General features: G+C 59.0%; 76 protein-coding genes and 2 pseudogenes. 41 read left to right on the top strand and 37 right to left on the bottom strand.

Annotation, left to right across the window (positions count from 1 at the left end; genetic code table 11):
• From PH552_RS31420 to PH552_RS31385, 8 genes are all read right to left on the bottom strand, one after another.
• Window positions 1-703: tetrahydrofolate dehydrogenase/cyclohydrolase catalytic domain-containing protein (locus PH552_RS31420; protein ID WP_285166568.1), on the bottom strand; the 703-nt coding region annotated here is incomplete at its 3' end.
• 3 nt (window positions 704-706) lie between these two features.
• On the bottom strand, window positions 707-1591 hold the full coding sequence (purU, locus tag PH552_RS31415; protein ID WP_169644061.1) for a formyltetrahydrofolate deformylase: 885 nt from the start codon (window positions 1589-1591) through the stop codon (window positions 707-709).
• Between the two features lie 99 nt (window positions 1592-1690).
• Complete coding sequence (gene glnT / locus PH552_RS31410) at window positions 1691-2998, bottom strand: type III glutamate--ammonia ligase (protein WP_112340195.1); 1308 nt, start codon at window positions 2996-2998, stop codon at window positions 1691-1693.
• Window positions 2999-3076: 78 nt separating this feature from the next.
• Window positions 3077-4405 (bottom strand): FMN-binding glutamate synthase family protein, encoded by a 1329-nt coding sequence (locus tag PH552_RS31405; RefSeq protein WP_095438571.1) that lies wholly within the window; start codon window positions 4403-4405, stop codon window positions 3077-3079.
• A 15-nt stretch (window positions 4406-4420) separates the two neighbouring features.
• Window positions 4421-5107 carry a GltB/FmdC/FwdC-like GXGXG domain-containing protein gene (locus PH552_RS31400; RefSeq protein ID WP_112340196.1) on the bottom strand — a complete coding sequence of 229 codons (687 nt, stop codon included), beginning with the start codon at window positions 5105-5107 and terminating at the stop codon, window positions 4421-4423.
• A 31-nt stretch (window positions 5108-5138) separates the two neighbouring features.
• Entirely contained in the window at window positions 5139-6047 is a 909-nt protein-coding gene (locus PH552_RS31395; RefSeq protein WP_112340246.1) for a class II glutamine amidotransferase, read from the bottom strand.
• A 93-nt stretch (window positions 6048-6140) separates the two neighbouring features.
• On the bottom strand, window positions 6141-6824 hold the full coding sequence (locus tag PH552_RS31390) for a helix-turn-helix domain-containing protein (protein ID WP_112340197.1): 684 nt from the start codon (window positions 6822-6824) through the stop codon (window positions 6141-6143).
• 78 nt (window positions 6825-6902) lie between these two features.
• On the bottom strand, window positions 6903-7862 hold the full coding sequence (locus PH552_RS31385) for a GlxA family transcriptional regulator (RefSeq protein ID WP_285166567.1): 960 nt from the start codon (window positions 7860-7862) through the stop codon (window positions 6903-6905).
• 88 nt (window positions 7863-7950) lie between these two features.
• Between PH552_RS31385 and PH552_RS31380 the strand changes: the two genes are divergently transcribed.
• From PH552_RS31380 to PH552_RS31345, 8 genes are all read left to right on the top strand, one after another.
• Complete coding sequence (locus PH552_RS31380) at window positions 7951-9201, top strand: sarcosine oxidase subunit beta family protein (RefSeq protein ID WP_112340199.1); 1251 nt, start codon at window positions 7951-7953, stop codon at window positions 9199-9201.
• Window positions 9202-9213: 12 nt separating this feature from the next.
• Window positions 9214-9492: a sarcosine oxidase subunit delta gene (locus PH552_RS31375; RefSeq protein ID WP_112340200.1), complete on the top strand. Its 279-nt coding sequence runs from the start codon at window positions 9214-9216 to the stop codon at window positions 9490-9492.
• On the top strand, window positions 9489-12419 hold the full coding sequence (locus PH552_RS31370) for a sarcosine oxidase subunit alpha family protein (protein ID WP_112340201.1): 2931 nt from the start codon (window positions 9489-9491) through the stop codon (window positions 12417-12419). Before PH552_RS31375 ends, PH552_RS31370 begins: the two co-directional genes overlap by 4 nt.
• Window positions 12412-12957, top strand: coding sequence for a sarcosine oxidase subunit gamma family protein (locus PH552_RS31365; RefSeq protein ID WP_112340202.1), 546 nt, complete (start codon window positions 12412-12414; stop codon window positions 12955-12957). The genes PH552_RS31370 and PH552_RS31365 overlap by 8 nt, the downstream gene beginning before the upstream one ends.
• Before the next feature lie 309 nt (window positions 12958-13266).
• On the top strand, window positions 13267-14490 hold the full coding sequence (gene repA, locus PH552_RS31360) for a plasmid partitioning protein RepA (protein WP_112340203.1): 1224 nt from the start codon (window positions 13267-13269) through the stop codon (window positions 14488-14490).
• Complete coding sequence (gene repB, locus PH552_RS31355) at window positions 14487-15515, top strand: plasmid partitioning protein RepB (protein ID WP_112340204.1); 1029 nt, start codon at window positions 14487-14489, stop codon at window positions 15513-15515. Before repA ends, repB begins: the two co-directional genes overlap by 4 nt.
• Before the next feature lie 198 nt (window positions 15516-15713).
• Window positions 15714-16937: a plasmid replication protein RepC gene (repC, locus tag PH552_RS31350; RefSeq protein ID WP_112340205.1), complete on the top strand. Its 1224-nt coding sequence runs from the start codon at window positions 15714-15716 to the stop codon at window positions 16935-16937.
• A gap of 194 nt (window positions 16938-17131) precedes the next feature.
• Window positions 17132-17320, top strand: a complete 189-nt coding sequence (locus tag PH552_RS31345) for a hypothetical protein (RefSeq protein ID WP_169646212.1) — start codon at window positions 17132-17134, stop codon at window positions 17318-17320.
• Between the two features lie 283 nt (window positions 17321-17603).
• Here the strand turns inward: PH552_RS31345 and PH552_RS31340 are convergent, their stop codons facing one another.
• Window positions 17604-18827, bottom strand: a complete 1224-nt coding sequence (locus PH552_RS31340; RefSeq protein ID WP_181592274.1) for an MFS transporter — start codon at window positions 18825-18827, stop codon at window positions 17604-17606.
• A 99-nt stretch (window positions 18828-18926) separates the two neighbouring features.
• On the opposite strand from PH552_RS31340, the gene PH552_RS31335 reads away from it, so the two are divergent.
• Window positions 18927-19907: an AraC family transcriptional regulator gene (locus PH552_RS31335; protein WP_285166565.1), complete on the top strand. Its 981-nt coding sequence runs from the start codon at window positions 18927-18929 to the stop codon at window positions 19905-19907.
• Window positions 19908-19949: 42 nt separating this feature from the next.
• On the opposite strand, the gene PH552_RS31330 is transcribed toward PH552_RS31335, so the two are convergent.
• The gene (locus PH552_RS31330) at window positions 19950-20564 is read right to left on the bottom strand and encodes a TetR/AcrR family transcriptional regulator (RefSeq protein ID WP_112340208.1); all 615 of its coding nucleotides are present in this window, start codon (window positions 20562-20564) and stop codon (window positions 19950-19952) included.
• 101 nt (window positions 20565-20665) lie between these two features.
• Between PH552_RS31330 and PH552_RS31325 the strand changes: the two genes are divergently transcribed.
• Complete coding sequence (locus tag PH552_RS31325) at window positions 20666-22099, top strand: MFS transporter (protein WP_112340209.1); 1434 nt, start codon at window positions 20666-20668, stop codon at window positions 22097-22099.
• Window positions 22100-22835: 736 nt separating this feature from the next.
• Here PH552_RS31325 and PH552_RS31320 read toward each other — a convergent pair.
• The 3 genes from PH552_RS31320 to PH552_RS31310 all read right to left on the bottom strand — a co-directional run bounded on the left by PH552_RS31320 (window position 22836) and on the right by PH552_RS31310 (window position 24906).
• The gene (locus PH552_RS31320) at window positions 22836-23327 is read right to left on the bottom strand and encodes an HIT family protein (RefSeq protein ID WP_112340210.1); all 492 of its coding nucleotides are present in this window, start codon (window positions 23325-23327) and stop codon (window positions 22836-22838) included.
• Window positions 23328-23893: 566 nt separating this feature from the next.
• Window positions 23894-24016: a hypothetical protein gene (locus PH552_RS31315; RefSeq protein ID WP_281023928.1), complete on the bottom strand. Its 123-nt coding sequence runs from the start codon at window positions 24014-24016 to the stop codon at window positions 23894-23896.
• A 416-nt stretch (window positions 24017-24432) separates the two neighbouring features.
• Window positions 24433-24906: a VOC family protein gene (locus tag PH552_RS31310; protein ID WP_112340212.1), complete on the bottom strand. Its 474-nt coding sequence runs from the start codon at window positions 24904-24906 to the stop codon at window positions 24433-24435.
• A gap of 823 nt (window positions 24907-25729) precedes the next feature.
• On the opposite strand from PH552_RS31310, the gene PH552_RS31305 reads away from it, so the two are divergent.
• On the top strand, window positions 25730-26032 hold the full coding sequence (locus PH552_RS31305; RefSeq protein ID WP_112340213.1) for a DUF982 domain-containing protein: 303 nt from the start codon (window positions 25730-25732) through the stop codon (window positions 26030-26032).
• 229 nt (window positions 26033-26261) lie between these two features.
• Complete coding sequence (locus PH552_RS31300; RefSeq protein WP_112340214.1) at window positions 26262-26702, top strand: DUF4168 domain-containing protein; 441 nt, start codon at window positions 26262-26264, stop codon at window positions 26700-26702.
• A gap of 221 nt (window positions 26703-26923) precedes the next feature.
• On the opposite strand, the gene PH552_RS31295 is transcribed toward PH552_RS31300, so the two are convergent.
• The 4 genes from PH552_RS31295 to PH552_RS31280 all read right to left on the bottom strand — a co-directional run bounded on the left by PH552_RS31295 (window position 26924) and on the right by PH552_RS31280 (window position 31074).
• Window positions 26924-27280, bottom strand: coding sequence for an avidin/streptavidin family protein (locus PH552_RS31295; RefSeq protein ID WP_112340215.1), 357 nt, complete (start codon window positions 27278-27280; stop codon window positions 26924-26926).
• A 751-nt stretch (window positions 27281-28031) separates the two neighbouring features.
• The gene (locus tag PH552_RS31290) at window positions 28032-28334 is read right to left on the bottom strand and encodes an alkylphosphonate utilization protein (protein WP_112340217.1); all 303 of its coding nucleotides are present in this window, start codon (window positions 28332-28334) and stop codon (window positions 28032-28034) included.
• Window positions 28335-28524: 190 nt separating this feature from the next.
• A complete protein-coding gene (locus tag PH552_RS31285; RefSeq protein ID WP_112340218.1) occupies window positions 28525-29535 on the bottom strand; it encodes a polysaccharide pyruvyl transferase family protein in 1011 nt (336 codons plus the stop codon).
• A gap of 54 nt (window positions 29536-29589) precedes the next feature.
• Entirely contained in the window at window positions 29590-31074 is a 1485-nt protein-coding gene (locus PH552_RS31280) for a lipopolysaccharide biosynthesis protein (protein ID WP_113251024.1), read from the bottom strand.
• A 647-nt stretch (window positions 31075-31721) separates the two neighbouring features.
• Between PH552_RS31280 and PH552_RS31275 the strand changes: the two genes are divergently transcribed.
• The gene (locus PH552_RS31275) at window positions 31722-32120 is read left to right on the top strand and encodes a DUF1236 domain-containing protein (RefSeq protein ID WP_113251023.1); all 399 of its coding nucleotides are present in this window, start codon (window positions 31722-31724) and stop codon (window positions 32118-32120) included.
• A 74-nt stretch (window positions 32121-32194) separates the two neighbouring features.
• On the opposite strand, the gene PH552_RS31270 is transcribed toward PH552_RS31275, so the two are convergent.
• The gene (locus PH552_RS31270; RefSeq protein WP_113251022.1) at window positions 32195-33052 is read right to left on the bottom strand and encodes a LysR family transcriptional regulator; all 858 of its coding nucleotides are present in this window, start codon (window positions 33050-33052) and stop codon (window positions 32195-32197) included.
• 106 nt (window positions 33053-33158) lie between these two features.
• On the opposite strand from PH552_RS31270, the gene PH552_RS31265 reads away from it, so the two are divergent.
• A complete protein-coding gene (locus PH552_RS31265; protein WP_113251021.1) occupies window positions 33159-33617 on the top strand; it encodes a DUF3237 domain-containing protein in 459 nt (152 codons plus the stop codon).
• Window positions 33618-33721: 104 nt separating this feature from the next.
• Here PH552_RS31265 and PH552_RS31260 read toward each other — a convergent pair whose 3' ends face one another.
• The 4 genes from PH552_RS31260 to PH552_RS31245 form a co-directional block, all read right to left on the bottom strand.
• Window positions 33722-34603 (bottom strand): carbohydrate ABC transporter permease, encoded by an 882-nt coding sequence (locus tag PH552_RS31260; RefSeq protein WP_285166564.1) that lies wholly within the window; start codon window positions 34601-34603, stop codon window positions 33722-33724.
• A complete protein-coding gene (locus tag PH552_RS31255) occupies window positions 34600-35493 on the bottom strand; it encodes a carbohydrate ABC transporter permease (protein ID WP_112340223.1) in 894 nt (297 codons plus the stop codon). Before PH552_RS31255 ends, PH552_RS31260 begins: the two co-directional genes overlap by 4 nt.
• Window positions 35494-35561: 68 nt before the next feature.
• Window positions 35562-36821 (bottom strand): type 2 periplasmic-binding domain-containing protein, encoded by a 1260-nt coding sequence (locus PH552_RS31250; RefSeq protein WP_113251018.1) that lies wholly within the window; start codon window positions 36819-36821, stop codon window positions 35562-35564.
• Window positions 36822-37046: 225 nt separating this feature from the next.
• Entirely contained in the window at window positions 37047-39791 is a 2745-nt protein-coding gene (locus PH552_RS31245) for a glycoside hydrolase family 2 protein (protein ID WP_285166562.1), read from the bottom strand.
• Window positions 39792-39945: 154 nt separating this feature from the next.
• Here PH552_RS31245 and PH552_RS31240 point away from each other — a divergent pair, with 154 nt between their 5' ends.
• The gene (locus PH552_RS31240) at window positions 39946-40971 is read left to right on the top strand and encodes a LacI family DNA-binding transcriptional regulator (RefSeq protein ID WP_285166560.1); all 1026 of its coding nucleotides are present in this window, start codon (window positions 39946-39948) and stop codon (window positions 40969-40971) included.
• 30 nt (window positions 40972-41001) lie between these two features.
• Here the strand turns inward: PH552_RS31240 and PH552_RS31235 are convergent, their stop codons facing one another.
• Entirely contained in the window at window positions 41002-41643 is a 642-nt protein-coding gene (locus PH552_RS31235; RefSeq protein WP_112340227.1) for a GntR family transcriptional regulator, read from the bottom strand.
• Between the two features lie 178 nt (window positions 41644-41821).
• On the opposite strand from PH552_RS31235, the gene PH552_RS31230 reads away from it, so the two are divergent.
• From PH552_RS31230 to PH552_RS31175, 12 genes are all read left to right on the top strand, one after another.
• Entirely contained in the window at window positions 41822-43246 is a 1425-nt protein-coding gene (locus PH552_RS31230) for a M20 family metallopeptidase (RefSeq protein WP_113251014.1), read from the top strand.
• Window positions 43239-44915, top strand: a complete 1677-nt coding sequence (locus tag PH552_RS31225) for a M28 family peptidase (RefSeq protein WP_285166558.1) — start codon at window positions 43239-43241, stop codon at window positions 44913-44915. The genes PH552_RS31230 and PH552_RS31225 overlap by 8 nt, the downstream gene beginning before the upstream one ends.
• A 59-nt stretch (window positions 44916-44974) precedes the next feature.
• Window positions 44975-45829 (top strand): transporter substrate-binding domain-containing protein, encoded by an 855-nt coding sequence (locus PH552_RS31220; protein ID WP_113251012.1) that lies wholly within the window; start codon window positions 44975-44977, stop codon window positions 45827-45829.
• Window positions 45830-45909: 80 nt separating this feature from the next.
• On the top strand, window positions 45910-46629 hold the full coding sequence (locus PH552_RS31215) for an ABC transporter permease (protein WP_285166556.1): 720 nt from the start codon (window positions 45910-45912) through the stop codon (window positions 46627-46629).
• Entirely contained in the window at window positions 46629-47369 is a 741-nt protein-coding gene (locus PH552_RS31210; RefSeq protein WP_285166555.1) for an ABC transporter permease, read from the top strand. The genes PH552_RS31215 and PH552_RS31210 overlap by 1 nt, the downstream gene beginning before the upstream one ends.
• On the top strand, window positions 47366-48133 hold the full coding sequence (locus PH552_RS31205) for an ABC transporter ATP-binding protein (protein WP_285166553.1): 768 nt from the start codon (window positions 47366-47368) through the stop codon (window positions 48131-48133). The genes PH552_RS31210 and PH552_RS31205 overlap by 4 nt, the downstream gene beginning before the upstream one ends.
• 67 nt (window positions 48134-48200) lie before the next feature.
• Entirely contained in the window at window positions 48201-49025 is an 825-nt protein-coding gene (locus tag PH552_RS31200; RefSeq protein WP_483315518.1) for a transporter substrate-binding domain-containing protein, read from the top strand.
• Between the two features lie 335 nt (window positions 49026-49360).
• The gene (locus PH552_RS31195; protein WP_285166549.1) at window positions 49361-50104 is read left to right on the top strand and encodes a FadR/GntR family transcriptional regulator; all 744 of its coding nucleotides are present in this window, start codon (window positions 49361-49363) and stop codon (window positions 50102-50104) included.
• A 169-nt stretch (window positions 50105-50273) separates the two neighbouring features.
• Window positions 50274-51341, top strand: coding sequence for an ABC transporter ATP-binding protein (locus tag PH552_RS31190; RefSeq protein WP_285166547.1), 1068 nt, complete (start codon window positions 50274-50276; stop codon window positions 51339-51341).
• Window positions 51342-51495: 154 nt separating this feature from the next.
• On the top strand, window positions 51496-52809 hold the full coding sequence (locus PH552_RS31185; RefSeq protein WP_285166545.1) for an ABC transporter substrate-binding protein: 1314 nt from the start codon (window positions 51496-51498) through the stop codon (window positions 52807-52809).
• Window positions 52810-52874: 65 nt separating this feature from the next.
• A complete protein-coding gene (locus tag PH552_RS31180) occupies window positions 52875-53810 on the top strand; it encodes a carbohydrate ABC transporter permease (RefSeq protein ID WP_285166543.1) in 936 nt (311 codons plus the stop codon).
• Window positions 53811-53825: 15 nt separating this feature from the next.
• Complete coding sequence (locus PH552_RS31175; protein ID WP_285166542.1) at window positions 53826-54725, top strand: carbohydrate ABC transporter permease; 900 nt, start codon at window positions 53826-53828, stop codon at window positions 54723-54725.
• 105 nt (window positions 54726-54830) lie between these two features.
• Here the strand turns inward: PH552_RS31175 and PH552_RS31170 are convergent, their stop codons facing one another.
• The 9 genes from PH552_RS31170 to groES all read right to left on the bottom strand — a co-directional run bounded on the left by PH552_RS31170 (window position 54831) and on the right by groES (window position 62778).
• On the bottom strand, window positions 54831-55340 hold the full coding sequence (locus tag PH552_RS31170; protein WP_285166541.1) for an Hsp20/alpha crystallin family protein: 510 nt from the start codon (window positions 55338-55340) through the stop codon (window positions 54831-54833).
• Window positions 55341-55434: 94 nt separating this feature from the next.
• A complete protein-coding gene (locus tag PH552_RS31165; protein WP_285166540.1) occupies window positions 55435-55911 on the bottom strand; it encodes an Hsp20 family protein in 477 nt (158 codons plus the stop codon).
• A 150-nt stretch (window positions 55912-56061) separates the two neighbouring features.
• On the bottom strand, window positions 56062-56367 hold the full coding sequence (locus PH552_RS31160; RefSeq protein WP_285166538.1) for a hypothetical protein: 306 nt from the start codon (window positions 56365-56367) through the stop codon (window positions 56062-56064).
• 3 nt (window positions 56368-56370) lie between these two features.
• Window positions 56371-58581, bottom strand: a complete 2211-nt coding sequence (locus PH552_RS31155) for an amylo-alpha-1,6-glucosidase (protein ID WP_285166537.1) — start codon at window positions 58579-58581, stop codon at window positions 56371-56373.
• A gap of 13 nt (window positions 58582-58594) precedes the next feature.
• Window positions 58595-59689 (bottom strand): glycosyltransferase family 4 protein, encoded by a 1095-nt coding sequence (locus PH552_RS31150; protein WP_285166536.1) that lies wholly within the window; start codon window positions 59687-59689, stop codon window positions 58595-58597.
• 86 nt (window positions 59690-59775) lie between these two features.
• The gene (locus tag PH552_RS31145) at window positions 59776-60189 is read right to left on the bottom strand and encodes a hypothetical protein (RefSeq protein ID WP_285166534.1); all 414 of its coding nucleotides are present in this window, start codon (window positions 60187-60189) and stop codon (window positions 59776-59778) included.
• Window positions 60190-60481: 292 nt separating this feature from the next.
• The gene (locus PH552_RS31140) at window positions 60482-60721 is read right to left on the bottom strand and encodes a hypothetical protein (RefSeq protein WP_112340245.1); all 240 of its coding nucleotides are present in this window, start codon (window positions 60719-60721) and stop codon (window positions 60482-60484) included.
• A gap of 57 nt (window positions 60722-60778) precedes the next feature.
• The gene (groL, locus tag PH552_RS31135; protein ID WP_285166533.1) at window positions 60779-62407 is read right to left on the bottom strand and encodes a chaperonin GroEL; all 1629 of its coding nucleotides are present in this window, start codon (window positions 62405-62407) and stop codon (window positions 60779-60781) included.
• A 56-nt stretch (window positions 62408-62463) separates the two neighbouring features.
• Entirely contained in the window at window positions 62464-62778 is a 315-nt protein-coding gene (groES, locus tag PH552_RS31130; RefSeq protein WP_112345505.1) for a co-chaperone GroES, read from the bottom strand.
• Window positions 62779-63057: 279 nt separating this feature from the next.
• On the opposite strand from groES, the gene PH552_RS31125 reads away from it, so the two are divergent.
• The 3 genes from PH552_RS31125 to PH552_RS31115 all read left to right on the top strand — a co-directional run bounded on the left by PH552_RS31125 (window position 63058) and on the right by PH552_RS31115 (window position 66204).
• Window positions 63058-63330: an usg protein gene (locus tag PH552_RS31125; RefSeq protein WP_112345504.1), complete on the top strand. Its 273-nt coding sequence runs from the start codon at window positions 63058-63060 to the stop codon at window positions 63328-63330.
• Between the two features lie 505 nt (window positions 63331-63835).
• Window positions 63836-65767 (top strand): methyl-accepting chemotaxis protein, encoded by a 1932-nt coding sequence (locus tag PH552_RS31120; RefSeq protein WP_113251799.1) that lies wholly within the window; start codon window positions 63836-63838, stop codon window positions 65765-65767.
• A 227-nt stretch (window positions 65768-65994) separates the two neighbouring features.
• A complete protein-coding gene (locus PH552_RS31115) occupies window positions 65995-66204 on the top strand; it encodes a hypothetical protein (RefSeq protein ID WP_181592455.1) in 210 nt (69 codons plus the stop codon).
• 218 nt (window positions 66205-66422) lie between these two features.
• Here PH552_RS31115 and PH552_RS31110 read toward each other — a convergent pair whose 3' ends face one another.
• The 4 genes from PH552_RS31110 to PH552_RS31095 form a co-directional block, all read right to left on the bottom strand.
• A complete protein-coding gene (locus PH552_RS31110; RefSeq protein ID WP_245430522.1) occupies window positions 66423-66827 on the bottom strand; it encodes a GFA family protein in 405 nt (134 codons plus the stop codon).
• On the bottom strand, window positions 66824-67198 hold the full coding sequence (locus PH552_RS31105) for a GFA family protein (protein WP_112345501.1): 375 nt from the start codon (window positions 67196-67198) through the stop codon (window positions 66824-66826). Before PH552_RS31105 ends, PH552_RS31110 begins: the two co-directional genes overlap by 4 nt.
• Entirely contained in the window at window positions 67195-67446 is a 252-nt protein-coding gene (locus PH552_RS31100) for a hypothetical protein (RefSeq protein ID WP_112345500.1), read from the bottom strand. Before PH552_RS31100 ends, PH552_RS31105 begins: the two co-directional genes overlap by 4 nt.
• Before the next feature lie 349 nt (window positions 67447-67795).
• Window positions 67796-69730 (bottom strand): methyl-accepting chemotaxis protein, encoded by a 1935-nt coding sequence (locus PH552_RS31095; RefSeq protein ID WP_112345499.1) that lies wholly within the window; start codon window positions 69728-69730, stop codon window positions 67796-67798.
• A 541-nt stretch (window positions 69731-70271) separates the two neighbouring features.
• Here PH552_RS31095 and PH552_RS31090 point away from each other — a divergent pair.
• From PH552_RS31090 to PH552_RS31060, 7 genes and pseudogenes are all read left to right on the top strand, one after another.
• Window positions 70272-71726 (top strand): NCS1 family nucleobase:cation symporter-1, encoded by a 1455-nt coding sequence (locus PH552_RS31090; RefSeq protein ID WP_112345498.1) that lies wholly within the window; start codon window positions 70272-70274, stop codon window positions 71724-71726.
• Between the two features lie 760 nt (window positions 71727-72486).
• Complete coding sequence (locus PH552_RS31085) at window positions 72487-73671, top strand: 2-isopropylmalate synthase (RefSeq protein WP_113251800.1); 1185 nt, start codon at window positions 72487-72489, stop codon at window positions 73669-73671.
• A 133-nt stretch (window positions 73672-73804) separates the two neighbouring features.
• Entirely contained in the window at window positions 73805-75580 is a 1776-nt protein-coding gene (locus tag PH552_RS31080) for a thiamine pyrophosphate-dependent enzyme (protein WP_113251801.1), read from the top strand.
• A 235-nt stretch (window positions 75581-75815) separates the two neighbouring features.
• Window positions 75816-76185, top strand: a pseudogene (locus PH552_RS31075) (IS6 family transposase); the annotation flags it as partial.
• Window positions 76186-76605: 420 nt separating this feature from the next.
• Window positions 76606-77442, top strand: coding sequence for an alpha/beta fold hydrolase (locus tag PH552_RS31070; RefSeq protein WP_350223721.1), 837 nt, complete (start codon window positions 76606-76608; stop codon window positions 77440-77442).
• A 94-nt stretch (window positions 77443-77536) separates the two neighbouring features.
• Window positions 77537-77994, top strand: a pseudogene (locus tag PH552_RS31065) (RidA family protein).
• A 117-nt stretch (window positions 77995-78111) separates the two neighbouring features.
• Window positions 78112-78798 carry a gamma-glutamylcyclotransferase gene (locus PH552_RS31060; protein WP_483315517.1) on the top strand — a complete coding sequence of 229 codons (687 nt, stop codon included), beginning with the start codon at window positions 78112-78114 and terminating at the stop codon, window positions 78796-78798.
• Window positions 78799-78837: 39 nt separating this feature from the next.
• On the opposite strand, the gene PH552_RS31055 is transcribed toward PH552_RS31060, so the two are convergent.
• A complete protein-coding gene (locus PH552_RS31055) occupies window positions 78838-79737 on the bottom strand; it encodes a LysR family transcriptional regulator (protein ID WP_112345493.1) in 900 nt (299 codons plus the stop codon).
• Window positions 79738-79848: 111 nt separating this feature from the next.
• Between PH552_RS31055 and PH552_RS31050 the strand changes: the two genes are divergently transcribed.
• From PH552_RS31050 to PH552_RS31035, 4 genes are all read left to right on the top strand, one after another.
• Entirely contained in the window at window positions 79849-80781 is a 933-nt protein-coding gene (locus tag PH552_RS31050; RefSeq protein WP_113251329.1) for a VOC family protein, read from the top strand.
• 315 nt (window positions 80782-81096) lie between these two features.
• Entirely contained in the window at window positions 81097-81786 is a 690-nt protein-coding gene (locus tag PH552_RS31045) for a hydrolase (RefSeq protein WP_112345491.1), read from the top strand.
• 64 nt (window positions 81787-81850) lie between these two features.
• Window positions 81851-82138: a XapX domain-containing protein gene (locus PH552_RS31040; RefSeq protein ID WP_112345490.1), complete on the top strand. Its 288-nt coding sequence runs from the start codon at window positions 81851-81853 to the stop codon at window positions 82136-82138.
• The coding region (locus PH552_RS31035) for an amidohydrolase (protein ID WP_285166530.1) at window positions 82138-83534 on the top strand (1397 nt) is incomplete at its 3' end. The genes PH552_RS31040 and PH552_RS31035, both read left to right, overlap by 1 nt.

Genomic DNA, 83534 nt, shown 5'->3' with positions numbered 1-83534 from the left:
CGACATCGATGACGGTGGCGCCGGGCTTGATCCAGTCGGCCTTGACCATCTCCGGACGGCCGACGGCCGCCACCAGAATATCGGCACCCCTCGCGACCGAAGCCAGATCCTTCGTGCGCGAATGCGCCGTCGTGACCGTCGCATTGGCAGAAAGCAGCAATTGCGCCATCGGCTTGCCGAACAGGTTGGAGCGGCCGATGACGACGGCATTGAGACCCGACAGGTCCTCGCCGTGGATCGAACGCACCAGCAGCATGGCGCCGGCCGGCGTGCACGAGATCAGCCCGGTTTCGAGATCGCCGGTCGCAAGCTTGCCGGCATTGACCACATGCAGGCCATCGACATCCTTTTCCGGCTTGATCGACTGGATGATCGCATCGGAGTTCAGATGCTTCGGCAGCGGCAGCTGCACGAGAATGCCGTGGATGGACGGATCGTCGTTCAGCGAGGCCACGAGCCTTGCCAGTTCTTCCTGCGTCGTCTCCGCCGGCAGCGTGTGCTGGACCGACTTGAAGCCGCATTCCCTCGCCATCTTGCTCTTGGAGTTCACATAGGCGTGGCTGGCCGGATCGTCGCCGACGATGACGACGGCAAGCCCGGTCTTCACACCGGCCTCACTCTCAAGCCCAGCCGCCGCAGCCTTCACGGCCTCGATCACCGAAGCGGCCGCTTGTTTCCCGTCGATCACCGTTGCGAGCGCCATCACTCACCCCATGCGTTCGGAGGCATAGGAGCCCGGGCTTGCCGGGAAGACGACGGTGCGGTTGCCGTTGAGGAAGGTGCGATAGTGGATATGGGCATGGATGGCACGGGCGAGAACCTGGCTTTCGACATCGCGGCCGATCGAGACATAATCCTCGGCCGACTGCGCATGCGTGATGCGCGCCGTGTCCTGCTCGATGATCGGACCCTCGTCGAGATCGGCCGTCACATAATGCGCCGTCGCCCCGATCAGCTTCACGCCGCGCTCATAGGCCTGCTTGTAGGGGTTCGCCCCCTTGAAGGACGGCAGGAAGGAATGGTGGATGTTGATGATGCGGCCCGACATCTTCCGGCACAGCGCATCCGACAGAACCTGCATGTAGCGGGCCAGCACCACGAGTTCGGTGCCGGTCTGCTCGACCAGTTCCAAAAGCTGGGCTTCGGCCTGCGGCTTGTTGTCCTTCGTCACCTTGATGTGGTGGAAGGGGATGTCGTGATTGACGACCACTTTCTGGTAGTCGAAATGGTTGGAGACGACGCCGACGATGTCGATCGGCAGCGCGCCGATCTTCCAGCGGTAGAGCAGGTCGTTCAAGCAATGGCCGAAGCGCGAGACCATGAGCAGCACCTTCATGCGCTTCTTGGCATCGTGGATCTCCGCATCCATGGCGAACTTCTCGGCGATCGGCTTGAAGCCTTCGGCAAGCGCCGGCCCGCCGACACCTTCCTCCGAGATGAAGGAGACGCGCATGAAGAACTTGCCGGTATCGAGATCGTCGAACTGGCTGGAATCGACGATGTTGCAGCCCTGCTCGGCCAGATAGTTCGAGATCGCCGCAACGATCCCACGCGTCGATTGGCACGTCACTGTCAATACATAGCTCGTCATGCTGATCTTCCTCCGCCGTCTGCGGCCAAAATTCCGCCGTCGTGCCGGGGGATCGTACCCCGGCACCTGATCCCTTAAGGGCATCTTTTCACTCTGCACTCAGATATCGAGCGTGCTGTCGCGTTCCCACTGCGTGAAATGCGAGCAGTAGGCGTTCCATTCCTGATGCTTGAGTTTCAGATAGGCGTCGGAGAATTCCGAACCGATCGCCTGCTTCAGCCCCTCATCCTCGTCATAGGCACGCAGCGCATCGAGCAGATTGAGCGGCAGGCGCGGCGCATCCTTCACGAGATGACCCTCCGCATACATGTCGATATCGTGATGCGGCCCGGGATCGGCCTTGCTGCGCAGGCCGTCGAGGCCGGCGGCGATGATGACCGCCTGCAGCAGGTAGGGATTGACGGCACCATCGGGCAGGCGCAACTCGAAGCGGCCGGGACCGGGCACGCGCACCATATGGGTGCGGTTGTTGCCGGTCCATGTCACGGTATTGGGAGACCAGGTGGCACCCGATGTCGTGCGCGGCGCATTGATGCGCTTGTAGGAATTGACCGTCGGATTGGTGATCGCCGCCAGCGACGAGGCATGTTTCATGATGCCGCCAAGGAAATGCTTGCCCTCGGCCGACAGGCCAAATTCGGCTTCCCTGTCGGCAAAGACATTGGTCCTGCCATCATTGCTCCATACGGAAATATGGCAATGGCAACCGTTGCCCGTGAGCCCCTTGAAAGGCTTCGGCATGAATGTCGCCCTGAGGCCATGCTTTTCGGCAATCGACTTGACCATGAACTTGAAGAAGGAGTGCTTGTCCGCCGTCTTCAGGGCATCGTCGAATTCCCAGTTCATCTCGAACTGGCCGTTGGCATCCTCGTGGTCGTTCTGATAGGCGCCCCAGCCGAGCTCCAGCATATAGTCGCAGATCTCGGAGATGACGTCATAGCGGCGCATGACGGCCTGCTGGTCATAGCAGGGCTTTTCCGCCGTGTCGTATTCGTCGGAAATCTTGGAGCCATCGGCCGTGATCAGGAAGAATTCGGCCTCGACGCCGGTCTTGACGCGCTTGCCCGCGGCTTCCGCTTCTTTCACGAGCTTCTTCAAGACGTTGCGTGGCGCCTGGGCGACCAGTTCGCCCTCCATCATGCAATCGGCCGCGACCCAGGCAACATCCTTCTTCCATGGGAGTTGGATGACGGAGGAGGCATCGGGTACGGCAAAAAGATCAGGATGGGCGGGCGTCATGTCGAGCCAGGTGGCAAAACCGGCAAAGCCGGCGCCCTCCTCCTGCATACCGGCGATCGCCTGCGCCGGCACCAGCTTGGCGCGCTGGCCGGAAAAAAGATCCGTATAACTGATCATGAAATATTTGATGCCTTTGTCCTTTGCAAAGGCAGCAAGATCCAGTGTCATTCTCGTTCCCCTTTGGATTTCTTCGAGACACTTCGATGATGCATGCGGCGGCCGGACCTCTCAGGCCCGGCCGGTATCTTAAAAGCCTCCCTTGCCCGGGTACCAGTTGGTGCCGGCGAGCGGAATCTGCGCCATGGCGGCGGCTTCCATCGTCAGCGCACAGAGATCCTCCGGCTCCAGATTGTGCAGGTGATTTTTGCCGCAGGCGCGCGCGATCGTCTGCGCTTCCAGCGTCATCACCTTGAGATAGTTGGCAAGGCGCCGGCCCGCAGCAATCGGATCGAGCCGGCTTGCGAGCTCCGGGTCCTGCGTCGTGATACCAGCCGGGTCCTTGCCCTCGTGCCAGTCGTCATAGGCGCCGGCCGTCGTACCGAGCTTCTGATATTCTTCTTCCCATTTGGGATCGTTGTCGCCGATCGCGACCAACGCCGCCGTACCGATGGCAACTGCATCCGCACCCAGCGCCAAGGCCTTGGCCACATCGGCTCCGGAGCGAATGCCGCCGGAGATGATCAGCTGCACCTTGCGATGCATGCCGAGATCCTGCAACGCCTGCACGGCGGGGCGAATACAGGCGAGCGTCGGCATGCCGACATTCTCGATGAAGACGTCCTGGGTCGCGGCCGTGCCGCCCTGCATGCCGTCAAGCACCACGACATCGGCACCGGCCTTCACGGCAAGAGCGGTATCGTAATAAGGGCGTGCGCCGCCGACCTTCACATAGATCGGCTTTTCCCAATCGGTAATCTCGCGCAATTCCATGATCTTGATTTCGAGATCGTCCGGACCGGTCCAATCCGGATGGCGGCAGGCCGAACGCTGATCGATGCCCTTCGGCAGATTGCGCATGTTGGCGACACGATCGGAGATCTTCTGGCCGAGCAGCATGCCGCCGCCGCCGGGCTTGGCGCCTTGGCCCACAACGACTTCGATTGCGTCGGCGCGGCGAAGATCCCTAGGGTTCATGCCGTAGCGCGAGGGGAGATACTGATAGACCAGCGTCTGCGAATGGCCGCGCTCCTCGTCCGTCATGCCGCCGTCGCCGGTCGTCGTCGACGTACCGGCAAGTGTGGCACCGCGGCCAAGGGCTTCCTTGGCGTTGCCGGAAAGCGCGCCGAAGCTCATGCCGGCAATGGTAATGGGGGTCTTCAGCGTGATCGGCTTTTTGGCGAAACGACTGCCGAGGACGACGGTCGTATCGCACTTCTCGCGATAACCTTCGAGCGGATAGCGCGATATCGACGCGCCGAGAAACAATAGGTCGTCGAAATGCGGCACCTTGCGCTTCGTGCCGGCGCCGCGAATGTCGTAAATGCCCGTCGCCGCCGCACGGCGGATTTCCGCCAGCGTATGATCGTCGAAAGTCGCGGACTTGCGCGGCGGCGTGTGCGGATTGTGGTAGCTCATGAGGTCCCCTTCGCCTTAGTACGCGTCGGCATTGTCGATATTGAAATTATAGAGCTTGCGCGCCGATCCATAGCGCTTGAATTCCTCCGGCCTGACGCCGCGCACGCCGGCCTTTTCCAGAAGCTCGGAGAGCTTTTGCAGGTGTTCCGGGCGCATCTCCTTTTCGATGCAATCGGAGCCGAGGCTTTTCACCGAACCACGGACGAAGAGCTTGGCCTCATAGAGGCTGTCGCCCAGCGCATCGCCGGCGTCACCGAGCACGACGAGATGGCCGGACTGCCCCATGAAGGCGGACATATGGCCGATATTGCCGTAGACGACGATGTCGATGCCCTTCATCGATATGCCGCAACGCGAGGCGGCATTGCCCTTGATGACAAGCAGGCCACCCTGCCCGGTCGCCCCGGCATACTGGCTGGCATCGCCTTCGATGACAACGGTGCCGGACATCATGTTTTCCGCAACGCCCGGACCAGCCGAACCGTGGATGGTGACATTGCCGCCATCGTTCATGCCGGCGCAGTAATAGCCGACGGAGCCCTTGATATCGACGGTGACGGGCGCGTCTATGCCGGCGGCCACTGCATGATGGCCGCGCGGGTTGACGACTTCAAAGGCTAGATCGTTGGCGCCCGGGGCAAGGCCATGAAGGGCACTGTTGAGTTCGCGCAGCGGCGTGACGGACAGGTCGAAAACTGGCATGTAAGATCTCTCTCGATTGCGGCGCTTCTGATCAGGCAGCCTTTTCGTGATCCCAGAAATAAACGGTCGCCGGCTCCGGCTCCCAGATCCGGGCATCCTCGATGCCCGGGAGATTGACGAGCGCGCGATATTCTGAGCCGAAGGCGACATACTGGTCAGTCTCGGCCATGACGGCCGGCTTACAGGCGATGGGATCGCGAACGACGCCGAAACCCGACTTGGTGCCGACGACGAAGGTGAAGAAGCCGTCAAGATCGTCGACAGCGCTTTCGAGCGCCGCCCCGAGATCCTTGCCTTTCGCCATCTCGGCCGTCAGATAGGCAGCGGCCACCTCTGTATCGTTTTCCGTTTCGAAGACCATGCCCTCGCGCTTCAGCTCGCGGCGCAGGTTGTTGTGGTTCGAGAGCGAACCGTTGTGAACCAGGCATTGGTCCGAGCCGGTGGAGAAGGGATGGGCGCCGAGCGTGGTCACGGCCGATTCCGTCGCCATGCGCGTATGGCCGATGCCGTGCGTGCCGGACATGGCGGTGACGCCAAAGCGGGAGACCACGTCCTTCGGCAGGCCGACCTCCTTATAGATCTCGACGGTATCGCCGCTGCTCATGACGCGGATATTCGGACGTGATGCCGCTAGGGCCGCCCTACCCTCGTCAAGCTTGTCCTTGGCAAGGGTGATGACCGCATGCGTGCTCTTGACCACGACGGATACCGGGACGTCGAGCGCGCGCCGGAGTTCATATTCCAGCCCGTCGAAATCCTTTTCCGGATCGGCCGACTGAACGGTTATCTTCGCAGTGTTGCCATTATCGTTGCCGTAGATCGCGATGCCCGCGCTATCGGGTCCGCGATCGGTCATCGTGATCAGCATGGAAGACAAAAGCGCGCCGAGTTTCGGCTCCAGCGCCTTATCCTTCAAGAAAAGACCGACAATTCCGCACATGCCCAAACCCTCCGTTTTCGCATCTGCAAAAATGGCTATCAGGTCCAATGCGGTTTTTCAACTCAAAAGAATAAATTTTTCTTTTAAGGCAAGTCAGTCGGTCTTGCCTCTTTGTGGATAGCTGATGATCGACAGGTATTTGGCCGGCAGTTTCACCAGCACCTCCGGGCCATGCGGCGCATCCGCATCGAAGAAGAGGCTGTCGCCCGGCTGCATGGGGTAGAGCTGATCGCCGTGGCGGTACATGACCTCACCCTCGAGCATATAAAGGAACTCCATGCCCTCGTGCTGGAACGTCGGGAAGACGTCCGAATCCGCCGTCAGGGTGATGAGATAAGGCTCGACGATAACGCCGCTCGAATTGTTGTCGATATGGCCGAGGAGATTATACTGATGGCCTGCGCGCGTGCCACGGCGCTCCAGCTCGACGCCCTGGCCGGCCTTGACGAAAACGGCATTGCGCGGCTCTTCATAGCGACGGAAGAATGCGGTCAAGGGTACGCCGAGCGCGCGCGACAGCGATTGCAGCGTCGTCAGCGACGGCGAGATATTGCCGTTCTCGATCTTCGACAGCATGCCGAGCGAGATCCCCGTCGCGGCGGCGAGATCCGTCACCGTGATGCCGAGCTTCTTGCGATAGGCGCGAACCTCGTGGCCGATCGCCATTTCGAGATTGTTTTCCTTCGGCTCGCGCACCGCATGCGGATTTTGGGAGAAGGCCGACCGTCCAGCATGGGATTGGTCGTCGGCCGATACACTGTCTGCCTTGGTTTTCATTCCGTATCCTTTTTGCCGGCAGGGCTTGCTGGGAAGAACTCTATCCTCCCAGTGAAATTTTCTCAACTACGACGAAAATCAGCCGTGGCGGGTTTCGCCGGGAGCCATGCCATAAAGCGAGCGATAGGCTCTGGAGAAATGTGCGCCGCTGGAAAAGCCGGTGGCGATGGCGATTTCGGAAATCGAAAGCGGACTTTGCTCCAGAAGCCGCCGGGCATGCTGCAGGCGTATCCGCCGATATTGATCGAGGAATGTCGAGCCGAGATGAGCGGCAAACAGCCGGTCGAGATGACGCGGCGTGACACCGGCAATCCGCGCCATGGCCTTGCGGTCGAGCGGCATCTCGATCGTCTCTTCCATTTTTTCGAGCACGCTCAGCAAACCTGGATGGTGAACGCCATAGCGTTCGGCGAGCGACCCGCGCTGCGGCGCCGCAGGCTCGCCGACTTCGGTGTGCAGATACCAGTCGCTGACACGCCGGGCGAAATCGGCCCCCATGCGCTCTGATATCAAAACATGCATCATGTCGAGCGGCGCGATGCCGCCGCCGCAGGTGATGCGATTGCCGTCGATCACGAAGCGCGCCTGGCGCGGCGACAGTGTTGGAAAGGCTTCGAGCAAGGCGGGTGCATGTTCCCAATGAATGGTGAAATCGCGCTCGGCCAGAAGCCCGGCGGCGGCAAGCAGATAGGGACCGCCGGAGATGCCACCGATGCGCACTCCTTCTCGTGCGAGCTGGCGAAGGCAGGCGAAAACCGTGGGATAATGCCAATCGCGCGGCGATCCGCCGGCGCAGACGAAGACCGTGCCGAGGCCGGATCCGCGACCCGGGAGAGGGTCGGCCGGCACCGGTACACCGCCAGAGGATACCGCCGGGGTGCCGTCCGGCGAAAAGATCGACAATCGATAGATTTCGCGCCCGGCCAGAAGATTGGCCGCCCGCAGCGGCTCGCTAGCCGAAGCATAGGACATCAGTGCGAATCCCGGAATCAGGATGAAGCCGATGGATTGGCTATTTCGTGCATCGATTGGAGCCATGTCCCTTTTCTACTGAAAAAGGTCCCAATCAGGCAAGTCTGCATTTTTCACTCTGTCATCATGGATGCAATTTAAAGCGGATCGAACTATGCGCTATTCGGCTTTCTCTGTTTTCCTCAACGGTCTTCGCGGCAACACAGGCTGGGCGCCCGCCTGGCGCGAGCCGCAACCGAAACCGCATTATGACGTCATCATCGTCGGTGGCGGCGGTCATGGGCTAGCAACCGCCTATTATCTCGCCAAGACCTTCGGCATCACCAACGTCGCGGTGCTGGAAAAGGGCTATCTCGGCTCGGGCAATATCGGCCGCAACACCACGATCATCCGCTCGAACTACCTGTTGCCCGGCAACAATCCCTTTTACGAGCTCTCGATGAAGCTCTGGGAGGGGCTTGAGCAGGATTTCAATTTCAACGCCATGGTCTCGCAGCGTGGCGTGCTCAATCTCTTTCATTCGGATGCGCAGCGCGACGCCTATACCCGGCGCGGCAATGCCATGCGCCTGCACGGCGTCGATGCCGAGCTGCTCGATCGCGAAGCCGTTCGCAAAAAGCTGCCCTTCCTGGATTTCGAAAACGCGCGCTTCCCGATCATGGGCGGCCTATTGCAGCAGCGCGGCGGCACCGTGCGCCATGACGCAGTCGCCTGGGGCTATGCCCGCGGCGCCGACAGCCGTGGCGTCGACATCATCACCGGCTGCGAAGTGACCGGTATTCGTTCCGACAGTGGCCGGGTCCTTGGCGTCGAGACCACGAAGGGCTTCATCGGCTGCGGCAAGCTGGCGCTGGCGGCCGCCGGCAATTCTACCGTCGTCGCCGACATGGCGGGGCTGCGCCTGCCGATCGAAAGCCATGTGCTGCAGGCTTTCGTCTCCGAAGGCCTGAAGCCGTTCATCGATTGCGTCGTCACCTTCGGCGCCGGACATTTCTATGTCTCGCAATCCGACAAAGGCGGTCTCGTCTTCGGCGGCGATATCGACGGCTACAATTCCTACGCCCAGCGTGGCAACCTCGCGACTGTCGAACATGTCGCTGAAGCCGGCGTTGCGATGATCCCGGCACTGACGCGCGTGCGCTATCTGCGCACATGGGGTGGCGTCATGGACATGAGCATGGACGGCTCCCCGATCATCGACCGGACCCATATCGACAATCTCTATCTGAACGCCGGCTGGTGTTACGGCGGCTTCAAGGCCACGCCGGCGTCGGGCTACTGCTACGCCCATCTGATCGCCCGCAACGAGCCGCATGAGACGGCGACGCAGCTGCGCCTCGATCGCTTTCGGCGCGGCTATCAGATCGATGAGAAGGGCGTCGGCGCCCAACCGAACCTGCATTGAGGACATGACACGATGGCAAGCCTGATTTCCTGCCCTCACTGCGGCACACGTCCCAAGGAAGAATTCACCATCAAGGGCGATGCAAGCCTCCGCCGCCCTGCTCCAGATGCCGGTGCGGAAGACTGGTACGACTACGTCTATCTGCGCGACAACCCCAAGGGGCGGCACAATGAATATTGGCACCATTCCTCCGGCTGCCGCCGCTGGCTGATCGTCGAACGTGACACAGTTACCCACAAGGTTCATGGCGTCAGCGACGCGGCGCTTGCCAAGCTTGGAGGCGGCGCATGAGCAGCTATCGCCTCTCCTCCGGCGGCTTGATAGACCGCTCCAAAACCGTTGCCTTCCGTTTCGACGGCCGGAATTTGACGGGTCATCCCGGCGACACGCTCGCCTCCGCCCTGCTCGCCAACGGCATCCAGCTCGTTGGCCGCAGCTTCAAATATCACCGACCGCGTGGCATTCTGACGGCGGGTACCGCCGAACCCAATGCACTTGTCACGACCGGTATCGGCGGTCGCACGGAAGCCAACACCCGTGCCACGATGATCGAGCTTCATGACGGGCTGATCGCGCGCAGCCAGAACCGCTGGCCCTCGCTCGCCTTCGATGTCGGCGCTGTCAACCGCCTGCTGTCACCTTTCCTCAGCGCCGGCTTCTACTACAAGACCTTCATGTGGCCGGCCGCCTTCTGGGAGAAGGTCTATGAACCGCTGATCCGCAAGGCCGCCGGTCTCGGCAAGGCCTCTTATGAGGTCGATCCCGATTCCTATGAGAAAAGCTGGGCACATTGCGATCTGCTCGTGATCGGCGCCGGGCCTGCGGGCCTTGCTGCGGCGCTGACGGCGGGGCGCGCCGGCGCGCGCGTCATTCTCGCTGACGAAGGCTTTGCTCTCGGCGGCAGTTTGCTCTCAGAACGCAGCTCGTCCCTCAAGGATATGTTGGACGAACTCGACGGCCTGCCGAATGTGCAATGCCTGCCGCGCACGACGGTTATCGGCTGGTATGACGACAATGTCTTCGGCGCGGTCGAACGCGTGCAGAAGCATGTGGCGGCACCCGATCCACACCAGCCGGTCGAACGCCTTTGGCGTATCATCGCCAAGCAGGCGATCCTTGCGACCGGTGCCGAGGAGCGGCCGCTTGTCTTCGGCGGCAATGACATTCCAGGCGTGATGATATCAGGCGCCATGCGCAGCTATCTGAACCGGCAGGCCATCGCTCCCGGCAAAAGCACCGTGGTCTTCACGACAAACAGTTCCGGCTACCGCACCGCCGCCGACCTCGAGGCCGCAGGCGTCGGCGTGGCCGCCATCGTCGATACGCGCGCCGATGGCGAACATTGGAACGGCAGGGCGCGGGTGCTGACCGGCGCTTGCATCATCGATGCGGTGGGCACCAAGCGCGTCCGCCGGGTCAAGATTGCGAGCGGCTCGGGCATACAGGAGATCGATGCCGATGCCCTCGCCATGTCCGGCGGCTGGAGCCCGATCATCCATCTCGCCTGCCATCGCGGTGCCAAGCCGGTCTGGTCGGAAAAGCATGCGGCCTTCCTCGCGCCGGAAAGACAGGATGGCCTGCTGATTGCCGGCTCCGCGGCTGGCCTTGCCTCCACCGATAGCTGCCTTGGCGACGGAGCAATCAAAGCTGCCGAGGCACTGGAGGCAATCGGCTTCGGAGAGATCGCCCCCGCCTTTGCGTCAACGGAGGAGACATTGCCGGCTGCCAAGCCACTCTGGTTCGTCAACGGCGGCAAGGGCAAGGCTTTCGTCGACTATCAGAACGACGTGCACCTCAAGGATCTCGGCCTTGCCGTTCGCGAAGGCTATGGCGATGTCGAGCTTGCCAAGCGCTATACGACCAATGGCATGGCGACCGATCAGGGCAAGCTCTCCAATATCAATGCCATTGGCATCCTCGCCGAGGCCCGCGGTGTCTCCCCGGCCGAAGTCAGCACCACGACGTTTCGTCCCTTCTATACGCCGGTCTCTTTCGGGGCGCTGACGGGCGCCTCGCGCGGCAAGCACTTCCAACCCGCGCGCAAATCCCCTTTACACCAGTGGGCAAAGAAGAATGGCGCGATCTTCGTGGAGACCGGCCTTTGGTATCGCTCCTCCTGGTTTCCGCGCGAGGGTGAAAAAACCTGGCGCGAAAGTGTGGATCGCGAAGTGCTGAACATCCGCAGGAATGCCGGCATCTGCGATGTGTCGACGCTCGGCAAGATCGAGATCTTCGGCAGGGACGCGGCGACCTTCCTCGACCGCATCTACTGCAACGGCTTTGCCAAGCTGCCCGTCGGCAAGGCACGCTACGGCATCATGCTGCGCGAAGACGGCATGATCTATGACGACGGCACCACCAGCCGATTGAGCGACGATCATTTCTTCATGACTACGACGACGGCGCTTGCCGCTGGCGTGCTGACGCATCTGGAATTCTGCGCCCAGACGCTCTGGCCCGAGCTCGAGGTCTATTTTGCCTCCTCGACCGACCAATGGGCGCAGATGGCGGTAGCAGGCCCGAAATCGCGGGCGATCCTTTCCGAGATCGTCGACGAGGACATCTCCGATGCCGCCTTCCCCTTCATGAGCGCACGCACGGTTTCGCTATTCGGGGGCAAGCTCGAGGGCCGGCTTTTCCGCATATCCTTTTCCGGCGAGCTTGCCTACGAACTTGGGGTGCCGGCGGCCTTTGGCGAGTCCGTCGCCGATGCCATCATGCAGGCGGGCCAGAAACATGAGATCTGCCCCTATGGCGCCGAAGCACTCGGCGTCCTGCGCATCGAGAAAGGCCATGTCACCCATGCCGAGATCAACGGCACGGTGACGCCAGGCGATCTCGGCTTTGCCCGAATGGTCTCGACGACGAAGCCCGATTTCATCGGCAAGGCGATGCTTGCCCGCGAGGGGCTTCAGGCCGCCGATCGTCCGCGCCTCGTCGGCATCAAGCCGCTGGATGCGGCCACGAGTTTCCGCACCGGCGCTCATATCCTTGCGGATGGCGCGGCGGCGGCGCTCGAAAACGACCAGGGCTATGTCACGTCAAGCGCCTTTTCACCGACCCTCGGTCATACGATCGGGTTGGCCCTGGTCAAGAACGGACCGGAGCGCATCGGCGAGAAGATCACCGTCTGGAACGGCCTTAGAGATGAATACACGAACGCGGTGATCTGCAGCCCCGTCTTCGTCGACCCTCAGAACGAGAAGCTCCATGCCTGATTTGCCCATATATAGACCGGTTCTGGCCGGCAAGGCCACTGTGGGTGGCGACACCATCCGGCTGGAAGCCCTGCCCGAGAGGCACCTCCTGCATGTGATGGGCACGACGACGAGAGAGGAGATCGAGGCGCATCTTCTGGCGGCCGGCCTCAAGGAAAGCTCCGTGCGCCCGGCCGGGTACCGGCAATGGTTCATCACCGGCAATGATCGGCTTTCCGATATTCACCTGCGGGCATTGACCGGAGCGCTTGCGGGCCGCGCCTTCATCTGCGACCAGAGCCATGGCCGTATCCGTATCCGCGTCTCGGGCCTCAATGCCACTCGAGTGCTCAACAAAGGCACGGCGGTCGATCTGCATCCATCAGCCTTTCCTGTGGGAAGCACGGCGATGACGCTCTTTGGTCACATCTCCATCCAGCTCACGCGCACCGGTGCGGATGATTTCGAGCTGACGGTGCTGCGCAGTTTTGCGGAATCACTTCATGAAGAGCTCGAGGCACTGGCTCTTGCCCATGGCGCCAAGCGCCTTACAGCCTGAACGACATTGCCCGCCGAGGGCAGTGATTCGCTCCAGCCGTGCCGTCCGCACCGATATCGAGAGCGTTGCCAATTCAGTTATATCTCGCGTTTTGCTACCAAAAGTGTGAGTAAACGTATCGGGCAACTGTTACGATGCGACGAAATAAATATAATGGAATCAAATAGCTAAATATCTTCAGCCTGACATGATTTCGTCATACGCTGATCAGCCATTACGCCTTAATCTCTGGACGGTCTGACAGAATCGTGTTCTACCTTTTGTCGGGCATAGGTCGGCAAACCGGCATTGAGCCGCCAAGAGGGACAAATGGCGATAGCAGAGCGCATGGAGACAATAGCTCCTTCCAAGGAAGATGCAGGCGGCAAAATTGCGCGCCATGCAAACCTGCTGTCGGGCCAGTTGCAGCAGCTCAGAACCCGGATGTATCCGCCGAAGTCCGAAAAAATACTCCGGCAGTTCCTGACCAATGAAGTGTCCAAGCTGACATCGATCCCGGATTCGACCCTGAAACTGATGTCGAGCGAGGGACGGGGGCCTTCGCCGAGCCGGTTGGAGAACAACCATCGGGTCTACACACTCGCACAGATCAATGAATTGCGTGAATTGTTTGCAAAGCAGAAGCCGTCCGATGCCCTGCGGTTCCTGCCGCGCCGCCGCCCGGGCGAACATCTTCAAGTGTTGGCGATCGCCAATTTCAAGGGCGGCAGCGCCAAGACGACCACCAGCGTTCATCTCGCGCATTATCTTGCGCTTCACGGCTATCGCGTCCTTGCGCTCGACCTCGATCCGCAAGCGTCGCTTTCGGCCATGTTCGGAGCGCAGCCGGAAGTCGATGTCGGTGCAAACGAAACCATCTATGCAGCCTTGAGATATGACCAGTCCGAAAGACGGTCGATCCGCGAGATCATCCGCAAGACCTATTTCGATGGCATCGACCTCATTCCGGGCAATCTGGAGGTCATGGAATATGAACATGAGACCCCTCGTGTTCTGGCGCAGAAATCGGGTGCCGGCGCCATCTTTTTCGAGCGGCTCAAGCTTGCGCTTGCCGAAGTCGAAGCAGATTACGATATCGTCATCCTGGATACGCCTCCTTCGCTCGGCTTCCTGACGCTGAGCGCGATCTACGCGGCGACAAGCATGATCATCACCGTGCATCCGGCCATGCTGGATGTCGCGTCGATGAGCCAATTCCTGCTGATGATGGGCGATCTGATCAACGTGCTCAATGAAAGCGGCGCCCAGCTCGACCAGGACTTCATTCGCTATCTGGTCACGCGCCACGATCCAAACGACGCGCCGCAGTCGCAGGTGGTTGCAATGCTGCGCCATCTGTTCGGTTCCGATGTCCTGTTGCCGACGGCGATCGAAAGCACTGCCGTCGAGGCTGCCGGTCTTGCCAAACGCTCCGTTTACGAACTCGAGATGGGCCAGATCGGTCGCGATACGCAGAAGCGCGCGCGGGAAGCCGTGGATGCGGTCAACGAGGCGATCGTTCAACTCATCAACGCAAGTTGGGGGCGTGGATGAGCAAGAGCCCAAGGAAATCGATCGTCGCAAGTTTCGGTCTTCTTTCTGCCGAGTTGGAAGGTAGCGACGCTGCTATTGAACAGCCTTCGCCTGCCCCTGCCCCCGCAGCACAGCCCGGTCGTGTCGGCGCAGGCGTCATCGGGGCCGCGCATCGTGCCATTGGCGACATTCGCGCGGAACGTGACCGGTTGCGGGCCATCGTCGAATCCGGTGAAGGCTGGATCCAGGATCTGGATCCTCACATCATCGATCCATCCCCCTATCCGGATCGTCTGCCGGACGACAATCCGCATGATTTCGAGACATTCAAGCGCTCGATCGAGGAGGAAGGCCAGAAGGTTCCGATCCAGGTCCGGAGACATCCGTCTTCGGCCGACCGATATCAGGTGGTCTATGGTCATCGCAGATGGCGAGCTGCTCTAGAGCTCGGCCGTAGCGTCCGGGCCATAGAAGTCGAGATTTCGGATCTCGATCTCGTTCTCGCGCAGGGCATCGAGAATGCCAACAGGCAGGATCTGACATGGATCGAGCGCGCGTTGTTCGCCTCGCGCATGGACGATGCCGGCATCAAGGCGCGGCACATCTATGCGGCACTCTCGATCGAGGATGCCGAGCTGGCGCGGATGCGCAGCGTCTATCGGGCAATTCCGGCCGATGTGATCGAAGCGATCGGCAGAGCGCCGAAAGTCGGCCGTCCACGTTGGCTGGAACTGGTCAAGGCCGTTTCCGCACAGCCGGATGCGCTGCAGGTGGTTCGCGCCGCCCTGTCCGATGCAAATGAGACAAAGGAAACCTCGGACGAAAGATTCCAGCTGGCGTTGAATGCGATCAAGCCCCGCGCCGGTTCTCGCAACACCCAGGTGCCGATTTCCGATGCGTCGGGAACGAGGCTGGGAGCGTGCGTGATATCGCCGCGTGAGATGCGGATCTCCGGCGAGGGTAAGCTGGGAACAGAATTCATAAAGTTTATCGAGGAGGAGTTGCCCGACCTGGTCGAGCGCTTCACTCGCCGGAAAAAGTCGTAACCCCTGACACCTGTCAGGGTTTTTTCAGATCGGAAAGGAAGTCTAGCAAAAGAAAAAAGGCCCCCAAACGTTGCCGTCGTGGAAGCCTTCTCTTCAATGTAGCAACTGAAGAATCGCATTTCCACGAATCCCAGTCAAGAGTTTTTGGCACCGTTTTTTTGGTGAGCGGATTTCTTTTGCCTTACGAGGGTGAGGGAAATGCAGAATGGAAGTGTAACGACGCCCTTTGGGCGGCGGCCGATGTCGCTTGCCCTGGTGCTGCGGCAGGTCGCTACGGCTGAAATCGCGCCTGGCAAGACGGCTGACAAGTGGAAGGTCTTTCGGGATGCGTCCGAGGCCAGAGAGCTGCTGGGATTGCAGGATCGTAGCCTGGCGGTGCTCGATGCATTGCTGAGTTTTTATCCCGATAACGAGCTGCGCCAGGATGCGCAGCTTATCGTCTTCCCTTCCAATGCGCAGCTGACCTTGCGCGCCCACGGCATTGCCGGGGCTACGCTTCGCAGGCATCTCGCGCTTCTCGTCGAGGCTGGACTGATCGTTCGCAAGGACAGCGCCAATGGCAAGCGCTATGCCAGGAAGGACAGGACGGGTGAAATCGAGAACGCTTTCGGCTTCGACATCTCGCCGCTTCTGCTGCGGGCAGAGGAACTTGCAGGCATGGCGCAGAAGGTGGCAGCAGATCGCCTCGCATTCCGACGTGCCAAGGAAAGCCTGACGATCTGCCGGCGCGATGTGCGAAAGCTCATTACGGCCGCGATCGAGGAAGGTGTCGCGGGCAACTGGGCAATGATCGAAGATGTTTATACCCGCCTCGTCGGGCACATTCCGCGCTCTCCCACGATGTCAGAGGTTGCCGGCATCCTCGAAGAGATGGAGCTTCTGCGAAACGAGATCGTCAACCTTCTGGAAAACCAGCAAAAAGCTACAAAAAATAGCACCAATGATGCTCATATTGAGCGTCACATACAGAGTTCGAATCCCGAATCCATTTATGAACTTGAACCAAGCTCTCGAAAAGAGCTGGGAGCGATGCCCGAGAGGAAAAGCCGGCTGCACAGCGAGACGATGCGAACGTTCCCATTGGGTTTGGTGCTGAAAGCTTGCCCGGAAATTACTGCCTACGGGCCGAATGGGGCCATCGGCAATTGGCGGGAGCTGATGTCTGCCGCAGTCGTGGTTCGATCGATGCTGGGCGTCAGCCCTTCGGCCTATCAGGAAGCCTGCGAAACGATGGGAGCTGAGAATGCCGCAACAACGGTCGCCTGCATTCTTGAGCGGTCGGGACACATCAATTCCGCCGGTGCCTACCTGCGGGACCTCACGATGAAGGCGAAGCGCGGCGAGTTCTCTGTCGGGCCGGCAATTATCGCTTTGCTCAGAGCAAACGGCCATGGCGACTATGTGACGGGAAAAGCCTCATGAACTCATCGCTTCTGGATATGCTCTGTTTGCTGCGGGCCAGGACGGGGTTGGCGCGACGACAGATTGACCGCTTGTCTTTCCCACAAACAATAGGGCCACAGCCGGAGTATTGAGCTGTGGCCGAGGGATGCGATCGAAGATGTTCGATCACAAATGCGGACTTAACGGCAGACGCGTTCCTTGCGAATAACCCAATGACCATGAACCTTGTGCTTCACGGTCTTGACGAAGCAGTCACGATGATGATGGCGGTGGAACGGAGCCGCCTGGGACGGAGCACTAACGGCAACGACGGATGCCAGGGCTATGGCGGAAGCAAGAAGCAGGTTTTTCATATCGGTCCTCGTAAGCATTGGGGGTTGATGCTGCGCGATAACGCCTGACTTTGATGCCCCAATTCGCCTTAACTGAAAATGAATAGCATGCTTACAAATTTGTAATGCTCCGGTGATGCCCATGGGAAGGGAGCGCCGGATTGAGAGTCGATACGAGCGAAGATCGCATATCTCTGCCTTTTGCGAGAGGGATGACATTGTTCCCTCCCCTTCTCTTTCGTGATCTTGCCAGTTGATTTTCCGCTGGGCAACCGAGGGTGTTTACGATCGCTGCCTGTCCGCGGCCCGAAAGTCGCCATCGATTATCGAGGCAGACCTGCGGTCTCGCTCGTCAGCTTTGAACAAGGGAGGTCTGCTTGCCGCCCCGCGCTGCCATCAACACAGTTCCCGCAAGGCATGCGGCTCCAAGGAACGACATGACACCAAGCGGTCCCTGCAAGTCGATCAGTATGCCGCCCAGGACCGCGCCGCTGGAAATAGCGACCTGGAAAGCAGTTAGGAGCAATGCTCCTGCGCTTTCAGCTTCGTCCGGCGCGGCACGCGTGATGTAGCTCTGGATGGAGACGGGAAATGCGCCGAAGGCGAAACCCCAAATGGCGACTCCGACAATCGCGGCGAGCTCGGACGCACCCACGGTCACGAAGATAGCGGCGGCAACGGCGATCAGGCTCGACGAGAAGACGGTGCCAATAGCAGAGCTGCGCTCCGCAATCATGCCACCGACAATATTGCCGAAGAAACCACTGACGCCGTAAGCGAGAAGCACCAGCGACACCATCTCGACGTTGAGGTGGGCGATACCTTCCAGATAGGGGCGGATATAAGTGAAGCCGGCAAAATGGCCTGCAACGACGAGAAGTGTCGTGATCAGACCCACCCGGATCTTGGGCCGCGTCAGAACGGCGCCGAGCGTCGACAAGCCTGCGTGACCTGCCGGTGGTAACGATGGCACGGTGATAGCCTGGGCAATCAATGCAAGCACGCCGACAGCTCCTGCGAGGACGAAGGACGCTCTCCATCCAAGGGTTGATCCCACATAGGAGCCGATCGGTGCCGCCGTGACGGTGGCGAGGGAGACGCCGGTAAAGATCATCGCCATTGCTCGGGGGAGATGTTCGATTGGGACCAGCCGCATTGCAAGCGCACCGGCCATTGCCCAGAAGCCGCCAAGCCCGACTCCAAGCAGAACTCGCGATAGGAGAAGCAAAATCAAATTGTTGGCGGTTGCTGCCAGGACGCAGGAAAGGATCAGAAGAGCAGTAAGGCTAAAGAGCACACGGCGGCGGTCGAAACTTCGGGTGGCTATGACGATACCCGGGCCTGCAAATGCGGCGACGACAGCCGTTGCAGTCACCGTTTGGCCGGTCTCCCCGGCAGAGAGACCTAGATCGGAAGATATTGGAGTGAGCAGGCTGGCCGGCAGAAATTCCGCCGTAACGAGACCGAAGACGCCGAGCGCCAGGGCGACGACGGCATCCCATCTTGGTCTTTGGGATGTCTCTGCCGTCGGCTGGTTGTGAAGGGACGGTTTGGGCTTGAAATCGCTCTCTGCCATGGGGTGCAGTCCTATTTTAAGATATCTTGGCGTGCTGTCGATGCCATCTGGCAAAAGGTAGTCGTGACAGTCTGTACTTTCCATGCTAGGAAATCCGAGATGCTTGACTATTCGTCCAAAGACAGTATTGGCGAGACTCATGATGCTCTGAGCGAGATGCTGAGAGGCTTGCGGCTCGACGGCGTTGAATATGGGCGCTGCCGGCTTTCGGAGCCATGGGCGACCTATTTTGCGCCGCAGCTGTCGGCGAGATTGCATTTCATTTCGTCCGGTTCCGCATGGCTTCAGGCGCCGTCAGGCGATTGGCTCCAGTTGGGACCCGGCGATGCTGCACTTCTGCCGCGTGGCAATGCGCATATGATTGCAAGCGAACCAGGCATTCCGCCGGTGCCTTTCGAGCAATTTGACCGCAAGGAAGTCTGCCAGGACGTCTTCGATCTCCAGTGCCCCGATGCCTGTGGGGGAACGGTGGCTTTGACCGCGGCGATGCGCTTCAATATCGACAATCTTCATCCGTTGCTGCGGTTGATGCCTGACACGATGCTCACCAGCGATCTGGCGAAGAACGAGCCGGCGATCCCGCATTTGCTCGATGCCATGACGCGTGAAGTGCAAATGGATCGGGTCGGCGCGGGAGGGATACTGGCCAGGCTCGCGGATGTGTTGACCGCGACGCTGATCAGGACGTGGGTCGAACATGGCTGCGGCGATACAACCGGCTGGATTGCCGCGGTGCGCAACCCCGAAATCGGCCGCGTACTGGCTGCGATTCACCTCGAACCGGATCGTGACTGGAGCTTGGCAGCACTTGCGAACCTGATGGGCATCTCTCGGTCGGGTTTCGCCGAGCGCTTCCTGAAAGTCGTGGGTGAAACGCCGGCGCGCTACGTGGCCAGGGTGCGCATGTACCAAGCTCTTCAATGGCTGCGCAATGGAATGCGTGTGTCCGTGGTCGCGCAGAGGTTGGGCTACGACGCAGAGGCATCGTTCAGCCGTGCCTTCAAGCGTATTATCGGTGCTCCACCGAGCCAGTTCCGCAAGGGCAGCGAGGCTGACATGAATTCGCTCCCCGTTGATTGAAGTTCTCACTGTCGAGAATGTGGCACGCCGGCGGCAATCGTTTCAGACATTGTCAGCCTTCACGGATATGGCGCTCTTCAACGGCATCAGCGCGTGAGACAATGTAGACAGCAGGACGTCTCTTGGCACCCCGTCGGCCGCTTGCACCGATAAGCCGTGGAGAAAGGCGGCGTAGAATTCCGCCAGGGCGCGCGGGTCCGCGTCGGGTTTCAGCTCGCCGTTCTCCGACGCCTTCTTCAGACGCTCATGTAGGGATGCAGCGCGGTCCCGGCGGTATGTGCCGAGCCGTCTTCGAACGGCCTGGTTATGGATCGTATAGTTGGTGGCCGCCATCACGATCATGCAGCCATGCGGCTGATTTGGACGGGTGTAGAGCGAGACCGCATCGCGCAGAAGCCGCTTGAAGGCATCGAAGACATTCGGCTCCTCGGCCAAGGCACGCGTGGCGAATCCACCCTCCCCGGAGGCGTACAGCGTAACTGCTTCTTGGAACAGGGCCTCTTTCGATTCGAAAGCAGCGTAGATGCGTGCCGAAGCGATGCCCATGGCATCGACGAGGTCGGACATCGAGACGCCTTCGTAACCTCGCTCCCAGAAGAGGTCACGGGCTTTGGCCAGCGCCTCATCACGATCGAATTCCCGCGGTCTTCCTGCCATACCGAGCCTCAATCTTTGTCGTTCAACAAATAATCATCTTGACTCGGCTATGCAAGCCTCACATTATTTGTTGATCGACAAAGAATCGACGGAGAGGATAAATGGATCACATTGCAGAAAGACCATCAGTCGGAACCGGCGCGGCGAATTTCAACCGGGCGGCTGCGCTCGCGCTCCTCGCATTCGCACAGTTGATCATCTCGCTCGATATCAACATCGTCTTCGTGGCCCTGCCGAAAATCGGCGAGGGCCTCAGCTTCTCAGGTCAGACGCTGCAGTGGGTCGTCAGTGCCTACACGGTCTTTTGCGGCGGCTTTCTGCTATTCGGCGGGCGTGCGGCGGATCTTATCGGCCAACGGCGATTGTTCATCACGGCCCTCGGGCTCTATGCGGCGTCCTCGTTGGTGGGGGGATTGGCCTGGGAGCCTGCAGTCATCATCGCAGCGCGAGCCGTCCAGGGGATCGGCGGCGCTTTTCTCTTTCCTGCCACGCTCTCCCTCGTCAACCGGCTGTTTTCAGAGGGAGCGGCGCGCAACCGGGCTCTGGCAGTCTGGGGAGGGGCCGGTGCCAGCGGTCTTACGATCGGATCGCTTGCCGGCGGTTTTCTAACGAGCGCTTTTGGCTGGCCGTCGGTGTTTTTCGTCAATGTCTTCCTCGCCTTGATTGCAATCGTCGCAGCCTTCTTCGTTATCCCGCGAGATCCTCACGTGTCTCATGGCCGCTCCTTCGACTTGCCGGGAGCGCTGACGGTTACCGGAGGCGCCACGCTGCTGGTATTTGCGCTCGTGCAGGGACCGGTGTTCGGGTGGAATGCCGCACCGATTCTCTGCACTTTCGCTCTTTCGGCGCTTCTGCTGCTGGCATTCATGATCATCGAATCGCAAAGTCGCGATCCATTGATGCCTCTCAGGCTGTTTGGCAATCGTATGCTTGTGACGAGCATGGCTATCACCTTCCTCTACATGGGTACGTTTGGAGCCCTGCCTTATTTTCTGACAGTGCTGTTTCAGGATATTCACCATTTCACAGCCTCGGAGACGGGCCTTGCCTTTCTGGTTCCCTCGCTTGCGATTGCCGCCGGTACTCAAATCGGCGAGCGTTATGCCTCACGCATTTCGGCGCGATCGACATTGATCGCGGGAATGCTGGTGGGGGCGGCGGGCACGGCTATCATGATTGCCGGGGCATGGCCTGAGAGCAGCTACACAGCCATCGTTCCCGGTCTGCTCGTTTCGGGAATTGGTCAGGGCGTCGTGTGGACGGCAATGTGGATTATTGCGGGTTCCGGAGTGCCGGATCGCGAACAGGGTGTCGCATCAGGGATGGCGTCAACCACGATGAACATAGGAAACGCCGTTGGCCTTGCCGTCCTCGTTGGTTTTGCCAATGCGCATGCCGGTCTCGCAGATGGCGAGGTATCGTCCGGCGATCTGGCGAGCGGTGTTCGTCTCGCGTTCTGGCTCTGCGCGACGGGCGGCGTCATTGCGACGGTTATTGCCGTGGCGGCGTTGTTCCGGCCGCGGCGATCGCGATAAAGCCCTACAAGAAACTGCCACATCCAGGCGCGACGGAAAGAACGTGCACTTTGTCGCGCCCCCAATAGTTGGTTTGCCCAGGCAAGCCGATACGTTCTTTGTGCAAGAACGCAAATATGCCTTTTATAGCGGAAAAAAGCAGATACCTTTGGGAGGCATATTTGTCGAAGCAGGTCAGATCACGTCAAGGCTGACATCATGCTAGGACGACTTTTCAGCTTAGAAAGTCCATATCACTTCTAGTCCCGAACGCGTATATAGCTAACGGAAGAAAGTGTTTTCTTCTGTTCCATATACAAAGAAATGTCTAGCAAAAACATTATGTTATATGGATGCGAAATTCGCTACCATATGGGTAAATTGTGAGTAAATATGGTGGTCGAAGTGCGTTCCGCCGCACCTTGCTGAAGTGCCAGCCTAGATCTTAGCCATCAGTGAGTGAGCTACAGGGCTTTTCGACATTTCTGTTGCATCCGCGGTATTGAAACCTTTGTTTCTAGTTCTTTTGTCGTGAGAACCGGGAGGGGCCGTGCTGATATCGGCCCACGGCGGTTACGGAAAGGTCCGGCGTCGAGACTTCGGCCGGCTCGGCAGTCTGGGGCCATCCGCCCATGACTCAATGCTCCAACCCTTGCACCGAGCTTTGCTGTCTCAACATCAACCGTCGTTCGAACTCTCAAATTCAGAGGGCGCGATATCTATTCGAGATCAGTCGATCAAAATTGGCGGCCGGGGTTCACAACGAAGGGCTGGAATTCATCGACTTGCGCAGAAGCCGGATAGCCTCGGCGACAGTCCGTCCTGTGGCGGGCGGCGGGTCGGCGCGTTCGCAGAATTCACGCCATACATAGAGGGTTAGCTCCGCGCCATCCGTTTCCGAGTTCCCCTGCCCTTCTGTAAGACTTTCCAGCACCCGATAGCGGGGATCTTGCCAGAAGAGCTCCTCGACCCAATCGTAGATCGGGATCACATGGAAGTGGATCGTATAGTCGGGAATGTGCCCATAGCGGCTTATATAGACACGTCGCGCACTCAGCCGCTGTCTCAGGTTGGTCTGTACTCGTGCCAGCAAGGGGCCGAGCTCCTGCAAGGTGCCCGCGGACAATTCCGATAAATCGGTGGCAAAGTTTTTAGAGCTGATAATAAGATAGCCGGGGAGAGCCGAATCTGCGCGATGAGTGACAAGCCATCCGTCAGTTTCGGCTATAAAATGTGGATCGAGCTTCAAACAGCCTCCCCTTTCGCCTGTCCAACCACAGCGGTTTTGTACGGCGCTTCACTTTCGCCGGATCGATGGCTGGCATGGAGCAAGCTTGAGTATCGAACCGCATGAGGTGAGCGACATAGGCTTGGACTATTCACGTCGAGAAGCGAAATGGCAAGCGCTGACGCTCCACGTCTTTCGGGCCGCCGCTGACCGTTCATGTCCTTCATCAAAACCCTGACAGCTGTCAGGGTTTTGGCTGTAGGATCAATATTTCAATAGGAGGAACGAGGCTCGTCTCCGAACGGTTCACGGCAGGTGTGAACTTTCGCCTCGGCTTTTCGCCCGATATGCAATGGATGAAAACCCTGACAGCTGCCAGGGTTTTCATGAGCAAGCTTGTTATCTCCCAGCCGAGCAGGCGTGAGTTTCCGGCGGCGCCTAATGCCTCTATGAGGCTCTCCAGCCGAGAAGACATCGCGCAAAATGACGGCGAGGGGAATATCGCGTGGGGAGCAAGCCTCAGCATCCGGAACGTCGCTGGGCAAGGCGAAAGTGAAGCTTGGCCCAGCATCTGCTCGTTGAACCTGTCAAACTTCGCCATCGAACATCATCGACGATCCGGCTTGTGCAATGGGATGGCCGGTGATCTGGCTGAACACGCCGTACCGGTCGCCATTCGAAAGGATGACACCGACATAATTGGAAGGCATCGGTAGAAAGCGTTTTTGAGGAGCGGGCGTTCCGCTCCGATAGCGCGATAAATGGCGAGGCGATCGAGCTTCAGTGCGGCGCAATTACCAAGAAAACGCATCCTTAGGGGCTGACACGGGCCGAAGAGTTGTCTCCCCTCCCGGCTCTCGCGACACATATGCTTCAGGCCACGCCCGACGCTTCATCCAAGTGGTGCTGCCGGCGATGCCGATTTCGCCCGTGTCCCAGGTGATGTGGTGCCGCTCAGCAGATATGGATCGCGCACGGAAGGCCGCGCCTTTCTCCTGCGCGGCTGCGCCACTGGCTGGGGCGGCAGATGCAGCCCTCGTCAGTATATCCGGCTGGTTTGCCGGGCCGTCGGCCCCGTGCGGCCGAGTCCGAACGCCGGTCGGTGTTCGCGTGCCGTCGAACGGGCTCAGCCGCGTCTGGCAGCCTCGATCGCAGCGACGTCGATCTTGCGCATGGTCATCATCGCATCGAAGGCGCGTTTTGCCTCATCGCCGCCAACTGCGAGTGCTTCCATCAGGATGCGCGGTGTGATCTGCCAGGAAACACCCCATCTATCCTTGCACCAGCCACACTCGCTTTCCTGGCCGCCATTGTTAACAATGGCGTTCCAGTAGCGATCCGTCTCTTCCTGATCTTCGGTGGCGATCTGAAAGGAGAAGGCTTCATTATGTTTGAATACGGGACCACCGTTCAGCCCAACGCAGGGAATGCCCGCTACCGTAAACTCAACGACCAGCACATCGCCTTGCTTGCCTTCCGGATAGTCGCCGGGAGCTCGGATGACGGCGCCCATCGCACTATCTGGAAAGGTTTCGACATAGAAGCGGGCAGCGGCTTCGGCGTCCTTGTCGTACCACAGGCAGATCGTGTTCTTTGCCATTGCAAGTTTCCTTCCCGGTTGTTGTGATTTTCGATGGGAAATAGGCGACAGGTTGTCTTTCTCCAGTCCTGGGAGAGCTATTTTGCGCTTGATGCCAGTCAAACAGCCTTTAAATTGTTCGGCATGATCACTTCGGACCGATTGCGGAAAGGCGAGGCGGTGCTGTCCGCGACAATAGCCTCGGCATACTCACCCTTAATCTATCTATTGGATCTGCGGTACCGCCAGCTTGCGCGACCGCGAGGTCGGCGCTTCAGCATATCATGAATATTTCGAAGAAATGACTAACGGAAGTATTTGCGCTTTTAAGTTCAATATAGTGAAAGAGCCATGCTTATCCATACGGTTAACAAGGTCTGAAAAGCAGGCGGAGGTGTAACTGGCGCAAAATTGCCTGGCAATTCGGAACCGCCGGAGGCTCAAGCGGCTCTCAATTGCGATGGACCGACAAAGCTGTTTATCTAACGAGAAATTGCAAATGGCTGAACCGCAAAAGGCTGCGTTTGAGATGGCCCCTTATCTGCTATTATTTTTCATTTTCGTCACATGCGGCCTGGTCAATATGACGCGCCCTCGAAACTCTGTTAGACCGGTAAGTGACCGAGACATCGAAACGCTTACAAAGCGGCTTTCAAAATTGAATCCAAGGAGACGGTAGAGCGACGAAAGCTCATAGGCCTCCTTCTGGTGATTGCACTGCTAACCGACACACTCCTCATTGCGTGGATAGTTCGTTTCGCCTGATAGGTGGCCGCTGACTGCCGTATCTCTCCCCGCAGGAACAAAGACACCATCGATTCCGTTTCAGCACCAGAGGTCGATTATGGTGATGTATGGAATATGGCAGAGACCTGTAAATATCCTGCTGCAGTGCGTCGGCGAGTTGCGGGCGATCAACAGCAGTTCGGAAGCACTCGACTGTCTGTTGGCGGATTGGCCCGTCGAGGAGGATCAGGCCTATCAGGACGCGTTGATCATCTGTCGCGCCTCTGTCGAGGGTAATTCCAATCCGGAGATCGCGCGGGATGCCTTTATCGTGGCGGCATACGAAGCTCACATCTATATGAAGCTCGGATATATCGACCGCGATTTTATCGCTATCAAACCATCGAAACCGGTATTTTGAGAATTGTGCGCATCCGCTGTGCTCCGATATTCTCAAATCGCGAAGCCACAACGCCGCCGTTCCGGGTCGGCAGATCGCCCTACTATTGCCCCATAGAAAACGTTTGGCGGCCACATTGTCGCCGGATCGGTCCTCAACCCTAACCAGCGGCTAAATCACTGCGATATGCCGCCTTTCGCTCTACGCCACTTAAAGAGGTGTTCCCCCGCACTATCGAAGAGGAATCAAGATGATCACTCGTTATATCTCTGCCGCATCGGCAACTGCCACGGTCTTGGGCTTGCTATTTGTCACCAATCCCGCATTTGCGCAGCAGGCGACACAAGAGAACCAGCCCACCCAAGCACAACCCAATAGCAGCGGGACAGCTGCCACCGTCAGCGATCAAAAGATCGAGGCTTTTGCAGTCGCGTATCTGCAGGTGGACAAGATCAGGCAGGAATACTCGGCCAAGATCGGAGCAACGTCGGACGCGACCGCGAAGCAGCAGCTGCAGACCGAGGCAAGCAAACAGATGGTACAGGCCGTCCAGACCTCTCCGGGCATGTCGGTAGACGAGTACAACGCGATTCTCACGGCAGCACAGAAGGATCCGGCGCTCGTTAAGAGAGTTCAGGACAAGATTCAGAAATCCGAGCCTGGGCAGCAGCCCGCACCCGCACAGCAGTAGGCGACGTCACAATCGACAGCCAAATTGATCCCCGCCACGACCGTGCCAAGTACCGCAATCTTGGCACGGCGTGGATCAGCGTTTTTTCCTCATGAAGGCGCACGCGTGCCCCGGCGGAACGACGGAATGGCGTCGATCCTCGATTCTGTCTCAAGAGGCGTCAACCGGTATAGTCGGTTGAGGGGATCACGCATACCAGCATCTTTTGACGCCCCGGGGCGTCAGGTGCGCCGTTCGAATGTATCGACATTCGTCTGCACCGAATGAGCCCACCCAAGCTTCTCAGCCTGACCCGACTTTCCGACCTTCGCGCTGGTTACGACGTGCCACACTGTTTGGAGCTTGTCCTCTCGCAACATTCCAGTGAATGAGCAGATTGACGTCGGACCGTCTCCCGCCACACCAAAGGCGAAATTAATGCAATCATCGAACCAAACACCCGTTGCCTGCAGTTCATGGCCAAAGAAAGCACTATCCTGCAGAGCAGTCTTGAACGTGCCTTTGATCAGCCCATCCCGATCCTCGATGATCGTCAGCGTAGAGTCATATTGATTGCGCCAAGTGCCAGTCCAGGTCATTTCGAAAATCTCCTCATCTTGTAGATAAGGAAACTGGTCTCACGCGCGGGTGTTCCGCTCCGAACTCGTAGCCAGGGAAATCTTTCGCATAATCTTCATAAAGGCGCCGTCGATGTTTGGCGCAAGACCGAATGTCCGTCTTCGTGGCCGGAGTTTGCTCGCCCTACACCGGTCTTGCGAGGGTTGCCCGGGTAGGCCGAGCCGATCCTCCTCACAGGAGGACGAGCTGTGGTAGATCATAAAGACGCTTTTGTCGGAATCGCGTCGCCAAGCTGAAGAATGCGATTGCGACTTCAGCGGACGCTTACGGTCCGCTGGTTTAGTTACTTCTTCTTCTCTTGATCGCGATGCCATTTGACGGCGAAGAACATGCCCGTGCCTAACACGAGAAGCTTGAGCGGAAAGAAGACTATAGGGAACCAATCCCACATTTCGGATATTTCCAGGCTATTACTTGACACTCTATCGTGAGGGAGCACTACCCCAAAACTGCTGCATACGACATCAGTCATCTTGACGCAGATGGGATACCCACGGCGTCCGAAACGGGCCAATGTTCCTCGGGGTCAATGTGCTGGAAAAAACAGCGCTCACTGTTTGGCTGCGACGCTGCGCTGGTGACATCAGCAGACGTAGGGCTGCGCGCCGCAGCCGCGCCGAGACGCTGCGCGGCTGCCTTTGGATCGGTAAGGGTGGAGATCAAATCGCATTCGCGCGTGAGGCGAGGGGGGCGGAACCCCGATCCCGCCGTTCAGCGCTTGCGGACGAATTCGGTGCGCAGCACCAGCCCCTTGATCGTGTCATGCCGGCAGTCGATCTCCTCGGGATTGTCGGTGAGCCGGATCGACCTGATGACGGTTCCCTGCTTGAGCGTTTGCCCGGCGCCCTTCACCTTGAGGTCCTTTACCAGGACAACGGAGTCTCCGTCCGCCAGAACATTGCCTGATGCGTCGCGGACCTCCGCGGCTTTTGCGGCCTCCGCCGCAATCTCCGAAGCAGGCCGCCATTCGCCGCTCACCTCGTCATATATGTAATCGTCGTTCTGGTCGCCCATGTCTGTCCTGCCGTGTCGTCTTGTTCAGCTATGCCGTTTGGCGCCGCGCTCTCAGCGTGGATGGCCAATCCGCTGGAGCCCTTTATCCCGCAAATGCCGCGAAATCAAATCGCGGCCACCAGCAGCCGACGGTGACATGAATCCATGCGATCGAGAACCACGAGGCTGAGCATTCACCGATGGCCGCGTTTCAAGCGGCCGGTACGAGCGTCTGATCGGCCTGGTGGCGCGCCCAGGCGATCCCGTCCTCGAGCGATGTCGCCCGGTATGCCAGATCGGTGCCGCCGGAAAATGCGGCCATGAACCTGCGTATCTTGCCGTAGCTGTTGTCCAGCACCGCATGCGGCCGGCCGAGCAGGATCGAGCAGATATGGACGTGAAGCCGGTCAGTGACGAGCGCCCGACCGCGGGAGATCTGCCTGATGCCGCGACCCAGCCTGTTGTGGGCCGCCGCATCGAGCTTGCGCAGCCGTATTTCGGCCGGCTTGAGAGCGAGCAAGGCCGTCGCCGCACCAAGCGCCTTGGAGATGCGCACCCGTCTGGCGGATTCGGTGGTCCAGTCCTCTTTCGGAATATCGGGATAGGCCGAGAGATTGGCATCTCCGACTTTTTCGAGGTCGGATCTCAGCATGGCAAGGACGGGAAATTCCGGCTCCTGCGGCTGGATTGCTCCGATGGAAAAGGCCATATCCGGGCAAAGACGCACTTCGCAATCGAAATGCTTGAGGGCGAACTCCTTCGACTCCTCGTCGCGCACCAGCAAGACGAAGTTTTTGTGCCGTCCGATGACGCGGGCGCTTTCGGCGAGGCGGGCCTCGGACTTGTAGTGGATGGATTGCGGGAACTGAATCACCTGGCGATCGGGAAACCGCTCCAGGACCCGTTCGCGGAAATCCTGATGCGCATCCCATATATCGCCGAAATTGCCGCCGCCATGAATGAAGATCGGACCGGTCGGCATGGTCCGCTCGAGTTGCTCGGGTGAAAAATCGTCGATCCGCGAGACATAGGTCGGCCGCTTGCCGTATCTCCGCTTGAGATAGGCCATTTCGCCGAGCCAGATGGCGGAGTCGCCACAATTGCGGATATCGGGAAAGTCGAGGATCGCCAAAGGCTCATCATGGCTGATGTAGTCTTTCAGGCAATCGTGGATCATGTCGTCCAATTTCGCGATCAGGACTCGATTTGATTGCAATGTCATTTCCCCATTCCCCTTTAGATGACAAGGCAGCTCGGCCGGCCTGGCCGAACGTTCTCAGGCAAGGCGCAATTTCGGCAGCACTTTGCCGAGTATGGTTTGGACCTCTGTTTCGGGACCGGTCGGACGCTTCATCAACCTCCAGAGGAGGAAAGTCGAACCGCAATAGAGCAAGCCGCCAAGCACGATCAGCATGGCGAGATGCGTCACGAGCAAGAGCTTGTCGTCCGTCGGCGCCAGATGGCTCGATGCCAGCGATACGCCGGCCGCCATCACGGCGACGCTTGCGAGCGCCCGAAGGTTCACCGACAATTGTTTCGCAACGGTGATGCCGGTGAAGCGCCGCACGAGCATCATGTTGACGGCGGTGCTGAAGAGGCCGGTGAAGACCCGGCCGGCAATGACGCCCGGCAGGCCATAGAGCATCAGGCCGCCAATCATGATCGGCACCCGCAGGCAGAACATCTGGGTATCGCGGACGAAGAGCACCCGGGTCTCGCCCTTGGCCATGCCGAGCGGCTGCACCAGCGAGCCGAGCGTCTGCAGCGCAAAGACCGAGGCAAGCGACTGGATGATGAAGATGACAGGTGCCCATTTGTCGCCCAGCGCGAGCCTGACCAGCGGATCGGCGGTCACCGCCACCCCGATGCCGGCGGGAAGTGCTACGGCGGCAACCAGCGCCTGCACGCGCTGATACGCGGCGGCGAGCCTGCCGGGGTCGTTATGAATGCCGGCAAAAGCCGGATAGATCGTCTGCGTGAGGGGTGCGGTCGCTTCCCGCGTCGGCATCATGGCGAGGTTGCTGCCGACGGAATAGTAACCGAGCTGAATCCCGCCGAGCATCTTACCGACAAGCAGATAATCGAAGCGCCAATTGAGCGTGCTGACGATCTGTCCGGCTGTAAGCCAGGCGGAAAAGGAAAAGAACTCCCGCATATGCTTGAAGGTGATCGTGGGCCGGAACGGCAGCACGAGATAGGAGACGATGACATTCGTCGCCTGGCTTATGAGGGTTCCGATGACCAGCGCCCAATAGCTTTGATAGATCACCGCAATCGCAACGGAGGCGACGAAACCGGCGAATTTCTGCGAAACCGCAAGCACGAACTCCTGCCAGAAGATCAGATCGCGCTGGAGCATGATGCGGCGCGGATTTGTGAGGCCGCCCATCAGCATGCTGATGCCAAGCGCCAGCATGACGCCCGTCAGTCTGGGCTCGTTGAAGAGGGCGGCGGCCGGATAGGCAAAGATCGCAAACAGGATGCAGATTGCCAGTCCGCGCGCAGCGTTGAGGGTCCAGGCAGCGCTGAAATGGGATTCGTCCGGCGCCGCATGCCGGATCAGCGCTTCGGAAAGGGAAAGTTCGGTAACGGTCGTGACGATCATCAGTATCGTCATGCCCAGGGCGACCACGCCGAAGTCGGCGGGCGCCAGATAGCGCGCCAAGACGAAAGTGCTGAGTGTCGCAAGCCCGTTCACGATCGTCCGAGACAGGCTCAACCACATGCTTCCCTTGACGAGGCGTCCAGTGATACTGGTCATACGATATCCAAGTTTCCGCTACGCAATCAGGTGACTGGAGGCGCGATCCGCACGAATAAACCATGCCGTACCGATCCTTGCGGATCGGAACAGCGCGGGAGAGCCATATGGTCGCTGTAAGCAAAGGACGCCCCGGCGTCTCAGCGGGAACTAGTTCGAAGATTTCACATGTCAACGCTTCCAATTCATTTTCGCATCATTTCTGGATCATTTTCGCATCAGTTTCAGATCATCGGCCCGCGACGCTCGATTCATCGGAAATTGGATTTGTCTGACGCGCTGACGGTCTTGGCCAACGATGCCGCAACACCTTGTCAACTGTGACGTGGCAGCGGTCGCCCGATCGATCGCAGCCGTCAGGCCCGACACCCATCGGGACCTTCGATCATGTCATGCAGCGACTGAGAGCGGTCCTTTAGCAAGCTGCATTGGATCGCCTATTGCCAGGCTTGGAACCTGGTTTGATACAGCCGGGGACCGCCGTTGCGGAAGCCAAGTCAGGGCGCTTCTCGCACTCGTCACTCACGAATTTTGTCAATGCGGTTCCAACTTGTGATGGCGGCAATCAGCCCTAAAAGCGGAACATTCCGGTGTCCAATCGTATTCCCCTTTCAGCTCTTCGGAGCCGATAAGCAAAGGAGAATGCTATGTGTACGAAACTTATCGTGACAGCGGCCGCCGCCTTTGGTCTTCTCGCTGGTTCAGCCTTCGCGCAGTCGTCGACGGTTACCGGGGCTGCGGGCGGCGCGGTTACCGGCGCTGTTGTCGGCGGCCCCGTGGGCGCCGCCGTCGGCGGTGTGACGGGTGCCATTGTCGGCACCGCAATCGATCCGCCGCCGCAGAAGGTCATCACCTACGTACAGGAACAGCCGATGCCTCCTTCCGAGGCCGTCGTGCAGGATCGAATTGTCGTAGGCCAGCCGCTTCCGGAGACCGTTGTCGTCACGCCGGTTCCTGAAAATCCGGCTTACGCCTATGCGGTCGTCAATCATGAGCGCGTTATCGTTCAACCGAAGACGCGCAAGGTTGTCAAAATCCTCGATTGATCGCAGCGAGGGCCTCCCCCGCGGGGAGGCCCTTTGGGCGCGACATCGGCTTCGGCGAAGGCACCGAGGGCGTGTTAGGCGAACTCTTGCGCTTGCTCACAAAGCCAAGCACAAAGCTGTCTGGGCGCGAGGCGGGAGTCGTCAGTTCGCATCAGCGCAAAATGCCAGGCCGGGCCGCTGAGCACATATGGGAATGGTGCGATCAGAAGTCCCTGTTCCAGAAGCGGCCGATATAAGGAGGGCGATAGCAGAGCGACCCCGACACCTGCGATCGCCGCGTTGGCGTCCAGATCGTGCGTGGGGTAATCGACCGTGACAAACTGCAGAGTTTGCGGCACCTCAGATCGAGCGTTCCAAAACCACGCTTCCCAATCCGGATGCGGTAAAAGCTTGAAATCGGCCAATGCATTCGGCTCGTTCAGGCGCCTCGTTCGAAGGAGGGAAGGCGCCAGCATCGGCGTCGCTTCAACCGGCATAAGCCGGTATTCATCGAGCCCTTCCCAGCCACCGCGGCCCGTGCGAATGGCAACGTCAAACGCGCTGGGATCACGGATATCGGCGGAAACGTCGACTTCGATGGGCGGCGTACCCGCCGAGGGATAGCGTGACAGCCGCGGCGCGAGCCAGCGCGATGCGAATGTCGGAGGTGCCGTCAACCGCACCGGTGGCGTGGTCGCCTGAAATTCATCAAGGGCTCCCGCAATTCCATCCAATGCCTCGCGGATTCGGCTTGCCAGAACGGCGGCCGTGGCTGTCGGGACGACACGCCGGCCGAACCGCTCGAAGAGGGGCTGACCAAGTTCGGTCTCCAATGTGCGGATGCGAAGGCTAACGGCCGCAGGGGTGAGGCACAGCCGATCCGCAGCGCGGGCGAAGCTGCCGGCCGCAACGCAGGCTTCCAATATCCGCAAGGATTCCAACGGCGGCCGCATGCTCTTTTCTCTTTGACTAGCTTTTCTTGTGACGATCTCAAGCAAAGAGCGTTTTGGGCGTGAAACGCCTTCGGCTAGGGTTCGGTTCAACAATAGGAGATCCGACATGACCCTGCAATCTCGGCACTTATTCACTCTTTTCATGACGCTTCATCCCGCGTTGGAACTTGGCAAAACGCCGGCGGGTGGCCGTCGGGTGTTTCCCGTCTCGGGCGGGCATTTCCGGGGCGAGCGCCTGAAGGGGGAAGTCTCACCGCTTATCGGCTCCGATCTCCTGCTGGCACGCGCCGATGGGACGTTTCAACAGGATGTAAGGCTTCTGCTCGTCGCAGACGATGGCGGCCTAATCCTGATGACCTATCGCGGCGTCAGGCGCTCCAGCCCTGTCGTTGACGAGCGTCTCGCTCGTGGTGAGAAGGTCGACGCCTCCGAATATTATCTCCGCACTACGCCATATTTCGAGACTGCCGCGCCGCGGCACGCGTGGCTCAACCAAATCGTCGCGGTTGCACAGGGAGGGCGCTGCCCCGGCGGCGTCGAGTATGACGTTTTCGAAATTCTCTGAACGCGCTTTCGGCCGAGTTGATTCACGCGCATCGCTTCGGGCAGGAAGTGCCACGATTGGAAGGCACGGTCAGATAGCGTGATCGGAGACCACGCGCCCGGCTATTATCCCTTTATTCCGGCGGAAAGCATGATGGCGCGCGTGATCTGCCGTTGGAAGAGGAGGTAGAGAATGGCGACCGGGAGGCCCGCCAATACCGACGCGGCCATGTCTTTGGCGAAACGGACGCCGAAGACATCTTTCACCTGCGTGATACCAACGGGGATGGTGATTGTCGCATCCGACGTCGCGACCAGGAAAGGCCATAGGAAATTGTTCCATGCCGCTATGAATGTGGTGATGCCAAGCGCGGTGATGACACCCCAGTTCATCGGCACATAAATCTTCCAAAGCGTTCTCAAGTGACCGGCATTGTCGAGCATTGCCGCTTCGCGGAATTCCTTCGGGATCTGGTCGAAGAACTGCTTCAGGATGATGATGACCGACGGCACGACCAGTTGCGGCAGAACGATGCCGCCCCAGGTGTTGATCAATCCGAACGAGTTCATCAGCACGAAATGGTTGATGATGAGCGCTTCAGTCGGGACCATCACCGAGGCGATCAGCGCGCCGTAAATCAGGCGGCGGCCGGGAAACTGGATTTGGCTGAGCGCATAGGCGCAGCAAAGGCTCATCGCAAGCACCAGAACCGCGACAATCGCCGATGTCGCGACGGAGTTGACATACCATTGGATGATGCTGGAGCGTTCGATCACATAGAGATAGGGCTCCAACGTCGGCGCTTTCGGGAAAAGCCCGGGCGTTTTGCTCACCACCTCGGTGTCCGATTTCAGCGATGTCGCGATGGCCCAGTAAAGCGGAAAGAACCAGATCAGCGCTCCGAGCGCGGTCAACACGGTTAGCGCGCGGCCGCTCCAGCGTCCGGCAGCGACATGGTGGCTTGCCGGCGCAAGGCCTGCTCCCGGATCACTTATCCGGCCGCTCATCTTTCGCCTCGTGCACGCAGGAACTGGTATTGCAGGACTGAGGCAATCAGGATGATGACGAACAGAATAGTGGCGACGGCCGCACCTTCACCGCCCTTGTTCTGCTTGAAGGCGAGATCGTAGATGACGCTCATGACGACGGATTGAGCGTCAGCTGGCGTGCGGGCGAAATAGCCCAGCAGGTAGGGCTGCGCAAAAATCTTGAACTGCGCGATCAGCTGCAGCGTCAGCACCAGTGCCGTGACCGGCCAGATCAGCGGCCAGGTTATCCTCGAAAACACGCGCCAGCGATTGGCATTGTCGAGTGCGGCTGCCTCGTAGACGTCGGGCGAAATGCTGCGCAGGGCAGCCAGGAACAGAAGAATATTGAAGCCGATCGTCCACCAGATCGTGACGACGGCGACGGAAGGCATGAAATAGGTCGGCGAACGCAGCACCGGCAGCGGCCTGCCGCCGGTAAACAGGCCGATGACGTTCTGGATGACGCCGTATTGCATGTTTGCAATCCAGCTCCAGATCTGGGTCACGACGGAAACCGGCAGAATGGAGGGCAGGAAAAAGCACGCGAGGACCAGCATCTGTGTGCGCCCGCTCAAGCGGTTGATGCCCATGGCGATGAACAGTGCGAGAAACGTGCCGGGAACGACGGTCAGAACGATGAAATACAGCGTATTCACAAGCGCCTTTTGCAACTGGGGCGAGGCAAGCTGGCGCATGTAATTGTCGAGGCCCACCCATTCGCCGGGGCCGATCAGCGGCGCATTGGTCAGGCTCATCGCCACCATGCGAAAGGTCGGATAGGCAAAGATGAGCAGAAAGGTGATGACGGCCGGAGCCACCAGCAGTGCCGCAATCACATTGTCCTGCTTCCTGTTGCTGACTGCCGCCATCTGTCACCTGTCTTGGTTGACCAGCCCCAGGGGAGGGTATGGCCCCTGGGGATCGTTGACGGAGAACCTCATTGAGAATTCATGTGGTCACGAAACTTCTCAAGCGTCTCCTTCACGTCGCCTTCGCCGTTCAGCGGACCGGACACCATGTTCTGCCAGTCGTCGTCGAACTTGGACGCGGCACCGGTGAGCGGCGTCTTCGGCATGTAGAAGGCATTGAGCGCCATGGCGGCATAATCCGATTGCGGTTTGAGCGCCTTGTAGGCCGCGGAGGTGCTGACGGGCAGATAGGCGGGGATATGGCCGGCGGCGGCCCATTCCAGCGAGTTCACGTTCATCCACCGGATGACTTCGAGAACCGCGGCGCGCTTTTCCGGCGTCATGGTGACACCGACATTGTTGGGAATGACGAAGGAGTGCGAGTCTGCCCAATTGGCCGGCTTGCCCATCCAGGCCGGAATGTTGATCATGCCGTAATCGAAACCGTTGCCCTTGGCGACCTCGGTTTCCATGGTCGGCAGCTCCCAGTTGCCGTTCAGGAAAAAGGCGGATTGACCGGCGAGGAAGGTCGGCGTGATGGTTTCGGAGTCGATATAGGGCTGAGCCCAACCTTGCTTCACCCAATCGGCAACCTCGCTATATGCCTTTTCCATCTTGTCGAGATTGTCACCTTGCAGGAACTTGCCATTGTCTGTCAGCGTACCTCCCAGTTGGCCGAACAGCGTATAGATGTCGCGCAAATCGCCGGTTGACGAGGCAATGACGACACCATCTTTTCCTGCCTCCTTGGCCTTGGCCAAGAGTGCGCGCCAACCCTCCAGCGTGTCGATGCCGGTGGGCTTGCCGTCGTTGCCGAGCGCTCCGAGGTCCTTCAGCACGTTCTTGTTGTAATAGAGCACCTCGCCATGGACATCAAAAGGAACGGCATAACGGACATTGTCGACCGTCGAGGCTGCAATCGCGTTCGGCGGATAGTCGCTGTCCTTCAGGCCGACGGCCTCGAGCTCCTTCGGATCGATCGGTGAGACCGTCTTGGCCGAAACCGCGGCAGCCAGCCGCGACAGGTGATAAGTCGCGATATCAGGTCCTTGGCCGACGGCAGCGGATGTCTGCAGTTTGGTATAGTAAGGAATACCCCATTCGAGCGTCGTGCCCGTGATCTGAATCTTGTCCTTGTGCTCATCGTTGAAGCGCTGGATCAATGCCTTCATTCGCACGCCGTCGCCTCCGGACAAGAAGTCCCACCAGACGACATTCTCGACTGCGAATGCCGGAAAGGCGGTAACCAGGGCTAGCGCCGCGATCGATGTTCTCAACAGATTACGCATTTCTCTCCTCCAGACTGTTCTATTTTCCTCCCAAGCCTCCCTTCAAGGGTGGCCTTATGCCCTGTGACGCCGCCAACGAGCTGCGTGATGATCGTTCAAATGGCACCCTTTCGTTTCGCCGGCGGCAAATGTAACCAGGCGCCACCTGTCCATCTGATACGTCGATGCCGATGACCTCCTGCATCTCCTCTCGTTGACGTGCGGTGATCCGCTTCTGCCGCAGAGCTATCCGGCAGCCGCTGTTTCGATGATGCAATCAAGCAAGGTTGCTGCGACGGGATCGGCACCAGCGGGCTCGCGCATCAGACCGAAGGTGGTGGCGACAACGCGGCCAGCACCGACACGTCGTTCGGCAATGGTCGCACAGGGTTTGTGAATCCAGCCCACCATCGTGCCGGCATGGACCAAGCCGTCGAAATGGATCGGACGGAAGCCGGTGATGACGCGGTTGGGATTGACGCTGACGAAGGAAAGGTCTGTCAGCGGGCCGCCTGGCAGCCGCTCGAAAGGCCCCGAACGTTTCACCCAGCTGAAACCTGTAACCCAATTGCCTTTCCAGATGGTGCCGTTGCGTTCGGTGACACGCATCTGCGGCATGGACTGCCCGCGGTCGCCGCCGGTCGGATAATTCCAGTTTGGCTGGTCATTGCGCAGATTGCCGAAAGGAATGGGTGCCGCATCGGCCAGCGACACATAATGGGCGCCGTGCTCCATGGCATCGATATCGGTTTGGCTGAGGGAGGATGCGACCCGCACCTCCGCCCCGTCGGCATCGGCAAGTTCGTAGCCAAGTGCGCGCAGATATTGTGCGATCTCGGTTTCCGCCGAGAAGACGGAGATTGTGGGCTTTGACCGGCGACCGTAGACGCTGACCTCGAGGCTGTTGCGCGCGATCTCCCGGTCGCCCGCCATAAGCGTGAACTGGATAGTGATCTGTTTGCCGGCCATATCCGCCGTGAAGGGCAGGGAAAGGGCTGGCAAATGATGCAACGACGTCGCGTTCAGTGCCGGAATTGCGATTCTTCCGGTATTCGCGCCATTGACGCTCCAGCGCAGTTCGGTCGGCGGGAGCGCCTTGCCGCCGGTCGAGATTTCGAGTTCAATGCTTGCCGCATCGCCTGCCCAGACCGCGTAATGCTGCATGCGCGGCACGATGACGATATCGGTATTAATCTCGTGGAAGCGGTTGTGATAGGCACGCCTGTTGCGCTGAATGTCCATCAGGCCATTGGCTTCCCAATGCAAGTCGGTCAGCTCGGTGATGACGTAACCCTGGATTGAGGCATGGCGGCGCATTTCCTCGATCTCGAATTTGAGCGCATTGAACTGATGCCACTGCGTGTCCTCGATGAAGGACCCGAAGGTCGGAAAGACCTTGTCGAACTGATAGGTACGGAAGCGTTGCTCGACGCCGTGCGGATAGGTCGCGCCGTCGCTATCCCATTCCAGACCGTTGATGAACCAGAACGGCTCCTTGCCGTCCTGCTTGAGCTTGTCGGGATGCGGCAGGCCCCAGACGCCGAACTCGGAAACGACGAGCGGCTCGTCGCCACGCCGTTTGGCATCGCCGTTCGGCGAATAGGACCAGCTCGGCCTTCCGGCGAAGGCTGAAACCCAATCGGCCCACTCGCGCGCCATTTCCGGGACGGAGGCATAGTAATGGTAGTCGTCGATGTCGGAAACGACGTGAAAGTTGGGAATGCAGGCGGAATTGTCGACGACGAGCCGCGTCGGATCCTTCTCTTTCAGCCAGTGATAGGCCTTTTCCAACCAGGATCGCTGATCGGCGCTTTCGACAAGGCGTGTTCCCCAGTCCTCGTTGATGATGGTCCAGATCACGATGGAGGGATGATTGCCGTCACGGCGCAGAATTCCTTCCATCGTATCGAGCAGGCGCTTCGCCGACTTCTCGGTGAAGGTCTGAATGTTCGGGATTTCCGTCCAGACCAGCAGGCCAAACCGATCCGCCACATCGTAGTATCGTGGATCGGGCACCTTGATGTGGCAGCGCAGCAGGTTAAGCCCGAGTTCCTTCGCCTTGCGCGCCTGATCTTCCAGGAATTCGACCGATGGCGGCGTGTAGATGCCCTCGGGATAATAGTCCTGATCCAATGCGCCACGCATGTAGAAGGGCTGTCCGTTCAGGAAGAACTTGCCATCCTTCGCTTCGAAGGTGCGAAAGCCGAAATTCTGCTCCACTGCGTCGATTATGACGCTCCCCTCTGACAGCTCCGCAACGGTGCGATAGAGCGCGGGATCGTCGAGCGACCATGCCTCCACGTTGGCGACTTTGAGGGTGGCGGAGGCTTTTGCCTCACCGTTAAGGGCGAGCTCGGTGGCTGATGCGACCGCACCATTGCGGTCGAGAAGCGTGATCATCAAGGCGCCGGTAAAGGCTGCTGCCAGCTCGACATCGATAGTGACGTCGCCCGTGGCGAGATCGGCGCGAATGGCCTGGTGGGTGATGTGAGCCTTACAGCGGCATTCGAGCCATACCGACTGCCAAATGCCTCCCAGCATGCCGTACCAGCTCTGCTTACCGTGCGGGATCTCGTCAAACGGAAAGTCGGGAAAAGCCTGTGCGTCGGCACTCGGCAACGTAACCTTCACCTTCACGCGCATTTCGTCGTCAAGGAGATCGCCGGGAATGACGAATTCGAACGGCAGATAGCCGCCTTCGTGAGAACCGAGCGTGTGGCCGTTGACCGAAACTTCGGCGAAATAGTTAACGGCGCCGAAATGCACGATGACCTGACGATCCCGCCATTCTTTGGGCACCATGAACGCCCGGGAGTAGGTCGCAATGCCTGCCGCGGCTCGCAGATCCGGAAAATGTGCCTGCCAGGGCGCGGGCACGGCAATCGTCGTCGACGTTTGTCCTTCCAGATGAAAGTCCCAGCTTCCGTCGAGAGACCGGCGCGCACGCGGCCCGGAACGTCTGTCGGCGAAACGGCGGGAGGCGATGGTCATAGCCGCGAGCTTTCCGGTTGGATTAAGTCACAAAATAAGTTACATAAAAGTTTCGTAACTTATATGCTTAACTTCCGCAAGAGCCGCAGCTTCACATCGCCCGTCAGATTTTCTAACGTGCATGGAGCCGCCCTGAATCCGAGAAAGAAACTGAGTGAACGACCAAACGACGAAACGACCGACCATGTCCGATATCGCCTCGCGGGTCGGCGTTTCCCATGCGACGGTTTCGCTGGTGCTGAACGAGGTGCCCGGCAGGCGGGTGTCGGAGAAGGTACGCGAGCGTGTGCTGGCGGTTGCCGGGGAACTTGGCTATCACAAGACCGTGCCGGCCAATGACCCGATCGGCGGAATCATCGTTCTACTGATCGACGATCTCATGGCCTCGCAGCATGCCGCGCCGCTGATAGAAGGCGTGCGGGTCGCAGCGGAGGAGCAGGGTCTGGCGGCACTCACCGTCGTCACCGGCGGACAGGTCGAATTCGCGGAATCCATTCTTGACTATCTTGGGCGGCGCCAGATCGTCGGCGTGATCTATGCCACGTTGATTACTCAGCTCGCCCCCGTGCTGCCGTCCAAGCTCGGCAACTATCCGACCGTGCTTTTGAACTGCCACCAGCAGCGAGCTGAATTCTCGTCCATCATTCCGGGCGATCATGCCGGCGGTTTCGCGGCCACGGAGGCGTTGATCAAGGCCGGACATCGCCGCATAGCCATGATCGATGCAGGCAGGCAGCGGTTGGAAGCGGCGCGGGATCGCCTCAGCGGCTATCGCCAGGCACTGACGACTTACGATATCGCCGTCGATCCGGAGTTGATCCTCTCGGAGGCCTGGTCGCTCGATCTCGGTCGAGAGAAGATGCTGCAATTGCTCGACCTGCCGTCGCCGCCGACCGCGGTGTTCTGCTTTTCAGACAGGGTGGCAATGGGTGCCTATGACGCGATCAGGATGCGCGGCCTGAGAATCCCCGACGATATTTCCGTCGTCGGATTCGACGATGAAAGCCTTGCCCGAAAAATCCTGCCCCCACTCACGACGTTGAAGCTACCGCACATGGACATGGGGCGATGGGCGGTGACTGAGCTCCTGGAAAAGGTGGCGCAGCCGAAGAAGTCGCCGGTGCGCCTGAAGATGGAATGCCAATTGGTTATACGCAAGTCCATCGGTCCACCGCCTTAAGACCGAATTGCAGCCTTAGTTGATAGCCGATCAGGCCTGAAGAATGTGCCTGCGCGTCAGTTCCATCAGATGACCGACATCACCTTTCTCTATCGCATCAACCATCTGCTGATGTTCGTGGCCGGATTGCTCGATGCGCGCGCGCGTTCGCCATTGCGACACAGGGGCGGACGACGTTCGCTGCCGAATTTCCGTGATCAGCTCCACGAGCTCCTGATTGCCGGCGATTGCAAGCAAATCGCGATGAAAGGCGAGATTGGCTTCGTAAAGTTCAAGCATGGTACCGTTCAGCACCAGATCGTCGAAGCGTGAAGCAAGAACCCGCAAATTCGCGATATCTGCCGCGCTCGCCTTCGCAACGATACGGTCGCTGACGGCGACTTCGAGAATGACACGAATGTCGCTGACCTCCTGAGCGCGGCGTCCATCCTGCTCATGAACGTGATAGCCACGATTGGGAATATGCTCCACCAGTCGCTTCTGCACCAGCCGGTCTAGCGCCCGGCGGACCTCGGGTCGCGTACAGCTGTATCGCCGTTCGAGGTCGATCTGCTTCAGCCAGGTTCCGGGCGGGAGGCGGCCGGCAAGAATATCCTGGAGAATGAGTTCAGTCACATCGGGCGTTTGCGGCTCTTGTGCTTGCGCTGCCGCTCCGGCTTCCAGCGAATTCATGCAGTTCTCCCCAGCCTTCCGTTTTCGGCGACGAGTATCATAGCTCTCCCTTGGCTCACAACGAGCCCGATTATCGGTGCTGAAAAAATATTCATGCTTATCTCTTGCGCAGTCATTTCAATTGGCGCATAAATTGGCGCCAATTTGGATACCATTATATGAGGCGGCTTGTAAATCCATGCAAAACTCCGATGCGATCTGGGACATTGTCGAAAAAAAACGAGCGGCCTTCCTCGAGCTGAGCGACCGGATCTGGGACATTCCGGAGACGAACTACCTGGAGTACCAATCCGCCGAAGAGCATGCACGCCTGCTGGAAACTGAAGGTTTTCGCGTCGAGCGCGGCATTGCCGGCTTGCCGACGGCAGTCATGGGAGAAGCGGGCGAAGGCGGTCCGGTGATCGCGATCCTCGGCGAGTTCGATGCCCTGCCGGGGCTTAGCCAAGAGGCGGGGATTGCCGAGGAGCGGCCGCTGGTCGACGGCGGCAACGGTCATGGCTGCGGTCACAATATGCTCGGTGCCGGATCGATGCTCGCTGCCGCTGCCGTCAAGGATTTTCTTGCGGAGAACGGCCTGAAGGGACGGGTGCGCTATTATGGATGTCCCGCCGAGGAGGGCGGTTCTTCGAAAGGCTTCATGGTTCGGGCCGGCGTTTTCGACGATGTCGATATCGCGATCTCCTGGCATCCGGCAGCCTTTGCCGGTGTCAACAATCCCATCTCGCTTGCCTGCAACGAAATCAACTTCCATTTTTCAGGCCGCGCCTCGCATGCCTCCGCCACGCCTCATCTCGGCCGCAGCGCCCTCGATGCGGTGGAGCTGATGAATGTCGGCGTCAACTACATGCGCGAGCATATGCCTTCGACCGCACGCATCCATTATGCCATCACCGATGCGGGTGGTGCGGCGCCCAACGTCGTGCAGGCACGCGCCACGGTGCGCTATCTCGTCCGCGCGAGAACCTTGCCGGAACTCCTGTCCCTGGTCGCCCGCGTCAAGAAGGTCGCCGAAGGTGCGGCCCTGATGACCGAGACGACCGTGCGCAGCGAGATCATCAGCGGCGACGCCAATCTCGTCGGCAACACGCCGCTCGAAGAATGCATGTTCTCCCATCTGCAGCGGCTTGGACCCCCACGGTTCGATGATGCGGACCGGGAAATGGCCCGCAAGTTCCAGCAGACCTTCAACGCAGAGGATATCGCAGCCTCCTATGGCCGTTTCGCGCTGAGACCGAGGAGGGATCAGCCGCTTTGCGAGGAGATTTTCCCGCTGAACGCCGGCGATGGCACGCTGGTTGGCTCCACCGATGTCGGAACCGTCAGCTGGGTGGTGCCAACAGTGCAGATGCGCGGCGCGACCTATGCCATCGGCACGCCCGGCCATTCCTGGCAACTGGTCGCCCAAGGCAAGCTGCCGGCTGCTCATAAGGGAACCGAGCATGCCGCCAAGGTAATGGCCAGCACGGCCGCAGATCTCATCCGTAGTCCTCAGTTGATCGAAGCCGCCAAGGCGGATCACAAGGCACGCCTTGCAGGAACGCCTTTCGTCAACCCGATCCCCGATGATGTCGAGCCGCCGCTGCCGGAGAAGGTCCATGCCTGACGTGGCCCTGCAGCCGAATCGTGAACAGCTGATGGCGCATATCCGCGAATTTGCCCGCCGGGTGAAGTTGTCGGGAACGCCGGAGGAGCTTGAGAGCTTCCATTACCTTCAGGCGCAGATGGACAGCTACGGGTATCGCACACGGCTGCTGTCGCACGATGCTTTCATCAGTCTGCCCGGCACGGCAAAGGTCGAGATCGACGGCGAAAGTCTTCGCTGCATCACTCATTCGATGTCGGTTTCGAGCGGGGCAGAAGGTATAAGCGGTGACCTCGCCTATGTCGGCGAAGGGACGGAAGCCGATTTCGTCGGCAAGGACGGCGCCGGCAAGATCGTTCTGGTCGACGGAATTGCCACCGAAGAAGTTGCCGCGCTCGCAAGTGCGGCCGGCGCGCTCGGCCAGCTTCATGTAAGTCCAAACGAACACCTTTACGAGATGTGCGTGTCGCCGGTCTGGGGCAGCCCGTCGCAACATACGCAGGCCCAACTCCCGAAGACTGTCATCTGCACCATTGCCAGGGACGATGGCATGCGCCTGCGCGAACGGCTTGCGCGCGGCGAAAAGGTGCAGGCAACGCTGACGGCAGAGGTCGACACCGGATGGCGCAAGACGCCGCTCCTTGTTGCCGAGCTCCAGCCGGCAGGTGAGGACGAGCCATTCGTGCTGTTTTCAGGCCATCACGACACCTGGCATTTCGGTGTCATGGACAATGGCGGCGCCAACGCGACCATGCTGGAGGCGGCCCGCCTGCTTGCCCTTCAGGCAAGTGATTGGCAGCGCGGCCTGCGCATCTGCTTTTGGTCCGGTCATTCGCACGGACGCTACTCCGGTTCTGCCTGGTATGCCGACGAATATTTCGACGAGCTCGATCGCCGGTGCGCGGCGCACGTCAATGTCGATTCCACCGGCGGCGAGGGGGCGACCGTTCTCACCAATTCCGGTGTCATCGACGAGTTGAAGCCACTGGCCGCGGAGGTAATCGAGCGGCTGACCGGGCAAAAGCATGCCGGCAGACGTCACGGCAGAGCCGCGGATCAATCCTTCTGGGGTGTCGGCATCCCCTCGATGTTCGGAAGCCTCAGCCATCAGCCGCCCGGTCCCGTCAAAATGCTGACGGCGCTCGGCTGGTGGTGGCACACCCCGCATGACACGGCGGAACATATCGATCCCGACAATCTCCGACGGGATACACAGATCGTGCTTCAGATACTTTGGCGCCTGCTGACCTCGCCGATCCTGCCGTTGGACTATACCGTTTATGCGGATGCTCTTGGCAAGCAGGTCGCCCAATTGCAGACGGAGCTCGCCGGTCGCATCGATATTTCGGTTCTTGCAAACGCAATCGACGAGTTACGCACCAACGCGAAAGTCATATTGGAGGCGAAGGACCTGTCCGCCGCCAACGCAGCTCGCATCAATGCCGCGCTCATGCGCGCAAGCCGCCATCTCGTGCCGCTCAACTATACGAGCGGCGAGCGCTTCCATCATGATTCCGCCCTACCGCACCCCGCCTGGCCGTCGCTGGAGGGGCTACGAGCGCTGGCAGCCCTACCCGCGGCATCGCCGGAGACAGCTTTCTACGCCGTCCATGCCCGTCAGGTGAGGAATCGCGCCGCCCATGCGTTGAGGCAAGCCAATGCAGCATTGCGTGCGGGCCTGGAGGGCTGACGCAGTCATATCTCAAACTAAACAAACGGCACCTCGAGGCCGAAAAGAGGGAACTGAAAATGAAGAATAGAAACCTGTTTGCTGCTATGTTCGGCGCCATTGCCTTCCTGGCTCCGCTTGCGGCCGGCGCCAAGGACTGGACGCATGTCAAGGTCGGCATCGAAGGCTCTTTTCCGCCCTGGAACCTCATGGATTCCAGCGGCAAGCTGGCCGGCTTCGACGTCGATCTCATCAATGACCTCTGCAAGCGCGCCAAGGTCGATTGCGAACTGATTGCCGGCGAATGGAATGCGATGATCCCGAGCCTCAATGCCGGCAAGTTCGATCTGGTGATGACGCTCGGCATCAACGAGAAGCGCAAGCAGGTGGTCGATTTCACCGTGCCCTATGCAAGCGGCGTTGCGAGCTTCCTGCTTGTGAAGGATGGGCCGGTCGCTTCCCTGCCGATGACCGGCGAACGGCTGAATCTGAACGATAAGGCCAAGGCCGACCCGGTGATGGGTGAAATCGGCAAGGCTCTCAAGGGAAAGACCGTCGGTGTGGTCCAGTCGACCAGCCAGGAGCAATTGATCAACGCTTATTTCGGATCCGATGTCAGCGTGCGCGCCTACAAGAATTCCGGCGAACGTGACCTCGATCTGAAGGCCGGGCGAATCGATGCCGGTTTCGACAGCGGTGTTTACGAAACCTCCGTACTCGGCAAGCCTGGCAATGACGACCTGATGATGTCCGGCCCATTGGTGAAGGGCGCGATGCTGGCAACCGAAGTCGCGCTCGGCATGCGCAAGGGCGAGATCGATCTGAAGGCTAAATTCGATGATGCCATCAAGCAGGCGGCCAAGGATGGCACGATCAAACAGCTCTCCGAGAAATGGAGCAAGATCGACCTGACGCCGACCTTCGACACCAATTGAGCGCTCTTTGTCCGCGTCACCCTTAGTCGAGGCTAGACAATGTTACTTGCCGCAAAAGTCCGCTCTCCCGGGGCTGTATCATGAACCAGCCAAGTTTATTTGAGCTTGCTGGCTTCGGTCCGGAAGGCTGGGGGCATGCTCTTCTGGCCGGAGCGTGGATGACCATTCTGGTTGCCATAGCCGGTTATGCCGTTGGGGCCTGCATCGGCACGATCGGGGCATGGGCCAAGATCGCCGGCAACGGTTTCGCTCGCGCCACGGCCGATGCCTATACGACGGTGCTGCGTGGCATTCCCGATCTGCTGGTCATCTATCTCTTCTATTTCGGTGGCAGTGCCGCGGTCACGGCGATCGGCAAGCTTTTCGGCGCGGAAGGCTTCCTCGGCTTTCCGGGTTTTCTTGCCGGTTCGCTGGCCGTGGGCGTCACATCCGGTGCCCAGTTTACGGAAGTGCTGCGAGGCGGGTTCAAGGCGGTACACCCAGGCGAGATCGAGGCTGCCATTGCTTGCGGCATGCCGCGCTGGCTTCGCCTGCGGCGGATCACTGCGCCGTTGACCCTGCGTCATGCGCTTCCCGGTCTCGGCAATGTCTGGCAGGTCGTCTTGAAGGAGTCGGCACTGGTGTCGATCACCGGTGTCGCCGAACTGCTGCGTCAGGCCCAGGTCGGAGCTGGATCCACCGGGCTTCCATTCGATTTCTACCTGATCGCCGGCGCGATCTATCTGATGATCTCGACCCTTTCGAGCCTCATCATCCGGCAGGCCGAGCGGCGCCTGTCGCGCGGCGTGAGGAGGCGTTGATGGATTGGCAGTTTCTCGCAGAAACATTCCTGAGCCTGATCGCTGCAATCGCGCTGACGATCGAACTTGCCGTGACGTCGATCTGCCTCGGCGCCATTCTGGCGCTGCTGCTGGCGCTTGCCCGTCTCTCTGGCGTCGCCGTGCTGGATTGGTTCGCGCGGCTTTATGTCTTTATCTTCCGCGGCACGCCGTTGTTGGTGCAGATATTTCTCATCTATTACGGCCTCGGCCAGTTTCCGGCCATACGGCACAGCATTTTCTGGCCGTTCCTGCGTGATCCCTACTGGTGCGCGGTTCTGGCGCTGACCTTGAATACCGCGGCCTATGCCAGCGAAATCATTCGCGGCGGCCTGCTCTCCGTACCGTATGGTCAGATCGAGGCTGCCCGCGCTTGCGGCATGCATCGCTTCCTGATGTTTCGCCGCATCGTGCTGCCCTTGGCGATCCGCCAGGCCTTGCCCGGCTATGGCAACGAAATGATATCGATGGTCAAGGCGACGTCGCTTGCCTCGATCATCACGCTGATGGAGGTGACGGGCGTTGCCGCCAAGATCATCTCGGAGACCTATAGGGCAATCGAGGTCTTCGTGGTGTCCGGGGCGATCTATCTTGCCATCAATTTCGTGCTGACGCGTCTCATTCAATTTGCCGAATACAGGCTGAGCCCGCATTCGCGCGCTCCTCTTGCCGTCACCCAAGAGAGTGCCGCAACGGCGACCCCTGCAGGAGAACCACAATGACGGCCACGCCCATCGCACTCAGCGTGCGCGACATGCACAAGAGCTTCGGGCCTGTCGAGGTTCTCAAGGGCATTTCCCTGGATGCAATGGAAGGCGATGTCGTTTCCATTCTCGGCTCGTCCGGTTCAGGAAAGTCGACCTTCCTGCGCTGCATCAATCTGCTGGAGACGCCGGATTCCGGTGAGGTGACCGTTGCCGGCGAAACGATCCGTATGCAGCGCAATGCCCGCGGCGTGCACCGTGCGGCGGATGGAAAGCAGGTCGACCGGATCCGCTCGCAGCTCGGAATGGTGTTCCAGAGCTTCAATCTCTGGTCTCACAAGACGATCCTCGAAAACCTGATCGAGGCGCCGATCCATGTTCAGCGCCGCTCGCGCGCCGAATGCATCGAGGAGGCCGAGGCGCTGCTCGCCAAGGTCGGCATTGCCGACAAGCGCAATTTCTATCCCGCCCACCTTTCCGGAGGCCAGCAGCAGCGTGCCGCCATTGCGCGCGCTCTCGCCATGCATCCGAAGGTGATGTTGTTCGACGAGCCGACGTCCGCGCTCGACCCCGAGCTTGTCGGCGAAGTGCTGCGCGTCATGCGCTCGCTTGCCGAGGAGGGGCGCACGATGCTGGTCGTCACACATGAGATGGGTTTTGCGCGCGATGTCTCCAGCCGCGTCATCTTCCTGCACAAGGGCGTCGTCGAAGAAGACGGCAAGCCCCAGGACGTCTTTTCGAACTCGCGATCGGAGCGCTTCCGCCAGTTCATCAGCCAATAACGCACCACGCTCAATCAAGAAGGGGAACTCGAGCATGAAATACCTGACTGCAATTCTGACGGCGTTCATGATGATCGCCACCTTTGCCGTTTCGACCGCCGTACGCGCCGACGAGAAGAAATGGACACATGTGACGATCGCGACCGAAGGCGCGTTTCGTCCATGGAACTTTACCAAGGCCGATGGCAGCCTCGACGGCTACGAAATCGAGCTGATCAAATATTTCTGCGCCCATATGAAGGTCGAATGCACGACCGTGATCCAGCCATTTGACGGCATGATCCCGGCGCTGAATGCCGGCAAGTTCGATGCGATCATTTCCGGCATGTCGGCGACTGCCAAGCGCGAGGAAGTCATTGCCTTCAGCGATTCCTACGGCACGACGGGGCAGACTTTTGCGGCATTGAAAGACTCTCCGCTTGCCAACCTGCCTTTGAAGGGCGAAGTCTTTTCGCTGGCAACGGATGAGGCCGGCGCCGCCAAGGCGGTGAAAGAGCTTGAACCCTTGCTCAAGGGCAAGACGATCGGCGTGCAGACCGCATCGATCGCTGCGACCTTCCTCGATAAATACCTGAAGGGCGTCGCCGATATCCGTGAATACAAGACGACCGAACAGCACGATCTCGATCTGAAGGCCGGCCGCGTCGACCTCGTCATGGCATCCATGGCTTATCTTTCGACCGCGGCGGCAAAGCCGGGCAACGAGGACATGATCGTCGCCGGCCCGCGTTTCCAGGGGGGCATGCTCGGAAGAGGCAGTTCCGTCGGTCTGCGCAAGGACGATACGGAGTTGAAAACCATGTTTAACGATGCGATCGCCGCAGCCAAGGCGGACGGCACGATCGCCAAGCTGTCCCAGAAGTGGTTCGGCTTTGATGTTACGCCGAAGTGAAACGCGATTGTAATCGATGATCCCGCGCGGATTTGCGGGTTTATTGAAGTTGAGTGCAGCCAGGTTGGGTGCAGCAGCTTCCGACGCAATCGAACGGTTCCAAGCCCGGCCTAGCCGCCGGGCTTCATAGTTGGTAAGGGGCACCTCGAAAAATCATTGCGGCAGGGATCTCTCGGCGGCTGCTAGCCATTTCTGCCGTGAAGGGCATAGGCCGTTCCTCGTTCCCTTTATGGTTGGTATCAAGTTGGTTATGACAACGAAATTGTCTTGACGGATTTCCGCAACGATCTTTAATTAACTGATCTGCTGGACCAACCAGTAGACCGGGGGGCGCGATGGACGGAAGTCCGATCTTGACCGAGGTACCGAATATCGCGCGGAGCCTCGCCCGCCGGACGGCGCGTGACGTCATCGCCGAGAAGCTGATGGTCCTGATCGCCACCAATATGTTGCGGCCGGGCGACGAGCTACCGGGCGAGCGCGAATTGGCCAATGTTCTTCATGTCAGTCGCGAAACGGTGCGTGGTGCTATTCAGGCGCTTGCCGCGCAGGGCATTATCGAGGTTTCGCATGGCAGCCGCAGTCGCGTCTGCGAGGTCGATCTCAGCCACATTACCGTGACGATCGCCTCTTCCAATTCAATTGACGGCTACGATCTGGAATCCGTCCACGCTGCCCGTCTTCATATCGAACTCAAGGTTGTCGGCGACGCCGCCGAGCGCATCGATGACGTCACCCTGGCAAAGCTGCAGGTCCTGCTGGAGGCGCAGCGTCTCGGGGGCAATGACGCGATGCGTTTCCTGATCTGCGACCGCGAATTCCACGTCGCCATCTATCGGGCCTGCGGAAACCCGCTGCTTGCGGCCTTCGTCACCGATTTGTACACCTACATGATGAATTACCGCCGCCACGCCATGGCCAAACCGGGTGCCATCGAGGCGAGCTACAGCGATCATCTAGCGATCTTTGAAGCGCTCGCTCGCCATGATCGAGACGCCGTCGTTGCGGCGTTCGAGCATCATCTGACACGTATTTACGACACGACCAAGGTTCAATTGGCGAGCGGCAATCCGGTCTGATCTGACCAGCATGAGAAGGTCTGTCTGAGATGCACGTGAGGGAGATAAAGATACCGGTCGTCGCCCGGGGATAGAATGTCGAAGTCGGATTGATGCGTTCTGGCGGTTGGTGCCTCGGAGGAGGGGTGATCGCAAGTCAAGGAAGTCAAAGGTTCTGGGAGGGACTTTTATGGCAGGTGTCGAGTTTATCGATGTCAGGAAATCATTCGGGGCGTTCCCGGTTATCAAGGGTGTGAACATCGAGATTGCCGACGGGGAATTCGTGATCCTGGTCGGGCCGTCCGGATGCGGAAAATCCACGCTTCTGCGAATGCTTGCCGGGCTGGAGAACATTTCCGCCGGCGAGATCCGTATCGGCAATCAGGTCGTCAATGGAGTGGCTCCCGGCGACCGCGACATAGCCATGGTGTTTCAAAATTATGCGCTTTATCCGCATATGTCGGTGGCCCAGAACATGGCTTTCTCGCTGATGCTCAAACGCGCGCCGAAAGCGGACATGGATCAGCGTGTCAAGAAAGCGGCGGAAATCCTGGGTCTGACCAAACTTCTCGATCGCTATCCCCGCCAGCTTTCCGGCGGTCAGCGCCAGCGTGTCGCCATGGGCCGGGCGATCGTGCGCGATCCCCAGGTCTTCCTCTTCGACGAACCGCTTTCCAATCTTGATGCCAAGCTGCGGGTCGCCATGCGCGCGGAAATCAAGGAGCTTCACCAACGTCTTGGCACCACGACCGTTTACGTCACGCATGACCAGATCGAGGCCATGACGATGGCCGACAAGATCGTCGTCATGCATGACGGCGTCGTGGAGCAGGTGGGAAAGCCGCTGGATCTCTACGACACGCCCGCCAATCTTTTCGTGGCAGGCTTCATCGGTTCGCCGGCGATGAACATGATCAAAGGCCACCTCGATACGAAGAGCGATAGCCGGTTCATCGCGTCGGACGGAACTGTCCTGCCCGTTGCAAATCCGCCCGCCGGCGCAAAGGGTCGGAATCTCGTCTATGGGTTGCGTCCGGAATACATCATGCTCGATGCCGATGGGCTGCCCGCGGAAATCATCGTGATTGAGCCGACAGGCTATGAGACGCAGATGACGGTTCGGTTCGGCGGCAGCGATGTCAACTGCATCTTCCGGGAGAGGATCAATGCCAAACCCGGCGATACGCTGCGCATTTCCATCGATGTGCCGCATGTCCATCTCTTCGACGCCGAAAGCGGTCAGAGATTGACGATCTGATGTCGCTTCGGTGGGGAGCCGGAAGAGGAGGAGTCTCCCTGCTCACCCATCGATGCGGAAGCATTCGGCCGGTTCGAATGCAATAGTCGTCGTTCACCAAACGGGAAGGTGGGCGCCGGGGGAAATTGCTCCCGTTTTTCAAAGGAGGAGTATCATGGCATTCAAGAGACGTGACTTTCTCGCCGCATCGGCGGCAGCGGCCGGTATTGCCGGCCTCGCGCCACTCGGTATACGCCCATCGTTCGCCCAGGCCGAACCCGGCTACACGCCTGAAAAGGGCGCAAGTCTCAGGCTTCTTCGCTGGACACCCTTCGTCAAGGGAGATGAGGATGCCTGGCTTGCCAATACCAAGAAATTTACCGAGGCCACGGGCGTCGAAGTTCGTATCGACAAGGAAAGCTGGGAAGACATCCGACCGAAGGCCGCCGTCGCCGCCAATGTCGGTTCCGGCCCCGACATGGTCATGTGCTGGTTCGACGATGCACATCAGTATCCTGACAAACTCGTAGACCTGACCGAACTTGGCAACTACCTCGGCAACAAATACGGCGGCTGGTATGACGGCGTGCGCGGTTATGCAACCCGCGGCGACAAGTTCATCGCCATGCCGCTAACCGCGATCGGGAACGCCGTCGTTTATCGCGACAGCCACGTAAAGGCCGCCGGTTTCAGCGAATTCCCCAAGGATACCGCGGGATTCCTTGAGCTCTGCAAGGCCATGAAGGCCAAAGGCACGCCCGCCGGCTTCCCGCATGGCAAAGCGGTCGGTGACGGCAACAATTACGCCCATTGGCTGCTTTGGAGTCATGGCGGCAAAATGGTGGATGAAAGCGGCAAGGTGACCATCAACAGCCCCGAAACGCTGGCTGCAATCCACTACGCGCAAGCTCTCTATGCGACCTTCATCCCCGGCACGGAAAGCTGGCAAGACATCAACAACAACCGGGCTTTCCTTGCCGGGCAGGTATCGCTGATCGCCAATGGCGTTTCGGTCTATTACGCAGCTAAAAAAGATACGAAGCTTGCCGAAATCGCGGCCGATATCAGAACCACCAACTTCCCGATCGGTCCGGTCGGCAAGAGTGTCGAACTGCATCAGACGAGCTCGCTGGTTCTCTTCAGCCATACCAAATATCCGGAAGCAGCCAAGGCCTATATCAAGTTCATGATGGAAGGCGACCAGATGAACGCCTGGATCCAAGGATCGAGCGCCTATTGCTGCCAACCCTTGAAGGCCTTTGCCAACAATCCTGTCTGGACCGCCGATCCCGTCCATGCACCCTATGCACGCGCATCGGAAACGCTGCGCCCGAACGGCTATGCCGGTCCGCTGGGCTATGCTTCGGCAGGTGTGATGGCCGATTACGTGCTCGTCGACATGTTCGCCGCTGCCGTGACCGGCCAGATGACGCCGGAGGATGCGATGAAAGAGGCTGAGCGCCGCGCAAACCGTTACTACAAGGTTTGATCCCCGCGAAGATCTGCAGCATGCCGGCACCGGCATGCTGCGACTGTCCATTAGGAGATAAAGCCATGTCGACCGTGACATCCGCCGATACGACGCGCAGTCCGATCCGATCGCTCATGCAGAACAATAATATGCTCGGCTTCCTCTTCATGTTGCCGGCGGCCATCTTTCTGGTTTGTTTTCTCACCTATCCGCTGGGACTTGGGGTCTGGCTCGGTTTCACGGACACGCGGATCGGGCGCGCCGGCAGCTTTATCGGTTTGGAGAATTATCAATTCCTGGCCAATGATTCCGTGTTCTGGTTGTCGGTCTTCAATACGTTGGTCTACACCTTCATCGCCTCCATCCTGAAATTCGTGCTCGGTCTTTGGTTAGCACTGCTTCTCAATCAGCATTTGCCGTTCAAGTCGTTCTTCCGGGCGATCGTGCTTCTGCCCTGGGTCGTTCCGACGGTGCTGTCGGGACTGGCATTCTGGTGGATTTATGATTCCCAATTTTCCATCATCTCGTGGTCCCTGATGAAGGTCGGACTGATCCACGGCCCGATCAATTTCCTCGGCGATCCGACCAATGCGCGGATTTCGGTCATCATCGCCAATGTCTGGCGCGGCATTCCCTTCGTGGCGATTTCGCTGCTCGCCGGCCTGCAGACCATTCCCGCCTCGCTGCAGGAGGCGGCGTCGCTTGATGGCGCCACAAGCTGGCAGCGTTTCCGTTATGTAACGCTGCCGATGTTGACCCCGATCATCGCCGTCGTGATGACGTTCTCCGTGCTGTTCACATTCACGGATTTCCAGTTGATCTATGTGCTGACCAAAGGCGGACCGGTTAATGCGACGCATCTGATGGCGACGCTCTCCTTTCAGCGCGGTATCCCCGGAGGGCAGCTTGGCGAAGGTGCGGCAATCGCGGTGGCGATGATCCCGTTCCTGCTCGGTGCCATCATGTTCAGCTTCTTCGGTCTGCAGCGCCGCAAATGGCAGCAGGGCGGACAGGACTGAGATCGGGAGAACGCCATGACCATCAAAGCCGAAACGGCCAATCCCGTTCTGACCGACGACATCCAAGGCATGGGTTATCTGAACCGCCTGCCTCGCCGTATCGTCATGCTCTACCTGCCGATGGCGGTCTTCGTCTTCGTGCTTCTGTTTCCCTTCTACTGGATGGCGATAACGGCCATCAAGCCGAATGCACAGTTGACCGACTACAATAATTACAGCCCCTTCTGGGTCGTGGGACCGACGCTCGATCATATCAAGTACCTGTTCTTTGAGACTTCCTATCCAGGCTGGCTCTGGAACACGATATTGGTGGCGGTGGGGTCGACCGCGCTGTCGCTGCTGGCGTCGATTTTTGGCGCCTACGCAATCGAGCGCGTGCGCTTTACCGGCTCTCGTTCGATCGGGCTGCTGATTTTTCTAGCCTATCTCGTTCCGCCTTCGATCCTGTTCATTCCCTTGGCCTTCATCGTCTTCAAGCTTGGAATTTACGATTCCAGACTTGCGCTCATCTTCACCTATCCAACCTTCCTCATCCCATTCTGCACATGGCTGCTGATGGGTTATTTCAGATCGATACCCTTCGAGTTGGAAGAAAGCGCGCTGGTCGATGGCGCCAGCCGCTGGCAGATCCTTGTCAAAATTATCCTGCCGCTGGCGGTGCCCGGGTTGATATCGGCCGGTATCTTCGCCTTTACGCTGTCCTGGAACGAGTTCATCTATGCGCTCACCTTCATTCAATCATCGGAAAACAAAACGATCCCTGTGGGTGTTCTGACGGAATTGGTTCGCGGCGATGTCTTCGAGTGGGGTTCGCTCATGGCCGGCGCATTATTTGGTTCATTGCCGGTCGTCATCCTGTACTCTTTCTTCGTCGACTATTATGTTTCGTCGATGACTGGTGCAGTGAAGGAATGATGATTGCTGCGGCAGCAGATCGTTCGTGCAGCAGTGACCGCCGGGAGATGCCGGCGCAATCAGCCGGCGGCCGCCATTGGGCCTGCCGCCGGCTGATTGGAACGATCAGTTCTTGATGGCGATGCGCTTGACCTGCGATTGCGCCTTCTCGCTCTTCGGCAAGGTCACGCTCAGCACGCCATTTCGGAAGCGGGCATCCACCTGGTCTTCCTTGACCTCGATACCGAGCGGTATGCGGCGCTCGAATCGGCCGTAATAGCGCTCGGAGAACTGGCGATCCTTGTCTTCGGTCTCGGAACGCTTTTCACCCTTCAGCGTCAGGACGCCGTCATTGAGCAGGACCTCGATGTCCTTCTCCTCGAGGCCGGGTACCTCTGCCGTCACCTTGATCTCCTTGTCGGTATCTGAAATCTCCACGCTTGGCCAACCGGCGCTAAACGCGGAGCCCTTGCCGAAAGACGGCAGGCCCGAGCCGAAGCCGCGGAAGACATCGTCGAAGAGGCGGTTCACCTCGCGATGCAGCGACAGGAAAGGATCACGGTCGTCATCGCGCAGGAGACTTGAAACCTGGTTGCCATTGTTGCGGCTCCAGGGAATGAGATCACGAACACTCATCGTATTTCTCCTTTCTGCTGGTCTGTTGGCAAAACTTGCTCGCTGGCGCCGAGCCTCGCCCGGCGCCTTTGCGCGTGTCGAACTGGTGGAAGGCCTAAGCCGCGTGCTTCTCAGTCTCGATCTGCTTCGTCTCGGCTTTCGGCAGAGCCATATCCGTCGAAATCTCGATCCGGCGCGGCTTCATCTCTTCGGGGATTTCGCGCTTGAGATCGACGGTCAGCAGACCGTTCACGAGACCGGCGCCCACGACCTTGACATGATCGGCGAGCTCGAACCGGCGCTGGAACGCGCGGTTTGCGATGCCGCGATGCAGATAGTGGACCTCTTCGCCGTTTGCCTTCTGACCCGAAACGACGAGAAGGTTCTGCTCCTGTGTGATCGTCAGTTCGTCCTCGGAGAAACCCGCCACTGCCATGGCAATGCGGTAATCGTCCTCACCGGTCTTGACGATGTCGTAGGGCGGCCAGTTGTCGATCGTATCGACGCGGCTCGCAGCTTCGAGCGCGTTCAACATTCGGTCGAAACCAATGCTCGACCGGAACAGGGGAGAAAAATCGAGGTTTGTCCTCATAGCCATATCCTCCTTATAAGCAACATGGATACAAGGAGGCGCCAAGAGCACATGGCGCCTCCTGGACTTCGTCGATTCCCATTGGGCAATCGAACAATATTCATATAATTCCGTGGCTTGCCGGTTTCAAGAACAGATGAATCATCCGGCTTAAAAATTTGATCTCTCATTATCGTCACCAAACTCCTGCTGAGGAAAATGAAGGAGCAATTGGCTATGACCATGACTTTTGACGGCGTGGCCGTCGTCCTTGGACCTGTCGGTGAAGCGCTGAGCAGAGATTATCGCGGCCGGCGCGACGTGATCTGCGCTCGCCCAGGCAATTTGCGTGAGCCGGTAATAACGAAGCGTTGATAGGCGAAGGTGGACATCTGCCGGCAGACAGGGGGTGGTGATTTGCTGACGGCCGGCGAGGACGATCAGCCCGACGAAGCCGACGGGCCGAGGGATCGCCATTCGTCAAGTCGTCGTGATCACCCGAACATCGCCTTGACGATCGACGACGTCGACCACGAATTGGCGGCCGGATCGGCGGATAGCGATGTCAGCCGAACCGTCGCCGATCCGCAGGCGTCGCAGGAGCACCTCATCGAGGAAAGAAGGCAGCTGTGGCTCGTTGAAGCTGACGTGCTGCGCGTTCGGGTCAAAGTCAAGGCCCAGGCACGATTGCAGCAGGAAGAGCGGCGCGGCGGCCGCCCATGCCTGAGGGGAGCAGGCGACCGGATAGAAGGTCGGTCCTTGCGCCTGCTGGCGCGGCAACCCGCAGAAGAGTTCGGGAAGCCGGCGCAGGTCGATATAGGTCGATGCCGCAAACAGGCCTTCGAAAATCCGCGCAGCTTCGGTGCGATGACCGTAGCGGGCAAGGCCGGCGGCAATCAGGGCATTGTCGTGCGGCCAGATCGAGCCGTTGTGATAGCTCATGGGATTGTAACGTGCCTCGGTCGAGGCAATGGTGCGGATACCCCAGCCGCAGAAGGACGAAGCACCCATCAGCGTCCGGGCAACGACGCGTGCCCTTTCGGGATAGGCAATGCCGGTGAAGAGGGCATGTCCGGCATTGGAGGAGCGAACCCGGCAGGGCCGTTTATCTCCGTCCAACGCAAGTACATAGGTGCCGAGTTCCTCATCGAAAAAGCTCGTGTCGAAAGCGCGGCGCAAGCCCTCAGCCCTCGCGAGGAATTTCGCGGCTCGTTCCGTTTTGCCGAGCCGGCGAAAGATTTCGGCAGCCGCCTGCCAGGTGCCGTAAAGATAGGCCTGAACCTCGGCGATGGCGATCGGTCCCCTCGCAAGCATGCCGTCGATGTGGAAGATGGAATCGTGGCTGTCTTTCCAGGCCTGATTGATCAGGCCCTCTTCTGTCCGTCGTCCATATTCGACGAAACCGTCGCCGTCTCGGTCACCATGTTCGTCGATCCAGGCAAGGGCCGCCTCGATAGCAGGGAGCAGCGACTGGATCGTGGCAAAATCAGCCGTGCGTTTGAGATATTCGCCAGCCAGCAGCACGAAGAGGAGCGTGGAGTCGATACTGCCATAATAGCGGCGGAAAGGCACCTCGCCGAGTTCGGCCATCTCTCCATAGCGGACCTCGTGCAAAATCTTGCCCGGCTCCGCATCCGCGATGGGATCGATCTCCGTCGCCTGGTTGGCTGCCAGATGGCCGAGCACCCCACGGGCGATCTGCGGATCGAGCCAGAGCGTTTCCAGCGCGGTGATCAGGGCGTCGCGGCCGAAGACGGTGCTGAACCAGGGAATGCCGGCATAGGGATAAGGTCCTTCCGGCTTGTCGGTCATCAGCATGTAGAGATCGGAGACGCTGCGGCGGACCACCTCGTTGAAGATCTCGTTGGACGTAACGATCGATGCCGCGCGCGAGGAAGACGAACGCAAGGCTCGGCGTGCATCCCTGAGCGCAAGGAAAAAGGAACGGTGGCTCGGCCTGTGGTCAGCGACTTGATCGCAGCCTATCTCGACGAAGAATGATCGCGTCTCATGCGGCTCAAGATCGAGGTCATAAAGAACATGATCGCCGCGAATTTGCTTCGGCCCTGGATCAAACCAAACGCGGGTCGACCGCTTTCGCTCATCAAGCCCGATATAGGAAAGCAGGATCGAATCCTGCTCCACAACGGGGGTAAGATGGCGACCTCTGCGTGCTCTCACAGTCCCGCGGACTTCGAACAGGTCGGCGAAATCGGCCGCAAATACGATTTCGATACGAACATGCTGCCGCCGATCGTCATAATTCCGGATGGCCAGCCGCTCATAGCAACCGCCATTCCACAAGAATCGGGATCTGCGAAGATGAATGAGATCATGACCGAGGGTGAGCTTACCTTTTTCGTCGAAGAGATCGGGATTGGTGAGATCGCAGATGAGCATCGCGTTGTCGTCACGCAGCGTCGACGACAACAGCATCGGCCGCTTGCCGTTGATCGTCAGATAGAAATGCGAGAGATAGCGCGTATCACGATGGAAAAGGCCTTCCGGGCTACCCGGCCCGGAAAGCGCATCGCCATTGTGGTCGAAGACGGCGAAGGTATCGCCGTGCTTCAGGGTGCGCGGTCGCCGCTCCTGCAGGGATGCGGTTGCCGGGATGAAGAACTGCGCCGCCGGGGCGGCCGGCTCTGCCGGCGCGACGGATGGCTTGCTGTCCACAGAAGCGGTCGACATGCTGCTATGTCTCCTACGCCACGACCTGGAGATCCAGATCCTGACCGTTGGCGCGGCGCAGCGACGCCGCCTTCGTGCGAACGCCGGGCAGGTTACGATAGATAGCGAGATAATCTCGCGCCATCCGTTCTGCGCTGAAACGCCGTTCGAAGGTTGCGCGCACCTTGTTGCGATCCATTCGCAGTGCCCATTCGACATTCTCGGCCGCTTCGGTAACGCTATCGACGACGATGCCTGAAACACCGTTGTCAATCACTTCCGGAACCGAACCGGATCCGAACGCGACCACCGGGGTGCCGCATGCCATTGCCTCGATCATCACCAGCCCGAATGGTTCGGGCCAGTCGATCGGGAAAAGCAACGCGCCGGCGTGCCCAAGGAAATCGGCCTTCTGGTGCTCGTTGATTTCGCCGATGAACTCGACGTTCGGATGGCTCTTGACCATTGGCGCGATCACCGTGTCCCAATAGGCCTTGTCCGCATTGTCGATCTTGGCGGCGATCTTCAGCGGCATACCAACCTTGGCTGCGATGCGGATGGCGCGATCCGGACGTTTCTCGGGGGAGATTCGTCCCAGGAAGGCAAGATAGTTGCCTTTGGGCTTTGCCGTGAAGGAAAGAAGATTGGTCGGAAGACCGTGATACACCGTCCCGGACCAGTTGACCGGTGGCATCGGGCGACGCTGGTCATTGGAGATCGATACCAGCGGGATATCTGGAAAAGCCTTGTAGAAAGGCTTGAGATCCGGCAGGTCGAGGCGTCCGTGTAGCGTCGTGACTGTACGATCCGCAAACTCCCGGATCAGCGGGAAATGCAGGAGATCGATATGGAAATGCAGGACATCGAACTCATGCGCCCGCCGGCGGATTTCCTCCAGCAGGACGACCTGATGCGGAAGATGGTCCTTGACGGACGGATTAAGCCTGAGCGCGACGTCCGAGCACGCCACCAAGGTAGCGTCGGTCATGGAGTCTCCGCTGGCAAACAGCGTGACGTCATGACCCTGACGGACAAGTTCTTCAGTGAGATAGGAAACGATGCGCTCGGTTCCTCCATAAAGCTTCGGTGGAACGCTTTCGGCAAGCGGCGCAATCTGGGCGATCTTCATCGGCAAAACCTCCTCATAAGAGCAAAGAATGGACGGCAAAAATCGGGGTAGCGTCCTAAGCAGGCACGCGTTTACAGGGCGGAAGTCTAGACTTCTGATAGCTGGCGGCGGCGCCCTCCCTTTCGCAGGTTATTGGAAACAAAACGGTTGGCAAAATGGCGCAGCCGCGAGCCATGACGATGGAGTTTACCGGCTGCCGTAGAGCGCAGCGAGATCATGTCTTGGCTATCATCCAAGGCCTTCAAGGCCGCGATGATGTCGTCATAGGAGACGATATGGTCTGCGCCTGGAACGCGCCGAAAGCCCGGCATCGATTCAATTGCAAATATGTCCGACGCCCAGGACGCAAGAATGGCGCGCTTGTGATCCCTGGCGATGTGCTCTGCCGCCAGAACGTCGCGCGGATGAGCAAAATGTCGGGCAGGATGCAACAAATGCGCTGAGGTGATTGCAGCGGTGGATTGGTCGGCTACTGTGATATTGTCGGTTTCCTTTCTCATATCTGGCTCCATCGATGTCTGGTCGCTGAGCTCTTGCCACGTCAGGGAGCTTCAGCTCGGTGTCCTGCCTCCATGAGCGCCCGTCTAGCAAGAGAATTGCTTTCGATTTCGGATAGGGCTGCCGCACGCAAGGCTGACGGCTCGTGCATGCCTCTGCGATAATATCGTGCGACCGTCGCCATGATCCGAGCAACGGCTGTGGGGTCTCGTGAGACTCCCCTATCGCGAGCGATCGCTTTGACGACGTCGACGCACATCCGCAAATCTTCCCGTGAAAGAGAACGATGGTTGTTCATCCTTCCGCCACCTCCGGAAAAGTGCCGCGTGCACCCTGAACCAATATTTTCAGCTGCTCCGGGTTCCTGACACCCTGACGATACAACTCCATCAGGATTGCGGCGATGCGCTCGCCTTCTTCCGATTTGCGCGGGATATCCGCTGCTGCCCGGATCTCATCGAACACGCGCTGGCAAAGTTCCAGATCACGTGCATCCAGCGGCGCATTTGATCTTTTGATGATCGTCTGAACCATGGTGATCTCCGTCGTGAAGCCCGCTCCACCGTCCGGCGGAGCGGGCACTTCAAGCTGTTAGAAGTCCATTCCTGCTCCGGCCGGCAGCGCCGGTGCCGCTTCCTTCTTCGGCTTTTCCGCGATCATGGCTTCCGTCGTCACCAGGAGGCCGGCAACGGAAGCTGCGTCCTGAAGAGCCGTGCGCACGACCTTGGCCGGGTCGATCACGCCTTGCGCATAGAGATCGCCATATTCGCCGGTCTGCGCATTCCAGCCGAAGGAGAAGTCGCTCTTCTCTCTGAGCTTGCCAACGATGATCGAGCCTTCGGCACCGGCATTTTCCGCGATCTGACGCACCGGTGCTTCGATGGCACGGCGCACGATATCGACGCCGACACGCTGGTCATCGTTTTGTGTGGAGAGCCCGTCGAGTGCTTTGACCGCCCGAAGCAAGGCAACCCCGCCGCCTGGCAGTATGCCTTCCTCGACAGCCGCACGGGTCGCGTGGAGCGCGTCGTCGACACGGTCCTTCTTTTCCTTCACTTCGACTTCGGTCGAGCCGCCGACGCGGATGACGGCAACGCCGCCAGCGAGCTTGGCAAGACGTTCCTGCAGCTTCTCGCGGTCGTAGTCGGAGGTGGTTTCCTCGATCTGAGCCCTGATCTGGGCAACGCGGCCTTCGATGTCGGACTTGGCGCCAGTGCCGTCGACGATCGTCGTGTTTTCCTTTTCGATCGAAACCTTCTTGGAACGGCCGAGCATGTCGAGGGTGACATTCTCCAACTTGATGCCAAGATCTTCGGAGATGACGGTGCCGCCCGTCAGGATGGCGATGTCTTCCAGCATGGCCTTGCGGCGGTCGCCGAAGCCCGGAGCCTTGACGGCAGCGATCTTGAGGCCACCGCGCAGCTTGTTGACAACGAGGGTCGCAAGCGCTTCGCCTTCGACGTCTTCAGCGATGATGACGAGCGGCTTGCCGGTCTGAACGACGGCTTCGAGAACCGGGAGCATGGCCTGCAGGTTGGAGAGCTTCTTCTCGTGAATGAGGATATAGGGATCCTCGAACTCGACCCGCATCTTGTCCGCGTTGGTCACGAAATAGGGGCTGAGATAGCCGCGGTCGAACTGCATCCCCTCGACGACTTCGAGTTCGGTCTCGGCGGTCTTGGCTTCTTCAACCGTGATGACGCCTTCATTGCCGACCTTCTCCATCGCCTCGGCGAGATATTGGCCGATCTCCTTGTCGCCATTGGCCGAAATGGTACCGACCTGCGCGATTTCGGAATTGCTGGTGATCTTGCGCGCATTGGTCTTCAGCTCTTTGACCACCGCATCGACGGCAATGTCGATACCGCGCTTCAGGTCCATCGGGTTCATGCCGGACGCAACGGCTTTCGCACCTTCCTTGACGATCGCCTGGGCAAGCACGGTCGCGGTCGTGGTGCCGTCGCCGGCGAGATCGTTGGTCTTCGACGCCACTTCGCGTAGCATCTGGGCGCCCATGTTCTCGAACTTGTCTTCCAGTTCGATTTCCTTGGCGACGGAAACGCCGTCCTTGGTGATGCGCGGTGCGCCGAAGGACTTGTCGATGACCACATTACGTCCCTTCGGACCAAGGGTCACCTTGACGGCATTGGCGAGCACGTCGACCCCACGCAGCATGCGTTCACGGGCGTCGCTGTGGAATTTGACTTCTTTCGCAGCCATTTCTTTAACTCCTCAATAGGCAGCTATTATTGACTGATTGTTTCCTGATCAGGTGCTCAGGCGGCCTGTTTCTGCTCAGCCTGGGCTTCAATGATGCCCATGACATCGCTTTCCTTCATGATCAGCAGATCTTCGCCGTTGATCTTGATTTCCGTGCCAGACCATTTGCCGAACAGGACGCGATCTCCCGCCTTCACGTCGAGTGCCTGGATTTGGCCTGACTCGTTGCGCGCGCCCGGGCCGACGGCGATGACCTCGCCTTCCTGCGGCTTTTCCTTGGCAGTGTCGGGAATGATGATACCGCCCTTGGTCTTTTCTTCCGAATCGACGCGGCGGACGAGAATGCGATCATGAAGCGGTCGGAACGACATATTTTCCTCCGTAAGACAAAAAAGATGACGTTGATCCCCTCACCGGACCGGATGACCAGTCCGGGCGGGTGCAAAACCTCGTTGGAGCTTTTTGCGCGAAATGATCTGGTTTTGGGATTTTTCGATTTCAAGAGGGATAGAAGAAAAAATTAGCACTCATTTTGAGTGGCTGCTAACACACTGGAAAGGAACAGGAAACTGGCATTATGCGTTGGAAATCCCGTTGAGGGCCGTAAAAATTTGCGCCACCATCCGACTGTCATGAAACGGAGATGAAGCATGCGATTTTCATCGGATCTGGAGCATCAGCTCAATGGCTATGGACTTACCACCGCGCATATCCTCTACCGCATTCCCGAATTCGAATCCGTCCTGCAGACCTATGTCTGGCAGAACTATGATCTTGCGCCTGATTTTCCTGAAATGCACAAGTTTCTGGACTTCTGGCAAGCGAGCCTCGACGGGCCGCTGCATTCCGTCCGCTATACCCACCAGCGTCTGATCGGACCAAACGAATGGCGCCGGGTCGAGGGTGAGTTCAAGCTGCAATGAGGGTGAAGCCGACATTCTCCCTTCTAAGGTCTTCGAAAGCCGAGACCCAATGAGCTCATTGAAGGCCATAGCCACTTTGCGGCGATGTCGACTAACATGGCCGAAGCGGGACATCGCTGCCGGCATTGCCGCCGATCCGTCAGAACCACAGGCCTTTGCGTAGCGCACATAGGTCGGCATCGGCGGACGTCAGCATCATTCCCAACAGCATCATTAGACATACCCCGGTGCGCCAAAACTCAACGGTCCGCTCCCGGGGAGAACTTCCGGAGAGCCCTTCGGTGAACCCATAGGTGTTATAGTAGTATTTATCAGGTCTATCTTGATGTATATTTTCTCATCGACGTGAAATATCAACTCTTGGCGGTGTGTATAAAACTAAATAATATCATCTTAGTTGTATTTCGATCATTGAGCATAAAAATTATTAGTGATCGACATATTTTGACGGATAATTAACAACGATCCCACATCCTTCTCTTGAGGAAATCTTGGGATATGTTTCATGGCATCGATCCAGCAGAAAATCATCCTTGCAAGTGTGGCAATATTTGTGATTGCGGGCGGCGCAACCGGTGTGGGCATATGGTCCGCCTCGACCCTGACGCAGAATGCCGAGAAAATCGCAGGATCGGCTCAGATCCTGCGTAATCACATGCAGGCAGATATGATGCATGACGCTTTGAGGGCGGATGTGCTGGCTGCATTGCTTGCTTCCGATCCCGCATCCGGCATCGGCTTTGAAGCAGTCAACTCGGATCTGTCGGAACATGTCACGTCATTTCGCGAGATGATCAAGGCCAACAAGGCGCTCGCGACGGATCCGGACACCCAAAAGGTGCTCGCCAGCGTCGAACCTCCGTTGCTGGCCTATATCGACAACGCAACCAAAATGGTCGCGACGGCGGAGAAGGATTCGGCCGGCGCCTTGAAGGCATTGCCCGATTTCATGAAGCAGTTTTCCGCTTTGGAAACTGCCATGGAGGACGCGGGCGATCAGATAGAAAAGGTATCGGAATCGATCTCGGCAGAGAGTACCCGCACAGCAAATTTCATTCGCGGCTTCATGCAGGGGCTTCTAGGGCTGACAGCGCTGTTCGCCATCATGCTCTTCGTATTGTTCCGCAGGACGGTGTGCAAACCCATCCTGGCGCTTTGCGTGGACATGGCCAAGCTCGCGGGCGGCGATACCAATATCGCTTGCACGGGCATCGGCCGACACGACGAAATAGGGACGATGGCGCAGGCCGTTGACGTATTCCGCAAGGCAGCGATCGCCAACGGCCAGCTCGAAGCGGACGCCGCAAGGGACCGTCAGCAGGCGGAAGCCGACCGGATCGCTGCCCAGCAGCAGGCGGAAGCCGATGCGGCGGAGCGTCTGCGGGCCGCAACATCCGGTCTTGCCATGGGGCTCAAGAGATTGGCCTCCGGGGATCTTTCCTTCCAGCTCGACGAGCCATTCGCCCCCGATTTCGAAGCTCTTCGCCACGATTTCAACACGTCGCTGCAGCAATTGAGCAGCACATTGCAGGCGATTGCCGAGAGCATCGTGTCGATTGACAGCGGCACGCAGGAGATCTCTTCCGGAGCCAACGATCTTTCCCGCCGAACGGAGCAGCAGGCAGCATCGCTTGAAGAGACCGCCGCCGCCCTCGATCAGATTACGGTCAATGTAAGCAATTCGAGCAAGCGGACGGAAGAAGCACGGGCGGCAGCAACGGCTGCCGATCATAGCGCCACACGGTCGGCCGACGTCGTCAGCAAGGCCGAGGAAGCCATGCAGCGAATAGAGAGTTCCTCCCAGCAGATTTCCAACATCATCGGCGTGATCGACGATATTGCCTTCCAGACCAACCTGCTTGCGCTCAATGCCGGTGTCGAAGCGGCGCGCGCCGGCGAAGCTGGCAAGGGATTTGCGGTCGTAGCGCAGGAAGTGCGGGAATTGGCGCAGCGCTCCGCGGCGGCGGCAAAAGAGATCAAGGCGCTGATCAATGCTTCTTCGGCCGAAGTCGATGGTGGCGTGAAGCTCGTGCGTGAAACGGGTGTCGCGCTGAAGGAAATCGGTGAGCGTATCTCGGGCATAAACCAGCACATGAACGCCATCGCCGCATCCGCCAAGGAGCAGTCGACAGGCCTTGCCGAGGTCAATGCCGCGGTCAATACGATGGATCAGACGACACAGCAGAATGCGGCGATGGTCGAGCAGTCGACGGCAGCCTCCGCCGCACTTGCCGCTGAGGCCAGCAAGCTGAGCGAACTCGTATCTCAATTCCGCCTCGAAGCCGCAGCCTCCGCCAGCTCGGCGATCCTGCGACAAACGGCGCGCGCCATGGCAGAGCCATCGCGGCGCGCTTCATCCGCCGAGCCGGTTGCGCAAATGGCGCGCAGAGCGGTCGCCGCCGGCGGCCGAGTCGCTTCCGAGTGGACGGAGTTCTAGGCGCACCATGGAGCTCAGGGCAGAGGAGCGCTTGTTCGCACGCTCTGCCAAATGACAGCAATCCGAACATTGGCTAAGGCCGTCGCGCAAAGTGTGTGGCGGTTTTGCGACGGCGGGTATGCGCTGGAGAGACGGTTTTGAAATCTCGAACCACTTGCTCTGGCCGACCAGCACTCAATAGCTGAAATCCCATCTATGACATGCAGCTCCACAGAGAGGAGCGCGCCGTGATGGGAGCCTGTTCCCTCGATGATGTAGGCGATTGCGACTGGAACGATGAGCCCGCCGATATCTCCTTCGGCATGGAAGAGGCCGCCGGTCAGGCCGATCGCTTCCTTGGGCGCGGTATCGGCAACGAAGGCGGGCAAGGATCGAGTTTCGCTAATAAGCCGGCTTACAAAAAAGAAAGCCGCATTTGGCACCCGTGTTCAGACTAAGGTCCATGTTCAATGCATTTCTCTTGAGCTATGGCCATTTTGCCCCCGGTCGCCTTCACCACAATTAGTGTGGGCGGTCAGCCCTGTCACCGGAGTAAGCTCCGGTGACAGGGCACTAATCTCGTTGACTGATCGCCGGCCGCACGTCTCATGGGCCGACAACATGTCGCCTTGCCTGTTCGCCTAGACAAGCCGAGCCGTATCTTTGAACCCTTTTCTCAGAAGCGCTCGCGCGTTTCCTCCTGCGGCAGATCCGAACCGATATCGGCCCAATCAAGACGGCTTTCGACACCATAATGTGTTTCGGGCACCACCCGTTCGGGATGATCGAGAGAGCCGATGGTTACCCGGATGAGTTCATCATCGTCATATTGGAGAAAGAGCGGTGTGCCGCAATCGGGGCAAAATCCACGGACGGCAATTGGCGATGATCTGAAAATTCTCGCCTTTCCTTTCGTCCATTCGAAAGCTGCCAACGGCGCCTGCACCAGAATAGCGAAAGCGCCGCCGGTCGCCCGCTTGCACATATTGCAGTGACAATAGCCGGCGTGAAGAGGATCGCCGCTAAATTCGTATCGGCAGGAGCCACAAAGGCAGCCGCCCGACCATCTCGCCTCACTCATTCTCTGTCCTCTTCGCATTGCTCTGCGCCCTCGAGCGGCGCAAGCCATGGTTCCCGACGCTTCGTCCACAGCTCATAGGTCGGAGTGAGGCGAACAGGTGCTTCGGTCAGGACGCCGAGCTTTATCTCCGCTTCCTTCTCCCGAATTGCAAACACGCGCGAACCGCAACGAGCGCAAAATTCCCGTCCGGCAAATTCGCTCGTTTCGCCCTGATATTCGAATTCATCTGAAGGCCAAACGCCGAAATAGGTAAAGGCCGAGCCGCTCTCCTGCCGGCAATCGGTGCAGTGACAAATGCCGACACGCAGGGGATTTCCTCGAACCGCCAAACGCACTTGCCCGCACCGGCATGAACCCGTCAATTTCGTCATGGCATACCCTCTTCGTCGATGACATCCGTGGTTGGACCCTCACCGCGGCTGACGTGCTCCGTAAGCCAGCGCCCGTCGTAAAGCTGGTAGGTTATCTGGGCGTCTTCGCCATCTTGCTGCTGCCGGGCTGCGGCTGATTTTGCCGCGGCAAGGGCACTCTCATGATCCGGAAACGTCTCCGACCAAACATCCCCGAGTCGGTAAGCGAAACCTTCATCATGTTTGCCGACCTTATATATTAAGGGCATCATCTCCTCCGGCCTGTTGACAGGGCTCCTGGAGTGAGGCGCAGTCCGCAGACTATGCCGTCACGCGAAACGAGAGGCTTCATTCATGCAAAGCCGTTCGCGTAATCAAAGTTCTGAAAGGCAGAAAAGTTTCCAGCTCTCGCACGATCTGTCGATCGCAAAACGGGCGACCTCTAGGCTGGCGGTTCACGATTGAGCTGCGACACGCAGGTGGTCTTGTCCTTTTCCCTCTGTCAGGCCGGCCTTAACATATGGGTCGGACACGGTCGCGGGAAGGCCGCACCTTCCCGCGTTCTTCTTGATTTCGAAGCCCGGCAATCCCTTCCAGGGACGGCCGAGGCGCGCAGGATCAGAACTCTTCCCAGGTTGCAGCTGCCGCTGCCGCGGCACCGGAGCCGCCGAATGCGCCGGCAATCTTGGCCCTGAGCGAGCGTGCCGGCGATGCGGCGGGGCTCGCCCGTTCCGTCGCGACGGCCGGCCGTGCGCGGCTGCGGCCATTTTGCAGGTTGAACTGTCCGAGAACGTCGTTCAGCGCCGTCACCTCCTTGGCAAGGCTGTGGCTGGCAGCCGTCGATTCCTCGACCATTGCCGCGTTCTGCTGCGTCCCTTGGTCGATGCTGTTGACGGCCGTGTTGATCTCCTGCAGGCCGGTTGCCTGTTCGCGGGCAGCCTCGACGATCGCGCGCACGTTGCGATCGATTTCTTCCACTTCCTTGACGATCTGCTGCAGCGATCGCCCGGTTCTCGTAACAAGATCCACACCGCTGTCGACCTGCTGTCCCGATGTGGAAATGAGTGCCTTGATCTCCTTTGCCGCCGTGGCGGATCGCTGTGCAAGCTCGCGCACTTCCTGCGCGACGACGGCAAAGCCCTTGCCGGCTTCACCGGCACGCGCCGCCTCGACGCCGGCATTGAGGGCAAGCAGGTTCGTCTGGAAGGCGATGTCATCGATGACACCGATGATGTTATTGATTTCGCCGGACGATTTCGAGATTGCTTCCATCGCGGCGATCGCCTGCTGCATGACCTCGCCGGATTTTTCCGCGCCGATGCGGGCGCGGCCGACCAGCGAGCTTGCCTCCTCCGCCCGCCGGGTGGAATCCTTGACGGTGGTCGTGATTTCCTCAAGTGCGGCGGCCGTCTCCTCGACGGAGGCCGCCTGCTGTTCGGTACGCTTGGAAAGATCCTCTGCGGCAGAGCGGATCTGGTTGGCACCGGCCGCGATCGCCTGACCGCCCTGGCCGACAGCGACAAGCGTCTCTTCGACCTTTGCCATCGAGGCGTTGAAATCTGCTCTCAGGCGATCAAGATGGGCGACGAAGGGCTGATCCAGGCGATAAGCCAGGTTGCCGTTCGAAAGCTCTCCGAGGCCGTTTGCCAGGCTGTCGACAGCGAATTGGGCGTCAGCGGCATCCTTGGCCTTCTGCGCCTCGCGTTCCAGACGTTCCTTTTCGGAGAGGCTGCGGCCGGCAGCGGCTTCTTCCTCCAATCGTATGCGTTCGATGGCACTGTTGCGAAAGACGGAGACAGCCGTAGCCATCTGACCGACTTCGTCCTTGCGCTCGATCCCTGAAACAGGCTCCTCGGTATTGCCGGCCGCCAGCGCGACCATGCGTGCCCGCAGGCGTTCGATGGGAGCGGCAATGCCGCGCGTCGACACGAGGAAGGCGATTGCGATGGCGGCGGCAAAGAGAACACCGAGCGCGATCACAGCGTCGCCAATGGTGCCGCTTGCTTGTGCCGCCAACATGTTGCTCTTGTCGTTGAGGGACTTGTTGAACACATCGAGCCACTGACGAATCGAAACGAGCTCGTCATTGATCATCGGATCGACCTGCTTCAAGAGCTTGGCGGCGGTATCGTTATCATCGACCAGGCCGGCGTTCACGGCTTGGTCGGTCAGAGCGATGATATCATTTGCCGTCGCGGCCAGCTTATCGATGGTATCCGCTTCCGCTGGAATCAGCTGCCTGGCGTTCGCCAAACGCTTCAGAAGAACTTGCTTGTTGTCCCGGTAATCGTTTGAGAACCCCGCCATCCGTGAATCCGCCGCTGGATATTGCAGGATCTGGTAGGCGTTGTAACTCATCGCGGTCATGCGCTGGCTGGCTCTGGACATCTCCACCGCCGCCGTCTCATCCTTGGCGATGAAATTCGAGTAGGTGGCAACTGTGTCCCTATATTCGCTTGCTACAACGAGGACACCGGCGATCCCGATCAGACAGATGGGAATTATGATCGTAAGAACTTTTGTTCTGATTTTTGCGTTCTGAAAAATGCTCATGGGCTCATCCACTTTTTGGGAGTCGGTGACCGCCCGCGCGGCGAAGGCCGCGACGATCGCCTGCTCTGAAAATCGGGAACATTGCAGGCATGAGCATCCTGCTCGTCGCATCTTGGCGCTGCAGCGTGAAAGATGACAGATACATCTGATGAAACAATTAATGACGGAAAATCAGATGAATCGACCAACGTTACTTCGATCAGGCGTTAGCAGATGCAGCAACCTCCAAAAGTTGCATTCTTAAAAAGAGCTGCAGTCCAGCAATAGTCGTTCGAGGATATTTTGGAATTTTGATAAGGACGTACCATTCCACGATAAAATGCCGCCGATTACATCAATCTATACTGGGTTTTTGCTTGGGTGTATCTATTGTAAGTTATGGCTAACGTTTAGGTTGGCGTAGGCGCGTCGAATGACGAAGTACCGCGATTATGAGCTGGAAAAGCCATCCGCGGCACCCCATCGCGATTGTCATATCAGCATTTGGGGAGCACTCTTCGCGAAGAGTCCGGCGGACTCTGAAAGATTGGGGAGAGAGGAAATGACCATACAAAATCCATCGCCTGCCTTGTACAACGAGGATCTGGCGCCTGCCGAAGAGAGGAAGTGGGGGGCGTTCAGTATCTTCAATGTGTGGACATCGGACGTTCACAGCCTTTGGGGATATTATCTTGCCGCGAGTCTCTTCCTGTTGTGCGGTAGCTTCATCAACTTCGTGATTGCGATCGGCATCGGCTCGCTGGTCATCTTCTTCCTGATGAGCCTCGTCGGCAACGCCGGCGTCAAGACAGGCGTTCCCTTTCCGGTCCTTGCCCGCGCCTCGTTTGGAACCTTCGGCGCGAATGTCCCGGCGCTGGTGCGGGCTATCGTCGCCTGCTTCTGGTATGGCGCCCAGACCGCGGCCGCCTCGGGCGCGATCGTCGCGCTTCTGATCCGCAACGAGAGCATTCTCGCATTCCATCAAAGCAGCCACATGCTCGGCCATTCAACGCTCGAGGTCATCTGCTACGTCGTCATATGGGCGCTGCAGCTTTTGATCATTCAGCGCGGCATGGAGACGGTGCGCAAATTTCAGGATCTGGCCGGCCCCGCCGTCTGGATCATGATGCTAGTGCTGGCGATCTATCTGGTCATCAAGGCAGGCACGTTTTCCTTCGGCAGTGAAATTCCGCGCGAGGTCCTTTTGGAAAAGACGAAGGACGCGGGTGTGCCCGGTGAGCCTGGATCCTTCCCGGCGCTTGCGGCTGTGGCCGCCACCTGGATCACCTACTTTGCGGCGCTTTATTTGAATTTCTGCGATTTCTCGCGTTACGCCAAGGACACCAAGACCTTGCGCAAGGGCAATCTTTGGGGCCTCCCGATCAACCTGCTCGCCTTCTGCCTCGTCGCCGGGGTAACCACGACGGCTGCCTTCACCGTTTACGGCGAAGTGCTTCTGCATCCCGAAGCGATTTCGGCGAAGTTCGAGAGCTGGTTCCTGGCGCTGCTTGCCGCATTGACCTTTGCGGTCGCAACGCTTGGCATCAACGTGGTCGCAAACTTCGTTTCACCGGCATTCGACTTCTCGAATGTTTTCCCAAGGCAGATCAGCTTCAAGCGAGGCGGCTATATCGCCGCCCTCATCGCGCTGGTGCTCTATCCGTTCGCGCCCTGGGAGACGAGTGCCGCGCATTTCGTCAATTTCATCGGTTCGAGCATGGGGCCGATTTTCGGGATCATGATGGTGGATTACTATCTGATCCGGAAAGGCGAGCTCAATGTCACGGCGCTCTACCAGGAAAACGGAGAGTTTCGCTTCCAGAACGGCTGGCATAGAAATGCCTTCATCGCCTTTGTGGTCGGCGCGCTGTTCTCGTCGATCCTGCCGACCTTCACATCGATCCTGCCGGAATGGTGGGGAACCTACGGCTGGTTCTTCGGCGTCGGCATTGGCGGGACGGTCTACTATCTGCTTCGCATGAGCGCTCGTGGTTCCGCCATCGGGGCTGCGACTTGATCGGAGCTGTTCTGCCCGGCAACTCCTTGCCGGGCAGAACTCAGGCTCCCGCGCGCTTTCATTCGAAGACGTGCGCTCGGGGCAGGTCGTGCGAAACTGACGGGTGCTCCCTCCCGCTCGCGAACCGAGGCCGGTGCCACCCCCTATCATTGAAATACGGGCTGCCGGAATCAGTGTGGCAAAGCGGCTACAGCTGTCGCTGGCCAAGCAGAAAACCGTAATTTTCTAAACATAGTCCATAGTTTTCTAAAATACCGCTGTCACGAATGCAGCCATCCTCGCCATGGTAACCATTCGGTGCGCTATGGACACTCAATTCTCAGGTTTTGAAATCTCTGCTCCGAAAATCGATGTGGCTTGGACTGCCTTGCAACGGCAATATGCCAACCACCTGACCGGTGCGGAAATCGATCATCTATTTGTCGGCCGTGCCCCGGTGGGGACCGAGCTCCCTTCCAATCGCCCCCATATTGCATTCATTCCGTTCCCGAGCCGATACAGCCATCGGTCGTCTGGATAGCCGAGCGGGGCGAGAGCCCGGGCCATCGGGATACGGCTCATATTTCAGTGCACAATGCCGCAGAACCGGGTCGCAGAATCGGGCCAAACAGGATCGGATCTTACAGGACCTGCATCACGTGATGGAGTTCGTCTCTGACGTGCGACCGAAGCGTCGATCAGCCGCGACTTGCGCATAATGCATACAGCTAACCCTTACGAATTCGGCAATGCCGATGCTTCAATCGATCGGGAGAGTCGCATGAATACCGAAAAAATCATCATCTTTGACACAACCTTGCGTGACGGTGAGCAAAGCCCCGGCATCAATCTCGATACGGCTGAAAAGGTCGAGATCGCGCTTATGCTCGAAGGGCTGAAAGTTGACGTGATCGAGGCCGGCTTTGCCGTTTCCAGTCCCGGCGAATTCGAAGCGATCAAAGCCGTGGCGCGCGTCGTCAAGGACAGTACGATTTGCAGCCTGAGCCGCGCGGTGGAGCGCGACATCGACCTCACGGCGGAGGCCGTTTCCGGTGCAGCGTCGTCTCGTATCCATATCGTGCTGGCCACCTCGCCAATTCACATGAAATACAAGTTGCAAATGACACCGGAAAACGTGCTCGAACATGCCGTTCGCGCGGTGGTCCATGCACGACGCTATTCCGAGGATATCGAGTTTTCCTGCGAGGACGCGAGCCGATCGGAGCCCGAGTTTCTGGCCCGTTTCGTGGAACAGGTGATCAAGGCCGGTGCAACCACGGTCAGCCTGCCTGATACGGTCGGCTACTCCACGCCGCACGAATACGGCAAGCTATTCACCTATCTGCGCAATGTCGTACCGAACGCCGACCAGGCCGTATTCTCCGCACATTGTCACAATGATCTTGGCATGGCTGTTTCCAACTCGCTCGAGGCGACGAGGCAAGGCGCGCGCCAGATCGAATGTACGATCAATGGCATTGGTGAGCGAGCGGGCAATGCGTCGCTTGAAGAGATCGTCATGGCACTGCATACGCGCGCGGATTTCTTTCGGTGCAGGACGTCGATCGAAACCCGCCGATTGACGGCTGCCTCCCGGCTCGTTTCGGAGATCACGGGTTTCGTTGTGCAGCCTAACAAGGCGATCGTCGGCAGGAACGCGTTCTCGCATCAGTCCGGCATTCACCAGGATGGCATGCTGAAGAACCCGTTGACCTATCAGATCATGACGGCGGCGGAGGTCGGCGCCGATGAATATCGGCTGGTGCTCGGAAAGAATTCCGGTCGCAACGGTTTTCGCATGTACATGCGTTCGCTGGGCATCGAGTTCGGTTCCGATGCCGATCTCGATCGCGCTTTTTCCCGTTTCAAGGATATCGCCGATCAGAAGGCATCGCTTTGCGATGAGGATCTTCTGGCAACCGTCGTGGGTATGGAAGCGCTCTCACGGGAAAAACACATCGCATAGATCGGCTGTCGGAACATGTAAGCGCAATCGGCTCGATGCCGGAACCGGGTTTCCTCCGGGCCTGACCGGTCCGGGGAACGAATGTCAATACTTTGCTGAATTCAGGAAAAGGTCATAGCGGAGAGGCGAGCCAATGACGGTGAATCTTGCAGTCGGAACGGCGGGTGATGCTCAGGTCGTCAAGCCGAAAACAGGATATGAATTCCTGATCGAAACGCTGGCGACCTGGCATGTGCATCACTATGCCGGCGTCACCGGGGGAGGGGTCATCCATTTGCTCAAGCATCTCGAGCCGATGATCGTCCCCGATGAGGGGGCCGATCGCCCGGTTTTTTTCAATATCGGAGAGTACGTCGCCGGCTTTATTCCCCTGGGATACTATCTGGCGAGCGGGAAGATCAGTGCGGCCATCGCGACGACGGGAGCCGCAACGCGGCTGCTGACCTGCGGCCTGAGCGATGCGAAATTGCACAATATTCCCGCAATCTACCTCATTCCTCTCAGCCCTGCAGAGACGCGATATCGTGCACCGTTGCAGGACACGAGCCCGGAAGGGGCCGACGTCGTGACTCAGCTGATGGCCGAGCTGCCATCAGGCACATTCGTCCTGAACGATCCGGAACGCCTCGGAGAACAACTTGACGAGGCCCGCAGACACCTCGATCAGGGCTCGCCCATCGCACTTCTGATGCCGCCGGAGGCACTCGGAAAGATGGTGCCCGAGCCGGCCCATACGCCTTGGCGCGGTGACTACGCCCATAGACCGAACAGGATCGACCATGGGTCGCTCGCCCATTTCCTGGCCGAATTCCCGCGGCAATCGGCTGGGCGCCGGGTCATCGTGCTCGCTGGAGAAGAGGCGGCCATGTATCCGTATATGCCCGTCCTCACCACACGTTTGTGCAAAGCGTTACAGGCACCGATCGTCTGGAGCATAAACGGGGCGAATGCGGTGGCGCGCAACAATGTCTTCGGTTTCGGCTATCTGGGATTTGGCGGCAATGATCGCGCAATGCAACTCTGGAGAAGCCTCGGTCCCGACGATATCGTCATCACCCTCGGGTTTTGCCCTGACGAATATACCCTTAATTTTTCTGAAATACCTGCCCATACGACATGGAATTTCACCAATCTGGCCGCGCCATACGGCAGCGTTGGGGGTGAGTTTCGGCATCGCGTGCGCGGCGAATATTTCGATATTCGAGGCCCAATCGATCAGGTTCTGAGCGAGGCGATCGGCCGGCTCGAGGGTCTTCAGCTGCCGCGCCCTCCGGCACCGGCTTTTGTCGCTGATCTCAATGATCGCGAGATCATGCCGCCACGCGCCGGGACGATCGATATTGCCCGATTTTATCAGGAGCTTGATCGTCAATGGCAGCCGGGAAGCATTGCGTTCGATGATGTGTGCCTGGCCTACAAAGATCGTCAATATGTCACGCAGCGCCCGCATCCGAACGTTCGCTTCCATTCGCTTTATCGCGGTTCGGCAATGGGTGGAGCATTCGGCGCGGCAATCGGTGCCAAGCTTGCAAAACCGGATGCGACGGTCTTCGCTTTTACGGGTGATGGCTGCTTCCGGTTGATTGCCGGTTGCCTGGCCGAAGCACGATCATTGGGGCTAGTCCTGTTCGTGCTGGACAACGGCGCACTCGGCATCATGGTGCAGGGCCTGCCCGTGGTCATTCCAGACCATTCATCCGATCGCTACCACAGCGATCTGCACCGCATCGACTTTGGATCGATGGCGCGCGCCTGCGGCTGGCAAAGCCGGAAGCTGATGCTGGATCTGAGCAATCTGGCCGCGATCATGCGTGAAAGCTACAGCCCTGGTCGCCCATCCATCCTGGTTGAGGTGCCGGTAGATGCGGAGCAAGTGGTGGGACAAAATCCGCGAGCCAACAATCTCTAGCGCCCGCCGCCTTCCTTCATGCATATTGTTGGTCCTCGGGGCGAGATTGTCGGCGTCGATCCAGACCCGTTTGATGACCATCGGCAATCATCCGGCAACGTTCGCGAAGGTCTGGTAGCTGCCTGATGGAGGTCTTCCGGTTTCAGCGTCTTCATGAAGCTCTCTGTCGCGTGCGTGGGTGATGTCACGTTGTTTGCGGCTTAACGCTTGATGGTTAAGCCGTCTCGATGAACCCATCGATCGTCAGCTACAAGAACCAGCGTTTTCCACCACCGGTCATTGCCCATGCGGTGTGGCTGTATTTCCGTTTCCCGCTGAGCCTGCGCTTGATGGAGGAAATGCTTCTGGAACGCGGCATTGTCATTTCTTACGAAACCATCCGCCGATGGGGTCGCAAATTCCGTGCGGCATATGCCAAGCAACTGCGCAGAAAGAATCCGTCCCGAAAGGACATCTGGCATCTGGACAAGGGGGTGATTTCCATTGGCGGTCGGAAATACTGGCTCTGGCGAGCCGTCGACCAGGACGGCTATGTTCTCGATGAAATCGTCCAGTCTTGTCGCGACACGACACCGGAGCGGATAGTTTGGCCTCGGGGTAGGAGTGATCGGACGCTGTTCGAGTTTTTCCAGTATCTGATAGCGTCCGCTCCCCTCCAGCATCCGCACCATCTCTGCTTCGTCGGGCGCGGCTGCGACCTGCCGAGGGACTTTACGCTCGGCCCCTGAACATCATCAGATGACAGAGATAATTGCGGCTCATGCAATAAAGTAGAAACTATTGATGCAATTGTGGCAAACGCGTTCTGGCGGCATTGTTAACCGGTCAGACGAACTCAGCGTCGCCTGAAGCTATCGAAAACGAAGTTTTTAGGACGTGAAATGACCGAAGGCCTTTCTTCCATGACCCGCAGGACCATGCTGCTCTCCGGAGGCGTTGCCGCAGCGGTCATGACGATATCCCCCTCTCTCAGCTTCGCAGCCAATGCGGCTGCCGCCATCAATACCAGCGAAGGAACCAAGACAATGGCATACGTGACCACTAAGGACGGAGTCGACATCTTCTACAAGGACTGGGGTCCGAAGGACGCTCAGCCGATCGTCTTCCACCATGGCTGGCCGCTGTCATCGGACGACTGGGACGCGCAGATGCTGTTCTTCCTGTCGAAGGGTTATCGTGTCGTTGCTCATGATCGCCGTGGTCACGGACGGTCCGCCCAGGTTTCCGACGGTCATGATATGGATCACTACGCCGCGGATGCCTTCGCCGTCGTCGAAGCGCTCGATCTTAAGAATGCCGTCCATATCGGCCACTCGACAGGCGGCGGTGAAGTCGCCCGCTATGTTGCCAAGCACGGCCAGCCTTCGGGCCGCGTCGCCAAGGCGGTTCTCGTCTCCGCTGTTCCGCCGCTGATGCTGAAGACCGAAGCCAACCCGGAAGGCCTGCCGATCGAAGTGTTCGACGGTTTCCGTTCGGCGCTTGCCGCCAATCGCGCCCAGTTCTTCCGTGATGTTCCGGCCGGCCCGTTCTACGGCTTCAACCGTGATGGTGCCACAGTCCAGGAAGGCGTGATCCAGAATTGGTGGCGCCAGGGCATGATGGGCGGCGCGAAGGCCCATTACGACGGCATCAAGGCCTTCTCGGAAACCGACCAGACGGAAGACCTGAAGGCCATCACCGTCCCGACGCTGGTCCTACACGGTGAAGACGACCAGATCGTGCCGATCGCAGACTCCGCACTGAAATCTTCCAAGCTCCTGAAGAATGGCACACTCAAGACCTATCCCGGCTTCTCGCACGGCATGCTGACCGTCAACGCCGATGTCGTGAATGCCGATCTCCTTGCCTTCGTGAAGGCCTGATCGGTCTGGCGGGTGCGGCCTCCCACGCATCCGTCGCCTCCATGAACCACGAGTGCCTACTCTGCGCGCCATCATTCAAAGAAATGAATCGATCATGACAGACAGCAACCCGTCCAAGAAAGTAGAGAACCATGGCGCCGCCTGGAGCGTGCCTTCCGATACGTTCAGGCCGTACAGGTCAAGGACACGATCTATGTCTCGGGCCAGTTGAGCCACGATGACAAAGGCAATCTCGTCGCTCTGGCGGAACTCAATGAGAATAAGCGGCCTGCAGACTTCTCCCAGATGGAGAGCCAGGTCCGCCAGACCTACATCAATGCAAAGACTCTGCTCGCCAGATATGGTGCGACCCTCGATGATGTCGTTGAAGAGACACTGTACGTGCTTGAGGTTCCTTGTGTGTTTGCGGCCGGATCCAAGGTCCGCAAGGAAATGTACGGCACGGATGTGCCTCAGTGCGCCAGCAACCTGATCGGAGTCTCGGCACTGGCCTTCCCCGAGCAGATCGTCGAAATCACGTTCCGGGCAATCATCAACCGATCCGTTGATTGATCGGACGGCAACAACTCCATGAGCCGCCGGAGACGATAGGCCTGCGGCGGCAAACCCGTTGAAACGGTTTACACGATGTCAAAGAGACCGGCCGCCGAGGCGCCCGCACCTGCTACCATGGAACTAACTCCCGACCTCGTCGCCACGACCATTAGAATTGTCGAGGACGAGGGACCGGAACCCAATTGGAATCCGATCTCGCCGGAGCAGCTCGACGACCTCGTCAGCAGGGTTGAGGAAGAGGCTGGTGACGAGGAGATATGGGTGTTCGCGTACGGATCCTTGATGTGGAACCCGGGTTTTGAGGTGGCCGCCAGCGAAGAGGCGGTCGCCTACGGCTGGCACCGTGCGTTCTCGTTGAGGATTGAGCGGCTCAGAGCCACCTCCGAAACGCCCGGTCTCATGCTCGCGCTTCGGCCAGGAGGAAGCTGTTCGGGTCTTGTCCTCAAGCTTCCGTGCACTACCAAGCGGGAGAATCTGCGCACTCTTCTGGCGCGAGAGATTCGGTATGCCGAAGTGTGCGACATGGTACGTTGGGTTGCGGTCAAGACACCGACGGGTATGCGGAGGGCGCTCACGTTCTGGGCGAGCGGCAGGCAATCCTCACTCACGGAGAAGATCCCCCTCCAAGAGGCGGCAGGGTTGATCGCCCAGGCATGTGGACCTGCCGGATCTTGCGCGGAATACCTGCATCGGACGGTTTCGGATCTGGCGGACCGTAAGATCTATGATCGAAACCTGTGGCAGCTCCAGCAAATAGTCGCAGCCAGGCTTCGAGCACTCCAACAGCATAATCGAATCTGAAACGGGTGTGGCAGGTCATGGTGACGGTATTTGCGTGCGTCAGTCCAACATGACCATCTTTGCCGCGATCTGCTCCTCGAAGAACTTGGAGAATGACGCAATCCTTGGAGGGAGGGCTTGGTAGGGCGGGTAGAACAGCGTCAGCCACAGGTCCGGCGGCGCCCATCCCTTGAAGACGTGGACAAGGCGACCGCCATTGATGTGATCGGCGATGTTGAATCCTGGAAGTAGCGCGACACCCGCGCCATCGGCGGCCATGTCCGCCAGAACCTCTCCGCTGTTCGCACTGAAGGCTCGACCTGCCGAAATCGTAATGCTTGACCCACCGTCCGACAGCACCCAGTTCTCACGCCGGCTTTCGCCGCTGTATGCGAGGCAATCGTCGGGCTTCAGTTCGTTCGGGTGCTGCATGTCGACGAATCTGCTTCCGGGAGCGGCGACCAGGATGCGCGGCACCACTCGGATCTTCCTCCAGATCGTGAACTTGTCCGAAGGCTGCGACGAGATGCGGATCGCCAGATCGTAGTCGTCATCGACGATATTCACCAATCCATCCGACAGCGAGATCTCGAAGCTCATCTTCGGATAGCGTTCCTTAAACCCAGACAGGATCGGCGGCAGCACCGTCTTGCCGAACCATGTCGGTGCACTGATACGCAGCCGACCTTCGTCCGCCTTGTGTGCGTTCATTACTTCGCGCCGCGCGTCCTCCAGAGCCTTGACCGCTGGCTGGATCTGCGCGGCAAAGATTGCCCCGTCGGTTGTCAACGATACCTGTCTCGTCGTGCGGACGAAGAGCTGCACGCCAAGTTCCGCCTCGAGGGCGGCGATTGCCCGTGTGACGGCCGCTGGCGTCATGTCCAGTTCGCGCGCGACCTGGGCAAAGTTCCGCTTCTCAGCGGCGAGGAGAAAGGTTCGGAGAGCCTTGTAGTCGTTCATCTCATTGTTTCATAAATTGCAATTCAATCAAAAGGAATATTGCAATTCCGAGAGGCGATCAACCGATGTACATACTTATCAACACCGGAACACAGCCGAGAGGATTTCAAGATGATCAAGGACATCAAGGGACTGCACCACGTGACTTCGATGGCATCGGACGCGCGGCAGAACAACCGCTTCTTCACCGACACGCTGGGTCTTCGCCGCGTCAAGCAGACCGTTAACTTCGACGATCCGAGCGTCTATCACCTCTACTATGGTGACGAGACGGGCTCGGCCGGAACGGTGATGACCTACTTCCCGTTCCCGAACATGATGCTCGGCCGCCCCGGTGTCGGTGAAGTCGGCGAGACCCAGTTCTCCGTTCCCGCTGGATCTCTGAAGTTCTGGCAGGATCGCTTCACAACCCAAGGCGTGGACGGTCTGGAACGCGACACTGTGTTCGGCGCTGCCCGACTGCGCTTCATGGGACCGGACGGCGACAGCTTTGCGCTGATCGAGTCGGCAGACGACAAGCGTGCTCCATGGCTGGCAGATGGAATTCCAGATGATGCGGCCATCCGCGGTTTCGCTGGCGCACGCTTCAGCCTGCACGACACCGCTGCAACGGAGGAGCTGCTCGGCTTCATGGGCTATGAGCGCGTTGAGAAGGAGGGTGACGTTGTACGCTTCATCATACCCAACGGGAATGGAGCGGACACGATCGATCTATTGGCATTGCCAAAGACTCCGTTCGCGCGACAGGGTGCGGGTTCGGTGCATCATATCGCATTCGCCGTCGACAGCCGCGAGAAGCAGCTCGAGGTGCGCAAGGCGCTGATGGACACCGGTTACCAGGTCACCCCCGTCATCGATCGCGATTACTTCTGGGCCATCTACTTCCGCACACCGGGCGGTATCCTCTTCGAGGTCGCGACAAACGAGCCCGGATTCAATCGCGACGAGGATACTGCCCATCTCGGCGAAGCCCTTAAGCTTCCGGTCAGATACGAGGAGTACCGCGAACAGATCCAGGCTAATCTCGTGCCGCTGGCGGCATAAGCAGCAGTCACCGAAAGTTGGGAATGACAGCGCCGTGATCCGGAAGGATTGCGGCGTTCTTTCGTTTCTAACGTGCTCTCCGACAAACGATTATTTCAAATGGCGCAATTCAATCGAAAGTCTTATTGCAATTCCTCGAATGGTGACGGCGCGGTAAGTTTATTTTCAGCAGCCAAGACGACGAGTGGAGGGCCCGCAATGGAGCCAGCAACACTCAAAGAATTGCAGAACGAGCGCCGCTAGACGACGTCCGATCGACCGCTGCTGACCATTTTCTGGCACCGCATGCGGGCCGCAACCGAAGAGGAAAGAACCATGTCCAAGCTTGAAGTCCTGACCCCGGCGAACAGCCAGCTCATCTTCATCGACCAACAGCCGCAGATGGCCTTTGGTGTCCAGTCGATCGACCGCCAGACGCTGAAGAACAACGTCGTCGGCCTCGCCAAGGCCGCCAAGATCTTCAATATCCCGACCACGATCACCACGGTCGAGACGCAATCCTTCTCTGGCAACACCTTTCCCGAGCTGCTTGCCGTTTTCCCCGAGAACGACCTTCTCGAGCGCACCTCGATGAACTCATGGGATGATCAGAACGTCCGTGACGCTCTGGCGAAGAATGCCTCCAGCGGCCGGAAGAAGATCGTCGTCTCCGGTCTCTGGACCGAGGTCTGCAACACCACGTTTGCTCTTTCCGCTCTCCATGATGTTCCGGAATACGAGATCTACATGGTCGCCGATGCTTCCGGCGGCACTTCCGCCGACGCCCACAAGTACGCGATGGACCGCATGGTGCAGGCAGGTGTGATCCCGGTCACCTGGCAGCAAGTCCTACTCGAGTGGCAGCGCGATTGGGCTCGCAGGGAGACCTACGATGCAGTCACCAAGCTGGTGAAGGAGCATTCCGGCGCGTACGGCATGGGCGTCGACTACGCCTACACGATGGTTCACGGCGCAGAGGAACGCGTCAAGCACGGCAAGCGCATCGGCCCGAACCCCGCAAAATAAGGCCTGATCAGGCCGCTCCGATAACCCCGTCGGTGCGGCTTTTTCCACAACCGGAGAACATCCCATGAAAGTCTATCTCCTATCGCTTGGCGCAGGCCTGCTTGTCGGCATCGTCTACAGCCTGCTGAACGTCCGTTCGCCGGCGCCACCCGTCATCGCCCTTGTCGGCCTTCTCGGTATTCTGGTCGGTGAGCAGATCATCCCTTTCGCCAAAACGCTGATCAATAAGGAACCGGCTGCCGTCTCCTGGATGCAGCAGATCAAGCCGCACATGTTCGGCCACCTGCCGAAAGGCACCGATCGTATCGAGACTGCCCATCAGGCGAAGGTCAATGCCGAGGAGCGAAGCTGATGACGACGCGTCGATCCTTTCTTGGAGGCGCATCGAGCCTGGCGTTCTCGAACCTCTTCTCCCCGGCAAACGCCGCCGATCCCAACCCGACCGGAGTAGACACCATGCATCCCGACCTGATCCTCCACAATGGCCGCGTGACGACCCTTGACCGAACCAATCCGAATGCGACGGCGATCGCCATCAAGGACGGGCTGTTTCTGGAAGTCGGATCCGACAGCGAGATCATGGCGCTGGCTGGTTCTGGCACTAGGATCGTCGACCTCAAGGGCAAGCGTGTTCTGCCCGGCCTGATCGACAACCATACCCATGTCGTCCGCGGTGGTCTGAACTACAACATGGAACTGCGCTGGGATGGCGTGCGCTCGCTCGCCGATGCGATGGACATGCTGAAGCGCCAGGTGGCGATCACGCCCGCACCGCAGTGGGTGCGCGTCGTCGGCGGCTTCACCGAGCACCAGTTCGCCGAAAAGCGCCTGCCGACCATCGAGGAGATCAATGCTGTCGCGCCCGACACACCGGTCTTTCTGCTGCATCTTTATGACCGCGCGCTGTTGAACGGCGCCGCTCTCCGCGCCGTCGGCTACACCCGTGATACACCGAACCCGCCCGGCGGCGAGATCACCCGCGATGCCAACGGCAACCCGACGGGCATGCTGCTGGCCAAGCCGAATGCCGGCATCCTCTATTCGACACTTGCCAAGGGTCCGAAGCTGCCCTTCGACTACCAGGTCAACTCCACCCGTCATTTCATGCGGGAATTGAACCGCCTCGGCGTCACCGGCGTCATCGATGCCGGCGGCGGCTTCCAGAACTATCCGGACGATTACGCCGTCATCCAGAAGCTGTCCGACGAGAACCAGATGACGGTGCGCCTCGCCTACAACCTCTTCACCCAGAAGCCGAAGGAAGAGAAGCAGGACTTCCTGAACTGGACCGCTTCGGTCAAATACAAGCAGGGCAACGATTACTTCCGCCACAACGGTGCGGGCGAGATGCTGGTGTTCTCCGCCGCGGACTTCGAGGATTTCCGCCAGCCCCGTCCGGAGATGGCTCCGGAAATGGAGGGCGAGCTGGAAGAGGTCGTGCGCGTTCTGGCAGAAAACCGCTGGCCTTGGCGTCTGCACGCCACCTATGACGAGACGATCTCGCGTGCGCTCGACGTGTTCGAGAAGGTCAACAAGGATATCCCGCTCGAAGGACTGAACTGGTTCTTCGACCATGCCGAAACCATCTCGGACCGCTCGATCGACCGCATCGCGGCCCTCGGCGGCGGCATCGCCACGCAGCACCGCATGGCCTACCAGGGCGAATACTTCGTGGAGCGGTACGGTCACGGCGTGGCCGAGGCTACGCCGCCGATCGCCCGCATGCTCGACAAGGGCGTCAACGTCTC

It is taken from the genome of Rhizobium aureum, from assembly GCF_030182495.1.
Classification (GTDB): domain Bacteria; phylum Pseudomonadota; class Alphaproteobacteria; order Rhizobiales; family Rhizobiaceae; genus Rhizobium; species Rhizobium tropici_C.
The sequence above is the reverse complement of the archived record's forward strand: the minus strand, read 5'-3'. Positions and strand labels throughout refer to the sequence as shown.

Coding starts and splice junctions, on each gene's coding strand:
- purU (WP_169644061.1), bottom strand. CDS start 1,591: ATGACGAGCTATGTATTGACAGTGACGTGCCAATCGACGCGTGGGATC.
- glnT (WP_112340195.1), bottom strand. CDS start 2,998: ATGACACTGGATCTTGCTGCCTTTGCAAAGGACAAAGGCATCAAATAT.
- PH552_RS31405 (WP_095438571.1), bottom strand. CDS start 4,405: ATGAGCTACCACAATCCGCACACGCCGCCGCGCAAGTCCGCGACTTTC.
- PH552_RS31400 (WP_112340196.1), bottom strand. CDS start 5,107: ATGCCAGTTTTCGACCTGTCCGTCACGCCGCTGCGCGAACTCAACAGT.
- PH552_RS31395 (WP_112340246.1), bottom strand. CDS start 6,047: ATGTGCGGAATTGTCGGTCTTTTCTTGAAGGATAAGGCGCTGGAGCCG.
- PH552_RS31390 (WP_112340197.1), bottom strand. CDS start 6,824: ATGAAAACCAAGGCAGACAGTGTATCGGCCGACGACCAATCCCATGCT.
- PH552_RS31385 (WP_285166567.1), bottom strand. CDS start 7,862: ATGGCTCCAATCGATGCACGAAATAGCCAATCCATCGGCTTCATCCTG.
- PH552_RS31380 (WP_112340199.1), top strand. CDS start 7,951: ATGCGCTATTCGGCTTTCTCTGTTTTCCTCAACGGTCTTCGCGGCAAC.
- PH552_RS31375 (WP_112340200.1), top strand. CDS start 9,214: ATGGCAAGCCTGATTTCCTGCCCTCACTGCGGCACACGTCCCAAGGAA.
- PH552_RS31370 (WP_112340201.1), top strand. CDS start 9,489: ATGAGCAGCTATCGCCTCTCCTCCGGCGGCTTGATAGACCGCTCCAAA.
- PH552_RS31365 (WP_112340202.1), top strand. CDS start 12,412: ATGCCTGATTTGCCCATATATAGACCGGTTCTGGCCGGCAAGGCCACT.
- repA (WP_112340203.1), top strand. CDS start 13,267: ATGGCGATAGCAGAGCGCATGGAGACAATAGCTCCTTCCAAGGAAGAT.
- repB (WP_112340204.1), top strand. CDS start 14,487: ATGAGCAAGAGCCCAAGGAAATCGATCGTCGCAAGTTTCGGTCTTCTT.
- repC (WP_112340205.1), top strand. CDS start 15,714: ATGCAGAATGGAAGTGTAACGACGCCCTTTGGGCGGCGGCCGATGTCG.
- PH552_RS31345 (WP_169646212.1), top strand. CDS start 17,132: ATGACCATGAACCTTGTGCTTCACGGTCTTGACGAAGCAGTCACGATG.
- PH552_RS31340 (WP_181592274.1), bottom strand. CDS start 18,827: ATGGCAGAGAGCGATTTCAAGCCCAAACCGTCCCTTCACAACCAGCCG.
- PH552_RS31335 (WP_285166565.1), top strand. CDS start 18,927: ATGCTTGACTATTCGTCCAAAGACAGTATTGGCGAGACTCATGATGCT.
- PH552_RS31330 (WP_112340208.1), bottom strand. CDS start 20,564: ATGGCAGGAAGACCGCGGGAATTCGATCGTGATGAGGCGCTGGCCAAA.
- PH552_RS31325 (WP_112340209.1), top strand. CDS start 20,666: ATGGATCACATTGCAGAAAGACCATCAGTCGGAACCGGCGCGGCGAAT.
- PH552_RS31315 (WP_281023928.1), bottom strand. CDS start 24,016: ATGCCTTCCAATTATGTCGGTGTCATCCTTTCGAATGGCGACCGGTAC.
- PH552_RS31310 (WP_112340212.1), bottom strand. CDS start 24,906: ATGGCAAAGAACACGATCTGCCTGTGGTACGACAAGGACGCCGAAGCC.
- PH552_RS31305 (WP_112340213.1), top strand. CDS start 25,730: ATGGTGATGTATGGAATATGGCAGAGACCTGTAAATATCCTGCTGCAG.
- PH552_RS31300 (WP_112340214.1), top strand. CDS start 26,262: ATGATCACTCGTTATATCTCTGCCGCATCGGCAACTGCCACGGTCTTG.
- PH552_RS31295 (WP_112340215.1), bottom strand. CDS start 27,280: ATGACCTGGACTGGCACTTGGCGCAATCAATATGACTCTACGCTGACG.
- PH552_RS31290 (WP_112340217.1), bottom strand. CDS start 28,334: ATGGGCGACCAGAACGACGATTACATATATGACGAGGTGAGCGGCGAA.
- PH552_RS31285 (WP_112340218.1), bottom strand. CDS start 29,535: ATGACATTGCAATCAAATCGAGTCCTGATCGCGAAATTGGACGACATG.
- PH552_RS31280 (WP_113251024.1), bottom strand. CDS start 31,074: ATGACCAGTATCACTGGACGCCTCGTCAAGGGAAGCATGTGGTTGAGC.
- PH552_RS31275 (WP_113251023.1), top strand. CDS start 31,722: ATGTGTACGAAACTTATCGTGACAGCGGCCGCCGCCTTTGGTCTTCTC.
- PH552_RS31270 (WP_113251022.1), bottom strand. CDS start 33,052: ATGCGGCCGCCGTTGGAATCCTTGCGGATATTGGAAGCCTGCGTTGCG.
- PH552_RS31265 (WP_113251021.1), top strand. CDS start 33,159: ATGACCCTGCAATCTCGGCACTTATTCACTCTTTTCATGACGCTTCAT.
- PH552_RS31260 (WP_285166564.1), bottom strand. CDS start 34,603: ATGAGCGGCCGGATAAGTGATCCGGGAGCAGGCCTTGCGCCGGCAAGC.
- PH552_RS31255 (WP_112340223.1), bottom strand. CDS start 35,493: ATGGCGGCAGTCAGCAACAGGAAGCAGGACAATGTGATTGCGGCACTG.
- PH552_RS31250 (WP_113251018.1), bottom strand. CDS start 36,821: ATGCGTAATCTGTTGAGAACATCGATCGCGGCGCTAGCCCTGGTTACC.
- PH552_RS31245 (WP_285166562.1), bottom strand. CDS start 39,791: ATGACCATCGCCTCCCGCCGTTTCGCCGACAGACGTTCCGGGCCGCGT.
- PH552_RS31235 (WP_112340227.1), bottom strand. CDS start 41,643: ATGAATTCGCTGGAAGCCGGAGCGGCAGCGCAAGCACAAGAGCCGCAA.
- PH552_RS31230 (WP_113251014.1), top strand. CDS start 41,822: ATGCAAAACTCCGATGCGATCTGGGACATTGTCGAAAAAAAACGAGCG.
- PH552_RS31225 (WP_285166558.1), top strand. CDS start 43,239: ATGCCTGACGTGGCCCTGCAGCCGAATCGTGAACAGCTGATGGCGCAT.
- PH552_RS31220 (WP_113251012.1), top strand. CDS start 44,975: ATGAAGAATAGAAACCTGTTTGCTGCTATGTTCGGCGCCATTGCCTTC.
- PH552_RS31215 (WP_285166556.1), top strand. CDS start 45,910: ATGAACCAGCCAAGTTTATTTGAGCTTGCTGGCTTCGGTCCGGAAGGC.
- PH552_RS31210 (WP_285166555.1), top strand. CDS start 46,629: ATGGATTGGCAGTTTCTCGCAGAAACATTCCTGAGCCTGATCGCTGCA.
- PH552_RS31205 (WP_285166553.1), top strand. CDS start 47,366: ATGACGGCCACGCCCATCGCACTCAGCGTGCGCGACATGCACAAGAGC.
- PH552_RS31200 (WP_483315518.1), top strand. CDS start 48,201: ATGATGATCGCCACCTTTGCCGTTTCGACCGCCGTACGCGCCGACGAG.
- PH552_RS31195 (WP_285166549.1), top strand. CDS start 49,361: ATGGACGGAAGTCCGATCTTGACCGAGGTACCGAATATCGCGCGGAGC.
- PH552_RS31190 (WP_285166547.1), top strand. CDS start 50,274: ATGGCAGGTGTCGAGTTTATCGATGTCAGGAAATCATTCGGGGCGTTC.
- PH552_RS31185 (WP_285166545.1), top strand. CDS start 51,496: ATGGCATTCAAGAGACGTGACTTTCTCGCCGCATCGGCGGCAGCGGCC.
- PH552_RS31180 (WP_285166543.1), top strand. CDS start 52,875: ATGTCGACCGTGACATCCGCCGATACGACGCGCAGTCCGATCCGATCG.
- PH552_RS31175 (WP_285166542.1), top strand. CDS start 53,826: ATGACCATCAAAGCCGAAACGGCCAATCCCGTTCTGACCGACGACATC.
- PH552_RS31170 (WP_285166541.1), bottom strand. CDS start 55,340: ATGAGTGTTCGTGATCTCATTCCCTGGAGCCGCAACAATGGCAACCAG.
- PH552_RS31165 (WP_285166540.1), bottom strand. CDS start 55,911: ATGAGGACAAACCTCGATTTTTCTCCCCTGTTCCGGTCGAGCATTGGT.
- PH552_RS31160 (WP_285166538.1), bottom strand. CDS start 56,367: ATGGCGATCCCTCGGCCCGTCGGCTTCGTCGGGCTGATCGTCCTCGCC.
- PH552_RS31155 (WP_285166537.1), bottom strand. CDS start 58,581: ATGTCGACCGCTTCTGTGGACAGCAAGCCATCCGTCGCGCCGGCAGAG.
- PH552_RS31150 (WP_285166536.1), bottom strand. CDS start 59,689: ATGAAGATCGCCCAGATTGCGCCGCTTGCCGAAAGCGTTCCACCGAAG.
- PH552_RS31145 (WP_285166534.1), bottom strand. CDS start 60,189: ATGAGAAAGGAAACCGACAATATCACAGTAGCCGACCAATCCACCGCT.
- PH552_RS31140 (WP_112340245.1), bottom strand. CDS start 60,721: ATGGTTCAGACGATCATCAAAAGATCAAATGCGCCGCTGGATGCACGT.
- groL (WP_285166533.1), bottom strand. CDS start 62,407: ATGGCTGCGAAAGAAGTCAAATTCCACAGCGACGCCCGTGAACGCATG.
- groES (WP_112345505.1), bottom strand. CDS start 62,778: ATGTCGTTCCGACCGCTTCATGATCGCATTCTCGTCCGCCGCGTCGAT.
- PH552_RS31125 (WP_112345504.1), top strand. CDS start 63,058: ATGCGATTTTCATCGGATCTGGAGCATCAGCTCAATGGCTATGGACTT.
- PH552_RS31120 (WP_113251799.1), top strand. CDS start 63,836: ATGGCATCGATCCAGCAGAAAATCATCCTTGCAAGTGTGGCAATATTT.
- PH552_RS31110 (WP_245430522.1), bottom strand. CDS start 66,827: ATGAGTGAGGCGAGATGGTCGGGCGGCTGCCTTTGTGGCTCCTGCCGA.
- PH552_RS31105 (WP_112345501.1), bottom strand. CDS start 67,198: ATGACGAAATTGACGGGTTCATGCCGGTGCGGGCAAGTGCGTTTGGCG.
- PH552_RS31100 (WP_112345500.1), bottom strand. CDS start 67,446: ATGCCCTTAATATATAAGGTCGGCAAACATGATGAAGGTTTCGCTTAC.
- PH552_RS31095 (WP_112345499.1), bottom strand. CDS start 69,730: ATGAGCATTTTTCAGAACGCAAAAATCAGAACAAAAGTTCTTACGATC.
- PH552_RS31090 (WP_112345498.1), top strand. CDS start 70,272: ATGACCATACAAAATCCATCGCCTGCCTTGTACAACGAGGATCTGGCG.
- PH552_RS31085 (WP_113251800.1), top strand. CDS start 72,487: ATGAATACCGAAAAAATCATCATCTTTGACACAACCTTGCGTGACGGT.
- PH552_RS31080 (WP_113251801.1), top strand. CDS start 73,805: ATGACGGTGAATCTTGCAGTCGGAACGGCGGGTGATGCTCAGGTCGTC.
- PH552_RS31070 (WP_350223721.1), top strand. CDS start 76,606: ATGGCATACGTGACCACTAAGGACGGAGTCGACATCTTCTACAAGGAC.
- PH552_RS31060 (WP_483315517.1), top strand. CDS start 78,112: ATGGAACTAACTCCCGACCTCGTCGCCACGACCATTAGAATTGTCGAG.
- PH552_RS31055 (WP_112345493.1), bottom strand. CDS start 79,737: ATGAACGACTACAAGGCTCTCCGAACCTTTCTCCTCGCCGCTGAGAAG.
- PH552_RS31050 (WP_113251329.1), top strand. CDS start 79,849: ATGATCAAGGACATCAAGGGACTGCACCACGTGACTTCGATGGCATCG.
- PH552_RS31045 (WP_112345491.1), top strand. CDS start 81,097: ATGTCCAAGCTTGAAGTCCTGACCCCGGCGAACAGCCAGCTCATCTTC.
- PH552_RS31040 (WP_112345490.1), top strand. CDS start 81,851: ATGAAAGTCTATCTCCTATCGCTTGGCGCAGGCCTGCTTGTCGGCATC.